The organism is Capnocytophaga ochracea DSM 7271 (genome assembly GCF_000023285.1).
GTDB lineage: Bacteria > Bacteroidota > Bacteroidia > Flavobacteriales > Flavobacteriaceae > Capnocytophaga > Capnocytophaga ochracea.
This window is the reverse complement of sequence record NC_013162.1, coordinates 1933186-2048528: the sequence shown is the minus strand read 5'-3', so window position 1 is coordinate 2048528 and position 115343 is coordinate 1933186. Positions and strand designations below refer to the sequence as shown.

The following is a 115343-nucleotide window of genomic DNA, read 5'->3' as shown; positions in this document are numbered from 1 at the left end:
AAATTCACATCTTTCATTGTTAGATAATAAAATACAATATACTGTTACAGAAAGTCATAGTAAAATTAATCCAAGACCTTTAGAAATTCAACGAGATTCTACTATTTTTGAATATAAAGACAATTATTTGATGAAGCTCATAACCTATTCAAAAAAAGCTATAAACTCTTTTAAAGGGAATGAGAAATATCAAAAAGAAGAGATACAAGAGATATTTTGGAAAGATGGTAATATTGTTAAGATTAAAATAGGAAAAGATGAAGAATACTCTTATACTTATGATAATGAACCTTATGTAATGTATGCTGATTTAGCTTATGAAACTCCTTTTTTTGTATTAGCCCATTATCTCATTCCATATGGAAAAATGGGAAAATGGAATAAAAATAATGTACTTACTATGAATAAAACTGTAAAGGATTTTATAGGACACGATTTTAGAAAAATTCAGTATGGTAGAGAATTAGATAAGCATAATAGAGTTTCAAAAGTTCTAATGCGAATTGAATATGCCTCAAAAGAATCAGGATTAGACGGAACAATTCTTGAAGGAGCTGCAATTCTTGGATACGAATAAGTAATAATTACCAAATATATGATTCCTTTTTCGTGGAAATTTGTGTAACTTATTGGAAAGACCTTCCTAAATAATCTTATTAATTGAATCTTATCTGTAAAATCCGTGTAATCCACGGGAGATATTAAAAACTTAAAACCTGAAAAAATGGCAGAAATAAAAGCCGCTGAAATTTCAGCAATTTTAAAAGAACAATTAGCGCACTTCGATGCCAATGCTTCTTTAGAAGAAGTAGGAACGGTATTACAAGTGGGAGATGGTATTGCGCGTATCTTTGGACTATCGAATGCGCAATATGGTGAATTAGTGAAATTTGACAACGGACTACAAGGGATTGTCCTCAACCTCGAAGAAGACAACGTGGGGATTACCCTCTTAGGACCGTCAACTGATATTAAAGAAGGTGATACTGTAAAACGCACGGGGCTCATCGCCTCTATCAATGTAGGCGAAGGTATCGTAGGTCGTGTGGTAAACACCTTAGGGCAACCCATTGATGGTAAAGGTCCTATTACTGGCAAACTATACGAAATGCCGTTGGAACGCAAAGCCCCTGGGGTAATCTTCCGTCAGCCTGTAAACGAACCTCTACAAACAGGTATCAAGGCTATCGACGCAATGATTCCTATCGGTCGCGGACAACGTGAGTTAGTGATTGGTGACCGACAAACGGGTAAAACTACCGTGTGTATCGACACTATCCTCAACCAAAAAGAGTTCTACGATGCGGGCAAACCAGTATATTGCATCTATGTGGCTATTGGTCAGAAAGCTTCTACCGTAGCAGGTATCACTAAAACCTTAGAAGATGCGGGTGCTTTGGCTTATACTACCATTGTAGCAGCTAATGCTTCTGATCCTGCTCCTATGCAGGTATATGCACCTTTCGCAGGAGCTGCTATTGGGGAATACTTCCGTGATACAGGTCGCCCAGCTCTTATTATCTACGACGACCTTTCTAAACAAGCGGTAGCTTACCGTGAGGTATCACTTCTATTACGCCGCCCACCTGGACGTGAGGCTTACCCTGGTGATGTGTTCTACTTGCACTCTCGCTTATTAGAGCGCGCTGCCAAAGTAATTAATGATGATACTATCGCACGCCAGATGAACGACCTACCCGAAAGCATTGCACCACTCGTAAAAGGAGGAGGTTCTCTCACTGCTTTGCCAATCATCGAAACTCAAGCGGGTGACGTATCAGCCTATATCCCTACTAACGTGATTTCTATTACTGACGGACAGATATTCTTGGAGTCCGATTTGTTCAACTCAGGGGTACGTCCAGCTATCAACGTGGGTATTTCGGTATCGCGTGTGGGAGGTTCAGCACAGATTAAATCGATGAAGAAAGTAGCGGGTACCCTCAAATTAGACCAAGCACAATACCGCGAACTCGAAGCTTTTGCCAAATTCGGCTCTGACCTCGATGCAGCTACTATGGGGGTTATCGAAAAAGGAAAACGCAATGTGGAAATCTTGAAACAACCACAAAACGACCCTTACCCCGTAGAAAACCAAATTGCAATTATCTATGCAGGTTCTAAAAACTTATTGAGACAAGTGCCTGTGGACAAGATAAAAGAATTTGAGAGAGAATATTTAGAGTTCCTCAATGTATCCCATCGTGACATTTTAGACGAGCTAAAAGCTGGCAAACTCACCGATGAGATTACAGCTACTCTCGAAAAAGTAGCGAAAGATTTGAGTGAAAAATACGCAAAATAGTAAATACATCTTTTTAAACATTTATTCTTATGAGTGTTATTATATGGGTAATTATTGGAGCCGTCTTTTTATTTGCGCTAAAGATTTATGTAAATAAAGTTTATACAAAAAAACACTTGCAAAAACAAATAGGGCACATCAATCAAAACCCTTTAACAGAGGAACAGATACGATTGCTTACTTTTGGGGCGATACTAACGTATTACCGTGGTGAAAATCTACTAAACTTGATACCTACTGAAATATTAGAAACATATCAGAAAGGATTACGTCGACAATGGGAAATAACAGATACAGCATCTGCTAAAGAAACTATAAGTGACTTATTAGCACAGAAACGTTCATTACAGTTCCGTCATCTGCTAACGCAAACCTCACCTGAGCTTAGCAAAATACAGAAACAGATAGCCAAAGGTTTGGGAATAGAATTAGCACAAGTAGAAGCAGTAAAATCGGCTTATGCGTGGGATTTGTGTAGAGCAGCTTCTTTGGCTAAATGGTGTTATTGGTGCCAATATATCACAGAAACTGAAATGTGGGATATATTGCAAAAAGTATCAGAAATAGCAAAAGAACAAGGTAAGAATTGGCAAGAATATACCATATCTTTCCTTTTAGGACGTACTATTCAGGGTTTTGATTTGGAAAACCTTATTATTCTAACCTCTCAGCTATTCCATAGCAAATCACCTTCATTAAGGAAGATAGAAGGAATAGATGTCTATCAAAGGTATTCTTTTCAACAGCAATGATAAAATTGCTAACTGTTAATTGATAAAATGGCGAATTTAAAAGAAATACGAAGCAGAATTTCATCGGTAAGTTCAACGATGCAAATCACGGCAGCGATGAAAATGGTATCGGCAGCCAAACTGAAAAAGGCTCAAGATGCTATTGTAGCGATGAAGCCTTATGCTTATAAACTCAAGCAGTTATTAGAACATCTTAGTGCTGCCTTGGGTGATGAGAATGTTTATAATCCACGCAAAGGAGAAGTAAGAAAAGTACTTTTGGTACCTATCACCTCCAATAGAGGACTCTGCGGGGCGTTCAATGCCAGCGTGATTAAAAAAGCGTTAGAGTTAAAACAAACTACCTATAAAGACAAGCAGGTACAACTCTACACCATAGGTAAAAAAGGCAATGATGTGCTGAAAAAATACGACAATATTATAGCTCATAACAGCGAGATTTTCGATAAGCTCACCTTTGCTACAGCTGCTGCTTTGGCTGAAGAACTAATGGAATTGTACACTTCGGGTAAATATGACCAGATAGTATTGGTGTACAACAGCTTTAAGAATGCAGCTACACAAATTCTTACCGAAGAAACATTTTTGCCTATTCAGCCTATAGCGACTAAAGCAAAAGGCAAAGAACTAAATACAAATTATATTTATGAGCCTTCTAAGCAAGAGATTGTAGAAGAACTCATTCCGCGTTCTCTGAAAACAGAGATTTTCAAAGCCTTACGCGACTCAGTAGCTGCTGAGCACGGTGCTCGTATGACAGCTATGCACAAAGCTACCGACAATGCTCAAGACCTTAAGAACGAACTCATACTTACCTACAACAAAGCTCGCCAGGCTACTATTACTGGTGAGATTATAGAAATTGTAGGAGGTTCAGAAGCCTTAGCATAATGTAATGCGTCGGCATACATAATAGAGAGATTTAATTTATATGGAAAACAAAAAATTTAATAATTACAAGAAGAATAGCTATTCCTCTAATGGGAATTCAGAGAAAAAGCCTTACAATTCTTCTTATAACAGCGGTAACAATCGCAACAACAACGGCAATAGTTCATTCAAAAAGAAAACTTACGGACAGAACGAAGGACGCAGTTACAGCAATAACAGTGGCAACCGTTATGAAAATAATAGCGGTAATCGTTATGAAAATAACGGTGGCAATCGTTACAACAATAGTAACAATGGTTACAACTCCGAAAATAGAAAATCTTACAATCCTAACTTCAAAAAGAACGAGGGATATAGTAAACCAAACAACTACAACCATAATGAAGGTTATAACCGAAACGATAATTATAAAAAACCTTTCAACAAAAAACCTTATAACAATACCTACAAACCTCAAAACAACGCTCCTATAGACTACCCTACTACCACTCCAGCTGAAGTGCGTTTGAACAAATATATTGCCGATGCTGGTATCTGCTCACGCCGTAATGCCGATATGTATATTTCGGCAGGTAATGTAACGGTGAATGGTGAAGTAATGACCACGCTTGGCTATCGCGTAAAGCCTACTGATGAAGTGCGTTTTGATGGAAAACTCCTTTCTTCTGAAAAGAAAGAATACATCTTGCTCAACAAACCCAAAGGTTTTATCACCACTACCAACGATGAGAAAGGACGCAAAACTGTAATGGATTTGGTCGCAAATGCTACCAATGTACGCATCTTGCCTGTAGGTCGTTTAGACAGAGCTACTACAGGTTTGTTATTGCTTACCAATGATGGAGAGCTTACCAAAAAACTCACTCACCCCACTCACGGTGTGCGCAAAATATACCACGTAATTCTCGACCGCAAACTCGACTACAAAGACTTTATGAAGGTACAAGACGGATTAGAGTTAGAAGATGGTCTTATTGAAGTAGATGAAATCAGCTATGTGAACGACAAACCTAAGAATGAAATAGGCATCAAAATTCACAGTGGTCGCAATCGCATTGTACGTCGTATTTTTGAACACTTGGGCTATCAAGTAGAAAAACTCGACCGTGTAGTATTTGCTGGGCTTACTAAAAAAGATTTACCTCGTGGTCATTGGCGTCGCCTCACTCAGCAAGAAGTAATCAATCTTCGCAATATGAAGTGATACTATCTCCTAACTCCTATCCCTTAAATCCTAAAAGCTTGAATAAAAACTTAGACCCAAATAAAGAAAATTATTCGGCGCAAGAACTCGATATAGAAAGAGCCTTGCGCCCTTTGTCGTTTGATGATTTTGCAGGGCAAGAAGCAGTTTTAGAAAACCTAAAAGTATTCGTAAAAGCTGCTAATATGCGTCACGAAGCACTTGACCATACCCTTTTTCACGGACCTCCTGGACTTGGAAAGACTACTCTCGCTCATATTTTAGCTAACGAATTGGGCGTAGGTATCAAAATTACTTCAGGCCCTGTGCTTGATAAACCTGGTGATCTGGCAGGATTACTCACCAATTTGCAAGAGCGGGATGTACTTTTTATCGACGAGATACACCGCTTGAGTCCAGTAGTAGAAGAGTATCTCTACTCGGCTATGGAGGACTACAAGATTGATATAATGATAGAATCAGGGCCTAACGCCCGCACCGTACAAATCAATCTCAATCCATTTACGCTTATAGGGGCGACCACCCGTTCAGGGCTACTTACAGCTCCTATGCGTGCACGTTTTGGTATTCAAAGTCGATTGCAGTATTATTCTACCGAACTTTTGGCAGATATCGTTCGGCGCAGTGCTTCTATCCTTAAAGTACCTATTTCTATGGAAGCTGCTATAGAATTAGCGAGCAGAAGTAGAGGTACCCCGCGTATTGCGAATGCTCTTTTGCGCCGTATTCGTGACTTTGCTCAGATAAAAGGCAATGGTGAAATAAATATTGCTATTACCCGTTTCGGACTTAAAGCCTTAAATGTAGATGCTCACGGATTAGACGAGATGGACAACAAAATTCTCTCAACCCTTATTGATAAGTTCAAAGGAGGACCTGTGGGAATTACCACTTTGGCGACTGCCGTTTCCGAAAGTGCTGAAACTATTGAAGAGGTGTATGAACCTTTCCTCATTCAAGAAGGATTTATCGTGCGTACTCCTCGCGGACGCGAAGTAACCGATTTAGCTTATAAACACTTAGGTAGAGTGAATCCTGCAAGGCAAGGCACTTTATTTGATTAAACAAATAACAATTAGATAGAAAAAATCCCTTAAAGTATGATGTTACTTTAAGGGATTTTTTATTGTTTATCTATTTTATACTTGTATCACACCCAAATTAAACGCTCTTTCGATGGGGGCGTTGTTGGCAGCTTCTATACCCATTGCTATCCATTGGCGGGTTTCTAATGGGTCTATAATAGCATCCGTCCAAAGGCGAGCAGCGGCGTAGTAGGGTGATATCTGCTCGTCGTATTGCTCTTTGATATGAGCAAAAAGCACGGCTTCTTTTTCAGGGGTAAGTTCCTCTCCTTTTTTCCTTAGGTTGGCAGTTTCTATCTGCAAGAGTACTTTAGCAGCTTGCGTACCTCCCATTACCGAAATGTTTCCACTGTGCCAGGATACGATAAGACGCGGGTCGTAAGCCTTACCGCACATTGCGTAGTTACCAGCCCCATACGAGTTACCTATCACGACCGTAAATTTGGGCACTACCGAATTAGCAACCGCATTCACAAGTTTAGCCCCATCTTTGATAATCCCTCCGTGCTCTGATCTGGAGCCTACCATAAAACCGGTAACATCTTGCAAGAAGAGCAAAGGAATTTTCTTTTGGTTGCAATTCGCAATAAAGCGGGTCGCTTTGTCGGCACTATCCGAGTAGATTACTCCTCCAAACTGCATTTCTCCTTTCTTAGTTTTTACGACTTTGCGCTGGTTAGCAACAATGCCTACCGCCCAACCCTCAATACGCGCATAGCCCGTGAGAATAGTTTGTCCGTACCCTTCTTTATATTCGTCAAATTCTGAATTGTCTACCAATCGAAGGATAATTTCCTTCATATCATAAGGCTCTGTGCGCAATTTAGGCAAGATACCGTAAATTTCGTTAGGGTCTTTCAGCGGTTTATGAGCTTCAATGCGGTTAAAGCCCGCTTTTTCGGCATCGGCAAGTTTAGCCATTGTACGGCGTACACGGTCGAGAGCGTCTTTATCATCGGTTGCTTTGTAGTCGGTCACCCCGCTAATTTCGCAATGGGTAGTGGCTCCACCTAAGGTTTCATTATCGATGTTTTCGCCTATCGCAGCCTTCACTAAATAGCTACCCGCTAAGAAGATACTGCCCGTTTTATCTACTATCAGTGCCTCATCGCTCATTATAGGCAGATAAGCCCCTCCCGCCACACAACTGCCCATTACTACGGCTATTTGGGTGATGCCCATACTACTCATCAGGGCATTGTTGCGAAAGATGCGACCAAAGTGTTCCTTATCGGGAAAAATCTCGTCCTGCAAAGGCAAGTACACCCCTGCACTATCCACCAAATAGATGATAGGTAATCGGTTCTCCATCGCAATTTCTTGAGCGCGTAGGTTCTTTTTGGCAGTAATAGGAAACCACGCTCCCGCCTTTACAGTAGCGTCGTTAGCTACTACTACGCATTGTCTACCAGCTACATAGCCTATCACCACCACTACACCAGCCGAGGGGCAACCGCCGTGTTCTTCGTACATTCCCTCACCGGCAAAAGCGCCTATTTCTATTTGGGGTTTATTGTTGTCTAACAGATACTCTATGCGTTCACGAGCCGAAAGTTTACCTTGGCTGTGAAGCTTTTCGAGGTTCTTTTTGCCCCCGCCTTCTTTTACTTTTTTCAAGCGTTTGCGCAACTGACTAAGGGCTAATTTATTGTAATCTTCGTTTGTATTGAATTGAATGTCCATTATAATGTTATGAGGGTGCAAAGGTAGGAAATAATTATGAATTACAAATGATGAATAATAAGTAACAAAATAATACAGAAAATGAATCGTATAGACCTTTTATATTTTAACATCAGTTCAATATAACAAAGTAGTACTTTTCAATCACTTTTGCGTTGCTACAATCTCTCCCAGAAAGCAGGTCGCTTTCGTTTTTCATTACTTTTCTTTCGCCAAAACCTCTTTTTATCCTTCACTTTTAACCATTCACTATCAACTACTTATATACCCTTTCTATACCAATCTTCCAAGATTCGTTCAAGCTTCCTATAAGCTCCCTATAAGCTAAGCATACCCATTTACCCTCTATTTTTCACTTTTTAGCCAATTTACTCCTTCCGAACCTCTCCGAAATCTTTCGATAATCCAACTCTCTCAGCTTGCTAACTTAATCACCTGCGTAGCTCGCACTGTCCATTATGCCACAACTGCCCGTACAGCTTACACCTAATTTGTTAATCAAAAAAATTGGCACTAATTTTGTAAAGGTAGAAATAAGGTATATGTTACCTAACTCTAACTAAGAGAGAAATTGTTAAAAATGTTAAATTAAAAAGGAAAACTGTACAACTTTTAAGAAGTTTTTGTACATTTGTGCCTTAATTTGAAATGAAAAATATGAAGATAAAAGTATTATTTGCGCTATTCTTAGGAGGTTGCTCCTTAGGTTTTTCACAAATAAAAGTATCTCCTGTCGAAATTTATAACACAGTAGTAGATAGAGGATATGAAATACAAGAAGTTGTAGAACGATTAGGCGATTATTACTATGCTAGTAAAGATTATCCTAAAGCGTTCCATTGGTATGAAAAACTGATGAAAGACGGCAACTACTCTCCTCAACCCATCAACCGTTACCGCTATGCAGTGGTATTGCAAGCCTTAGGTAAAAAAGACGAAGCTAAAAAACAATTTAACCTATTTGAGGTACTCACAAAAAAAGGTGACGCTCCTCAAACTAACCCTACACCAGATTGCTCTCGTGAAATTATAGGCACTGTAACCGATGCCGAAACAGGTGCCAAAATTTCTGGTGCTCAAGTTTATATATTCGATAGTGCTATGGGAGCTCTTTCCAGCAATACAACTGATAGTAAAGGCTCTTTTATTACCAAAAAACTGAACTGTAACTTCCAAAATGGCTTTGTGGAAATCGTAAAAAAAGATTATGATATTGCCGATGTTCCTATCGTTTTTGAGAACAATAACACTCTCAAAAAAACAATATCATTAGCCCCTCACACAATAAGCCTTAACGAGGGCGATGATTTAGCCCCTGTTTTTGCCATTGATAATATTCATTTCAACTACGGAAGAACCAATATCCGATATGACGCCTCTGTGCAATTAGCTAAAATTGTGGCTTTTTTGGAAGCCAATCCTACTGTAAAGATAGCAATTAAAGTGCACACCGATAGCCGAGGAGAAGACGGTTACAATATGAACCTCACCGAAACTCAAGCGCAATCTATCTATCAATGGCTTGTAAGCAAAGGTATTTCTCCTAACCGATTAACTGCCAAAGGTTATGGCGAAACGCAATTGGTAAATGGTTGCGAAAACGGAGTGCCTTGTAGCGAAGAAGAACACCAAGCCAATAAACGCGTAGAATTTATTATTATCGAAAAATAAAATACTTTTTTCATTAATTTTCATAGCTTCTACACTTTGTTAAACAGCAAGTTTAGCAAAGTGTAGTTTCTTTGATTCTAAAATTAAAAAAACTTACACAATATGAAAGGAAAATATTTACTCCTATTTTTTGTTTTACTAATCGCTTGTAAAGACGAAAAATCAAATCCTGAAAACAAAGAACCAAAAGCAGGAGTAGGATTAAGAATTGCTACTGCTTATGGAGCTCCTAATGTCGATAAATGGATTGCTAATGCTAAAGCTATGGGTATTAATTGTATGCGATTGACTGATATGATACAAAAAGATAAAGGTCATTTGCAAGATTTAACCAGTGACCCTGAACATAAGTTTGACGAAATGGATAAAAAAGTAGCCAAAATAGTCGCCAGCGGTATGACTTATGTTTTAGATTTATCCTACATACGAAATCAACTTATAAAAGAAGGTATCAACCCTTATTCACCTTCTACCGATTGGACTCCGTATTTAGAAGTTGTTTTAAACAGAACCCCCATAAAGGGATATACTTATAAAAACGACCCTCACCTTGCTTTCATAGCTATAGCAGGCGAGCCTTTTAGTAAATACAGTGATAATCCAATAGAGAAAGCGGGTAATAAAGCTAATCTCATTGCCTTCTATAAACGGTTAGCCCTTCAGTTGAAGAGAATGGGAGTAACTCGCCCTATTTCAGCAGGTGCGTTCCTTCATCAAGGCAAAGACGGCTGGGGTACCGATGCCGATTTAGGTTTTAAAGAAATATGGTCGTTGCCCGAGATTGATATCCCCACCATACACGTATACGACGACGACGCTATTAATAGCATTCCCCAATTAGTTGCCTTTTGCCATAGCATTGGTAAACCTTTGGTCATTGAGGAAACAGGAAAAGAATACAAAGGAAATGATGCTGAGAGAGCTAAATGGTTTGAGAAGATTGCCTCCAAAATTAAAGACTCTCAAGCCTTCCCTGATGGTATAGGTTTGTGGAATATAGGCGAAATGAATGGTTATGATGTTCGTGCCAATGAACACCCTATAACTACCAAAGCAGTACGAGAACTAATGCTATTAACTCAAAGCAAGCTACTAAATTAACAAACAGCTTATTATCGTCTGATTATGACTATTATTATCCCTAAGAACTACTCAACTCCCTACGGAATAATGGATACCGAGCGGGCTATAAAACTAATCAAAGACTCTTTTGAGCAGGCTTTGGCGCGTGCTTTAAACCTCACACGTATTTCGGCTCCTTTATTTGTGAAGCGTTCCACAGGTCTTAATGATAACCTCAACGGAATAGAACGCCCTGTTAGCTTCGAAATGAAAGATTACAAAGGTGAAGTGATAGAAATTATCCATTCGCTTGCTAAATGGAAACGTTTAGCCCTGAAACGCTATGGTATTAAAGCAGGCGAAGGCATTTATACTGATATGAATGCTATCCGTAGAGATGAAGAATTAGATAATACCCATTCTATTTATGTAGACCAATGGGATTGGGAAAAAGTGATAACTCCCTCTCAGCGCACTTTATCTTATCTCAAACAAACCGTAAAACAGCTATATAATGTCTTTCTTGAAACAGAAGCGCTTTTAGTAAAAGAATATAACAAGTGTAAGGTTTTTCTACCTCGTGAAGTAACTTTCATAAGTTCACAAGAATTAGAAGATATGTATCCTAACTTATCACCTTCTGAACGTGAACATAATTTCACCAAAGAAAAAGGAGCTATTTTTATTACTCAAATAGGCAAAACACTTCTTTCAGGAAAAAAACACGACAATAGAGCCCCCGATTATGACGATTGGGAACTCAATGGCGACCTTATTATTTGGAATCCTGTACTAAACAGCGCTTTAGAACTTTCTTCAATGGGTATTCGAGTAAACGAAGCCTCTCTACATTCTCAACTGAAAGCTTCAAAATCAGAAGAACGTGAGAAGTTAGAATACCATCAGATGCTATTACGCGGTGAATTACCCTTAACTATTGGGGGAGGTATCGGTCAATCTCGTATCTGTATGCTACTTTTGCAAAAAGCTCATATCGGTGAAGTACAAGCATCCATATGGACAGATGATATGGTTCAGTTATGCGATAAGAACGGAATTCATTTATTGTAAACAGATATTGTACATATTGAGAAAAGATGTATCTTTGCACCAAAATATAACAAGATAAACTATGAAATGGGAAGGAAGAAGACAAAGTAGCAATGTAGACGACCGTCGCGGAATAAGTGCTAAAGGTGGTCTTATAGCAGGCGGTGGTATCGTAGGTATCATCGTAGTATTGTTACAACTCTTTGGAGGCGAAACAGGACAACAAGTAGCCTCTGTAGTAAGTCAAGTAGCAGGTGGTAACCAAACTCAACAAGCGGTAGAACACGTAGAACTTACTGCCGAACAAAAGAAAATAGGTGAATTTACCGCTACAGTGCTCGCCGATACCGAAGATGTATGGGATAAAATATTTGCTCAAAATGGCTTAGGAACCTATAAGAAACCTACCTTGGTACTCTTTACCGCTAATGTAAATACAGGCTGTGGAACTGCCTCTTCTGCAGTAGGTCCATTCTATTGTCCTGCTGACCAAAAGCTCTATATGGATATGGATTTCTTTGAAGAACTCAAAACACGCTTCGGAGCTAAAGGTGGCGATTTTGCTATTGCCTACGTAATGGCACACGAGGTAGGACATCATATCCAAACGCTTTTAGGCACTTCTCAACAAGTACGCCAAAAACAACAAGGGCTCTCCAAAGCAGCTGCCAATAAATGGTCAGTAGCACAAGAATTACAAGCTGATTTCTATGCGGGAGTATGGGCACATCACAACCAAAAATATTTAGATGCCGATGATATTGACGAAGCTCTTAGTGCGGCTAACGCTGTAGGTGATGACGCTATACAAAAACGTATGCAGGGACACGTAGTACCCGATTCATTTACTCACGGTACTTCTGAACAACGTAAATATTGGTTTACCAAAGGTTACAATACTGGAGATATCCGTCAGGGTAATATTCAAACTATTTATGAACAAACAAGTAATCGTTAAGGATTTAGGTAATAAAGACTACAAAGAAACGTGGGACTACCAAGAGTCGCTGTTTGAAGAAATAGTCGCACAAAAAACAAATAACAAAGCTAATGGCACAACCTTGCCTACTACTAATTATTTTCTTTTTGTAGAACATCCTCACGTATATACACTTGGCAAAAGCGGTCATATAGAGAATCTGCTCATTGATGAAGAAGGTCTAAAAAATAAAGGGGCTACTTTTTACAAAATCAATCGTGGAGGAGATATCACCTATCACGGACCTGGACAGATTGTGGGGTATCCTATCTTAGATTTAGAAAACTTTTTCACCGATATCCACAAATATTTGCGTTCTTTAGAAGAAGTGATTATCCGTACTCTTTCCGATTATGGTCTCAAAGGCGAACGCAGTGAAGGTGAGACAGGGGTTTGGCTTGATGTAGGAACGCCTTTTGCTCGTAAAATTTGCGCAATGGGAGTCCGTTGTTCTCGTTGGGTAACAATGCACGGTTTTGCCCTAAATGTAAATACTGATTTAGGCTATTTTGATAATATTATCCCTTGTGGTATTCGCGGTAAAGCAGTAACGTCTCTAAATGTAGAATTAGCAAAAGATAAAGTGGATACTCAAGAGGTAAAACAACGTATCCTAACTCATTTTAAAGAAATCTTTGAAGCAACATTATAAAGAATAAAAAAGGGAGGTATCAAAATGATAACCTCCCTCCTATTTTATAGAAATATTCTTTTCTTACATTGATATAATAATAAATTCACTACGACGGTTTGCTTGATGCTGTTCTTCAGTACAGGGTACTCCATTTGAGCAACCATTTACTAATTGCGTTTCTCCATATCCCTTACCCGTAATCCTATCTTTGTGAATACCGTGAGCTATAAGCCACTTAATAGTTGATTTTGCACGTCTTTGTGACAAAGCTAAGTTATAGCTATCAGAACCTCTACTATCAGTATGCAAGCGCACATCTATTTTCATAGTAGGGTACTCTTCCATTACTTTTACTATTTTAGCCAACTGTTCAGCTGCATCAGGACGAATATTAGCTTTATCATAGTCGAAGTATATATTATCTATTTTTAATTCCTTTGATAAATCATCTCCTATTTTTATAGGTTTCTTCTCAACAATAGGAGATAACAATACTTCAGCATATGCGTCTTTTAATCCTGTTAAAGTAATATTTTGCTCATCAGAAGAAAAACCTTCCCTTATTGTTTTAATTATTAGCTGTTCATCTTTGCAATTGGAAGTATAAAGAAAACTAAAAGTCCCCTCCTTATTCGAGATTTGTTCTTCTATTAACTTCAATGACTTATCTAATAAAGTAATTTTAGCATCTGCTATTACTTCTAAGCTTTTTGCATTTTTAACAACCCCATTAATGGCTTGTTTACACGAGAACTGTACTGGGGCTTCCTCATAAAAACTATAAATATCATCACTCCCTTTACCTCCTGGTCTGTTCGAAGTAAGATATCCTATTTTAGTATGAGTGTTAATTACATAACAGAAATCATCTTCAGCACTATTGGCAGGGCGACCTACATTCACAGGTTTAGAAATAGGATTGCCTTCCTCATCTAATTTTACGGCATAAATATCTAATCCTCCTAAACCTGGAAAACCATCTGATGAATAATACAATATGTTATCATCTGAAACAAATGGGAAAGACTCTCTACCTTGTGTATTGATAAGTGCTCCTAAATTCTCTGGCTTCCCATAACCGTTTTTCAGTATTTTAGCACGATAAATATCCGATGCTCCAATAGTGCCTTTCATATCCGATGCAAAATAAATATATTTGTCATCAGGACTTAAAGCAGGGTGGGCTACACTATGAATATTACTATTAAAAGGCATTTCTTTTACATCTTCCCAGTTACCGCTCTTATTTTTAGTAGCTTTAAATATCTTCAACAATACTGTTTCGTCCCCATTAGTCTTTACTTCATTATGGATAAAGTTATTACGAGTAAAATAAATCGTGTTTCCATCTTTGCTAAACGCAGCTGTCGATTCGTTAAACTTAGTATTGATACCATTGAGCTTTCCTTTCTTAAAAACTTGCAAGCTATCGGTAGTTGCCTCATACAAACTATAAAAATTATCTCCTGTCCAATCTGCACGCTTCTTTAAAATACCACCTTTGCTAGTAGCATATACTATATTATTACCATAAAAAGCTGTCCCATACTCTGATTTATTAGTATTAATCTGCAAGGGGTGTAATACCATTCTATCAGAATTCCGCTTAATTTCTGCCTGATAATCTCTGTTCTTTTGAAAGAGTACTGCACGCGAATCAGTATTCCCTTTAAGAGCCACAAACTTATCCATCATTTTGTCAGAGGCTTCATAATCTTCCACTGATTTTAAAGTTTGCGCATAACGATAGTAATATTCAGGATTAATATTATAAGGTTTTCCTGTCTTAGCATCAGTATTTGCAAAGAGTTTTGCATACCACTTATTTGCTTGTTTGTAATCGGCATTATAGTAGTAAGCATTAGCCAAATTCTCTAATAGCTCTTGGGGTTCTACTCCTTTACGGGCAATACTTTCATAGGCATTAATAGCCTGTACATAATCCAAGTTCTTGTAATAGTTAGCTGCTTTCTGTAAAGCTTCTTTTTCACTTTGTCCACAAATAGTTTGTGTGAAAGTACTTACAAGAATGGCTAATAAATAGAAAGGTATTTGTTTCTTCATAAATCAATAAAAGGAAAAAATTATAAAAAAGAAGGTTTGTAATATCAACTGGGTAAATAGAAAAATAGGAGTTAATTTATAACTCCTAATCTTCCATTACAATATTTCTATTAATCCATACTTACCACAATAAACTCACTACGACGGTTAGCTTGATGCTGTTCTTCAGTGCAAGGCACTCCATTTGAGCAACCATTTACTAATTGCGTTTCTCCATAGCCTTTCGCTTTCAATCGCTTGCGGTCAATACCTTGCTTAACTATCCATTCAAGAGTTGCTTTAGCTCGGCGGTCAGATAAAGCTAAGTTATAAGCATCTGTAGCTCGGCTATCGGTGTGCGAACGAATATCTATCTTCATCTTAGGATATTGTTTCATCACTTCCACAATCTTAGCTAATTCTACCGCTGCATCTGGTCTGATGTTCGACTTGTTTAAATCGAAGTATATTTCTTTTATCTCAAATACTTTAGCTAAATCAGTATCCTTTGAGATAGCTATTTCTCTCGGTTTTAACAAGAATTCGTAAAAGATATCTCCTTCTTTATCCGTTAATACTTTCACTTCTGTGGTTTCATATTTATCTTTTTCAGCTCTTAGGTAATAATATAATTCTTTACAATCCACCTTCTTGAATGCAAAAGTACCATCTTCTTTAGTTTTTTGAGTATCTATCTGTTTCATTGTTCTATCTGATAGTACTATAAGAGCATCTACAATAACGCTTTTTGTATTAGCATCTTTCAGTACTCCTTTCAGCATTTTCTCACAGTCAAAGGATAAAGGTTTCTCTTCATAAAAGCTGTAAATATCATCTTTACCCTTTCCTCCAGCTCTGTTAGAACTTAAAAATCCTATCTTACTGTCACTATCCATTATAAAACAAAAATCATCATCAGCACTATTACCTGGCTTACCTATATTAATAGGTTTTGATACTGTTCCGTCTTCATAAAACTTTACCGCAAAGATATCCAAACCTCCTAACCCTGGAAAGCCATCTGATGAGTAATACAACACATTGTTCTTAGAGATAAAAGGGAAAGATTCACGCCCCGACGTATTAATAACATCTCCTAAATTTTCGGGTCTACCGTATTTATTATTTCCTAAAATCTCTACGCGAAAGATATCCGAACTCCCTAAGGTTCCTTTCATATCTGAAGCAAAATAAAGATATTTTTCATCAGGACTCAAGGCTGGGTGTGCCACATTGTATTGGTTACTATTAAATGGCACCTCTACTACATTTCCCCAATCACCTTTTTCATCTTTGGTTGCTTTAAGTATTTTTAGTAAGATAGTATTTTCTCCATTCGTTCCTATCTTTTTATTTATATAGTTATTACGGGTAAAATACACTGTTTTTCCATCTTTTGTAAATACAGCCGTAGATTCATTAAACTTTGTATTTAAAGCTGATGAAAAAGGTTTCTTATTACTTAATTCTTGCTTATTGCGGTCTGCTATATACAGGTCATAAAAACTCTCTCCTGTCCATTGTGAAATTCCTCCTTTAGAAGCTCTACCGCTATTAGCTGCTGCAAAAACTATTTTATCACCATAAAAAGCTGTCCCATATTCTGAATATTCGGTGTTAATAGCTACTGGGTGTAATTGCAAACGTCCTGAATTACTCTCTATCACTTCCCGATAGTCCTTATTCTCTTCATAAAGTATAGCACGCGTATCATTATTACCTGTAAGCTCAGCAAACTGAGACATTAGCTTATTTGCTTCGTCATACTTCCCTACTGATTTTAGTACTTGTGCATAGCGATAGTAATATTCAGGTTTGATTTTATATTTCTTATTTTCAAATAGCTGTTTGTACCAAGGTAACGCTTTCTTGTATTCGGCATTGTAGTAGTATGAATTACCAAGATTTTCTAATATATCTTGATTCACAAATCCTTTCTTAGCAATGCTTTCATATATTTTTATAGCATCAACATAAGCAAAGTTTTTATACATTTCCTTTGCCTTTTGCAACTCTTTCTCATTCTGGGCAAACAGTACAGATATTCCACAAAATAAGGCTATTATAAAAGTGTATTTTCTCATCAACAATTCAATTTTAAGTAATTTATAAAGGCTTATACTCTCTGTTCTCCTTCCTAACTAAAAGAAACGAGGAGACACTATTTTCTTATAGGTTTTGAGCAGTTCATAACGCAAAAAGATTTCGTGTGAACCTGAGTTATATTTTGATAATTCAGTCGTCTCAAAGTCATAAGCATATCCCGCAAACCAACGTTCGCTTATCTGAAAGCCTGCCATTACACTCACTGCTGCCGACCATCTATAAGCTGCCCCCAACACAAACTTCTCATTAAACATAAAGTTTGCCGATAAGTCCAATTGCAAAGGTGCTCCAAAAGCTATCTTAGAAAGCACTGCGGGTTTGAATTTTGTGTTCTCTGACAAGTTGAACACATAACCTCCGATTAAATACATATGCTGCGTATTCTTCAACACAGACACTGAACTCTTATTGTAATGAGTGGTTTCCAACATATTAGGCACTGAAAACCCTAAATAATACTTATCAGTATACCAATAAATACCCGCTCCTATATTGGGAGAAAAAACGCTCTCACTGCCCGATAAGTTAGGGTCTGCTTGGTCTTGTTTGGTTAGCTCATCATAATTTATTTGAAATAAGCTACCCGAACCATTGATACCAAAAGCTAATTTGGAGTTCTCAAAGTTCAAAGTATATGAAAAATCAATCGTTAAATCGGTTTGATTTTGAGGTCCTATACTCTCTCTAAAAATACTTCCTCCCAAACCTACATTGCGTAAGCTCTCCATTGGTTGGTGATAACTAATGCTTCCATTAGTGGGGGCTCCTTTGATACCTACCCATTGGGTACGAAACATACCAAAGAAACTGCCTACCTCTCTCGAGCCTGTATAAGCTGGGTTAAACATCATAGTGTTGTACATATACTGGGTATATTGCGACTCTTGTTGTCCATATACCCCTACACTAAACATTGTTAATACTAAAATAAACGCTTTTTTAATCATTTTTAAACTATGTATTACTTAAATTTTATTCTTTATTATTGTAAATCAAGTAGATAGAAAATCTAACTGACTTTTATTTCGGCAAAAGTACAACTTTTTTACATTTCTACCACTTTTTACACAATATTTTATATCTATACCCTTATTATTTTTGTATATACAGCCACCCTATTTGTGTTTCTTTCCGTTGAGCATCGTAATATTCTAACACATAGTAGTAAGTTCCTAAGGGCATTTTATCTCCTTTTAATACGCGAGAAGTATTGTCATATCCTTTTATATCAAACACTTTTTCACCTGACCGATTGTATACCTTAACTCTATTATTGGGGTAATGCTCTATTCCTCTGATATAAAAACAATCATTCTTTCCATCTCCATTTAGTGATAAACCATTGTAAACAGTAATTCTTTTCAATTCACTTGTTGTTGTAAAAGTATCTGCTTTTACCTCTATTTTGGCTACTGAACTCGTTACAGTGCCACATCTATCGGTTATAGTCACATAATAATACCTCTCCCCTACTGCTTCTGTCGAAGGTGTATAACTATTCGTACGAGAATCTATTGCCTTACCATTAATATTTGTGTTCTTAGTACTTTCATACCACTGATACACAGGTGTAGTGATACCCTTCACTATCACATATAAAGGCGATGGTAAAGCTTTCTGAATATAAACACCTGAGGTAGGTTGTTGTTCGATAGTTAAATAATTCACCTTCAATATTGCTTCCTCAGAATACTGAACGGTAGCAGTTTTTACATCTGTATAACTATATTTCACCCTATACTTATTCCCGTTTAAGTCAGCATTGACAGCATCAAAAAATAAGGTTACTTTATCTCCACTTCTAACAGAGCCCTTTTCTGTATCTATATCCTTCCATTGAGTGTTTTTGTTACTTAATTCTTGCCACTGATAGCCGATGTTTTTTCCCGTAGCACTTGCTGAGATAAGTTTAGCCTCAGAAGTAAATACAGCTCTTTCTCCATTGCATAACGCTTGACTCTCGGGTTGTGTTACAACAACAATATCAGGTGTTACTCCTTTTTCACTTTCTACATTATACACAAGTTGTTGCATATTGCATTCCATTAAATTATCATTACAACTCCTGCCTACATATGCCTCAACGGTAAAATGTGTCATATCGCAGTTGGTCACTCGGTATTCCAATCGATAAACCATATCTGTATGAGCTCGTAGCTCACTTAAAGAATAATACTTCTTCCCTTGCACATCTTGGGCTGTGATAACTCTTTGCTCTTTCTGCTTAATAGGGTCTATTGCTAACAATCTCAATATTTCTATACCTTGTATATTGGGGAGCATAAGCCAAATATTATCTATGGGCTCCCTATTCAAATTTTGTAACTTAAAGTCTATAAAAAAGGTCGTGTTATGTATTTTTATATTCTGAGGGGTAATGGACTGCAAAGTGATAGAGCGCTGTCCCCCATAAAGCAAAGTATTCGATGTGTTCTGTTTTGTAATCTTTGTCTCTCCACTATTGGCATAATGATAATAGAAACCTTCATAGGTTACCCCCATAATTACTAATTGATTATGATTAAAGGCTTCTTCTTCGCTTGTACATACTTTTGCTTTACAAGTAGGCTGTACAAAAACTTCTATATACTGAGTCTCATCATTTTGTCCCGAAATAATTTCTGGAGGTAAATATCCCTCCGTTCCTTTCTTAGGGTTAGTATAAGTATACACTTTAAAATCCTTATCTTCTTCTGTTGTAAAGCTTTCTAACGGAATATGCACTACATTAGTTGCCGTATTTTCTAAATAATGATACGCCACCGGCTTTACCAAATCATAACTCTTAGGCACTTTTATCTCTATAATCTTTACAAGCCTCTTAGGGCGATATTCATCTTTAAATATTCTATCGGTAGCCTGCTGAATAACACTACTCTCTGTCTTATTTCGTAAAGAAAATAACATACAATCTTTCATCTTATAGCAAGAATGAACATCTTCATCAGGTAAATTTACAATATAAAATACACTCTTACTCTCTTCTCCACAATGTAATTGCTCCGTATGATAACCTCTTTCATTTATGTTTTGTTCTTTTGTTTTATTAACTCTATAGAAAAAAGAACCTATCTCTTCTTTTAATTGAGAGGTTAAAGTAACAACTTCGGCAGTATAACTCTCCACTCGATAAGTAACAACGGCAGTAAATTTCTCATCTGCTAAAACTCCTCGAGAAGGTAATGCCTCTGTTAAATTCCACAAGAAATAATTATTTTTATCATCGGTGGTCTGACGAAGGACATCCTGCTTGGCAACCAATGTTATGAGATGCTCTCCTATCTTTAAACTAACCTGTTTAGGCAATAATACCACTGTTTTAGGTACCTGTACATAATAATAAAGATTCTTAGTAGAACCCCCTAATTGTACACCCTCCGATATTATTTCAATATCGTCTAAGTAAAGTGCTCGTTTGCGGTCTTCTTGTCTCACTTTTGTACGCTTTTGCCGTTTGGTCATTGTATAATCTGTCCAACCATACGAATTATCAGCCCTTTCTATTGTTGTTGAAAGTGTTTTAGGGGCATTCTCAAAGCATACATTAGGACACTTGGCAACTATCGCCCTTTGTGCACAAATATAGGGTATTTTGCAATAAGTATTATACCTATTCTTATCCATTTGCCAAATTGAATATTGCAAAGAAACCTTGTTTGCCTTGCAAGTTGTTAAAATCATATCAAAAGTGATATATCCCCAAACCTCATCTGCTGTGGTATAACTGAATGTTCCTCCCGAAAGGACATCAGGCAGAGTTATTGCAGATGCTACCGAACCCCCATAAGCATCGGCTTTATAAAACTTTATATTCGTCATTGCCATTCCTTCGGGTAACAACAGCTCATAACGATACTTCCTTTCTGCTATTTCTTTGTGATGTGATTGTAATTGTTGAATATTGTCTTGTGAAGTTACAGAAGCAGTAAAAGATATTGAAGCCGGTATAGGTTGGTTAAATGCTAATAAGGTAGGAAATTTTGAAGTGTCTTTCACATCTTTTATTTTTCGTTTAAAAGTATGGTCACTTAATGACTCTTGTTTATGAAAAGAAATACCACAGAAGCTATGGTAAGAAAGCTCAGTAATAATACTTACACCAAATATCCCTTCGGCAGATGATAAGCAGGGAATATTATCATTTCTAACTAAATCAAAACGTATTTCTAACTTTTCTTCTGGTGCCAAATCATCTCTTACCCCATCACCATCTTCATCAGTAAGACCTATATTGCGTTGTCCTAATGCTAAATCCTTAAAGCTCTCTAATTCAGCAAAGCTAATGATGCGTTTTCCTAACACACCATCAGGCATTTGTATGGCTTTATCAGGGATAATGATTTCTTTTTTCTCACTATCTATAATACGAAAATTCGTAGGTTTATAAGTCTTAAATTTCACCGCATTCTCTTCTTCGTAAAGGGTCAGTTGAAGATCATAAGCTGTTGCATTCCCTTTATTAATGTATTGTGCAGTAAACATTCCCAAAGTATTTCCACAGAAGCCATCACTCCATTTAAAATAAGTTGCTGTACTCTGTGGATTTAAAATAACATTAGGTTTTTCATCAGTTGCTACTTGCATTGTAATCGATTGAACAGCACTACTCACTTCATATAATTCCGAAGGATTTTCTCCCCAATAAGCCTCATAACGCACCTCTCCATTGGCTTTACACCCCTTCGCCGTATACTCTTCTGTAATCGAGACTCCTCCCTTCTCTTTTAATCCTTCCGAAATTCGTATCACATACAAATCCTCTCCTCCATTTTGCCCTATATGCTGTGGCACTTTACTTATGGGAGTAAGTACTTTTTTATTGTAAATCATTTTTCGTGTTTTACCCCCTAACGGGTGTTTCGCCGAAAAATAAATATCGTTTATGATACCTACTCTTTTCCCTTCTATGGTTTTATTCTCAATACCAAATACTCTCGAATAATCCCCCATAGGATTCTCTTTCACCTTTTGTGTCGTAATTTGCAGATTAGGAGTATTCAAAAAATATTCATTAGATTTTTTAGTAGCAACCGTTACCTCATCAATCATTACCCCCACTTCATCTTGAAGAGATAGATGTTTTTTCAGATAGCTGTACCCTCTTTTAGTAATTCTCCGTTTCACTAAAAGATGTGTTGTACTTCCTGGTCTACTTAGTACAGTAAGCACAGGGTTATTAGGTAAATTTATATCTTTGGGAGTAACTTTTCGTATGGCACTGTTCTTTTCAAGAGTATATCCCGCATATTCAATTCCTTCAGGAAAAGTAAATCTTACATCTATCTTTTCTTTATCTTTAGGAAAAATAATTCTCACGGAAATATAAGTACCTTCTTGAAAACCAGAAGTAGTAAATTTTATATTCTCTGAAATTACAGTTTTTAGTTGCTGTGCTTTAAGAATCTCTGTTGAAGAAAAAAGTATAAGTAGTAGTATTAGAGTAAATACATTTACTGTTCGTTTAAAATCCCACATCATTATTAAGCCTTAAAAAACTTCATTTTGCACGGCAAAATTAGGTCTTCACCCATAAAAACACAAGATTTTTAACATTTATTTTTTATCAGTGCCTAATAAATATATTATTCATATATAATAACTGTCATTACAATACCCGCTTAGCAGGTATCAGCAATTGGAAAATAAGTGAATAAAGAAACCTTTTTAATATATCTCTCCTTCACTTTACTTCCACTTTACATTCGTTGTTCCTTCGTTTATCGTTCGTCTTTTGTTCGTCTTTTGTTCGTTGTAGACCCACTGTAGACCCACTGTAGAGCCACTCACTGTTCGTTTATCCTATAAGCTCTGTATAAGTTACCCCTAATTTCACCATTAACCATTAACCATTAACCATCTTCTATTTAATTCCTTTGTCATCAACCCATCTTGTATATTGCTTTTTCCCTTGTAGGTGTTGCATATAGGTACGCGAAAATTTGTGATAACCGTAGTTTTCAGTATCAGCAACAAAAAAGAGATAATCGTGTTGCTCAGGGTTGAGCACAGCTTCAATACTCGATATATCGGGCATCGTGATAAGTCCCACAGGTAAACCGTAATTCCGATAAGTATTATAGGGATTTTGCAAACTTGTATGCACCTCGGTAACGCGTTTTATTACCATATTGTAATCACCCGTATGGTTTTTCATAGCAAAGATAGCAGTAGGGTCAGCTTGCAATTTCATATTGATACGTAAGCGGTTCAAGTAAACCCCTGCTATGCGCGGACGCTCGTCTACCTTTGCCGTTTCTTTCTGTACAATTGATGCCAATATACTCACTTCTATGGGCGTAAGCCCTTGCTTTTGGGCTTGTGCTTTGCGTTCAGGTGTCCAAAAACGCTCATATTCTTTGAGCATACGGTCACGAAATTCTTCGGCAGAGGTATTCCAATAGAACTCATACGTATTGGGGATATACATTGCCAATGCAGTAGCATCGGTGAAACCGTTTTCTTTGAGGAAGTTAGGGTTTAAGAAAGCACGCATTAAAGTAGTGCTATCAGGCTCTATTTGTGCAGCGATACGTCCTGCAAAGTCTTCTAATCGCTCCTGATTGTTGAATTTGAGTTTTACAGGAGTATTGCGATTGCGAAGAGTGCGTACGATATCTATATTGGTAGCCCCTTTTTTGATGATGTATTTACCTGCTTTTACTTTATCGGCATAGCCTATACGCTTGGCTACTTGGATAAAAGAAGTACGGTCTTTCAACAAGGGACTCATCACGTGCAACACATCGCTAAAATCGGCTCCTGTAGGGATATATACTATTTCTTCTTTGGTTTGAAAAGCTGTATTGCTCACCAGTACAGCGCGATAAATAAAGAAGCCTAATACGGCTATCACGGCAATCACCGCTCCTATAATCCATTTTTTCATTGTATTTCTATTTTTAAAATTTCCATTCTATGGTTTTGTCTTCTTTTCCTCTAAAATCCTTCTCTTTAGCAATCTCATTTTGTAGATGCTTAGTATACTGACCGAAGTTCAACGAGGTTTCTAAACCAAGTGCTCTGTAAGTTTGTATGATTTCTGATATAGCCATTATTTTTATCTTTTAAACAACATATACCCCCATTTTGGGATAAGATAAACGCCTATGAGGCAGGTTACCATTACGGGAGAATAGGAATGGGTGAAATAGCTTATTAGGATATGCCATACCAAAAAGAAACTCAATCCTACGAGGTATGAGCTAAGAGCAATTCTTGTAGCTTTTTCGTTCTTTCGGCATAAAAAAGCAATGACCGCTACCAAAGTGAGTTGTCCTATAGAAGCCCACACAAAATATTCAGGGTGTTCATTGGCTAAATGAGCATTCTCTAAAATTCTTGAGAACTGCAACCAAGAGGGTATCTTATCTACAAAGTCAATATACCATTGCCAGAAAGAAATACTCTCTTCTACTTGATGAAGAGCGTGTAGTCCCATTATGGGTAGCCACAAATGTATGTATCTATTGCTTTCCATATACTTCTGTTTTTAAAGTGGTAATATAATTTTGTTGTATGCGTTTTAAATTCCAAAAGAGAGGCACAATAAGTCTTAAAAAGAAGTTTTTGATATGTATTTTCTCTTGAAAGTAAACTTTAGTACGTCCGTTATACGATTCAAACTTTCCTTCCCATTCTCCATAGAATAGTTTGTGTTGCATTGTAAAGGCATAATACTCATTTTCTTTCTTCTGAATATTCTTAAAAAGCGTGTGTCCTCCACCTTTGTAATATTCAATAAATCTGTCTTCCAATAATTCAATATTCTCCACTTCCTTTCGCCAATGAAAGTTCTTGTTATCAGTAACAATATTATATACCAATGTTACAGGCGCATCAATCACATCAGTTACTATTGAAATTAGAAAGGGTTTCATTTTTGAAATCTTTTATCTGAAGGCAAAGATACTAAAAAAAAAGAAAAACCGAAAACTTTATACTATAAAAGTACAAAATCTTCGGTTTTAAAAATATTATGAATACAAAAATTCTATAACATACGTCTATTCTTGACGTGGTTTTTGGTGATTATTGTGTCCTTTATTGCGGTCGTTACGAGGTTTGCCGTTGTAAGGCTTATCAGACTTAGGACGATCTTCACGTGGTGGACGTGGCAACAAGGCTTTGCGTGATACTCTTGTTTTCTTAGTTTTAGGGTCGATACCAAGGTATTTCACTTCTATGATATCACCTTCTTTAAGAGCGTCTTCTATTTTATCCACTCTATCCCAAGATACTTCTGAGATGTGGAGCAATGAATCTTTACCAGGTACAAACTCTACAAAAGCACCGAACTCTACTAAGCGCACTACTTTCACAGTATAAGTTTCTCCTTCTACAGGTTCAAATTTCACTGCATTTACTGCCTCAATAGCTTCTTGAATGCCTGCTTCGTCAGTACCTAAGATTTCTATGATGCCCAATTCGCCCACTTCTTCTACCACGATAGTAGTATTGGTGCGCGCTTGTAAGTCTTGGATATTCTTACCACCCGTACCGATGAATGCCCCGATGTATTCCTTAGGCATATCCATCTTAACGATTTTAGGCGCGTGAGGTTTCACAGTAGGGTTAGGTTTTGCAATCGTATCAGTGATTTTGCCCAAGATGTGCATACGTCCTTCGCGGGCTTGGTTCAAAGCTTTTTCGAGTATTTCGTAAGAAAGACCTTTTATTTTGATATCCATTTGGCAAGCGGTAATACCATCGGCAGTACCGGTTACCTTAAAGTCCATATCGCCAAGGTGGTCTTCATCACCTAAAATGTCCGAAAGTACTGCATAACGCTCGCCATCGGTGATGAGCCCCATAGCAATACCAGATACAGGTTTTACCATTTGTACCCCTGCATCCATCAAGGCTAAAGTACCTGCACACACAGTTGCCATTGAAGATGAACCGTTAGATTCCAAAATTTCAGAAACTACACGCACGGTATATGGGCAATCCTCAGGAATCATACGTTTGAGGGCGCGTTGTGCCAAGTTACCGTGACCTATCTCACGACGTGATGTTCCGCGCAAAGGGCGTGCTTCACCAGTAGAGAAAGGAGGGAAGTTGTAATGCAAGTAGAAACGTTCTTCACCTTGTTCTGAAGGCAAATCAATCACGTTTGCTTCGCGTGAAGTCCCCAAGGTAACGGTAGTAAGTGATTGGGTTTCACCACGAGTAAAAATAGATGAACCGTGTGCTGATGGCAAGTAGCCTACTTCACACCAAATAGGGCGTATTTGGGTAGTGTTACGACCATCTAAACGGATATTTTCGTTTAAGATAAGGTTGCGCACGGCTTCTTTCTCAGCCTCGTCAAAATAACGAGTGATGATAGGCGTGAGTTCTTCTAATTCTTCTTCGGTGAAGAGTGCTAAGCATTCTTCTTTTACCGCATTGAACTTCTCGCCACGTTCTTGTTTGGTTGTATTTTCTTTGGCAATAGCATAGCATTTTTCGTAAGCCAAAGGATATACTTTTGCTTTTACTTCCTCGTTTTCTACTTCTGGCTCATAAGTACGTTTTTCAGTCTTACCTACTTTTTCAGCCAAACGCAATTGTGCCTCAATATGAGGTTTGATAGCCTCGTGTGCGAATTTGATAGCTTCAGCCATATCTTTTTCGCTCACCTCGTCCATTTCTCCTTCTACCATTGCCACGAAGTCTTTAGAAGCACCTACCATAATATCAATATCAGAAGCTTCTAATTGTTCACGACTTGGGTTTACGATAAATTGACCGTTTACACGACCTACGCGTACTTCGGAAATAGGACCATCAAAAGGAATGTCGGACACAGCCAAACAAGCAGAGGCAGCAAGCCCCGCTAAAGCATCGGGCATTACATTCTCGTCGTGAGAGATAAGCTGGATCATCACTTGTGTTTCAGCGTGATAATCTTTAGGGAATAGTGGGCGCAATACGCGGTCAACCAAGCGCATTGTAAGAATTTCTTGGTCGCTAGGTCGTGTTTCACGTTTGAAAAAGCCTCCAGGGAAACGACCTGCTGCTGCAAACTTCTCACGATAGTCTACAGTAAGAGGTAAAAAGTCAGTTTCAGGATTGATTTCTTTAGCCGATACTACAGTTGCCAATAGCATCGCATTCCCCATTTGCACCACAACAGCACCGTCGGCTTGTTTAGCCAACTTGCCAGTTTCGATAGTGATGGTACGACCATCACCTAATTCGATGATTTCTTTTTTTACTTCTGGAATCATTCTTTAATTGTTAATTAATAATTAATAATTGTTGTGTTGTGGGCTTTAGGTTTTAACCAATGAAAAACTGCTGTAATAAACAAAAGGAGGCACAAAGCCTCCTTAGTATTGCTTATTTTCTGATGTTTAGCTCTTTGATAATCGCTCGATATCTTTCAATATCAGTGTTTTTCAAATAGTCGAGCAAACTTCTGCGTTTACCTACTAATCTTACCAAAGAACGCTCGGTATTGAAATCTTTGCGATTTACTTTCAAGTGTTCTGTAAGGTGATTGATTCTAAGGGTAAAAAGAGCTATTTGCCCTTCTGCTGAACCTGTGTTGGTTTCTGAACCTGCGTACTTTTTAAAAATTTCTGCTTTTACTTCTTTTGTTAAATACATTCCAATATTAATTTAATGATTATTATGTATATTTTTTTTCGGGCGCAAAGATAAAAAGATTTTATAAGCTGTGCAAATTTATAGATAGATTTTTCCTCTTCTCAATTTATCCTTAACCTATACAAAGCTTATAGGAAACTTGAACAAATCTTGGAAGATTGTTACACAAAGGGTATATGACACATTGATTATCATTGAATTACAAATTTATCTTTTACTACAAAAATATAATATCTTATGTTATATTTTTAATTTGCTGGCATATTCTTTAACAACTTGCCTATCGAAATAAGGTTCTTCATCTATACGTAAGAGCACGGGAAGTCCTGTTTTATGAAGAATAAACTCCTCGGTAGACGGTGTGGGGGTACCACTGAAAATAATGCCGTGAACGTTGAGTCCTTTGTTTTTAAGGGCTTCATAAGTGAGCATTGTATGATTAATACTACCCAAATAGTGACGAGAGACGAGCACTACCTTATCGGTGGGGAGGATAAGATCGAGCATAGTATCTTCATCATTTAAAGGAACATAGAGACCTCCTGCTGCTTCAATAATTAAAGTGTTATCGGTAGTAGGACGCACAATTTTGGAAAGCTCAATACGAACGCCATCTAACTGAGCAGAAAGATGTGGACTAGCAGGTGTGTGTAGCCCATAACTATTAGGGTGAAATACCGTGCGGGAGTTGCTAATGAGGCGTTTTACCTTATGAGTATCGGAGTTTTCTAAATCGCCAGATTGGATTGGTTTCCAATAATCGGCTTGAAGAGCTTCGGTAAGGATAGCCGAAACGACGGTCTTACCGACTTCGGTGGAAATGCCCACCACAAAATAAGTGTCTTTCATTTTGAATGGTTTATTAGTTTTGAAAGTGCAAAAGTACATAAAAAGCACATAGCATAAAATGAAAAAGTAAAAAGAATGTTAAAAATATTTTTAAAGATAATTTGGAGGATTTGCTAAAAGTCCTTACTTTTGTTGCTTGAAAATAACCATCAGGAGGCTTCTCCTGACTTAAATAATAGATTATATGAAAGTTACAGTAGTAGGCGCTGGTGCCGTAGGAGCAAGTTGCGCAGAGTACATTGCTATTAAAGACTTCGCGTCTGAAGTAGTCTTAATTGACATCAAAGAAGGTTTTGCCGAAGGTAAGGCTATGGATTTGATGCAAACCGCTTCCCTCAATGGGTTTGACACTCGTATTGTGGGGGTAACCAATGATTATTCAAAAACAGCAGGCAGTGATGTAGCTGTGATTACCTCAGGTATTCCTCGTAAACCAGGTATGACTCGTGAAGAGCTTATCGGTACCAATGCAAACATTGTGAAATCGGTTGTAGAACAATTGGTAAAATACTCACCTAATGTGATTGTGATTGTAGTAAGCAACCCTATGGATACTATGGCTTATTTGGTACATAAAGCTACTAAGTTGCCTAAGAACCACATTATTGGTATGGGTGGAGCACTCGATAGCGCTCGCTTTAAATATCGTTTGGCAGAAGCGCTCAACAGTCCGATTTCAGACGTAGATGGTATGGTAATCGCTGCTCACAGCGATAGCGGTATGTTACCTCTTACTCGTTTGGCAAGCTATCGTGGTGTGCCTGTAACTGAGTTTTTAAGTGCTGACCGCCTCAATCAGGTTGCTGAAGACACTAAAGTAGGTGGCGCGACTCTTACTAAACTCTTGGGAACTTCGGCTTGGTATGCACCAGGGGCTGCCGTATCAGCTTTAGTACAAGCAATCGCTTGCGACCAAAAGAAACTCTTCCCTTGCTCAGTATTGCTCGAAGGAGAATACGGACAAAAGGATGTGTGTGTAGGAGTGCCTGTAATCATCGGTAAAAATGGTGTAGAAAAAATTGTAGAGGTAAAACTCAACGATGCTGAAAAAGCCAAATTTGCTGAAAGTACCGGAGCAGTACGCGAAGTAAACAAAGCGTTAGCAAACGTATTATAGTTGGATAGAACAACTATATAAACACTAAAAAAGTGATTATTTTCAAGAGAAAGTAATCACTTTTTTATTTGTTCTATTTGAGTAAAAAACTAAGTTTTTACTTAGATGTATATCGTCTAAAACTGAAAGTAAATAAAAGGTTGTGCTCCACTTGAAGCAGTGGCATATACCACCCAAAAAGTAAGTGCCAAAATAATTGCTTTAAAGAGAATAGGCATTGCACCAAATACCTTTTTAAGCCATTCGTTTAAACTGGTAGGAAAAAAGTGCCAAACAAAGCCTATTGCCATTAACAAAAATACATTTTGATAGCCCTTGGCAATAACTTGAAATTGATGAAGATCATAAGTTATAGACTGGATATTGTAGATTACACTTAAAGCGATATCGAAATCTTTGGCTCTAAAAAATATCCAGCAAAAAGCTACAAAGTGGAAAGTAATCACTACAAAAATGATATTAGCGATACCTTTAAAAAAAGTTCTCTTCTCAGGATTCTTATTAGGAAAGAACTCCGTAAAGGTTTTATGAACAGCCAAAGCTAAACCGTGTAATGCTCCCCAAATAATGAAACGCAAATTAGCTCCGTGCCATAAACCACCTAGGAGCATTGTCGTCATCTGGTTGAAATGACTACGCACTGATTTTTGTCGGTTTTTAGAGATAAGTATAGCCAATACAAACACAAAGATAGCTCCTAAGGTAATGTAAAGAGGCAACATTGTTTTTTCTTGCATATGAAATGCCCATAGCAAAGTGGAAGCAAAAAAGACGGTTGGGAAGAAGTAGCCCCAAAAAGTACCTTTGCGGTTTCCTCCTACTGAAAAGTAAAGATAATCTTTTAGCCAAGTAGATAAAGAAATGTGCCAACGTCTCCAAAATTCAGTGATATTTTTAGACTGATAAGGAGTACGGAAGTTTATAGGGAGAGTGAAGCCCATTAGTAGCGCTAAACCTATAGCCATATCGGAATAGCCTGAGAAGTCGCAATATATTTGTAAAGAATAGCCATATACTGCCATTAAGTTCTCAAAAGCTGTATAACTGTTGGGAGCATCGAAAACTCTATCTACAAAGTTTAGAGAGATATAATCGGAAATAACTGCTTTTTTAATTAGTCCTCCAATGATAAGGAATAAAGCAAAAGAAGTTTCTTCTTTCGTTAAGCTTATCTTTTTGTATATCTGTGGTATGAAATCCTTGGCACGCACAATAGGCCCTGCCACTAATTGAGGAAAGAAACATACGAAGAAAGTAAAATCTAAGAATGATTTAGCAGGTTCTATCTCTCGGCGATATACATCAATAGTGTAGCTCATTGTTTGGAACGTATAGAATGAGATACCTATAGGCAAGATGATATCTTGTAAGGCAAAGTTGCTTTGAAGCAGTGTATTAAGACTATCAATTAAAAAATTAGTATACTTAAAATAGGCTAAAATACCCAAATCGGCAACCATACTCACTGCCAGGAAGAACTTGCGCAATGAGGCGTTCTGTCTTCTATAGATTTGTCCTGCAAAGAAATAATTTAACAATGAGGAGATTATCAGCAACACAAAGAAGTTACCTCCTGCCTTATAATAAAAGAATAAGGAAAATAAGGTAACATAAACAGTACGGAAATGAGCGTGTTTTTTGGTAATAATATACACCAAATAAAACACCAAAAATAACCCTAAAAACAAACTACTATTAAATAATAGTGGATGATTAGGGTCATAAATGAACCATTGTCTTACTTGTTCGGTTGTGAATGAGAAATTATCAACAAACCATTTAGAGATGTTTTCAGTTGTGAATGTATCAATAAACCATTGCAGTAAGGCATCTATACTCAATTTAGATAGGGTTTTAAAGATAGTTTATATTGTTTTTTATAATTCAAGAAATTGCTCATAAAAGCATCATAAAAGAGAGCGCCTTGCTCAGTATAGCCACTTCTTGTGTAATGTATGCGGTCACCAGCAATAAGATTTTGCTGAATAAAGCGTTGAATCGCTTCATTTCCTCCTACAGCTCGATAAAGGTCGAAAACACTGTAATTATCTTTTACTGAATTATCGATGAGAGTATCGGCGTATTCCATACACAAGGGGTTAGGACTTTTCTTTTTGTAAAGAGAAGGCGGAGGTGTAGTAAGCAATATAGGACATTGACCATATTGAGAGCGAATTGCTTTTATGAATTTATTCACCTCTTCGTCATAACGAGTTGCTGACATTCGACAATAAGCTTCATTAGTACCCAAAGATATAATGATTAAATCGGGTTCTAAGGCTCTGATTTGGTCGAAAAAGAGCTGTGATTTGTTATAATCAGAGAAATGAGCTCCATTTACCCCTATGCTGTGATATATAACTCCGTTTTTATCATTTTCTAAGACAATTCCATTAAGCGTAAATGAAGAGCTCTCGGTATTGGCTGTGAGATAAACCTTATCGGAAGGAGTTAGATTATCATAAGAATAATAGCTATATAAAGAATTACCGTTTAAAATGGTAGCATTAGATAAATCTACTTTTTGTTTAGGAGTAGAAGCTACCATCTCTTTAGTAGGGATACGCAATACTTGCCCTATTCTTATTTGTGCGCTTTTTAAGTTATTAGCTTGTTGTATTTTTTCTACTGAAGTGTGATATTTCTTTGAAATACCATAAAGTGTTTGTCCTTGCTCTACTTTGTGTGAAAGTGTTTTAGGTACACTAGGTCTCAAACGAGCTACTTTACCTACATTGGTAGCCAATTCGAACAAACGTTCGTTATTAGGGGTAATAATTTTTACCGTATTAAAGGTGTAGTTTTTATTTTTCAAATCCAGTTCAATAACAAAATTCTTGTTACTGGTAGAAAGAGAATAACCTGTAATACCAACAGTTGCAGAAGAAGTATTCTTCTCACTATTCCAAGAGATATTGGAAGTAAAGCTCACATTATGTCCCCCATTAGTTCTAATAAGTGAATACGGGAATACCAAACCTAAACCAGCATTTCCAAACTCTTCTTGCAAGCGTTGTCTTACAATATTAGTCATTACATCGGCTTGAATGTGTGAGTCGCCAATATGAACAATATTAATCTTCCTATCTTTCAAGTTTTCCAAAGCAGCAAGCTTTTCGAAAAAAGGGTTCAAGGCTGAGGCATTGTACAGATTATTGTACTCCTTAGGAGAGTCATCATCACCTGCAGCATATGCCAAAGGCTGGGGAATAGCTTCCTTGAAGGCATCTTTATCGATTCCTTCTTTATTCTCTATATTTGCTATCTTTGAAGTAAGTGAAGATAAATTAATAGCTGTAGTATAATTAACATTGAAATAGAGGGCTACTGTAATGATAAACAATACAGGAGCTATTAGTTTCTTTATGAATGGCGTTCGCTTTTTCATTGTTCTATTTTTTTAGTGTGTTATCTATCTTGTTATGTTATCTATGTAAATTATCTTTTTTTTCTTTAATAGTATCTTTATGCACTTTATTTGTAATATTCTGTACTGCCTGAATTGTTGATGGTTGTACTCGCTGAGTCGTTGTACTTTGTACTCGTTGAGTCGTTGTACTTTGTACCCGTTGAGTCGTTGTACTTTGTACCCGTTGAGTCGTTGTACTTTGTACTCGTTGAGTAGTTGTACTTTGCACTCGTTGAGTAGTCGCACTTTGTACCCGCTGAGTGGTTGTACTTTGCACTCGCTGAGTTGTTGTACTTTGTACTCGCTGAGTAGTTGGTGATTGTACTCGCTGAGTTGTTACAGTTTGTGATCTTGTTCTATTTACATTAGGTTGAGTAGTAGGAGTAACGGTTCGTACTGTTTGAATTTCTTTTATTCTTTCTTGGAACACATCGGCTTTTTCACTATTACGAGGATCTTTATAGTGCTCATACTCTTCCATAAGTTTATTATAGATAAGGTGGGCTACTTTTTTAGCTCCTCTTGGATTAAAGTGAGTATAGTCTTTACCTGCTAATGGTGGATTTGCCTCTACCCATTGTTTCATAGAGCCTTTACCCCCCATCAGTTCATATAAATTAATAAAACCAGAGCGAGTATCTTGTGCATATTTCCGTTGTGCATTTGCCAAAGGTACTACTGCTTTATCGGTTTGCATCTCCATATCTATTTTAGTAGACTTATCGGCGGTAGAGATAACAAGAATTGAGGTATGAGGGAAGCAAGCTCTTATCTGGTTAATCACCTTTGTCATTCCGCGTTCATACCACGAATAATCGAGTGTGCCGTAATTGAGTACATTGGCACCAAAGTGTAATACTACAAGGTCATATCCACCTAACGCTCTATCGAAAGCTCTCATTAAATCAGGATTAAAGAGCGATAAGGGTAAGCCTGAGTTACCTCTGCTTGAAAAGTTATCTATATATACGCCTTTACCTTGCATTGAGCCCACTCCATAAATAGGAATAGAATCGGACTTATAGAAAGTAATACGCACTGATTTAGTGTTTGCCCCTTCGGTTAAAGGCAATACATTCAGCAATTTATCAGTATCTAATGATTTTACTACTCTTACAGTATCGTTATAGGCAATTTCTACTTTTGCCTCTTTATTACCAGAAGCACCATAGAACAATGCTGGTGCATACAACTGACTAATATGAGCTTGGTTTGATGACCTATATTGTACCCACGTGCCATTGCCTTGTGTAAAGAACACTTGCCCAGAGACACCAAAAGGACGTTTAGGGCGTTTTACATTCACATAAGATTGGGTTTTCCAAGTATTGGAATAAGAATGGAATACGCTTCCTCTTGATTTAGCCGACTCAGAAGCAATGGGCAAAAAGCCAATTCCTAACCCCCCGAAAGCGTTTTGGAAAAGAGCTCTTAAATCTTGCACGATGAGGTCGCCATCAGTCATCGAATCGCCGTAATAAGCGATTCTTATTTTACCATTTTTAGTTTGTTCTAACTCTTCTAATTTTTTAAAGAAAGAAAAAAGATACTGGTCGGACTTTTTAAGTCGTTGTTCTTGTGCTAAAGAATCATTGGCTTGGCTGAGTACTTTGTCGATTTCTTTACCTGAAATGGCTTCCAACATTAAGCTATCTACTACTACATTGCTTCCTGAGGCTTTAGTTTCGGGAAAAATACGCGCGGGTAAACAGTTCTTAAATCCAATGAAAATGAGTGTTGCAAATAAAACAATAAGAAAAGATTGTTTAAAATAGGGTGTCTTCACAAGTTAGCTTCTTTTTCTTCCAGCGGGCAAAGATACAAATAAATAATGAATCAACAGCAAATTTTTTACAAATTATTTTTCTAAGGCTTGTTTAAAATCGGCGATAAGGTCGTCAGCATCTTCAATTCCTACTGCTACGCGGATGAGTGTACGGGTAACGCCTCGTGCTACTTTTTCTTCTTCGGGAAACTCAGTGTGAGTAAGCGAACTGGGGTGGGTTACCAATGTTTCGACTCCTCCTAAGCTCACTGCAAAAAGGGCTACTTTTAGACTCTCGAAAAACTTTTTGGCTTTGGCTTCGGTTTTTACTGTAAAAGAAAATACTGAACCTCCACCAGAAGCTTGGCGTTCTTGTATTGCTTTCCCTTTATTTTGTGTATCAGTAGGATAATACACCTTTTCTACTTCGGGGTGCGTTTTAAGGAAATTTAATAGTTTAAGGGTATTGGCTTGTGCTTTTTCGACTCTTAGTTTTAGGGTTTTCATACTGCGCAAGAGCAACCAGCTATCAAACGGAGAAAGCAATGCCCCTATGGCTACTTGTGCAAAACGTATTTTCTCGGCTAAGGTTTCATCATTTACCACCACTGCTCCTGCGATAATATCGTTATGACCTCCTAAATATTTGGTAGCACTGTGTAATACTATGTCGGCTCCTAACTCTAACGGGCGTTGTAACACGGGCGACATAAAGGTATTATCGACCATAGTGAGCAGATTATGTTTCTTGGCGATTTCTATTACCCCGCATATATCGGTAACGTCTAACAGAGGGTTGGAGGGTGTTTCTATAAAGATGGCTTTTGTATTAGGGCGAATGGCTTTCTCTATTTTGGTTAGGTCGGTCATATCGACAAAAGTAGCTTCAAAACCAAACTTATTGAAAATATCGTGCATAATGCGATAAGTACCTCCGTAGATATCTAAGCCTAACACAAAATGGTCGCCTGTTTTAAACATTGTAAAAACAGAAGAAATGGCAGCCATACCCGATGAGAATCCGAATCCGTGTATGCCACTTTCTAATTGAGCTATAAGACTTTCAAAATCCTTACGAGTAGGATTTGAAACGCGTCCGTATTCAAACTCTTGTTCTACACCGTATTCTTCAATAGGGAAAGTAGAAGCCATATTGATGGTGCTTCCCCAGTTTTCTGTATTTTTATTGGCTGTTCTTACGCCGTGAATGGCTTTAGTTTCAAACTTCATTTCTTATATCTTTGCTATTAGAGCGACAAAAGTAGTACTTTTTTATATGCTACGCAAAAAAAGTTAATTATTAATGATGAATGGTTAGTGGTTAATGGTTAGTGATTAATGGTGAATTAGGGGTAGGGAATTATACAAAGATTATAGGAAACTTATAGGATAGATGGATAAAGAGTGGGGTTATAGTGGGTCTACAGTGGCTCTACAGTGGCTCTACAGTGGCTCTACAATGAATGAAAAGTGACTAATGAATGAAAGGTAAATGAACAAATTATAAATGTAAGATGAATGTGAGGCGGAGGTAAGGTAAAGAAAAAATAAACTTTGTAAAAGGTCGTAGCACGACGGGCAAGTGAAAACTTTGGCAAAGTATAGGACGTAAAAGCAATGACAAGATGTAAGATAAGGTAAAGGGAGGTTAAACACAGCTTAGAAAATTATTTTACAAAAATATTTGTCAGTTTAGTAAGAAAAAAATACTTTTGTAACCCGTACTAATAACAAGACGGCACAGTATTTGTATTAAAGAAAAACGCTAAAAAAATAATTTGTACTATGGAACAAAGAACATCTGTAGATATCAGTCAGATAAACGAAATGATAGAGCGTGAAAGTGTGTTTATCGATGCGCTCACCAATGAGATGAACAAGGTGATTGTAGGGCAAAAACATATGGTAAATGCCCTGCTTATCGGGTTATTAGGCAAAGGGCATATCCTCTTGGAAGGGGTACCTGGGCTAGCAAAAACGCTATCCATCAACACCCTTGCTAAATCAGTACACGGGTCGTTTAGCCGTATCCAGTTTACGCCGGACTTATTGCCTGCCGATGTGATAGGAACAATGACCTACAACATCAAGCAAAACGAGTTTTCTATAAAAAAGGGACCTATCTTTGCGAACTTTGTATTGGCTGACGAGATTAACCGTGCGCCTGCCAAAGTACAGTCTGCCCTATTGGAAGCAATGCAAGAGCGACAAGTAACCATTGGTGATTCGACCTTTAAGTTAGACGCTCCTTTTATGGTAATGGCGACTCAGAACCCTGTAGAGCAAGAAGGAACTTACCCACTACCTGAGGCACAAGTAGACCGTTTTATGCTTAAAACGGTTATTGATTATCCTAAATTGGACGAAGAGCAACGGATTATGCGCGACAACCTCAGCAATAGTTACGCAGTGGTGAACCAAACAGTGAGTTTGGAACAAATCCTAAAAGCACAAACAGCCGTGCGCGAGGTGTATATGGACGAAAAGATTGAGAAATACATCTTAGACATTGTTTTTGCGACTCGTTATCCTGAAAAATACAACTTGGCAGAGCTTAAACCACTTATTAGCTTTGGGGCATCGCCACGTGGTAGTATCAACTTGGCAATGGCGGCAAAATGTTATGCTTTCATCAAACGTCGTGGTTATGTAATTCCTGAGGACGTACGTGCGGTAGTATTTGACGTATTGCGCCATCGTATCGGTATCACCTATGAAGCAGAGGCTGAGAATATTACCTCAGTAGAGATGATTCACAAGATAGTGAATACCATTGAAGTACCATAGGAGGTAAAAGATAAAAGATAAAAGGTAAAAGATAAAAGGTAAAGCCAGCGAGGGCTCACAGTTGGGTATGTGAATGAGTAGCAGTATTTGGGGTATCAAACAATGATAGAAGTACTTGAAACAGGCGAAACTAAAGCAGAGATGAAGAACTACAAGCCGTGGGACGAAAAAGAGTTTGATATACAAAGCATCAATGAGCAACTCATTGCTGATGTACAAGACAATTACGAGAGTTTTAAATGGCATTAAAATAGTTAATTAATTTTGGATACTAAAGAACTATTAAAGAAGGTACGCAAGATAGAGATAAAGACGCGCAAGCTCTCCGATAATATTTTCGGAGGGGAGTATCACTCTACCTTCAAAGGTCGGGGTATGACTTTCAGCGAAGTACGTCCGTACCAATTTGGTGATGATATTCGCAATATCGACTGGAACGTAACGGCGCGCTACAACGAGCCTTTTGTGAAAGTATTTGAAGAGGAACGCGAACTTACGCTAATGCTGATGATAGACGTGAGCGGTAGTGAGCTTTTTGGTACGAAACAGGAATTCAAAAGTGAAGTGATTACCGAAATAGCAGCTACCTTGGCGTTCTCAGCTTTACAGAATAACGACAAAACGGGCTTGATACTCTTTTCTGACCAAATAGAACTGTATATTCCACCTAAAAAAGGGAAATCGCACGTATTGCGCATCATCAGAGAGCTCATAGAGTTTCAGCCCAAAAGTTTTAAGACCAATATCTCGGAGGCTTTGCAGTTCCTCAGTAGGGTAACGAAGAAAAAGGCGATTGTGTTTATGCTCTCGGACTTTATGGATAAAGGCTATGAGAAACCTATACAGATAGCTGCCAGAAAACACGATATTACCGGTATTCGCATTTATGACAAAAAAGAAACCGAACTACCTAACTTAGGTTATGTGATGGTAAAAGATGCTGAAACGGGAGCGCTGATGCGTGTGAACACCGCTTCATCGGCAGTGCGAAATGAATATGCAAAACAATATCACGAGACAGTGAACTATTTTGAGACGCTTTGGCAAAAATCGGGTGCAGGGGTAGTGAGCTGTAGAGACGATGAGAGTTATACCCAAAAGCTGTTGGGATACTTTAAAAATAGGTAAGAGATAACAGATAAGAGGTAAGAGACTAAATTAAGTATTAAGCGGTAAAATGAGACGAATATTATATTTCATATTAATATTATTTGTATTTCCTACTCTTTACGCACAAGAGGTGAAGGTAGAGACTAATACAAAGAACATAAAAATAGGGGAACAGATAGAATACAAGATATCGGTAGAAGCCCCTGCTGATGCGGCTGTGGTATTTCCGGAAGGACAGAGTTTTAGTCCGCTAGAAATGGTAAAAGCCGACCCTACTGATACCTTGAAAGAGGGAGGTAAGTTTCGTTTGGAAAAAGCCTACTACCTTACTCAATTTGATGAAGGGAAGTACACTATTCCGCGACAAAGAATACACATCAGTAACAAAGACTACTATACCGATTCGCTACTCGTAGAAGTACATACCGTAGCGGTAGATACGCTCAAACAGCCTTTATACGACATTAAACCTATTACGGAAGTAGCCTCACCTATGGCTTCACGTATGTGGTTATGGATTATTATAGGAATTATAGGACTACTTTTAGTAGCGGGTGGATTATACTTCTTCGTCTTCCGCAAGAAGAAACTATCAGCCGAAGAAGAGCGCAAAAAGTTACCTCCTTTTGAGCGCGCCATACAAGACCTAAAAGACTTACAAAATTCTAAATACCTCATAGAATCACAACACAAAGCCTATTATACTCGGCTTACCGATATTGTAAAAGAATACTTGGAAGACGAGGTGCATATTTTAGCCAAAGAGAGTACCACAGATGAGCTTTTGGCTAAAATTAATGTTTTGCAAGAAGCAGGAAAGCTACACTTATCGGAAGAGACTATCAGCAACCTCAAACGGGTATTACAAAATGCCGACTTGGTGAAATTTGCCAAGAGTAAGCCCTCGGACAACAATGCTGAATACGACCGTGAGACCATTGAGAATGTGGTTATCAAAACCAAAGAGGCTATCCCTGTGATAGTAGCCGAAGGGGAAGTACCTACACAAGACGCTTTCGCGATGAGCGTACTGAAAATAAGAGAACGCAGAAAAAGACGCAACCGAGTGGCTCTTATCGTCGCGCTTTGTTTTGTAGTATTAGCTCCTGTATTGCTTATGGGATATAGTATCTTGTACAACAAATATTTCAATACTTATGCGAGTATCAATCGCAGCGAGTGGGTAACAAGTGATTACGGTTATCCTATTACTGAGCTCACTACCCCAGAGATACTCATTCGTAAGCAAATAGTAGACGTAACGGAATACAAATCGATTATAGATAAGCAATATACTTTCTATTACGGCAGTCTTAATTCACCTTTATACATAATGACCAATATCATTACCTTTAAGAAAGACGCCCAAAATACAGCACCTCAACAAGAGGAACAAGGCGGTGGACTTACCTTAGACCCACAAAAGGTGAATGAAATAGTGCTTTCGCAATTGGATAAAGCTAAGGCGAAGAACATCACTACCTTGCAGGAAGAATACACTTCGCCCAGCGGTGCAAAAGGTATAAAAGTTTTTGGCAAAATGAGTATTCCTAACGAGAAAGGTAAATACTTTAGCGCTTCTTATGAGCTGTACAGTTTTACTGAAAACAATGCGCTCCAACAAGTTCTTATCACCCATATAGACGAACCTAATGCCGATAAGATAGCACAAAGAGTTATCAATTCTATTGTATTTAAAACAGAATAATATGCTTAAAAATATTACTTTTGCCAATCCACAGTTCTTTTGGTTACTATTAGTCTTACCACTAATGGTGGCGTGGTATTGGTATTGGAATAAGAAATCTAAACCGAATGTAACTATATCTTCCACTATCGCTTTTAAGAAGATGAGTTCGTGGAAAGACCATTTATACCATTCTTTATTTGCCTTGCGCTTATTGGCAGTGGCCTTACTAATTATAGCATTAGCGCGCCCACAAACCCATTCAGAAAATGCACACACAAAGATTACTGATGGGATAGATATTGTAATGGCAATAGACGTATCGGCGAGTATGCTTTCAAAAGACTTAAAGCCTAACCGTTTTGAAGCACTAAAAAAGGTAGCTTCACAATTTGTAAAAGACCGTCCTAATGACCGTATTGGACTTGTTATCTACGCAGGAGAAAGCTATACTAAAACTCCTGTGACTACGGATAAAGGTATTATCTTAAACGCTCTTTCGGAACTTACTTATGGACAAATAGAAGATGGTACAGCCATAGGTATGGGACTGGCAACGGCTGTAAACCGACTCAAAGAAAGTAAAGCCAAGAGTAGAGTTATTATCCTCCTTACCGATGGGGTGAACAACACAGGATTTATAGACCCACAAACCGCAGCTGAGTTGGCTGCTGAGTACGGTATTAGAGTATATACAATAGGGATAGGCTCCAATGGAACGGCGCTCTCACCTTACGCACTCAATCCTGACGGTAGCATAATGTACCGTATGTTACAAGTGGAAATAGATGAGCCTCTAATGAAAAAGATAGCTGAAGTAACACACGGGAGATACTTTCGTGCCACTGACAACCAAAAGCTCCAACAGATTTACGATGAAATCAACAAGATGGAGACTACCAAGATTGAAGAATTTAAATACACTGAGGTAGATGAGAAATTCAGACCCTTAGCGATAATTGCTGTTGTTTTATTACTTCTTGAGTTTTTATTAAAAAATACTATCTTCAGAAACGAAATATAAAAAATTGTCGTATCTTTGCCCCCGCAATGAAAAGAAAACTTATCAACATATTATTATCAGCGCTTATCCTGTTCTCCAATTCAGGGTGGGCGATTACTTTTCATTATTGCAAAGACACCTTATCGTCAGTGTCCTTAGAGTACCCTACTTCTGCGAGTGAAGAAGAGGAAGACTGTACTACAATGGACTCTTGCTGTGCTTCGGATGACAATGAGGACGAAACAGAAACTTCACATAAAAAGTGTTGTGACGACACATCTATCACTTCTTCTATTTCTGATAGTACATCGGTAGTAAAGGTATTGGAGTTGCAATTACAGCCCTTTGTAATAGCTACTCCTACCCTACCCATATTAGAGGAGGTAAGCATTACTGAGACGGTAAAGAAATCTATCACTACTGATTTCTTTACACAGCTGAATGCTCCGCCTCTGTACGAATTGTACTGCCAGAGAGTGTTTTATTCAGGTAAAAGATAAGAGATAAGAGGTAAGAAGTAAACTCCTTTACCTCTGTTTTCTAATCCTTAAATTCTAATTCCTGAACTGAATAAAACAGAACAATAATGTACAAAAAATATATCTTTTTATTAGGGCTGTTGTTGCCCTTGTCGCTCTTTGCTCAAAATTTTAGCAAAGGGTCTGTAATCGATGAAAACAAGACACCACTTATAGGTGCTGATGTATATTGGGAAGGTACCCAAATAGGGACTTCTACTGATAACGAAGGAGCTTTTACCTTAAAACGACCTGAGGGAAGTTCTACTTTAGTAGTAAGCTATGTAGGGTATAAAAAGAAAACTGTGAAAGTAAGCGGTAACACACCTTTACACATTCAGTTAGAGCCCGAAACTACTTTAGAAGAGGTAGTAGTAAGCTACAAACGTGCTAATACAATGAAATCGCAGTGGCAAGTTGCCGATGTTCACACAATGAGCAGTGGGGAACTGCTGAAAGCCGCTTGTTGCAACCTATCGGAGAGTTTTTCTACCAATCCGTCGATTGATGTGAACTTCTCGGACGCCGTTACGGGTAACAAACAGATAAAGATGTTAGGTTTGACTAGTCCGTACATATTAATGGCAGAGGAGAATATCCCTACGATGCGCGGAGCTTCGCAAGCCTACGGACTCTCGTTTGTGCCTGGTACGTGGATTGAGAGTATCCAGATTACCAAAGGAGCAGGGAGTGTGATTAACGGGTATGAAAGTATTTCGGGGCAAATCAATTATGAAATAGAGAAGCCTATCAATGCCATTCCTTTTTTCTTGAACTTATACGCATCGGAGGATAACCGCTACGAAATCAACGCCCATACCAATAAAAAGCTCTCTGATAAATGGGCGACTACCCTCTTTGCTCACGGCAATGTGCGTCAGCAAAAAGCTGACCACAATCACGATGGTTTTATAGATAACCCGATAGGTAACCAAATTAACTTGTTGAATCGTTGGCAGTACGCCGATGCTCAAAAGGGTTGGGTAGGCTTTTTGAACCTCCATTATATGAAAGATGAGCGCCAGGCAGGTGAATTGCGCTTTAATCCGCTGACTGACAAAGGTACTACCAATGCTTGGGGCAGTGAAGTAAACTCCGAACGCCTCAGCGCATCTAACAAAATAGGGTATGTATTTCCTGATACGCCTTATAAGAGCATAGGCTTACAAAACTCTTTCCAATCGCACAAGCAGGATTCCTACTTTGGTTTGAATCGCTATGATATACACCAAAAAAGTTGGTATGGCAACTTGATATACAACTCTATCATCACTAATACCAAGCACAAGTTTGCCACAGGACTCAATGGTACTTACGACGATTACAACGAGATGCTTAGTACTAGGGCTCTCACAGAGGATTTTTCACGTGTAGACCGCTCGGTGGGTGCCTTCTTTGAATACACTTACGACAATTTAAGCAACTTCAGTTTTGTAGCAGGGGTACGCGCCGACAGTCATAATCACTTAGGAAATTTTATCACTCCACGCTTGCACGTGCGTTACAATCCTTGGAAGCAAGCTACTTTTAGAGTATCGGCAGGACGAGGTAAACGAGCTGCCAATGTGATTGCTGAGAACCAACAGCTCTTGGCTTCTGCTCGAGAGTTTACTATCGTAGGAGGTGATGGTGGTAAGCTCTACGGTTTGAACCCTGAAATCGCTTGGAATTACGGCGTGAGCTTTTTGCAAGCGTTTAAAGTATTGGGCAAGAACGCTGAGTTCTCCATAGACTTCTACCGCACTGATTTTGACAATCAAGTAGTAGTAGATTTGGATAACTCACCCCAACAAGCCTTGTTTTATAACCTGAATGGTAATAGCTTTGCTAACTCTTTACAAGCTGAGTTTAGCATCACACCTGCCAAAGGTTTGGACTTTAAAGCAGCCTACAAGTATTACGATGTGCAAACACAGTTTACCAAAGGACAATTGGAGAAGACCCTTACCCCAAAACACCGTTGGTTTGCCAATGTAGCTTACGAGACTCCTGAGCGTCACGAGAACAACCATTCGCAATGGAAGTTTGATGTAACCTTCAATTGGTTAGGAGAACAACGCTTACCTACTACGGCTACGAACCCAGTGGCTTATAGACTTAGCGATTACGCTCCCTCATTTGCTACACTCAATGCCCAAATCACCAAAGTATTCTCTAAGACTTTTGAGATATATGTAGGCGGTGAAAATATCACCAATTATAAGCAAGAAAACGGAATTTTGGCTGCCAACGACCCTTTTGGTGCGTATTTTGATAGTACTATGCAGTACGCTCCTGCTTTCGGACAGATGTATTACGCAGGACTAAGATTTAAAATTCTATAATTAGCAAATAATCGTTAGTGGTTAGAAAGCTAACGATTAATGACTAAAAACGAACAACTAATAAGTATTTTTCAGAATGAAAACACGTATTTTATTATGGGTAGCTTTGAGTTTCTTTGGACTCACTACCGCAAGTGCTCAACAAGCACCTAACAAAAACAAGAAAGTAGAGTTTGCCGTAGGAGGCAATTGTGAACAGTGCAAAGCGCGCATAGAAAAAGCAGCTTACAGTGTAAAAGGCGTAAAGAGCGCTAATTGGAACATCAAGAGTGGGAATATGACTCTTATTTTTGACGAACGCAAATGTAGCGAAAGCGATGTACAAAAAGCCATTGCCAAAGTAGGACACGACGCAGGCAAAGAACGCGCTGACGACGAAGTGTACAATAAGTTACACCACTGTTGCTTGTACCAACGCTTGCCTTAGAACCTAAGCAAAAACACAATCATAGGAAGAGATAAGTCCATCTCTTCCTATTTTTTTATCATTTGTATATAAAATATATCAAATAAAGTAGTATCTTTGCGACTGTTAAATTATTAGAGATGATAGATTACTATAAAACCTTAGGGGTAGAAAAAACTGCTACCCAAGATGATATAAAGAAGGCTTACCGCAAGTTGGCGCGCAAGTATCACCCTGATATGAATCCTAACGATAAGACGGCAGAGCAGAAATTTAAAGAGATTAACGAGGCTAACGAAGTACTTAGCAATCCTGAAAACCGTGCTAAATACGACAAGTATGGCGAACACTGGAAATACGGAGAAGAATACGAAAAAGCCCAACAACAGCAACGCTCCCAAGGTGGTTTTGGAGGATTTGAAGGCTTTGGTGGAGGTAACTACTCTGAGGGAGACTATTCTGATTTCTTCAGAGATATGTTTGGCGGACGGACTTCGGGATTTGGTAGAGGTTACGGTAGTGCCTCAGGTAAGTTTAAAGGACAGGATATTTTTGCGGATATGTCGCTACCACTGCGAGAAGTGGCAACTGCTCAGCAACGTACTTTTACGGTGAACGGCAAGAATATACGTATTACAGTACCTGCGGGGGTATATGAAGGGCTGCAAATTAAGCTAAAGGGTCACGGATACGAAGGATATAACGGAGGACCTAACGGTGATTTGTATATCACTTTCCATATTGAACCCGACGCTCAGTTTGAACGCAATGGCAACGATTTGAAAACTACTGTAAATATCGACCTATATACAGCTATGTTAGGTGGCGAAGTGCAGATAGATACCCTCAGTGGTAAAGTGAAAATGAAAGTAGCTCCTGAGACACAAAATGGCACTACGGTGCGCTTAAAAGGTAAAGGTTTTCCTGTGTACAAGCAAGAAGGCTCATTTGGCGACCTTTTTGTAACGTATCAAGTACAATTGCCTAAAAATCTTACGGAACAACAAAAAGCATTATTTGAACAACTTAAAAATTCATAATTATGAAAGATAGAATTTCAAGAGAAGACATCGTTCGTTTGTACAATATAGAAATCACATTCTTTGACGATTTAGAATCAAGTGGACTTATAGAAACGGAAGTGATTGACAACACTACTTACCTGCATTACGACCAGCTTTCGGCTTTTGAACGTTTTACTAATTGGCATTACGACCTTGATGTGAATATGGCTGGGTTGGAGATTATTCATAGGCTATTACAACAAATTGAAGAATTAAAGGGAGTAAGATTGGAGGTAAAAGATAATGGTTAATGATTAATGATTAATGATTAATGGTTAATGGTTAATGGTTAATGGTTAATGGTTAATTTGGGAGAAGCTTATAGAAAACTTATAGGAAAGACGGTGCGAGCCACAAGAACAGATAAACAAATGACGGTGCGAGCCGCACGGGCAGATAAACAAAAGACGGTGCGAGCCGCACAGGCAGATAAACAAAAGACGAAGGAAGAACGAACAAAAGACGAACAAAAGACGAACAAAAGACGAACAAAAGACGAACAAAAGACGAACAAAAGACGAACAAAAGACGAAGGAAGAACGAACAAAAGACGAACAAAAGACGAACAAAAGACGAAGGAAGAACGAACAAATGACGGTGCGAGCCGCACGGGCAGATAAATAAATAACGAAGGAAGGGCAAACAAATGACGAAGAAATGATGAAGGATAATGGAGGGAAGCTTAAGGATTGATTATTGCAGATTTAAAGGAGGTAAGTTAACTTCATACTTATATATTTATGCTGTTTTAAACTTGATATCATTATAACAAAAGGAATGAAAATCATTACATTAACTACTGATTTTGGTTTACGAGATTACTCGGTGGGAGCTGTAAAGGGTGCTATTTATAGTAAGTGCCCCGAAGCTTGCGTGGTAGATATCTCGCATTTGATATCACCTTTTGATGTGTTTCAAGCTGCCTTCATCTTAAAGAATGCTTACGTACATTACCGAAAAGGAAGTATACATATCATAGGGGTAGATGCGGAGCGCACTCCTGAGAAAAGGCATATGGTAATGAAACTGAACGGGCATTATTTTATCGGGGCTGATAACGGTATTTTTCATCTTTTAGCAGAAGATAAAAAGAACGCTGAACTGTATGAAATAAAAGGCGAACAAAGCACTGAACTTTTCCCTACGCTGTATTCATTCCCTTTGATTGCCCAGAAAATATGCGAAAATATCCCCCTTAACAAAATAGGCAAGAAAACCGATACGTATTTAGAGGCTACTCATTTTAAACCAGAGATATCTGCTGATAAACGTTTCGTTTACGGTACGATTATTTATATTGACCACTATGGCAATGCGGTGAGCAATATCAGTAGGAAATTATTTGAAGAAATAAGGCAGAATAGAGCTTTTGAGGTTATCTTTAATATGTATACTTTCAAAAAGATTTATAACCAATACAGCGAATTTATTGATTTTAGTGTTCCTCTCGACCTTCGCGCTCCTGATGGAAAACGAATGCTTCTGTTTAACGACCTCGACTATTTGCAGTGTAGTGTTTACAAAAGTGATACTCATACAGTAGGGGGAGCTTCTTCTTTATTAGACATCAATTACCTTGATAGAGTGAGCGTTCACTTCATTTAATAGCAAATAAAACAACCCAATGAAGAATGAGAAAAAAGTGAATGAAGGTAAAAATATGGAAACTTTTTTTGTTTATTAAGTTTTTTTGTTATACCTTTGCCCCCGATTTAGAACACTTAATACAGTAATTTAAGAAAAATGAAAAAAATAATTACTACAGTTATCATAATAGTCCTTGTAGGATTAATGGGGCTCCGCCTATATTCTAACAAACAAAAAAATGCTGAAGAGGTAGCTATTGTAGCCCAAAAAGAAGCCCAAGTAGCCGTACGTGCTGCCAAAGTAACAGAAGAAAAAGTAGCCGACCTTTTTACGGCTAACGGTACTTTTGTAGCGGAACAAGACCTGAATGTATCTTCAGAAGTAGGAGGACAAGTCATAAAAATTTACGTAAAAGAGGGTGATTTTGTGAGAGCAGGGCAAGTATTGGCACAAACAAAAGCCGACAGAACCAATGTGCAGTTAGACAATGCCAAAGCGGTACTCGAAACTGCAAAATCGGATTTAAAGCGCTTTGAAAGTGCTTACCAAACAGGAGGAGTTACCGCTCAACAATTGGAACAAGCGCGCTTGCAACTCAAAAACGCCCAAGCAAACTACAATTCGGCAGCTATTGTATCGGGTGATACAGCGGTACGTAGTAAAATCAACGGGATTGTAACTAGCAAAGAGGTAGAAGAAGGAACACTTGTAAGTGCCGGACAGACGTTATTCAACGTGGTAAATATCGACAATTTGAAATTGAAAATTACCGTAGATGAAAGTCAAGTAGGAGAACTAAAAGTGGGGGATGTTGTTAAAATAAAACCTAGTACTTCCTCAGAATTAATAGACGGAAAGATTATTTTTATCGCACCGAAATCTAATGGAGCTCTCAAATTCCCCGTAGAAATATTGGTAGCCAACAAAGATAAAAAGCTAAAAGCGGGAATGTATGCGACTGCACAGTTCGGCAGTGGTAATGATGAGGTTACAGCTCTTGTGGTACCTCATTCTGCTTTCGTGGGTAGTGTGAGCCAAAATAAAATTTTCAAAATAGTAAGTAGCAAAAATGCTAAAGGTCAGGAGGTGCTTAAAGCTGAAATGGCAAATGTGAAAAGCGGTCGCAATTTTGGTGATAAGGTAGAAATCATCAGCGGACTTACTGTTGGTGAAGAAGTGATTACCAGTGGACAAATTAATATAGATAACGGAACACCTGTGAAAATAGTAGAGTAACTTACTATTTATCTTAATATTTGAATCTCTCCGTCTGTATCAAACCTAATCAGACGTGAGGGATTTTTTATTTGAGTATCGTCTTGACGGTAAGGTACTACATAATCACATTGCGCAATAATTTGGGGATTAATGAGTTGGTAATACAAAGGTGTTGGCTCTCCACTGATATTAGCAGAGGTAGAGACTATAGGTTTGCCAAAATCGGCAATCATCTGTTGGCAGAACACATCTTGCACGACCCTAATGGCCACTGTATTATCAGCAGCTATCACGTTCTTAGCCAAATGCAAAGGGTGACTATAAATAATAGTGGTAGGCTCTTGCAAGGTTTGAAGATAGGTAAGCACCTTAGGAGGTATATCTGTTACATAGTGCTGTAACATCTCTGTATCACTCACTAAAATGATGAGGCTTTTGCTCTCACTGCGTTGTTTTATTTGGAAAATCTTAGCTACCGCTTCAGGATTTGTAGCATCACACCCCAAACCCCAAACGGTATCGGTGGGGTATAGAATTACCTTTCCTGCCTTTAATATTTCAGTTATCAGATGGTTATTTGCCATTAGTTTTGTAATTTTGCCCGCAAATATATGTAAAAAATGTATACCTCCATCATATCATTCTTTAAAAGTTTTTCTTTCTTCAAAGGGTGCCTCAAAACCATTGCGGTGCTTATTCCCTTAGGGTTGGGCTATTGGTTTGACCTAATGGATATTGGCTTACCCATAGCTTTGAGTATTGTTGCAATTTCGCCCAGCGATATTCCAGGGAATCAAAAACACCTCTATGGTGGTCTTTTCATAGCAACATTACTAGCAACTATCAGTTCTACTTTGGTAAACCTCACGGCTCCTTACGAATACTTGTTACTGCCTACCATATTTCTACTCACCTTCGGAAACGCTTATATTTCGTTATACGGACATCGCGCTACAATGGTAGCTTTCGCGGGATTATTTGAGATAGCCTCTACTTTAGCCCACTTGCAAACAGGGTGGGGTATTGTTTTGTACAGTGGTTGTGTGTTATTAGGAGGTTTGTGGTACAGTGTATTAGTGTATATATTCCTAAAAATACGTCCGCGCTTGTACAGTGAACAGCTGTTAGGGAAGTGCTTTGCTCTTACGGCAGAGTTTTTTTCGGTAAGAGCTGACTTACTCATCGCCAAAGACAGAAGCGAGGGACTCAAAAAGCTCATCAACCTGCAAACAAGCCTCAATGAAAAATATGAAAAGCTCCGTGAAGCCGTACTTGATTCACGGAGCAAATCGGGTAAAACCGATTACCTGCAACGCCAATTTTTGATGTTCATAGAGCTGGTGGATATCTTCGAATTAGCTTTAGCCAACCCCGTACAATATGAGAAAGTGGACAAGGCTTTTGCCGAGCATCGTGAATATTTACAAACTTATGTAGATTTCCTCAAAGAGCTATCGAGACAGCTACAACAAATGTCCGAATACATTGGGTCACGCAAAAAGATACAATTAGACAACTGTTTAAAAGACTTATTAGCGCAAACCAAAGAGAAGAACGAAGCCTTGAAAGCACTTTCAGAAGTATCGGAAGAAGATAAAGAACGTGCTTTGCTGTTGCGAAATTTTTATATCTATATAGAAAGTCAGTATCATTCTATTGAAAATATCCGACATATTTTTGAGAACTATTATAGCAACGATGCAGGGGTACGCGATGAGAGTACTTATCGCAAGTTTGTGAGTTACCAAAACTACTCGTGGCGACGGCTCAAAGACCATATATCTTTAAAATCTACCTTTTTTAGGCACGCAATGCGTCTATCTATTGTGGTATTTTTGGGTTATCTCATAGGTGATATATTCCCTATCAACAATGCCTACTGGATTATCCTTACCATCTTCATTATTATGCGTCCTGGTTTTGGGATTACCCAAGAGCGCTCACTCAGCAGGGTTTATGGCACTATGATTGGTGGGGTTGCTTCGTTTGCTGTGATTTACCTACTCCCCTACCCTAGTTTGTACCTCTATGTCGCTATTTTGTGTATGCCTATTGCTTTTGGGTTGATTCAAGAGAACTATATGTACGCCTCTATATTCATCACTATCAGTGCGATATTTATTTTTGCACTGATTACACCTAATGTTTATAGCCTTATTTATGACCGCCTATTGGATACCGTTATAGGTGTTGGGTTATCGTTTGCAGGTAATTATCTCATTTTGCCTACGTGGGAACACAATACTTATAGGGAAGCGGTTACCAAATCAGTAAAAGCTAATATTGGTTACTTACAGCAAGTAAAAGAGATTTTTAACACCGGAGAAGGGATTACCACTGCCTATAAAGTATCGCGCAAAGAAGCTGTGTTGGCACTCTCAAACCTAAATACCACCTTCCAACGAATGTTACAAGAGCCGAAGTTTATGCAGTACAAAAATCCATCAGTATACGGGATTATCGTGATACAGCAAGCCTTCTTAGCCTCTGTGGCTTCGTTTGGTATTAGGTTGAACAGCAAGAAAGTAACCTTTCCTAAATCGGTATTCAACGAGGCAATTGAGAGTCTTATAGCAGCCTTGCAACACTGTTTGACGTTACTTGTTGAACCTACGGCTACTGCTCAAACTGATTATAAAACGCCTATTGAACAATTTAATCAGTCCATTAGAGAAATAATAGACACTCCTCAAAATACAGATACCTCTTCAGCTATCTCAATGCGAGAGACACAATTCTATGGAGAACAGTTCAACTATCTGTTTGGATTAGCGAAGAACTTAGAACAAGCTATTCGGTCTATCAATACGTAATAAAAACTAAGGCGTCACCAAATTGATGACGCCTTAGTTTTTATTATTTATCTTATAATTATAATTGTTCTACAAATGGAATAGTTACTAACCAAAAGCCTTAAAGTAAAGCTTCGAGGTTATTGAAAACTTCTAACATAAGTATAGTATTTTAAGATAAAAAGCAATATCTCTTAGCGAATTGTTTTGGGGTCTACCCCCATATTCACAATCGCTTGGCGAATATCAGCAAAAGTTTTGAGATTAGCCTTCCCTTTTACCAATTCGTAATTGGTTCCTTTTTTAAGGTAATTAATCAAGCTAGTCTGTCCTCCAAAGTAAGAAGGTTTAACTTGGTCAATAGAAGTACCATTTTTAAGTGCTGTAAAGAACATACTATATTGGTTCGCACGTTCCTCTATCTCTCTTCTACCTTGGTTAAATTCAAACATTACCACACTCCAATCATTGCCTTCCAAACGTTTTAAATTCATTTTCACTCTATCTACAACTTCTTCAGAACAAGCCTGTGAATTAAAGCGTTTCATATCTGTAACAAAGGTTTCTGTAAGCGATACATTTTTAGCGATAGGTCGAGTAGTATTCTCTCCTCGTTTCACTGTTTTAGGATCGCGTGGCTCACTTATAGTTACAGGTCTTTCAGTATTGTAAGAAGGGGTAACTGTTTTAGGTGTTCTTCCTACTGTAGTTTCATTTCTATTAACAACAGTTGCTTCAGATTTGGTAGCAGGTTGCTCTTCTCTCTTAGGTCTTTCTACAGCCACTTCCACTTGGTCACGTGCTTTACTTTCTCTAATTATTCTTTGCAAATCTGTTTGATAAGACTTTAATTCAGAACTACCTCCTTTTAAATAAGGACGCAAAAGGCTATCTACTTGTTCACTATTATAAGCAGAATAATCAAAATCCTTTAAGAAATTTTCCCATACGGCTTTTTCAAACTCAGGTCGTAATTTATCTGTAAGGAAATTGCGCTTTTGGGCTTCTGCTATAAAAAGACTTCCCTTAGGGTCTGCGTGAGTTTCTTTCCAATTATTCACATCCAAAAGAAATGCCATTGCAGGCGAAATCAAATCTATTTTAAGAGTATCTTTGCTATTTGCTTCCACCATTTTAGCTAACTTATTGAGTTGTTCTTCACTTAATAACAGAGTGTCTTTCCCCTCTTCTTTGAAGCTAACAACCAATTTTGTCTCAGCGATAGGCAAGCTCTTTTTTAACCTAATATAAGAATCCTCAATCTCGTAAGTGCGCTCATCTATATTGGTTAAGAAGTGCATTTCGTCTATTTCACTCTCCGAATTGATTGCCACATAAGCCTTCACAGGATTTTTAAGCATCGGGAAAATAAACCAATAGCCTACACCTACTAATATTAAAACAAAAGCAACAGCCGAAGCAATCTTTATCCAAAACGCACGAGACTTAGTGTTCATCTCTATCGCTTCGCCTCGTTCAGTGGTAGCAACTCCTCTGTTTACTACTGATAAACCATTAGAAAACTCAGGACTCTCTGAGCCAATCATTTGTGGATTGTAAGCTCCTTTAGCTCTATCAAAATTAACCTCCCCGCTCTTCGATATACTAATAACTCTTCCTGTATCTTGATTTTCAAACTCAAAATGGTATAAGTTCTCCGGTAAAACAATCTCTACGGGCGAATCACTGCGCAAGTTTTTACTGAATACAATACCATTGATTTTTAGAGATACTGAAGTTATAGTACTCGAAATAATGGTAAACTGATACTTTTCAAAAGGTACTGATAAGGCTACCCTATCATCTACCATATAGTTACTCTTGAAAACAATACCATTGTAACTAAGGTTGAATACATTACGTGCCTCATCTCCTTTTAGTAAAAAGTAATATCCCTTTGTATTAGAGTATAGCTTAGCTTTAAAAGTCGTACTCTCTAATGATAAGAACGAAATGTATTTCTCAAACTCTCGTTGAGGAGTTTCCACGTACACCTTAAACTCTTTTGGAGCAAACGGAATTAAATCAAAAGTATAATTGTTTTGTACTTTCTTGATATAACCTCTTTTTATCGCTTTCTTAATCGTATCGTGATAAGAGAACATCTCGTGGTATCTCGACTTTTCAAGAAGCACTTCAATAGTATCATCGTCCGAGAAGACTTCGTTCATATAGGTAGCTCCCACGTCTTTACCATTCTTCATAAAAGCTAATATCTTAATATTAGCATTAGAAGGCAAAAACCGAGAAGCTCCACCACTTTCTCCTGCATTGGTTGTTTGGAAAGTAGAGGCACTTGTTCTGGGTATTGCGTATTCTGGAAAGAGAAAGTCAATACTATAAGCTCGAGGGTCTTCCACAAATTCTTTGCGCAAGAACACAAGGTCTTGATATTTCTCAAACTCAGGACGGTAAGGCATATTGAAGTATTTATCTACCTCATAAATATCCATATAAGGGAAAACCTTAGGCATATAGCTTTGGTCTAATGCGAAAGAAGCCGTTACTGGTTCCTCTACCAACTGCTTTTCATACCCTCTCAGAAGATTAAAATATGGAAATATATCCTCTTTTTCATTGAGTAACGGAATATTGTTCTCGTAATTGATATGCTCTGCAAAGTACATATCCATTAACAAGTTCAATACTTGTCGTACCCCTCTCCATTGTAAAAAATGTGGTATATACAATGAAATGGCTATATACACACCGCTCTGTCCATTCACTTCTTTTGAGGAACGGTATTGTGTGTATATCTTGTAACTATTGCTAAACTGCAATGTGTAAAAATCTACACGCGGGGTGTGTATGCGTATAAAGGCACTGATATCTTTCAATCTGTCCTTTACTTCTTGTAGCTGAAAGTTAACTCCTTGTGAGGCTAACACCTTGCATCCCTGCTTGTAACCCCATATTGTTAGACCTATTGTATTAATTTTGGATTCCATAGTATTTTTTGAGATTCTGCTAAAATTGGTACAAAAGTACACATTATTTTTAATATACAAAAATTTTATTGTAAAAAAAATACCTACAAAGGCAAATTTCCCTTATAGGTATCAAAAATTATAATTGATATGAACTATTTAAATCCTTATAATTTATTAGTTTCCAGCAGGTTGCTCAGTAGCAATTTCCGCTTTGGGCTCTTCAGTCTTTTCTGCAGGTTTTGTCTCTACTTTTGCTACTTCTGCTACAATTTCAAATGGAAAATCAACAATTACTTCACGGTGTAAACGGATAGAAGCATTGTATTTCCCAGCACGTTTGAGGGTGTTACCAGCGATAGAAATAAATTTCTTATCAATATCGTGACCCGCTTTGGCTAATTCTTGTGCCAAATCACCATTATTAATTGACCCAAAAAGCTTATCTCCAGCACCTACTTTGGCAATAATTTTTACCACCAATGACGAAAGTGCTTGAGCTGTTTTCTTAGCCTCATCAATAATGTGTTGCTCTTTGTAAGCTTTCTGTTTTAAATTTTCAGCTAATACCTTTTTTGCTGAGGGAGTAGCCAAAATTGCAAATCCTTGCGGAATGAGGTAATTACGTCCGTAGCCGTTCTTTACTGTAACGACATCGTCCTTAAAACCTAAATTATGTACGTCTTGTTTTAGTATAATTTCCATAGTTTCTACTCCTGTTATTATTTTAATAAATCGGCTACATAAGGCATTAATGCCAAGTGGCGTGCTCTCTTCACAGCGGTAGCCACCTTGCGTTGGAACTTCAATGAAGTACCTGTAAGACGACGAGGTAACAACTTACCTTGTTCGTTTACAAACTTCAAGAGGAAGTCAGCATCTTTGTAATCAATGTATTTAATACCTGATTTTTTAAAACGACAATATTTCTTTTGTTTTGAAGTGTCGATGTTTAGCGGAGTAAGATATTTGATATCTCCTTTTTTTTGTTCTACTGCCATTTTCTTACGCTTTTTTAGTGTTTAACTTTGCTCTTCTCTTTTCAGCCCACTCAATGGCGTGCTTGTCTAATTTCACAGTCAAGTAACGCATCACGCGCTCATCACGACGGAATTCCAATTCAAAAGCATCAATTACTTCACCAGCTACTTTAAACTCGAAGAGGTGGTAAAATCCGCTTTTCTTGTTCTGGATTGGGTAAGCTAATTTCTTCAAGCCCCAATTCTCTTTTGCTACAAATTCTGCACCCCTTGAAGTAAGAAAATTCTCGAACTTTTCTACTGCTTCCTTTATCTGTGTATCAGATAAAACGGGATTCAAAATGAAAACAGTTTCGTATTGATTCATAAATAAAATGATTAATTTTTAATTCGAGGTGCAAAAGTACTACAATTATTTTACCTGACCAAATAATCTGCAATATTTTTTACAAAATAATATCCAAATACCTGACAATGAACAATCATCACAACTCTCTCACCTTTCTTAAAATCTATATTAAACCTTCTTGTATCAAATTATGCAAGTGTATAATCCCCTCGTATTGCCCTTCACGCGTTACCAATAACTGCGTAATTTTATTCTTCTCCATTAGGTGTAACGCATCAATAGCCAAACTCTCCAAGTCAATCGTCTTAGGGTTAGCACTCATTATATCTTTAGCTACCAATCCTTTTATACTATCCGTTTTACTGAGCATTCTGCGGATATCCCCATCAGTCACTACCCCCACAATTCGTCCATTATCAATCACAGCAGCTACCCCCAACATCTTTTCCGATATTTCCACAATCACCTTCTTAATATCAGTATCCGGAGCCACTTCGGGCTTTTGGTTGTGTACTACAATGTCAGCCACTTTCAAATACAAGCGTTTCCCTAATGCTCCACCGGGGTGATATTTAGCAAAATCACTGCTACCAAAATGCTTCATTTCAAGCAAACACACCGCTAAGGCATCACCCAAAACCAACTGAGCGGTAGTGCTAGTCGTCGGAGCTAAGTTATTAGGGCAAGCTTCTTTCTCTACGTGAGCGTAAAGCACACTATCAGCTTGTTGGGCTAAAACCGAATTTCTGTTAGAAGTAATCGCTATCAATTTGTTATTACCGCGTTTGAGCAATGGTACCAATACTTTTATTTCGGGCGTATTACCACTTTTTGAAATGCATATCACCACATCGTCCTGTTGTATGATGCCCAAGTCACCGTGAATCGCATCAGCAGCGTGCATAAAGATAGCAGGCGTACCAGTAGAATTCATTGTCGCCACTATTTTATTAGCAATAATAGCACTCTTCCCGATACCCGTAATCACCACACGCCCCTTCGATTGCAATATATACTCCATCGATTTAGTAAAATCGTCATCTATATAGTCTACTAATTTAGCAACTGCCTGAGCTTCTTCACTGATAGTTTGTTTGGCAATGGTTATAATTTCTTCTGTTTTCATTCTCAATAAATTGTTTTGCGTGAGGCAAAAGTAATACTTTTTTTGTTCATATAAAAACACCATTCGCTTTTTTGCTTTCTCACAAACATCTTTTCCATACAATTAAAACGCTTTATTCACTTCCTCTTTACAGTACTCTCTTGGCTAAAAAGAACTGTTTATCGTGCTACACCCTTCTGTATAAAATGAAGTCTTGAATAGCCATTTTACAAGGCACATCCTTGATTTTGTTTTAAATCTGAAATCAATTTTGTTTAATTTCTGAGGTACAGCCTCACATCTCTACTTCAAACTCACATTATCTACTATCCCCACATACTTTGCCAAAGTTTGAGATTTTGGCAAAGTTGAAATCACCTTCGCCCTTCTATCCACTTTTCACTTTAAACCTTTCGTTTTTCCAGTCTTTGTCCTTCGCCTAATTAACACTTTTTAACTCTTCAATATTTGCTATTAATCCCTCATTCTTAACTACTTATATACCCTTCCTATACCAATCTTCCAAGATTCGTATAAGCTTCCTATAAGCTTTCTATAAGCTAACTATACCATAACCCTATCTTCGATATCTTACGAGTTTATCCGAGATTCTCCGATAACACACCTTTACAATCCCCACTCTATTGAAAAAAATAAGACAATAGTTTTTCATACCATTGCCTTATAATAATTATTTTTTGTTCTCTCTTCTGCTCATTCCTTTTTCAGTTCTTGTAGCATTACATCACAAGAACAAAATAATAAATATAAAATTAACTGTTTCATTTTCCTTTCTTCCAATTTTCTACTTCTTTCTCCTTATCTTTCCATTCTTTTTTAAGCTCCTCTGCCCAAAGCAAACGATTTTTAGCACCGTGAATTACTTTGTCCCAATCACTCCTTTTAGTGCCAGTTCTATCGATCTTTCCTATTGGGTAAAAATAATCGCCATAGGCTCCTGCCACAATTCCTTTATCTTTAATATAAACGAGCTCATCAATACCTCTATTATCATAATAAGAATATTGATAAAAGAAATACATAGTATCCTCCCATTTTTCTTCTATATTAGAGAGGTAAACACCTTCAAGGATATCAGGTATAACAAAAATATCATCTAAATAAAATTGTTGAAAAGGCTTAAATTCTTTATATTTCTGCTTCAATACGTTAATAGGTACTATAGGTTGATTGGTATTAAGAATAAAATTTTTGGTAGCTAATTGAATCTCACGAGACACCTCTATACAATAAAAGTCATCTATTCTGATAATTTTGCCTACATAATACTTGTCTTTTACCTTTTTTACTAATCTCACCCCACTAATATCATCTTCTTTTTTAAGAGAAAAACTAAATTTTTCAGGAACGCTAAATACTTTATAGATAGCTCTTGTAAAAATCTTTTTAACAGGAAAAAGATTATTTTCTATTTTTCTAAAATCTATCTCTTCCCAATCAGTTTTGCTACTAAGGTCAGGAAGTATAGAAAACAACATTATATAATCTTCACCCTTATTTAAACCATAATTTGAAAAAAACACATTATACATTTCAATAGTTCTTCTAGGTCCATAAGGAGAAGTATCAAGCGTATAGTGTTTTATCTTAAAGTTAGCTGTAAGACTGTCAAGCAATATATATTTTTGTTCTTGTGCCATCACAGCACAAGAACAAAAAAGTAATAGATATAATAACTGTTTCATAAGGTTAGTTTTTACATATTTCTACAAAATAAGACAATGGTTTTATTACCATTGCCTTATTTTTTAACTGTTAAAGATACAAGAAGCACAATCTTTTAGGATTAAAACACATTCCTATAGCGATACTGATAATCTTGTTATCATCATCTACTACCACAGCAGCCTGAAAGAAAACACCTTTTAGATCTTTATCATAAATATAATATACATCTCCCCTATCAGAAGCTACAGCACCACCTTCTGTTTTAAGTTTTTTATCAGCTTCTTTAAAGTTTAGTATCTTATATCTATGTCCTTGTAAGATTTGCTTTATATACAAAAGAGATTCTTTTATTTCATCAATTTCTTTTTTTGTATAGGTTCTTGTGAGTTTAAACGATGGGAAAATCTGTTGTATATCCTCGTTTTCATAAATATTTAAGATCTCCTCGTCAGTATTGAGAAGCGTATGTACATACGCTTCTACTACTTTTCGTTGTTTTGCCTCTTTATTAGGAGGAGTCATCGCTAGTAAAGGGAGTATTAAAATTAAATATAATAACTGTTTCATAAGGTTAGTTTTACATATTTCTACAAAATAAGACAATGGTTTTATTACCATTGCCTTATTTTTTAACTGTTAAAGATACAAAAAACATAACCTTTGTGGGTGGTCACACATTCCTATAGCAATACTAATAATCTTATAATCATCATCTACTACCACAGCAGCCTGAAAAAACACACCATCTCCATCTATATCAATATAATACACATCTCCCTTATCAGAAGCTATAGCACCACCTTCTCTCTTCAGTTTTTTATTAGCCTCTTTAAAGTTTAGTATTTTATATTTATGCCCCTGCAAGGTTCGCTTTACATACAACAGAAAATCTATTGCATTATCAATCTCATCTTTTGTATAGGCTCTTGTGAGTTTTAGTAAAGAAGTAAATTTTACAATATCCTCATTGTTACTAATGGCTCTTATGGCATCATCCTCGGTATTGAGAAGTATATGTACATACTCTTCTACTACTTTTCGCTGTCTTGCCTCTTTATTAGGGGGTGTCATCGCTAATAAAGGCAATACTAAGATTAAATATAATAACTGTTTCATATTAGCAACCATTTCCTTTACTTGCGGGAGCTTTTCCTCCTCTTGTGTTAATTTTATTTTTAAATGTTGAACTATCTCTTAGTGCTTTGCCCAATATGCCAGGAGCAGAACCTCCTCCTCCTGTCCAAATTCCTTTACAATAGGGTAAAGTGATATTTGCTAAGTTGGCTACGGATATGGCAAAATCAGTACAATTACTATAGCTTAGATTGTATTGACGGTCATAAGATTTTTCAGATAATTCTATAATCTTTTGTAGCTGTTCTGGAGAAATCTCCGCCGAAAAAGAAACAGAAAAAGAATGCCTATCATCTTTTCCTAAAACAGAATCTACATTGTTATTAGATATTGTTTTGTGTCCAGGCACATTAGGGTAGAAACCATAGGTATATTGTTTTTCCCCTTGCGTGATACCTATAAAAGTATGCCCTACATTTGTCCAATTTTTAATATTTCCAGTTCCAGGGTTGGGCTCATCTACATAAATGGTTAATGTAGCACCTTTATTGAGGTCTACTGTGCTAAAAAAGCATTTATTATCATATATAGGGTCGTCAGGTCTATCAAGAACTGGAGCTCCTTCTTTTTCCTCTTTCTCTTCGTCATCTATTGTCCTCATATTTTTACTCTTCTTTCCTCCCTTTACGATGCCCACTCCTACATCACTACTGCTTGATCCTCCATTTCCGCCTCCTATACCATCTTCATTGGGTTTGGGGTCTTTTCCTTTGGTAAAATTTCCATAACTGTTTCCGCTATAGGTAGGATAAGATCCATAATGAACAGGTCTTGTACCATAAACATTTACCGTCTCTAACTGAATAGGAGCGTCTCCACCAGCTACTCCGCCTCCACCAATTCCTCCACCAGTTCCTCCGCCTGCGCTTCCGCTTCCGCCTCCGCCTGTGCCTCCGCTTTCATTATCTAATCCTCCAGAGTCTTCTGTTTTAGCCTCAACCCTGATAGAAGCCGGCGCTCCCTTCATTTTCTTTGGTTTTTTTCTTCCTGCTTGCGCAGCCTCAGCATCTACTACAAGCCTATAATTTGCCTTAACTTTGGGTACCAACTGGTGGCTAATCACCCCATCGGTCATTCGGTAGGCTGAGATAAACTCTCCTTTTGGGGTAAACAAATAGAAATCGGCATTTACAATGCGGTTGTCTTGGGTAAGGCTGTCTGGCTCTGTAATAAAAAGGTATGGTTCAGTAACACCGTCTTCTTTTAAGAAGAGCATTTCAGCACTCAAGTCAGAACCTATTATCGTAATAGGTATTTTAGCATAAGCATCACCTGCTAGTGTTTGTGTTTGTAAAAAATACCGCCAATCGGTTTCTAATTCAATAAACGGGTACTTCCTACGGCTTACACTGTTGGCAGTGCGTTTCTGGTTTTCCGAAGCCTCAAAAAGACTCTTGGCTTCATTTAAGCTCACCACCGCTTGTGGGTCTACGGCAGGAACAGGGGCTTGTTGTGGTGCCTCAGGGGCATCCTCACGTTGGCAATAAGTAAGCGCAAGGGCTACCAATGCCAACATTCCGAATTTGATAATTTTATGACTCATTGTTTGTTTATTTTTGCACCAAAAGTATAATGTATTTCTTTAAAAGTCAATAGGCAAAAGTAAATTTTAACATTTCGTTCCTCTTTCAAACTTTGCTGAAAAATAGGGTAAACCCTTCATTTTAACATTTTTTTCTTAATCATTTTGTCCAAACATTGCTGAAAACTCAAAGTTTAAGTCAAATCATTGTATTTTTTTCAATAACACAAACTATAATATTTAACACATTTTAACTCTCTACAATCTGTAAATTTAACTTATATCTCTCTCCAAGAATTTCAAATAAACTCATCTCCTCATTCTCTAATTTTCTCATTCTCTAATTCTCCCATTTTCTAATTCTCCCATTTTCTAATTCTCCCACTTCCCTGCCATCGTGTTACGACCGTCTGCTGTGCTACGGCTATTTTCTATATAACCTCACTTTTTCACTTTTTCTCCAAAAAATTTCCATCATACAAATATTTTTTCTACCTTTGCAGGAATTTTGTAAGGTAAATAGTTGCCTTACTGAACTTATATCAATGGAAGAACCAGTATTAGATTTAAAAGAAGTATCAGTATATCAAAAGAATACCCTCATTCTCTCCAATGTAAATCTCACCATTGGGAAAGGTGAATTAGTGTACCTTATCGGCAAAACAGGGTCAGGAAAGAGTAGCTTAATCAAGTTGCTCTACGGCGATTTACCCCTTACCAAAGGACAAGGAAAAGTCGTAGGTTTCAACCTAAATAAACTCACCGAAGACGAAATCCCTCTGCTCCGCCGTAAACTAGGAGTCGTATTCCAAGATTTCAAACTGCTTACCGATAGAAGCGTGCACGATAATCTCGCTTTTTCACTTTTTCTCCAAAAAATTTCCATCATACAAATATTTTTTCTACCTTTGCAGGAATTTTGTAAGGTAAATAGTTGCCTTACTGAACTTATATCAATGGAAGAACCAGTATTAGATTTAAAAGAAGTATCAGTATATCAAAAGAATACCCTCATTCTCTCCAATGTAAATCTCACCATTGGGAAAGGTGAATTAGTGTACCTTATCGGCAAAACAGGGTCAGGAAAGAGTAGCTTAATCAAGTTGCTCTACGGCGATTTACCCCTTACCAAAGGACAAGGAAAAGTCGTAGGTTTCAACCTAAATAAACTCACCGAAGACGAAATCCCTCTGCTCCGCCGTAAACTAGGAGTCGTATTCCAAGATTTCAAACTGCTTACCGATAGAAGCGTGCACGATAATCTCGCTTTTGTGCTGAAAGCTACCGGATGGACTGATAAAGCAAAAATACAACAACGCATAGAAGAGGTACTTGCAAAAGTAAAAATGCAGAATACGGGTTTTAAGTTCCCTCACGAGCTATCAGGAGGCGAACAACAACGCATAGCTATCGCACGTGCCTTGCTCAACAACCCCGAACTCATCTTAGCCGATGAACCCACAGGTAACTTAGACCCCGAGACTAGCGTAGAAGTAATGCAAGTTCTCAAAGAAATCAACGCCTCGGGACGAACCATACTGATGGCAACTCACGACTATGCCCTCATTCTCAAGTTCCCTTCCAAAACCCTAAAATGCGATGGCGAACGCATCTTTGAGGTTGTACAGAGAAGGGTATAATTGAAATTGGCAATTTGCTAATTCACTAATTTACTAATTAAATTAATATAATGGCGATAAAGATACTTGCAAACGATGGAATTTCCGATTCAGGAAAAGAAGCGTTAGAAAAAGAAGGTTTTGAAGTTATCACTACTAAGGTAGCTCAAAACCAATTGATAGACTATATAAACAAACACGCAATCGATGTGCTCTTAGTGCGTTCAGCCACACAAGTGCGAAAAGATATCATCGATAGCTGTCCGTCACTCAAACTCATCGGTAGAGGAGGCGTAGGAATGGACAATATAGATGTGGCACACGCCAAAAGCAAAAACCTACACGTGATTAATACCCCAGCCTCTTCGGCTAATTCGGTAGCCGAGCTCGTTTTTGCTCACCTTTTCAGTGGCGTACGTTTTCTACACGATGCCAACCGCAATATGCCTTTGGAAGGCGACACTCAGTTTAACGAACTCAAAAAAAACTATAACAATGGCGCCGAATTGCGCGGTAAAACCATAGGCATTATAGGGTTCGGACGTAGCGGACAAGCGGTAGCTCGCATTGCTATCGGTTTAGGAATGAACGTAATGGCTTACGACCCCAAAGTAACTGAGGCAGTAATAACCCTCGACTTTTTCGACGGACAAACCTTGCCTTTCACTATCAAAACCGTAGAAAAAGAACACCTACTGGCAAAAGCTGATTTTATCACTCTCAACAACAGCCCAGCAGAAGGAGGTTATATACTCGATGCAAAAGAGTTTGCCTTGATGAAAGATGGTGTAGGAGTCATCAATTTAGCACGTGGAGGTGCTTTAAATGAAGTAGCCCTTATAGAAGCCTTAGATAGTGGCAAAGTAGCTTTTGCAGGTTTAGATGTATTTGAAAACGAACCCAACCCCGCTATACAAGTGTTAATGCACCCTCAGGTATCGCTTACCCCACACATAGGGGCAGCTACTAACGAAGCTCAGAACCGCATAGGTTTTGAGTTAGCCTCACAAATTATAACCTTATTTAAATAATTATTATATGGCAGGAATGTTAGATTTTTTAGGAGGTGATAACCTTCAACAACTCGTAAAAGGATTGAGCGAGAAAACAGGTATCGGTAGCGATAAAGTAAGCTCGGTAATGGATTCACTCAAATCGATGCTCGGCAAAGCCGAAGGTAGTGAGATTTTAAACAAACTCACAGGCGACGGGCAATCGTCTACCTTAAAAGCTATCAGTGAGAAAACAGGCGTTTCATTGGATAATGTAAGCAAGATTTTCCAAAACTTAACCCCAATGATATCCAACTTTTTCTCAGGCAAAGGAGGTAACATCAGTGAAATGATAAACTCTTTCTTCGACAAAAACAAAGACGGAAATGTAATGGATGATATTATGGGAGGTATTGGCAACCTCTTTGGCGGTAATAAATAATTACCTTATAACCGTATTTTTAACATTACTTTGGCAAAGTTTTTGTACTTTGCCAAAGTAATTTTTATTTCAATGAATACTGACGAATACTTTATGCAAAAGGCTTTAGAAGAAGCACAATTAGCTTTCGAGGAAGACGAGATTCCCGTAGGAGCCATTATCACCATTGATAACAGAATTATCGCCAAAGCCCATAACCTTACCGAGCGCCTCAACGATGTGACAGCGCACGCCGAAATGCAAGCCATTACTATGGCAGCTCACTATTTGGGAGGTAAATACCTCATAGGTTGCACTATGTACCTCACGTTAGAGCCTTGTGCAATGTGTGCAGGTGCTTTGTATTGGAGTCAGTTATCGCGTTTAGTCTATGCTGCCCCCGACACCCATAGAGGCTACAGCGTAATGGGGGGCAAACTACACCCAAAAACCGAAGTAGTTACTGGCATTTTAAGCCAGGAAGCTACAACCTTGTTAAAACAATTCTTTCAGCAAAAAAGGAAATGAGAAAAACCTTTACTCTTATAGCACTCTTTCTCTTGGGAATGAATTATCTTCTTTCTCAAGAAATAGATACTTTAAGGGTAAAAGACTCTGTACTGGGAGGCATTTCACCTGAAAGAGAAGCTAAAAACAGAGTATTCTATGAGAGAATCAAAAACTTCTTTAGCAAATATAAGCTCACTAAAAATCTCAACAATCTTATTGTAATTGAGGAAAAAGCAACCGGTAGAACACTCACCCCCACAGCTATTGTTACTACTACGGTTACCCATATAAAAGCCCCTTCTTATCAAGGGAAAATCATTAGAAATATCGTTATTACTACCTTAGACCCTTTTGGGTTTGACGAGAAAGATTTAAACAAAGTACCTAACACTCGTTTGGAGCGTCTTGGTAATGCACTTCACGTGAAAACCCGCGAAAGTACGGTACGCAAGTTTCTTCTGTTTAAAAAGGATAAGCCCTTAGATACCCTTTTGCTGAGTGAAACCGAACGTGTATTGCGCAATCAGCGGTATATCCGTAGGGCACAAGTGTGTGCTATCCCTGTGAGTCAAACCTCCGATTCAGTAGATGTGCAAGTGAATGTGCTCGATAGCTGGTCTATATACGTCGACGGCGACTTGGCAGGAAGTAGAGGCTGGACACGACTTACCGAGCAAAATCTCTTTGGAATAGGACACGAACTCTCGCTCACCTATCAACAATACTTTTCAGGAATCGGGAACAATGGTAAAGGTTTTAATTATGTGGTGAGAAACATCAAAAACACTTACATCAATGTGCGAACCGGTTATTATTCTGATTACGAGAACTATTTTTCAAAGAGCATACAGGTAGAGCGACCGCTGTATTCACCTTTGGCACGTTGGTCGGGGCGCTTAGGTTATTACGAATACCGATATGAAGACGAAGGTATTAGTTATCGCGACTCTATCTATATTCCTATCCTAATGACACGCACCTTCGATGCTTTTGGTAGTTGGGTAAAGCCCCTCAGAAAAGTAGAAAATAAGCGCATCAATAACTTTATCATAGCTGGGCGTTTTCGCAATATAAATTATTACGAGAAACCTTCTCCCGAGATAGACCCCGAGCAATATTACGGCAACGAGAACCTATATCTCACCCAATTCAGTCTCAATAGTACAGGCTTTATAAAAGACCGCTATATCTTTCGCAACGGCGATATCGAAGACGTAGGCATAGGACGCTCTTTGTTTCTCACCTCAGGGATACTGCGGAAGAACTACGCTACCTTGTCCTATCTCGGTATAGGCTTTGCTGAGGCAAACTATACCAAGCGTGGTTATCATTCTATCAACTTTGAGGTAGGCACATTCTTTAAGGACGGCACGAACAAAGAAACTGTGCTAAAAGGTGAAGGCACCTATTTCAGTAAATTGTTCGACATAGGCGATTGGCATTTTCGTCAGTTCTTGCGCTCCTCATTTGTAGTAGGTTTTAACCGAAATGTATACCAGCGAGACAGAATCAACTTAAACGAATCTAATGGTATTTTAGGCTTCAGTAGTCGTGAAGTATACGGCACACGCAAGCTTATACTCACCTCACAAACGCAAGTATATGCCCCTTTTCAGCTGATAGGCTTTAGGTTTAGTCCGTTTCTCTCAGCCGATATAGGTTTTATAGGTAGGGAAAACACTGCCTTTCTAAAAACAGAAGTATACTCTAAGGTTTCCATAGGTTTTTATATATCCAACGACTATTTTCCCTTTGGAGCCATACAATTCTCCTTTGGGTATTATCCTAATATCCCAGGTACAGGTAACAATATCTTCAAATTTACAGGCGTTACCAACGACGATTTCAGGCTACACAGCTTTTCTCAACGCTTGCCTAATATTGTATCGTTTAGGTAACTTCGCCTCACCTTCGTCATTTCTTCGTTCATTCTTCGTTCATTCTTCGTTCATTCTTCGTTCATTCTTCGTTCATTCTTCGTTCATTGTTCGTTCATTCTTCGTTCATTGTTCGTTCTTTCTTTGCTCATTGTTCGTCTTTCCTTCGTTCATCGTTCGTCTTTCCTTCGTTCATCGTTCGTCTTTTCTTCGTTTATCGTTTGTCTTTTCTTCATCTGTCCGTGCGGCTCGCACCTGCCCGTGTGGCTCACACCTGCCCGTGTGGCTTACACCTGCTCGTGCGGCTCGCACCTCCGCATTTTTAACTACGTGACAAAATGTCTGAAACTAACTGACACAAGAATAATGGCAATGTTTTTGCTTTTCTAAAAGGAATGTTTTATCTTTGCGCGCTTTCAAGAGAGATATAACAAGTTTAAACTGTAAAAATAAAGAACATTGAATAAGGAAATATCATCAAATCAGCTTATTAGTAATATTATAGCTGGTATAGAAAAAGTAAAAGGAACCGATATTACCATTATGGATTTGCGCGAGGTAGAGAATACCGTGTGCGATTATTTTATTTTGTGCAATGGATCTTCTAATACCCAAGTGTCGGCTATCTCTGGTGCTATCCAAAAGGTAGTGAGTCAAGCCGAAGGTCATCAACACCCGTGGCACGTAGAAGGTGAAGCTAATGCCGAGTGGGTACTCATCGATTATGTGGATGTAGTGGTGCATATCTTCCAAACAAAAATACGTGAGCATTACGACCTCGAAGGACTTTGGGGAGACGCTAAAATTATCAACTTAGAAACTAACTATTAAAAATATGTCGGACAATAAAAGCAACGGGTCTCGTTTTTCAGCCTATTGGTTATATGCCATATTACTGCTGATACTTATAGGTTTTAATTATTATTCAGGAGCCAGTTTTTGGTCACAGCCCAAAGAGATTCCGCAATCTAAATTTGAGGAATACCTTAGTAATGGCGATGTGTCTAAAATCATCATCTTAAACCGTAAAGAAGCTAATGTATATCTCACCCCCGATGCTCTTAAAAAAGAAGAGCACAAAGAGGTAAAACCTACGGGAAATACGTTTATGCAGGGTGCTAACGCAGGTGAAGTTCCCCAATACCGTTTTGAATTAGGTGATTTGAGTAATTTCGAAAACCGATTCGACCAAATTGTAAAAGATAACAACCTCAGCACTACTCGTGAGAACAAAACCGAGCAAAACATCTTCGGCGATTTACTGTTCTCTATTTTGCCTTTTATAGTTATCATAGGCTTGTGGATTTACATAATGCGCCGTATGGCAGGAGGCGGAGGAGCTGGTGGTATCTTCAGCATTGGCAAATCTAAAGCGCGCGTATTCGATGAAAAGAAAGAAACGCGTGTAACTTTTCAAGATGTAGCAGGCTTAGAGGGAGCAAAAGAAGAAGTACAAGAGATTGTAGACTTCCTCAAAAACCCCGATAAATATACTTCATTAGGAGGTAAAATACCGCGTGGAGCCCTATTAGTAGGTCCTCCTGGTACAGGTAAAACTCTTCTTGCGAAAGCTGTAGCAGGTGAAGCACAAGTACCTTTCTTCTCACTCTCTGGTTCTGACTTTGTAGAGATGTTCGTAGGGGTAGGTGCCTCTCGTGTGCGCGACCTTTTCAAGCAAGCTAAAGAAAAGTCTCCTTGTATTATCTTTATTGATGAAATTGATGCTATAGGTCGTGCTCGTGGTAAAAATGTAATGACGGGAGCTAATGATGAGCGTGAGAATACTCTCAATCAACTCCTTACCGAGATGGACGGTTTTGGTTCACATACTAATGTTATCGTATTGGCAGCTACTAACCGCGCTGATATCCTAGATAAAGCACTAATGCGCGCAGGACGTTTCGACCGTCAGATTTATGTGGAGCTTCCTAACTTAAATGAGCGCAAACAGATATTTGAAGTACATTTGCGACCTATCAAAACAGCAGAAACATTAGATATAGACTTCTTAGCAAAACAGACCCCAGGATTCTCTGGCGCTGATATTGCTAATGTATGTAATGAAGCAGCCCTTATTGCAGCACGCAAAGGTAAAACAGCTGTAAGCAAACAAGAATTCCTTGATGCAGTGGATAGAATTGTAGGTGGTTTGGAGAAGAAAACTAAAATCCTTACTCCCGAAGAACGCAAGACAATAGCCTTCCACGAAGCAGGTCACGCTACTGTAAGTTGGCTCTTAGAGCACGCCGCACCACTTGTAAAAGTAACTATCGTGCCTCGCGGACAGTCGTTAGGCGCGGCTTGGTATTTGCCAGAAGAACGCCAAATAGTGCGTACTGAACAGATACTCGATGAGATGTGCGCTGCCCTTGGCGGTAGAGCTGCAGAAAAAGTGATATTCGATAAGATTTCTACAGGTGCTCTCAGCGACCTTGAGAAGGTAACCAAACAAGCGCGTGCAATGGTAACAATTTATGGGCTTAATGACAAGATAGGTAACCTTACTTATTACGATTCAGCCCAGTCCGATTATAGTTTTACCAAACCTTATAGTGAGAAAACAGCGCACCTAATAGATGAAGAGATTTCTAAGATTATAGAAGAACAATATCAGCGTGCTATTGATATTCTCACCGAGAATAAGGATAAGCTTACTACTTTGGCAAACTTGCTCTTAGAACGTGAAGTAATCTTCCGCGAAGATCTTGAAAATATCTTTGGTAAGCGCAAGTTTAAAGACCCACACGATATTATTGAGGAGGAAGAAGATAAATCCTCAGAAGTTGTATCGTAATTACAATAAAAAAGATGTATCAAAGAGAGTTTGATACATCTTTTTTATTCTTTATTTTTCTGCTTTTGCTAATCTTTGATACTCACCCCACGCTTCTATAAGCATAAACTCCATTTGCTTATTTTCCTTCTTCCTTACAAGATCGTGGAACTCAGTTCTCTCCATTACATAATAGGCTAAAACGTCTATTTCCTCTTCGTTTAGTTTGAGTTCTTTTTGTAGAAAGACTTTCATATTTTCACGTATATAGTTAGCGACAGCTAAATTCTGTTCATTGGCTACAATTTTCTTTAAGAGCTTCTTTCGTCCACTTATAGTATTAATGAGTAAATCAATGCTCAATAAATTTCCTCCTGCACTATGAGTAGCACTATACAAACGTTTTTCAGCAAAAGTACGCTCTACAGGAGTATGCTGTAAAATTCCTAACCTTTGAGCAGAAACCCCTTGATATTTCGATACTTCAACCTCATCAAGCTGATTGACCTGTTCTTTCATCTGTATTAAAACTCCTCCAAAACCAAAATCAGCTTTTGTAAGAGCGCGATAAACAGTTTGCATTCCTACAAAAGTAATTTGCAAAGTATTACGTTCACTTGCTTTCAGTGTAAAATAACCATTGGCATCAGTAGTAGTAACAGCATTGGTATAAAGATTCATCACGTGCGCTCCTGACAAAGGTATTGTATCACGCACCACTCTACCACGCACTTGTTTTTGTGCAAAGACTCCTACACTAAAAAACAACCATATAATTGTTAGATATTTCATAAAATTACTATGAATATTTTACTGTTTCCAAGTATCCGGACTTTTGCGCCATTGCTGGAGCATCTCTAAATCTTCTTTTTTGATACGACCAAAAAGTAAGGCTTTTTCTAATAGACTGTCGTAATCGCCAGCAGTGTAAAGCGGTACCTTTTCCTCGGTAAAACGCTCATTGGCTACATCAAAATTGTAAGAGAAAAGGGCTACCATTCCCAACACCTCAGCACCACTATCGCGTAGGGCTTTTACCGCATTAAGGCTACTCATTCCGGTACTTATCAGGTCTTCTACCACTACTACCTTTTGTTCAGGGCGCAAAAAACCTTCAATTTGGTTTTGTCTGCCGTGTTTTTTAGGTTCAGGACGCACATACACGAAAGGCAATTCGAGTGCATTAGCTACCAACATACCAATACCAATAGCTCCCGTAGCTACTCCTGCAATAACTTGTACTTCGGGAAATTTCTCTTTTACGCCTCTTGCCAATACGCTTGCAAAGTACGAACGAACCTCTGGAAATGAGAGGATTATACGGTTATCGCAATAAATTGGTGACTTCCAACCGCTCGCCCAAGTAAAATAATTTTCAGAATTCAATTTAATTGCGTTAATTTGCAATAAAAATTCAGCGGTATTTTGTGCCGTAATACTATCTAAAATCATAGGTTATGTATGAAATATTTTTAGACGAAAAGTCGATTATTTTGACAAATGTACGAGAAAATATTGAGAACGTCAAATGTTTTTCAATAAAAGACATTACTCTTGATGTTATCTTGGAGGAACTCAAGCGAAAAGAGGTAGAAAAAATCTACTTATATCACCCTAAGGAAGAGAAACTTATGAAGAAATTTAAGCAACTTATTCCTACCATAAAAGCAGGGGGTGGCATTGTGTATAATCAGGAAGGAAAAGTGCTGATGATTAAGCGTCACGGCAAGTGGGATTTGCCCAAAGGGAAGAAAGAAAAGGGCGAAAATATCGCTACTTGTGCTTTGCGTGAGGTAGAGGAAGAAACAGGTGTTAAAAAACTGCTTATTCAACGCTTCCGAATGATTACTTATCACATATTCAAACGCGATGGACAATATTTTTTGAAAGAGACCTATTGGTATGATATGACTACTACCTTTAAGAAGAAATTGGTACCTCAAACTGAAGAAGATATAGAAAAAGCGTGTTGGAAAGACGAGGCAGAGGTACGCGAGTTGGTGAAGGATTCGTATAAGAATATTCAGAAGCTATTCAATTAGCAAAGATTTTCTCCCACAGCTGGCGCGAGCAAAACGCTTGTGCCTTTTTATTACTACCTATACCGAAGCTACATTGAATCTTCAGTGGGTCTACAGTGGGTCTACAGTGGCTCTACAGTGGCTCTACAGTGGCTCTACAGTGGCTCTACAGTGGCTCTACAGTGGCTCTACAGTGGCTCTACAATGGCTCTACCAGTGGCTCTACAGTGGCTCTACCCAGAACACTAAGCGAAGTTATAGCGAATACCACTGGAATACAATCACTATATCAAACAATTATTTGTTAATGGTTAGTTGAAAATTTATCCTTACCTTTGTATCACTAATCTAAATTCTAAAACTTAACCTCTAAACTCTAAGTAAACTATGGCGAAAACAAAAAACAACTGCCTAACAAAAGGGCTTTCGGGAAAAGTCGGTAACCAATTCTTCTTCCGTAAAGTGAGGAATAAGACTACCAACAGCTAAGAGTAAAAGACAATTTCTATATGGTATAATAATAACATCACACACAATTTTGGCATCTTTGCGTCATTTAATTCTATTAATCAATTTTTATGACTTTATAACAACACTTTGCTAAATATATTTTTGGAGAAACCGAACAAATAGACATATCAGCTAATCAACAAATTAACATTATGACCTCAGACGAATTTGCAAAGAATTTTTATATTGAAAAGCTAGAGTTTTTAAAGTCGTGCTTTCAGGTACAACCAGACTATCCTTCAGCTGTAAATACCAAAATAAAAGAAATGGCACTGAGCAGTACTCAAAAAGAACAATTAGAAGCAGTGATTGACCTATTGTTGAACGATGTGTTTTACAGCGTGCTATTAGGCTTAGACGGTGAATGCCCCATAGGCAACATACAGCAAGTTTATAGTATATACGATGAAGAAGGGTGCCTTATTTCTGATTGCGGGGAATTGGAAGTGAGTGCTTACGAATACTTTCACGGAGGCAAATACGAAAAAGAAACTGATTAATATAAAACAATATGTTCTGAGGGTACGAGCGACACGCTCGCGCCTGCAAGACAAATTCGCAAATCGGCAAATTAACTAATTCATCTCCCATTTTTCTTCTTCTAAATTCAACTGTCGGTGGAAATTGCGTATTTGTTCTTCATCAATACGTGGATTCTTATTCAGTTGGTGCAATATTTCCCGCTGATGATGCAAAATAGCGATGTATTTCTTTCGCACTTCGGGGGTAGTATTGCTCTTAGGCAAATCGAGTTGGTATTGCCATATATCTTTTTGATTCTGTAACAAAAAACTATCAGTAATTCCTTCTTTGTAATGCTCTTGCATATAATCCAAAGCCGCTTGTGCTAATGATTTCCTAATAAGGCTCTCAGCTTCAGCTTCAGGAATATGGTCTTCATAATCAGGGAATTTAGCCCAACGGATAAGTGCTGGCAAGCTAAGCCCTTGCACGAGTAGAGTTACCAATATCACTATAAAAGTAATGTAGAGAATGAGGTTGCGATGCGGAAAAGGCTCGCCATTCTCTAAGGTAAGAGGGATAGAAAGTGCTACGGCAAGTGAAAGCACCCCGCGCATTCCTGCCCACCCTAGTACCAAAGGTACCCGAAAGCCAGGGTTCCGCCTGTCGGCTACTGTTATGAAGTGTTTCATTACTTGAGTAATGAGTATAGCTCCATAAGATGATAGCAGTCGTACCCCTACTACTACCCCTGTGATGAGCAGTCCGTAGTTGGTAGCAGTGGCAAGACTCATACCTTCGGCTTCTATACCTATCAGCACTTCAGGCAAAGCAAGTCCTATCAGCATAAAGGCAAGTCCGTTGAGCACAAAACCTAAAATATCCCATACCGCCACCCCTTTGTTGCGTGTGGAGGCAGCAAGAATACTAGTAAGGTGGAACGACATATACATACCCCCAGCCACTACTGCCAACACTCCGGACGCCCCTACCTCGTTAGCTACAATATACATTATATAAGGAGCAATAAGGGTAAGGATAATATCCATATTAGCATCGGTAGGGAGGAATCTGTGTAGCTTGCGCATCACCCACGCTACTGCCAAGCCTATAAGCGTTCCCCCAATAACTACCCAAAGGAAATTCAAAGCCATATCCGTCCACACCAGCTGACCGGTAGTAACTACCAAAGCGGCAAACCTAAATACAATCAGGGATGAAGCATCGTTGAGCAAACTTTCACTCTCTATGATGGTTGAAATGCGTTTGGGTACCTTTACAAACTTCATTATCGAGGAAGCACTCACGGCATCGGTAGAGCCTATCACGCCCCCCAAAAGGAAACCTAACGCCAATGAAAACCCAGGGAATACCATATTGGCTACCCACGCCACCGCAGCAGCCGTAATAAAAACTACAATAAAGGCAAAGCTAAAGATAATGCGGCGCCACTTCCACATCTCTTTCAGTGATAGCGAAAAAACATCAGCATATAAGAGTGGAGGCAGGAAGATGATGAGCACCAAATCAGGATTCAGTGTAATGGTTGGGACATTGGGAATAAAGCTAATTGCCAATCCTCCTAACACCAAAAGAATAGGATATGCCACTTTAAGTCGGTTAGCCAGCATTATAAGCAGCATAATAGCCACCATCAAAAGTAATAAGTAAGGGAAGTATTGCACCATAGTTCATTAATTATGAGGCGACAAAAATAGTAAAAAATACTTTTCATTCATAACCGATGAGTATTTTTTTGTATCTTTGCACCCTATACAGCACAACAAATCACCTCTTAACTCTTATCCCTTACCTAAAAATGAAAGCCCTTATCATCGGCGCTACAGGCGCTACCGGAAAAGATTTAGTAACACAACTTTTAGCCGACGACACTTATAGCGAAATACATAGTTTTGTGCGTAAGCCTATGAGTATCAGTCACCCCAAGCTACACGCTCACGTGGTTGATTTTGATACCCCTGAGGCGTGGTCAGATTTGCTGCACGGCGATGTGGCTTTTTCTTGCTTGGGAACTACCTTAGCCGTGGCAGGTAGCAAGGAGGCACAATGGCGCGTGGATTACGATTATCAGTACGCCTTTGCCCAGCAGTGTAAAGCCAATGGAGTACCTACTTTTGTACTCGTTTCGGCAGCAGGAGCTACAGCGCAGTCTAAATTGTTCTACAACCGTATGAAAGGGGCTTTAGAAGAGGCAGTTAAAAAACTTAACTTTCCGCGCTTGCTTATCTTTCAACCCTCTATACTCATCCGTTCTAATAGCGACAGAAGTGGCGAAAACTTCACAGTAAAAGCCTTTAATTTTTTAAACAAATTAGGCATTTTAAAACGTTACCGCCCTATGCCTACCCAAATATTAGCCGAAAAAATATTGTCGGCTATACACAACTCCCCTAAAGGAACTTTTACCTTTGCTTTAGATAAAATTTTTGAGATATAATAGGCACAGCAACAATCATACACTTTGTCAAAGCCCTTAGGCTTTGACAAAGTGTATGATTAGTATAGTAATTCCCGCTTTTGGTATAGAAAAACAACTCTTTTTCTTCTAACAATCCGTTTTTCTGTACTTTTGCCACTGTAATACTTAAATCTTTATTATAGTGAAAGAGACGATAACTTTTATAGCTCTGCTCTTTGTAGCAAGTGTTTCAGCGCAAATCAGTGTAAAAGCAGAGTATATAAGCAATTCCGAGTTCTACGATGCAGTAAGCGACAGCAATATAGGCGATGGCTCGGCTATGATTTACTCGGTAGGAGCAATGGTTCCCCTCTCTATGCAAGCCCCTGAGGAAGACGACCCTTACCAGCGACCTACCGTATGGGGTGTAGGGCTTAACGGCACTTTTGTAAAGATGAACAACCACGACTTCCCTATTGGCAAAGAACTACCTTCAGAGGTGATGAACCTCGGCGTGAGCGCTATTCATCTCCGCCCTTTAAAAACACGTTGGTCTATGCTTATAGCGCTCGGTGCAGGAAGCTATACCCCCGAAAATCGTCTTTCGTCTATTCATATAGGCGAAAATGTTTTGGCTAATGGGGCTTTGGTATTCGTATGGCATTGGCACCGCAACCTCGAAATAGGAGGTGGCGTAGCGCTGAACAATAGTTTTGGTTATCCTATGGTGTTTCCTGCATTTTATTTTAAATACAATGGTGCTTTTAGCGATAAATTTACTATTGAAGTAGGGAGTATAGATGGGATAAAAGTTGCCTTAGGGTATAACTACCGCGAAAACCTCGACTTTAAATTAATAGCTAATATGGGAGGATATTCCGCTTACCTCAGGCGCAATGGAGAAAAAGAAATATTCAGTCAGCAGACTTTTGTTGTAGGATTGCAACCTGAGTTCAAGATAGGTAAACACGTGAGTATTCCACTTACTGTAGGAGGAAGTTTTATACGTTCAGGGCGTTATAGAGAGCGCAAACTCAGTGCTATGTTTGCCTCTGAAGCTAAAAATGAAGACGGCAGTTCTCGCTCCAGTCAGTTCAATCCTGCTTTTTACCTTTCGGCGGGGATTACAATTGGAGGAAACTAATAACAGAATTCAAAAATCTAAAAAGGTATGACTTTACCAAATAGAAACTATGGACGAAAATCCCTATATATTTCTAAAAAACAATCTCTTCTTGCAGTTTCTTATTGCCGATAGATATTGCATCTATCGGCATATAACTGCTTGTGTATCATTGTTGTTGTTTTTCCTAATTACTAAAGAATGGGGAGCGTACAAAGGCTTTGTTGACCACTTGGATTGGATAGAAAGATGTATGATTATCACAGTAGCTTTTTACCTAAATATCTATGTGCTTATTCCGCGTTTTTTGTTTAGGGGAAAGCTTGTTACTTACACCTTTAGCCTTATAGGGATACTTTTCATCTGTCAAGTGATTACCTACTACCTAAATGCCGTTATATGGAGAGAGTATATTATCAGTGAAGACCTAAAAAAGGCAATGGCACTGCCCATTCCTACCCTATTTATCTTTTCATTATTGAGTTTGTTGCCCTTTATAATGCTATCCACACTCATAAAAATATTCCAATTGTGGATAAAAAGCACCGAAAAGATGCAAGAATTAGAGCAACAAGCTGCCAAAAGTGAGCTACAAGCCCTCCGTAGCCAGATACAACCACACTTTTTGTTCAATATGCTCAATAGTATCAACACATTGTTGTATATCGACCCCGAAAAAGCCTCTTATACTATTACAAAACTCTCCGATTTCTTGCGACATTTGCTCTACCAATCGCACGAAGAGCGAGTTTTCCTCTCTTCGGAATTGCGTTTTCTCACCGATTTTCTCTCTTTGGAAGCAATGCGTCGCGATGATTTTACTTATGAGATTACTTACAACGAAAAGAATATACAAGGCATACAACTGCCTCCTAACATATTGCTTATCTTAGCCGAAAACGCTGTAAAACACAGTATTGATGCCCTTGCTCCTACCTACATCTATATGAAATGCGAACAAAAAGAGGGATGGTTACACTTTTTTGTACGCAATTCCGTACCTTTGCAACCTAATCCTCAACAAAAATTCAGCGGTATAGGATTAAATAACCTCCGCCGGCGGTTAGAACTGCTCTATGGCGAGCGTTTTAGCTTGCCACAAGAACGTTTACCACAAGAATATATAGTAACCTTAGCGCTACAACTATGAATTGTTTGATAATAGACGATGAACCCTTAGCCCGTATCGGTATGGAGCGCCTTGTAAGGCAATACAGCAACTTGAAGGTAGTAGGCACTTTCAAAAATTCGGTAGGTGTTGCCGACTTTCTGAAAAAGAACGAAGTACACCTGCTCTTTTTGGATATAGAGATGCCTGGGGTAAACGGCTTGGTGTTCGCTAGAACTTTACCCGAACAAACTTTAGTGATATTTACTACCGCCTACAGCCAATATGCCTTAGACAGCTATGAAGTTGATGCTCTCGACTATTTAGTGAAACCCATCACTCTCGAACGCTTTAAAAAAGCTATTGCCAAAGCCGAAAGTTACCACCAATTGCTCACTCAACAGAAAACCGATTTTGAAGCCATCGATACACAATGCATTAGCATCCGTGCCAATAGGCGCAATTATCGTATTCCTCATAACGACATCCTATATATAGAAGCATTGAAAGATTACGTGATTATCCACACCTTCACCGACCGCTACATCACGTGGATTAATCTCAAAAACATACATAGACAGCTCCCTGAGTCGGTATTTGTACGCGTCAATAAGAGTTATGTAGTGAATATACAACACGTTACTTCCTACACCCACCAGTTTGTGTATATAGGTGAGACAGAAATTCCTATAGGCAGGGCGTATCAAGAAGAGTTTTTGGCACAATTGAAAGAATAATAAAATCTTTTAATAGGTGTGTTACATCATCTCTTTCATTCTTCCCCGCTTGTAATAAGGTGGGATTTTTTTGTATTTATAAATGGGCTAAACTATGAACCCTGGCTAAACAATATTTCTCTACACTTAGAATGCTATAAGTCTACTAACTGTTAAATTCTCTTAATATATTTTGCTATATCATTTTTTAACAGTACTTTCGCGCCCAAAAATTTTTTATAGCCAACAACAATGGCTTTTTATAGATTTAACTAAAAATTGAATAAATGCAATCACTAAAAAATCAACTCATTAGGTTGTTTAGTTTTGTTTTGTTGCTATGGATAACCAATACCTCTGCACAAACAATTAATGGTGTCATAGCTGAAAATCCGGTACATTTTGCAAATACTACCGACTTTTCTGCAGGTGCACTCACTATTACGTTCAATATGCCTGCTGGGAAGAATAGTGCCGAATTAGAGGTCACTCTTCCTAAGGGAATTGAGTACGTAGCTAGCTCTGTAGTTGCTACAGGAGCGACTGTCGCCCTCAAAAGTGGCTCTACCGATCCTAACAAACCAGTTTTCACAATTAGTGCTACTGGTGGAACTGCTGTAACCGTAAGCCTTAAACGCAAGGTTACTAAGGCTGTTTTATCTAACTCTGATTTTGGTAAAGGTTTTTATGATAGTGCGGTTTTAAAAGTAGAGGGGAAGAGTTCTCCTGCTAAGCAGAATGAAACAGCTTATCAGTTGTTACGCCCTACGCTTACAGTGCAACAACCTGAAGAAAAACAAGAAAATTCTATTGGTACACATACCAAACCTTTTGCAATTCGCAATACGGGATATGGTACTGTTCGTGATATATATTTTTCTATCATCTACCCCACCAATGTTACTGGCAATTGGGTAGAATATGATAAAGGAGGTACTTATCAGCGTCTTACTCCTGTAGGTACAGTACCTGCAGGTTACCCTAATGCAGGCAAACCTCTATATAAAATACCTGCTGCTAATCTGTCTAACGACAAAGATGTTAAAATACGTGAGAGCTATACAGTGAGCAAATGTGATGCTAACCGTGAAATTCAGTATGATACCTATTGGGGTATAAGTCATACTGATATTTTTGAAAAGAGTGCTCCTGCTAAGAAAACTTTAAATATCGACACAGGAACTCCTGCCATAGATTTGCAAACAGACAAAAATAGCACTTATTTCACTTGGAAAGAAGGGCTTACAGGAAATACTTTAGGTAGTTTCACTCTAAAATACAAAAATAATGGTTCTGGAGCCAACCCTACTGCATATAATGTAGTTCTTGATTTGGCTGAACGTTGGAATGGACAAAAATTTATTACCCATAAACCTGCTAACATTAAATTAGTAGCTACTGATGGCACTGAACTTACTATTCCACAAGTCGCTCTTAGCAGTCCAAATGGAGCAAACGGGAAACTTGTAATAGATTTTAGCAAAATTCCTGCTTTGAGTGCTACTGATGCTACCTATGGCAGTAAGGATTTTGGTTTTACCGATGCCGATGGTGATGGTTTTAGAGGAGAACTTAAGAAAGACGCTGCCTTTACTTTGCTTTTTGATTATGTGAAAAATGAAGGTATAAGCTGTTTGATGAGTAATTCTGTTAATGGTTTGAATATTTCTCCCGCTACTTATATCTATGCTAATAGTGTATGTGGCACTGCGGCTCCTCGTAAAGATGCTTTTATAAACTCGTATACTTTCACACGTTTATTGAGCAGTGTAGGTGATAGTTCAAAATTCCCTAATCAGTTGTTACCTAATGTTCCTACATCAGGTTATCTTATGGCAACTTTCAACACATCAGGATTTTATGCAAACCAACGTCAAAAAGGACAAGAAAGCAGCAAGAACAGTGATAAAAAATACAAATATCAGATAAAACTTCCTGCTGGGGTAGCTCTAAAGAATGTGAAATTCTATGAAGCTAATGCTTATGGAACTTCCACTAAGCCCCCAGTTAATTTAAATGATGCAGCTGCAGGAACTACTTTCAACTATACTACTCCTGATGATAAATATGGTTATATCACTTTTGATGTAGTATTAGAAAATTGTTCTGGTGCTAATGTAAACTTAGATTATTCTGTTTGGTATTTAGATAAAAACGATGCAACTAATGTTTATGCCGAAATTCCTCTTGTTTGTATAACAAATAAGTCGATTATTACAGTTTGTCCATCACCTTGTGGTGTGAATGGTCCTCAAATGTTAAGCACTAAAGTAGAACGTGCCGACAACTCTTATGGGTGGACTGATCACACTATGACTACTCGTGCACAACGTTCTCAAGTATCGGAATTGCAACGCCAACGCGCTTTGTACTTAGATGATATTGAGGTAACTTCTACTGGTAAACAGCTAAATGTTACTACAACTAACTTGTATTACTATGCTTCGTTTGCTAAAAAAGCAGGAGTAACACCTAAATTCATTATTTTCAACACAGGTACACATTCAGTTACTTTACAAGCAAGTGCTTCTGTAGTTGCTAAAACTACTGTAGGTAATAGAGACTATTTCCGTTGGAATCTTACTACTGCCTTGCCTTCAGGGGGTATCCCTGCCGAAGGCACCTTTACTGCTATAGCTACTTATCAGCTTACTAATGCAACTGATAGCTATTCTGGTTCTAAAGATGTTGAATCAGGAGGAGAGAGCTTTTTCTATCGTTTAGAAAATCCAGCTACCGATACAGCTATCAATGCACAAGGTTATCATACTAAACAGTTACACTGTGGAGCTAATTTATATGCTACCTTCTATTTCTCAGAATTATATGAAGCTGTTGCTACTAATGATTATAAGTTATCTGGTTGTACTATTGTAGACATAGGTAGTTGGCAAGTACACTCAGCGCGTAGGTTCAATTCATCAGGTACTTACTTTACCGATGAGTTTCGTCCTGCTCGCCTTGTGAAGAAAGCAACTTTCACTATACCTAGTTCTGTAAATTATGTAGATAAGATTGTCTATATGTATAGATCTAAGTATCCTAATGAAGTAAGAATAGAAATACCTATTTCTAAACTTGTATTAGAGAGCGATAATGGCACTTACAAAGTGTATAGTTATACCAATCCACCAAAAGGACAAACAGGACACTTGCCTCCAGGTGAAATTTCGGTAGACAACTTGTATGATAGCCATTTTAAATTATTTATGCAGGCTACTTGTAAAACCAAAGTTGTAAACGACTTAGCAAGTGCTAAGGCTGCAAATATGTTAGTAAAATCAAAATTAGAATATGAAGATTTCTATTACCATTATGCAGCGCAAGGAGGTAAAAAAATTACCACAGGAGAGATTCCAGAACACCAAACACCTTTGTTATTTAGAGATGTGCCAAGTATAGATATTACTGCACAAACAGCTCTATCTGTAAAAGCTAACAAAAGAGAGCAAACATTAGAATTTAAGTTATCTAACAATTCGTTTTCAGATGCACCTTATTCTTGGGTGTCTATTCCGAATGTATCAGGGTTAGAGGTGCTTTCGCTGACTGAGATTAATAGTGTTAAGGCACACGTATATACCTATACAGCCCAAAGTAGCATTTCGGGTGAACAAATGTTCTTTTTAAGTGATAAAGGAAATAATGGTACGATTGTAAAGAATGAAAATCGTTATTTCCGTGTAACTTATAAAATTACTAATTGTGACGCTCCTTTACACCTACTAAAAGTGTATGCAGGTTGGAACTGTAACAGCAACCCTACAGCAGGTTACCAAAGCACTTGTAGCGACAAGAGCCTTACCTACAACATTACAGTAGCTAAAAGTAAAAAAGAAATAGCTCCCGATGCCAATAACCCTGGTCAAAACAATCCTGATAAAGTGGGATCTATTGCAATGTGTACAGCTACCCCTTACAGTTATATTATCAACAGTGCTGATGAGGGAGATATTTACGACGCAAAGTTGGTAGTTACTCAAGGTTCGGGTATTACTTTCAGTGATATAGAGGTGGAATACCCTCTCAATAGTGGTAGAAAATACTATGTAAATAGCGGAACAAAACGTATTGAGCATACCACTACTGGTTTCAAGCACACTTTTGATATCAGTACTATCTTACCAGGAGGTAGCCTCCCTGGTTCAATATCAGAACCTACAAACGCTGAAAATCGTAAATTCAAACTTACTTTTAAAGTAACTCCTGATTGTGATTTTACTGCAGGTTCTTCATTCGATATAGATATTGAAGGTAATAATCTCTGCGGTAAACCTGCGACAGGCGATAAAACACGCGCTATTATAGCGGGTATTAATGGAGTAAACATCAGTGATTACAGCATAACCCTTGACAACCCAACTTATGTGAGTGGCAATGGTTCTGCCTGCGACACAGGGGTTACCTACCGCACACGCGTAACTATAAACGCTGGTAGTCCTACTTTTGAAATTGGCAACAATGCCCGCTTGCGTTTCCGTATACCTCAGGGGTATGAGTTTGTTTCAGGGGCAATGAAGTCACGTACTCCTGGAACTTCTTGGGCTGACCCTACTCGCAAAACGGGAGAAGACAAGAATGTGGGTAATGAAGAAGAAATAGTAGTAACTGTTCCTAAAGGAATGAAAAACGCTCATTCTTTTGAATATGATGTTACTATTAGACAAAAAGCTAATGAAACTGTAGATTGTGCTACCCCTAAAGAACTTACTGCCTTTACTACAGATACGGTTACAGGGGTTACTTGTTCAACAGCACAAGGAGGAAAATGTAATGCTTTTACTGTGAACTCTTCACTTCGTCGTATTGTGGTGATAAAAAATGATCGTCCATCGTTGTCATTTAGCAATGTGACTGTAAGCTCTAAGGCTGAAAACAACAAAGAGAAAATTACTGTAAAATACAAACTTACTAATGGAGCTACAACATCAGCTACCCTTACTGCACGCCCTGTAGTAACGAGCTTGTACTATGATGCTAACAACAATGAAGAAGTAGACGCTAGTGATACTAAGCTCACTACTTACACTAGTACAGAAACTTTAGCCAACGGTGCTACTTCAGCCGAAAGAAGTTTCAGCCACTTAGTAGATGCTGATAAAGTATGTAGATTGCTTTTAGTGCTTAAAAATGAAGATAATGTATGTCTTTGTGGGGATGTAGTGAGTGCTTTACCTGCTCCTACTACTATCGAAGGACTTACTCAATCATTTACTACTTGTGCAACTAGCAGTATAACACTTGCTTATCCAGTAGCAGCTGCTACCTACACCGGTTATACTTGGAGTGCTGTAAGTCCAGTTGATGCCTTAGGATATTTATCAGCAAATAATTTAGCAACTCCTACTTTCTTATACAATGGGGCTAACATCACCTCTCCTCTTGTAGTTACTTATAAACTTACGTTGAAACGTTATAACGGTTGTGAAGCTGTTCAAACAGTAACAGTACAAGTTAACCCTCAAGAAATAAACTTAACAACACCAGCTCCTTTAGTGGTAAATTGCCAAAATGCTACTGCAAGTATCACTCAGTGGCTCAACTCTGCTTCTGCTGCCGATACCTGTGGAAACGCAGCAAGTGTTACTCATAATTACGACACTGTAAAACCTACCGACCTTTGCAATAACAGTGGTATTGTAACTGTAACCTTTGTAGGAAAAGATGCTTTAGGCAAGACTGCTACCCAAACTCGCACTATCACTTTGCTAAATATAAAAACAGAAGATGATTCCTTTACTTTTACTGATGGTTCAGTTACTACTACCTCAACTCAAACAGTATTAGTAAACGATAAAGTAGGTACTCGCACAGCTACCATAGGTACTGTAAGTTTAACTGTAACTACCCCAGCAGTAGGAGTAGCAGGTTCTGCAACGCCTACACTTAATGCAAATGGTACTGTTACTGTTCCAGCAGGAACTAAATCGGGTACTTACCATATTGGATATAGAATTTGTAGCACTGTTGTAAATATATCAGTTTGCGATACAGCAACAGCTACTGTTGTAGTAGGTAACCCTACAATCACTGCTGATCCTGATGACTTTACTCTCAATAGTGGTACTAGTACCAAGTCAGTACTCGATAATGATAAGATAGGTACTGCAACAGCTACTACCAATACCGTAAGTATTTCAGTAGTTACGGGGGCTACTCCTAAACAACCAGGTACTAACACACCTACTTTGGATAGCGATGGTAAAGTAACTGTTCCTAACAACACCCCAGCTGGTACTTATACTATTATTTATCAAATATGCGACAAGCTAAACAGCGGAAATTGTGCTACCACTACAGCTACTGTTGTAGTAGGCACACCTTCTATCACCGCTGATCCTGATGACTTTACTCTCAATAGTGGTACTAGTACCAAGTCAGTACTCGATAATGATAAGATAGGTACTGCAACAGCTACTACCAATACCGTAAGTATTTCAGTAGTTACGGGGGCTACTCCTAAACAACCAGGTACTAACACACCTACTTTGGATAGCGATGGTAAAGTAACTGTTCCTAACAACACCCCAGCTGGTACTTACACTATTATTTATCAAATATGCGATAAGCTAAACAGCGGAAATTGTGCTACCACTACAGCTACTGTTGTAGTAGGCACACCTTCTATCACCGCTGATCCTGATACCTTTACTATCACTACTGGTACTAGCACCAAATCAGTACTTGATAACGATAAGATTGGTACGGCAACAGCGACTACCAATACTGTAAGTATTTCAGTAGTTACGGGCGCTACTCCTAAACAACCAGGTACTAACACACCTACTTTGGATAGCGATGGTAAAGTAACTGTTCCTAACAACACCCCAGCTGGTACTTACACTATTGTTTATCAAATCTGTGATAAGCTAAACAGCGGAAATTGTGCTACCACTACAGCTACTGTTGTAGTAGGCACACCTTCTATCACCGCTGATCCTGATGACTTTACTCTCAATAGTGGTACTAGTACCAAGTCAGTACTCGATAATGATAAGATAGGTACTGCAACAGCTACTACCAATACCGTAAGTATTTCAGTAGTTACGGGGGCTACTCCTAAACAACCAGGTACTAACACACCTACTTTGGATAGCGATGGTAAAGTAACTGTTCCTAACAACACCCCAGCTGGTACTTACACTATTATTTATCAAATATGCGATAAGCTAAACAGCGGAAATTGTGCTACCACTACAGCTACTGTTGTAGTAGGCACACCTTCTATCACCGCTGATCCTGATACCTTTACTATCACTACTGGTACTAGCACCAAATCAGTACTTGATAACGATAAGATTGGTACGGCAACAGCGACTACCAATACTGTAAGTATTTCAGTAGTTACGGGCGCTACTCCTAAACAACCAGGTACTAACACACCTACTTTGGATAGTGACGGTAAAGTAACTGTTCCTAACAATACACCAGCAGGTACTTACACTATTGTTTATCAAATATGTGATAAGCTAAACAGCGGAAATTGTGCTACCACCACAGCTACTGTTGTAGTGGGGACAACTACACCTACAGCTCCAGTTCCTGTAGCGGTTGATGACAGAACAACTACACCACTCAACACGCCAGTAACTATCAATGTATTAGGCAATGATACCCCTGAAGGTGCTACACCTAATGTTACCACAAACCCTGCGAATGGTTCAGTTTCGGTAAATAGTGATGGATCTATTGAATACCGTCCTCACACCGACTTTGCAGGCACTGATACCTTTGTATACGAGCTTTGCAATGCTAGTGGTTGTGCAACTGCAACTGTAACCGTGGAAGTAATAAAAAGTATTGTTGTCTACAACGCTATATCGTTAAGTAGTGACAAGAACGACCACTTCCACATAGCAGGTATTGAAAGTTACCCTAACAATGTGGTACGTATTTACAACCGTTGGGGTGTGAAAGTATGGGAAGCTGAACATTACGACAACATTCGAAATGTATTTAAAGGTATTTCTAACGGACGTGTAACCGTAGAAGCTCCTAACAAACTTCCACAAGGTACTTACTATTATGTAATTGAATACACCGATGAGCATAACCAACAACAAAGCAAAGTAGGTTGGTTGTATATCAAGAAATAAGCTCCACGGTATTCACGCTTAAAAAGATTAAAAGCGTAAAATAACAAATCCCCGCACATAGATGATATGCGCGGGGATTTGTTATAATTAACACATTTGCTAATTTGCTAATTTGCAAATTATTTTTATCTTTGCACTTCATCAATAGCAAACAACGTGTTATCACTTCGTCCCTATTATCACCCTATACAATCGGTTATTCCTGCGGAAGAAAAAGAGGTTACTTATACTGAGTTTCTTCCGTGTGAGGCTTTGCGTTCGTTTATCTATTGCTATTGGGAACTGAAATCTCCTCCGCGTAACACACCTTTTTGCTACCGAGTAGTTGCCGACGGTTGTATAGATCTATTTTTTGACTGCAACACCCCGCAGATGAGTTCCCTTATGGGCTATTGCAATACATACGTAGAGTTTCCCATAACGGGTGCCTTTCACTATGTCGGAGTGCGCTTTCTGCCTAGTGTCTTTCCGCTACTTTTTGGTCAAGATGCTTTTGAAATCAGCGCACAAGAAATCCCTTTGCGTGAGGTAGTACCTGCGTTGGCTACTTTTATAGCCGAGCAGTTGGAAACTCCCTTTTCGTTAGCTACCATTGCACAACGTTTGGATAACTATTTTCTCCGTCACCTATCACAACGCCCTTTGCAGATGGATAAGCGCTTTTTCTCGGCACTTTTGCAGATATTGCAAAGCAAAGGTAGCATACACATCAGTGAGTTGGATACCGGCATCAGCACCCGACAGTTGCGCCGCCTTTTCGACTACTACATAGGCGATAGTCCTAAGACTTTTAGCAATATTGTGCGCTTCCAACATATATTAAGTGCAAAAGCCTATCACAACCATTCTTTTTTAGACACTTATTACGACCAAGCCCACTTTATCAAATCGTTTAAAACATTCTATGGCGATACCCCAAGCAAGGTGTTAGGCTGAAGAATGTCCGTTTTTTACAATTGTATTCCCTGCGCTTGCGGTACTTTTGCCCCCGAATAACAAATACATTATCAGAATGAAATTAAACGCAGGTATTATCACCGAGAAATTAGCCGAGAGCAAGGCTTTCTACACCCAAGTATTGCAATTTGGCGTTACTTTTGAAAACGACTTTTATTTGCTGTTGCACACCCCCAATCACGAGGCAGAAATCAGTTTTTTGTTGCCTAACCACCCTTCGCAACAGCCTCTCTTCCAAAAACCTTTTACCCAACAGGGTGTATACCTCACCATTGAAGTAGAGAACGTAGACGACTATTACCACAAACTAAAAGAGCAGGGTGTGCCCATCGCCATAGCGCTTCGCGAAGAGCCTTGGGGTGACCGCCATTTTGCCATTATAGACCCCAACGGCATCGGTATTGATATCGTAACCTATTGCGCACCTGAGTAAGATATTGAAAATAAAATACAAAGCCCCTCCCCGCTTATAGAGAAATCTACCGGTGGGGATTTTTTATATCCCTAACTCATAGTAATACCTACACCTTAAAAAAATATTTATAAAATAACATATAGTAAGTTTTTTTATTATATAAAAACATATTACCTTTGCGCCCGAATAAAGAAGTAAATTTAAATTATATATGAAAGTTTTAATTATCAACGGGCATCCTACTATGGAGACGTCCAACGCCAATAAGGCTATTTTAGAAGAAGTAAAACGCTTGCTCCCTGACGCTGAAGTAAGTAACTTGCAAGCCCTTTATCCTAACTATCAAATTGATGTAACTGCCGAACAAGCTAAACTTGTAAAAGCAGATGTAATTGTATGGCAATTCCCCGTGAATTGGTATTCGCTTCCTGCCTTGTTGAAAAAATGGTTAGACAACGTATTTTCACACGGCTTTGCTTATGGCGACAACAAGCTGATGGGTAAGAAACTCATCCTTTCTTTCACTACCGGAGCGCCTGAAGAGGCTTACCAACACGGTGGCGCACAGAACTATCCGTTTACCGATTTTCTCAACATTCACCGCCAAACTGCCAATCACTGCAAACTGCTATTCCAAGAGCCTGTAATCTCTTATGGAATGAAGTACATTCCAGAGGTAATGCCCAAAGAAGCACTTACAACCTTACAACAAAGAGCCAAAGATCACGCCGCTCGATTGGTTGCACAAATCAAAGAATTAAACTAATTTTGCAATTGATAAAAATCGCCGTGTGGCAGTGTGTCACACGGTTTTTATTCCATTTATAAATGAAAAACAGACCTATCAAATATTGGATTATCGTGGCGAGCAGAGACCACGTACAAATGGGCGTTGCGGGAGGATTTGCCCAAGCCTGCCACGGAAAGGCACAGCCTTTGAAACGTATGCAGGAGGGAGACGGTATTCTCTATTACTCTTCCAAACGCTATTTTGGAAAGGAAGACAAATGCCAAGCCTTCACGGCTATTGGCAGAGTGAAAGACGAGGAAGTCTATGCCTTTCAGATGAGTGAAAATTTCTGTCCATTTAGGAGAAATATTACTTTTGTAGACTGCGAAGAAACGCCCATAGCCGACCTTATCGAGCTATTGGACTTTATCCCTAACAAAAAAGCGTGGGGATATCCTTTTCGCTTTGGTATTTTGGAAATATCCGAGAACGATTTTAAACTTATAGCCTCTAAAATGTTACACAATGATCTCTCAGTCCTCAATTTTTAGTTTAAGAGCCGAAGAAAGCTCAGGGCTTTTACTTTGGCAGGTAAGTATGTTATGGCAACGCGGAATCAAAAAAGTATTGCAACCTTTCGACCTCACACATCCCCAGTTTGTACTCTTGGCGAGCGCCCAGTGGTTCGCCCAACAAGGAAAGGAAATCACGCAGGTATCTTTGGCAAATTTCACCAAGATAGACCCAATGACTACCTCGCAAGTGGTGCGCACTTTGCAGAGCAAAGACCTCATTACAAGGGAAGAACACAAGACCGACACCCGCGCCAAAGTAGTTACTATCACCGCTCAAGGTGCCGAACTCATCGCACAAGCTGTCGCTAAGGTCGAGGCTTTCGACGATGAATTTTTCAGTACTTTGGCAACCGAACAGCCCTCGTTCAACGCTCAACTACACAAACTTTTAACGAATTAGCAGAATCATTTTGCCCTCATTGCTAGAAAACCTTACTTATGAGGAAGGTTTTATCAATTGTCAATTGTTTTGTACCTTTGCCTCATCGGCAAATTATTTTATGTCTCAAAAAATCAAAGTTTTTAATAAATTATTAGCCCATTACGGCAAGCAATATTGGTGGACTGACCCCAATCGCATTACCGACTGGATTTCGATGATTCTCATTCAGCAAACGACCCAACAGAATACCGAAAAAGCCCTTGCTAACTTAGAGGGTAACTTATCGGTAGAGGCTTTACACGCTATGGAACTGAACACTTTACAGGAATATATACGTCCGGCAGGCTTCTACAAGCAAAAAAGCACTTACATCAAAGCCCTAATGGAATGGTATGTGTCGCACGGAGCTTCCTTACAAAAGTTTGAAGCTATCCCTACTGAGGAACTTCGCAAGGAACTGCTCTCTATCAAAGGTGTGGGCGAAGAAACTGCCGATGCTATGTTGTTGTACATCTTTGAGCGAAAGGTATTCATAGCCGACCAGTACGCTATACGACTTTTGAACCGCCTGAACCTCTCTTCAGCACAGACTTACAAAGCCCTCCGCGAAGAGTGTATGCCCTTAGTTGCTGAAATTCCCTTAGAAACCTGCCAAGAATGGCACGCTGTGATTGATGTGCACGGCAAGGCTTACCGCAAAGGTTTTACCGATGAACAGTGGTTATTAGAATAATAAATAAAAAATGATGAGCAAAATATGGAAAAATATCATTGCCCAAACACAAGAAGAGGTAAGGGCAACTTTTCAAGAATTATACGCTTCTGTAGATTTCGGAGCTTATATAGCCCCACAAGATTACTTTGTGTCTTACATTTTTAAAACAGAAGAGGAACTGAGCAAAGCAAAGGAAACAGGCTTACTGCAAAAGATAAACGAATATCACCAAAAACTATTGCACGAGCAACAATACCCTGAGGAAGGTATAAAGGACTGTACTTTTGCCTCTCAGGAAGATTGCGACAAGGAGTGGAACGGAAATTGGTATTATTATTACAAGTAAACAAACAACATCACAGCGAACTATCAAGAGAAGATTTCTTCTTTGTAGGCTATTGCGAAGCTCTCGAAACTCATTTAATGACGGTTTTTGTGAGTTGGGCAGGCGATAAACAAATCTAACAGTATTACCAAATAATTGTAAGTATGATAAAATCAGTTTTAATAGTAGGACTTGGGAGCTTTATGGGCGGAGTTTTTCGTTATGTGCTTTCAGTAGGATTGAGCAGATGGGGTAAAATATTGTCCTTCCCGATAAGTATTTTTATGGTAAATATATTGGGGTGTTTCTTGATAGGAATACTCTACGGTTATTTCAAGAATAAAGAAGTAGATAGCTATCTAATTTTATTACTAATGACAGGCGTTTTGGGAGGCTTCACCACGTTTTCTACTTTTTCATTGGAAGTACTGCAATTATTTCAGCAAAATGAACTACTAAAAGCTACTTTTTATGTAGTAGGAAGTGTAGGATTGGGAATTTTGGCGTGCTTTTTGGGATACATTATAGGCAATAGGTAAAAGGTAATAGATTAAGCTAGCGATAGCTGGTATTTAAATAAGAAGTTTTTACATTAAAAAATATATACGATAATGAAGAAATTTTTGTTAGGAGTAGCTGTGGCTGTAGTAGCCTTGCTATTAGTAAAGTATTTTACTGATAAGAAAGAAGACAAAGAGAGATTGGAGGCTGATACGGCTCTGATACAAACGCAAATAGCCAACGTAAGCAAGTTGGTTGTTACTGAAGGACATTTTGCAGAAGTACTCTCGTATACCGATACTCAAAAGTACTTTATGGATTTGCTTTCGTTTGATAAGAAAATCCTCACAGTAGTAAATGCTGATGTAACGGTAGCTTACGACCTGCACAAAATCAGCTATGAGGTAAACGAAGAGCAAAAGAAAGTCATCATTAAATCGCTACCAGAGGCAGAGGTAAAGATATACCCAACGATGAAATATTACGACGTGAGCCAGAGTCAGGTGAACCCTTTTACTCCTACCGATGTAGAGAAGATACAGAAGAAGGTAAAAGCCGAGTTGGAACGCAAAGTGAATGCTTCAACCCTAAGGAGCAATGCCGAAAATCGATTGCTTACCGAACTTTCTAATCTTATTTTTGCTACCCGAGCTGTGGGCTGGACGTTAGAGTACCAAAATACGCCTATTGAAAGTAGAGAAGATTTTAAAATGCTGAAACCATAACAAAAGTGTATTAGTTTTGATTATTTTCTGTATATTTGCCCCATAAATCAAATATTGAATATTCACTTATGAAAACGGAAAAACAATTAAATATTAAATATAGCGTTTTTGAGGGGGTTACTGACTTGCCCAAAAAGGCACAAGAACTAATGCAACAAGCTATTATGGCTAGAGAAAATGCTTATGCTCCTTACTCCAAATTTAAGGTAGGAGCGGCGGTTCGTCTTAAAAACGGACAGATTTTCATAGGTTCTAATCAGGAGAATGCTGCTTATCCGTCGGGGTTATGTGCTGAAAGAGTGGCTATTTATCAGGCTTCTACCCAATGTCCTGATGAAGAAATAGAGATGATTGCTATTTCGGGCACTGCCGAAGACCCTACTTGTTACCCTGTTTCTCCGTGTGGAGCGTGTAGGCAATCACTTTCAGAATACGAGACTAAGCAGAAAAAGCTAATACCTGTTTATTTTATGGGAGCAGAAGGGAATATCATCAGAACAGCTTCTATCAAAGATTTACTACCTTTCCTTTTTGACGGTAGTTTGATGTAAAAATGCGAGCCACAAGGGCAGGTGAGAGTTAATAGATAAACGCGAAAAAGAAATATAAAGAGTAACTGCTATAAGGCAATGGTATGAAAAACCATTGCCTTATTTTTTGCAAAAGAAAGGGATTTTCAAAAGTACATTATCGGAGTATTTCGGATATACACGGAAGATATCGAAGATAAGGTTATGGTATAGTTAGCTTATAGAAAGCTTATAGGAAGCTTATACGAATCTTGGACGATTGGTATAGAAAGAGTATATAAGTAGTTAATAATGAGAGGTTAAGAGCAGATATTAAAAAGTTAAAAAATGTTAATTAAGCGAAGAGTAAAGAGAGGGAAAACGAAAGTAAAGAGTGTATTAGGAGGAGGAAGGTGATTTCAACTGGGGTGCTTATCCGTTTAAAAGGCGAAGGTAGGATAGTGATAAGATAGGGTGAAGGTGAAGTATATTTAAAAAAATAATTTACACATTTGGTGTAGAAAAAAAGTGATATCCTTTGCTAATTATACTTTATTTTATATTTTTGCACCAAATTACATTATCTCATAATGTACCTATCTGCCAAAAAAGAGGTTATAACGTTATAGCAATAATTTGGTTTATAGGTGTTTAATTATTTCTTATAAGATGTCAGTAAAGCAACGTTTAACCTTATTTCTACTACTTTTAGCAGGATTCAGTGTTCAAGCACAAGTAACCCCTACGACCCAAACCGCTACGAGTACTCAAACTGAGACGACTGTGCGGAATGGCATTGGGCGTATAGGGTTAGAGCAACCTAAAAGCATTGTGCATCAGTATACCTATAACCCGACGCTCGACCGCTATGTATACACTGAGAAATTAGGGAATTACGACCTTTCTACCCCTATGTTTCTCACGGTACAACAATATGAAAACTTGGTGTTGCGTGAGCGTATGAAGGAATACTACCGAACTAAATTGGACGCCATAGGCGATACCCAAAGCAATACTGCCGATAAGAAAAAAACGCAACGTGACCTCTTGCCCGAATTATACGTAAATTCTGACTTTTTTGAAAGCGTGTTCGGGGGGCGCAATATAGAACTAATTCCGCAGGGAAGTGTAGGGGTAGATTTAGGTGTACGCTATACGCGCAACGACAACCCCGTAGTGAGTCCGCGTTACCGCAGTTCGTGGGGCTTAGATTTTGAACAGCGCATCAGCTTAGGGCTTACCGGTAAGATAGGTACACGCCTAACACTTAACGCTCAGTACGACACACAAGCCTCTTTTGATTTCCAAAATGTATTTAAATTAGAATATACCCCTGATGAAGACGATATCGTACAAAAAATAGAATTGGGTAATATCTCAATGCCGATGTCTAACTCACTCATCACAGGTTCGCAGAGCCTTTTCGGGGTGAAGACAGAACTTAAATTTGGGCGCACTACTATCACGGGTGTTTTCTCTGAACAGAAATCGGAGCGAAAGACCGTAAGTGCCCAAGGCAGTGGTACTATTACAGAGTTTGAATTTTCGGCTCTTGACTACGACGAAAACCGCAACTACTTCCTCGCACAGTTCTTCCGTGATAACTACGACCGCGCTTTAGAAAACTACCCATTTATCAATAGTAAAGTGCAAATTACCCGTTTGGAGGTGTGGGTAACCAACCGCAATAGCCGTATGGGGAATATCCGCAATATCTTGGCTGTACAAGACTTAGGTGAACCCAAAATGGAGAATACGCGTTTGGGAAATAAAGCAGGAGCCAGCTTCTTTAATGCTACTACCAATAATATGCCTGCCAATGGGGCTAACAAATACGACCCTACACGTTTGGGCACACCAAATTCGGTACTTACTAGCGCTATTCGCGATGTGGCTACGGTACAACAAGGTTTTGGCACGAACAGCTCCTACGTGAGTCAGGGTTACGACTACGCCGTTATAGAGAACGCTCGTAAACTTGAAGAGGGAGTGGACTATAAAGTAGATACAAAACTCGGTTATATCTCGCTGAGCACAGCCCTTAGTAGCGATGAGGTATTGGCGGTGGCTTATCAATATACCTACGGTAGCCAAGTGTATCAAGTGGGTGAGTTTGCCAACGACGGTATCTCGGCAACTACCAATCAGTTCTACGGAGGTGGTAACAATGCGATTACCAATAACCTTTTGGTATTGAAGATGCTTAAGAGTAACCGCCTAAATGTGAAAGACCCTATTTGGGATTTGATGATGAAGAACGTGTATTCAGTAGGTTCAGCACAGCTTTCACCAGAAGATTTCCGTATGAATATCTTCTACTCCAACCCCTCCCCTATTAACTATATCGAAAAAGTAAACAATAACGGTTGGCCCACAGGATTGGAAGACCGCATTTTGTTAAATCTCTTCAACTTCGACCGCCTCAACAAATACAACGACCCTCAGCCAGGTGGTGACGGGTTCTTTGATTTTGTTCCGGGCATTACCGTAGACGAACAATACGGAAAAATATTCTTTACCAAAGTAGAGCCTTTTGGTGAATACCTATACAACACCTTAGGTGGTGGTGCAAATTACGACGACCCTGCAACTTATAATGACAACCAACGAAAATACGTATATACTTCACTATACAAAAATACGAAAACCCAAGCCCAGATGGACGGTGATAAGAATAAGTTCCAAATGAAAGGACGCTATAAGTCATCGGGAAGAAGGGGGATTTCGTTAGGGGCTTTCAATGTGCCTCGTGGTTCAGTAACCGTGATTGCAGGTGGGCGTATACTGGTAGAAGGGTTAGACTATTTAGTAGACTATCAATCAGGAATTGTGGAGATTATCAATCCGAGTCTTGAAGCCAGCAACTTGCCTATACAGGTTTCAGTAGAGAACAACCTGATTTTTGGAGGGCAAACCACCCGCTTTATGGGCGTGAATGTAGAACACAAATTCAACGATAAGTTTATCATCGGGGGTTCTATCGTGAACCTACGCGAACGACCTTATACCCAAAAGACCAGCTACGGGCAAGAAGCCGTAAACAATACTATCTTCGGTTTTGGAGGAACTTACTCTACTGAGCTACCTTTCCTCACTCGGTGGGTAAACCGCATTCCTACGATTAAGAGCGATGCGCCGTCGAATCTATCTATACGAGGTGAATTTGCTTACCTAAGAGCCGGTACCCCTAAGGCAGATGATTTTGACGGAGAAACTACCGTGTACTTAGACGACTTTGAGGCAGCGCAAGCCACTATTGATATGCGTTCGCCCCTTGCGTGGAAATTGGCGAGCACACCTTTGGAATTTGGACAAGGCAGTGGTACAGCTTCACGCACCCTATACGGTAATGGGCCTGATGACCCCAATAACTTACGCAATGGTTATGGGCGTGCTAAACTATCGTGGTATACCATAGACCCTGTGTTCTATTCAAACCAAAAGCCTTCGGAGATAAGCAGTAGCGAAATCTCTAAAAATAGTACGCGTCGTATTTTTATAGAAGAAATCTTCCCACAACAGCAATTAGCCCAAGGACAATCGTTAGTACAAACTACCTTAGACTTAGCTTATTACCCTAATGTAAAAGGGCCTTATAACAACGACCCAAGTTTTGCTTCTCGTACCCAAAACGACAAATGGGCAGGGATTATGCGCGGTATGAGCTATTCGGATTTTCAAGAAAGTAACATAGAGTTCTTGCAGTTCTGGGTGATGGATCCTTATTATTCAGGTGAATACAGTGGTGATGGAGAATTGGTTTTCAACTTAGGAAATATATCAGAAGACGTGCTTAAAGACGGCAGGAAACAATACGAAAACGGCTTACCAGGACTTTCTTCTACTTCAAGTATTAATACCTCGTCTTGGGGTAAAGTACCTGCGGCACAATCGCTGATATATGCTTTTGATGACAACTCATCTAACCGTGCCTTGCAAGATATAGGATTAGATGGACTCAACGACGCCGAAGAATCGAGAATATACAACAATAACGTAGCTACCTCACCTAACGACCCTGCGATGGATAACTACGAATACTTTTTGGCGCGTAGTGGTGGTATCTTAAACCGTTATTACAACTACAATGGTACACAAGGTAACTCGCCTGTGGCAGTGACTAATACGAACAGAGGTTCGACCACAATTCCTGATTATGAAGATATCAACGGTGATTATACGATGAACACCGCCAACAACTACCTTGAATACAGAGTGCGTATTAAACCTAATATTACCACTGCTGACCCTTATGTGAATGATATTCGCGTGGTATCAGTAGAAGCACCTAACGGGCAACAAGTAAGTGCCCGCTGGATACAGTTTAAAATACCGATTGCCAGCGGTGAGATGTGGCGAGAAGGGTTCCAATACCCATTGAACAACAACGACAAGATGGATATCATCAACTCGATGACCCATATGCGTATGTACCTTACAGGCTTCCCTCAAGAAATGCTATTACGCTTTGGTACACTTGACCTTATTCGGGGTGATTGGCGTTATTACAACTATACCCTCAGCACCGATAAGGACGACCCAAGTGATGACGGCACCAAAGTAGAAATCAATTCAGTAAACTTAATTGAGAACGAAACCCGTCAGCCTATTCCTTACCGTATGCCACCAGGGGTACGCCGTGAGCGTATTAATACCAACAACACCTTGGTAGAACAAAACGAGCAGGCTTTATCTTACATAGTGGATAACCTTGAAAACAACGACAGTAGAGCGGTATACAAGGCAATGCGCTTTGACCTGCGACAATACAAGTATATCAAGATGTTTGTTCACGCTGAAGCCTATAAGAACAAACCGCTGAGCGATAATCAGGCAGTGGCTTTCTTGCGGGTAGGTACTGACTTTAACGACAACTATTACCAAGTGGAAGTACCCTTACAGGTAACGCCTGCGGGTGCTTCGACAGAGCAACTGATATGGCCACAAAACAACCAATTGGTTATCCCAATGGACGTGCTCACCAAGTTAAAAGCTATCAGCATACGCAACCAAACAATGAGTGATGCGGTATACTACGATGCAAACTTCAATGTAGTACCTGAGAGTGCGCCACACGTAGCGGGACAAAACCGTTATGTAATCAAAGGGAATCCATCGCTCGGTAGTGTAAGAGCCGTAATGATAGGGGTGAAAAACGTATCGGGCAGTAATGGACTGAGTGGGGAATATTGGTTCAACGAATTGCGTGTAGCCGAATTGGAAAACCACGGCGGTTGGGCAGCCGTAGGCTCTCTTGATGCGAATGCCTCTGAACTAATGAACATCTCGGCTACAGGGCGTATGCATACCGTAGGCTTTGGAGCAGTAGACCAAGCTCCTAATCAGCGTGCCTTAGAAAGTACCCGCGAATACGATGTAATGATGAACATCAATGCGGGGAAACTGCTCCCTCCTAAGTGGAATATGCAAATACCGGTAGGTTTGAATCACTCTCAGAAACTCTCGACCCCAGAGTACGACCCGGTATATCAAGACATCAAATTAGAAGACCGATTGGACGTAGCACAAAACGCACGCGAGCGAGAAATTATTAAAGAACAAGCGGAAGATTATACACTAAGACGCGGTATTAACCTCATCGGGGTAAAGAAAAACTTAGGCGAAGGACAGAAAAACCGTATCTACAATATAGAGAACTTTACTTTTAATTACGCTTACAACGAAAAGAACCACCGCGATTACGAGTTGCGTTACGAAGATGAACAACAAGTGCGCGCAGGCTTTATGTACAACTATACTTTCAAACCTACTGCCGTAGAGCCTTTCAAGAAAAGTAGTAAGTTTGCTAATAAGCGCTATTGGCAATGGTTAGCAGATGTAAACTTAAACATTCTGCCTACCAGCATTATGTTTACTAGTGATATCAATCGTTCTTTCACCAAGCAATTGTTCCGCGATGTACATTTTGATGGTGTGAATGCGAATCAGCAAAAAGCACTCCCTGAGCTACAACAGCGCAATTACCAGATGAATCACCAATACGCTATTAACTACAATTTGACTAAATCATTGCGATTGAACTTTAATGCTACTAATAACAGTATCATTCGCAATTACTATGTGTACGATGGCAATGGCGATATATCAGGCGTTAATAAAGAAGTCTCACTTTGGTCAGATTTCTGGGATTTAGGAACTCCAGACCACTTCTTCTCGAAGTTCCAAGTGAACTACGATTTACCTTTTAGTAAGTTTCCTTTCTTTGAATTTATGAAAGCTAACTATACTTATTCTGGTGATTTCGACTATCAGCGCGGTTCACAAACCCTCTTACAGTTGGCACGCCAAGAAGTAAACACCTTGCAAAACGGCAATACGCATAACTTTACAGCAAACCTTACTTTCGACCAGCTGTATCGTTACTTAGGCGTAAAAGCGACTCCAAGAGGAGAAAAAGCCAGTGTAGCTAAAACTTTCTTGACAATGCTCAAAACAGTAGGAGTGAACTATTCAGTTACCAATGCCCGCACCATACCAGGATATACGCAACAAGTGGGCTTCTTAGGTACCTTTAAACCATCGGCAGGCTTTATGTTTGGCGACCAAACTGACTTGCGTTACGAGATGGCAAAACGCGGTTACCTTACTGAGTTTCCTGATTTCAACGACCAATACATCAAATCACAAGAAAGACAACTATTGCTTACGGCTAATTTGCAACCTATCCCTGATTTGCAAATCAACTTAAAGGCTAATCGTCAGTATACCGAGAACTATACTGAAACCTTTGAAGTGCGCAACTTTGTTTATAATCCATTAGTAGGTAACCAAGTAGGTAGCTTCAATATTTCTACCAACTTGATAGCTACTACCTTTAATAAGATTGATGAATACAAGTCGGAAGCCTTTGAACGTTTCAAAGAAAACCGACTTACCGTAGCGCGTCGTTTGGCTGAGGCACGCGGTTTGAATCCAGCCAGCGTAGATGCAGAAGGTTACCCTATAGGTTATAGCAAAAAGAGCCAAGCAGTGATGATACCTGCTTTCTTTGCAGCCTATTCAGGAAGTAGTGCTAGTGGCGTATCGCTTGATGCTTTCAAGAATATTCCTATCCCTGAATGGAATATACGCTATACCGGACTAATGCGCGTAGAGTTTATCAAGAATACTTTCCGTCGTTTCTCATTGGCACACGGTTATCGTGCTAGCTACTCGCTTAGTGAGTTTCGCACTAATTTAGAATATGAACCGGCTAACCCTAATAAAACGAACGTAGCAGGCGATTTTCTCAATGAGAAACTCTATTCTACCGTTACCCTGGCTGAGCAGTTCAATCCGCTTATTAGAGCCGATATGGAATTCAAAAACTCTATGAGCTTCTTGGCAGAATTCAACCGAGACCGTACTATTTCTATCAGTTTGGACAATGATTACCTAACTGAGATACTCAAACGCGAATACAAATTCGGGGTAGGATACCGATTTAAAGATTTGCGTTTCGTTACCCGAGTAAATGGTAATCTCACTACCTTGAAGAGCGATTTAGTACTGAAAGGCACTCTTTCCTACCTCAATGAGTTTACGGTAATACGCAATATGGAAATATTCAACAACCAAGTAACGGCAGGACAAACCTCGTGGTTGGGTAACCTCACTGCCGAATATGCTCTTACTCGTAACCTTTTGGCATCGTATTATTTCCAATACAATTTCTCTAAATCGGCTATCTCAACTGCCTTTCCAATGACGACTATTCGCACAGGACTTTCAGTGAAATATACCTTTCAATAATTAGCTGATTTGGATACCTACAAAACCATAGTAACCTCGGTAGAAGAGGTGATATTTAAGGAGAAAAGCAGTAAGTTTTTAGGCTATGCTTTCCCGATTACTTCTGAAGAAGAGATAAAGGCGCATCTCGAAGCTGTGAAGAAAGCACATTTCTCGGCACGGCATTGGTGTTATGCGTGGCAATTGGGTTATGGCACTACCCAGCGTTATCGCACTAACGACGACGGTGAACCTAACAATACAGCAGGGATTCCCATTTATGGACAAATACAGTCATTTGAGCTTACTAATGTACTGGTGGTAGTAGTGCGCTATTTCGGAGGGATTAAATTAGGGGTAGGCGGATTGGTGCAGGCTTACAAAACTACTGCTCAGCTCACCTTGCAAGAAGTAGAAATTGTAGAAAAGCTCATTACCGAGGAACTCATCATCAGTTTTGAATATCCACTGATGAACAAAGTAATGCGGGTAGTAAAAGAGCAGAACCTCTCTATCAGTCATCAACTGCTCACTGAAAACTGTGTGCTACATTTAGCCATACGACAAAGTGATTTTATAAAAGTAAAAGAGATTTTTAGTAATCTCTTTGGGGTACATATAATAGAAGAAGATTAGGGTGTTTCTTTTCTTGGGTGCTTACTTTCTATATGAGGATGGTAATATTGATTGTCTATTTGTATCTATCTTTTTTAAAATGGAACCGGAAGCTATTCACTACTGCCTTTTGTTGTTGGTATAGCAAAAGGGCACATCATTTAGCACAGTCATATCTACTGTTTTACAAGCGATAAGTAAGAAGCATAAAACGAAGGATAAGAGAAGTTTCATTGTTAAGAGCTAGAAGTTAAAAACTTTGCCAAAGGTGCGAGCCGCACGGGCAGGAAAACTTTGGCAAAGTTGGATATTATAAAGAATTATACTTTCTTTACTATAAAGTAGTTTTTCTTTCCGCGTTGTAATAAGATAAATTTCCCATCTACAAGGTCTTTTTCCCCTATTTGGTAATCTTCACCTACTTTCTCTTTATTTACGGAAATAGAGTTCTCTTTCAAGGCACGACGTGCTTCGGAATTAGAACTAATGAAGCCTGTTTTTGCTGAAAGAATGGCAATCATATCAAGTCCACCAGCAATATCAGTGGCACTTATTTCGGATTGAGGTACACCATCAAACACTTCTAAGAAAGTTTTCTCATCCAAAGTGCGTAAATCGGCAGAAGTAGAGTTACCAAAGAGGATTTGTGATGCTTTTTGGGCTTTCTCAAGCTCTTCACGCCCATGTACTAATAGGGTGAGTTCTTCAGCCAATTTGTTTTGCAATACACGCAAGTGAGGCGCCTCGGTGTGCTGTGCGATGAGACTGTTGATTTCCTCTTTGCTGAGCATTGTAAAGATTTTAATATAACGTTCTGCATCAGTATCGGAAGTATTAATCCAATATTGGTAGAACTTGTAAGGCGAGGTTTTCTCGGGGTCAAGCCATACGTTACCGCCTTCACTCTTACCGAATTTAGTACCATCAGCTTTAGTAATCAGCGGACAAGTAAGGGCATACGCCTTCCCTCCTGCTATACGGCGAATGAGCTCGGTACCAGTGGTAATGTTTCCCCATTGGTCAGACCCTCCCATTTGCAAAGTGAGGTTTTTCTCACGATAGAGATGCAAAAAGTCATAACCTTGCAAGAGTTGGTATGAGAACTCAGTAAACGACATTCCATCGGTATTTTCATTAGGGTCAAAGCGTTTTTTTACCGAATCCTTAGCCATCATATAGTTTACGGTGATGTGCTTACCAATGTCGCGAATGAATGAAAGGAACGAGAACTCTTTCATCCAATCGTAGTTATTCACAAGTTCAGCACGATTAGAAGCTTGGCTTTCAAAGTCGAGAAACTTAGCTAACTGCTTTTTAATACCCGCTATATTGTGTGCTAATACTTCTTCAGTGAGCAAATTGCGTTCTACCGATTTACCTGAAGGGTCGCCTATCATACCTGTTGCACCTCCTACAAGTGCATAGGGTTTATGACCGCAATTTTGGAAATGGCGCAACATCATCACGCTCACTAAGTTCCCGATATGTAACGAATCGGCTGTAGGGTCAAACCCCACATAAGCGGCGCGTAATCCTTCCATAAGATGTTGTTCAGTTTCAGGCATTATATCCTGAATCATACCGCGCCAACGCAATTCTTCTATAAAATTCTTCATTAGTTTTGTTCGTTTATAATCTATTTGGGTGCAAAGGTACAAAAAAAGTAAAAACACTCATTCCTTCTTGCTAAAGTTCTAAATAAGTAAGTATAAATATCTGTTTGTAGTTGTTTTATTATTCGCTTTTTCTTCGGTTTAGATTCATCATTTGTTCGTTCTTTGTTCGTTCTTTGTTCGTCTTTTGTTTATCTGCCCGTGCGGCTCGCACCTGCCTGTGTGGCTCACTCCTATACCCTAAGCTTATTGCTCAAACGATTGCATTTCCACTAACTTTTTATACATACCATTCCTTTGTATCAGCTCAGTATGGGTACCCTGCTCTACTATTTGCCCTTTTTGCATTACTACTATTTGGTCAGCATTTTGGATTGTTGAAAGCCGGTGTGCAATCACTACCGAAGTGCGGTTCTTCATCATATTTTCTAAGGCATTCTGTACCAAACGCTCGCTTTCTGTATCAAGTGCCGAAGTTGCCTCATCGAGTACCATTATAGGTGGGTTTTTCAGCACTGCACGAGCAATACTAAGACGTTGTTTTTGTCCGCCACTCAGTTTACTACCTGCATCGCCTATGTTGGTATCGAACCCCTTGGGAAGGTCTTTTATAAATTCATAAGCATTAGCTATTTTAGCCGCTGTCACTAGTTCTTCATCAGTAGCATCGGGCTTTCCTATCAGCAGATTGTTCTTTACCGTATCATTAAAAAGAATAGAATCCTGCGATACCACCCCTATGAGCTTTCGCAAGGAGGCAGTTTGCATATCTTTTACGTTCACCCCATCGATAAGTACCTCTCCCTGATTTACATCGTAAAAACGAGTGATAAGGTTCGCAATAGTGCTCTTGCCACTCCCTGATTGCCCTACTAAGGCAATTGTCTTTCCTTTAGGTATTTCCAAAGAAAAATGAGTGAGTACGGGCAGTTCAGCATACGCAAAAGTAATATCTTTCAGAGCTACAGCAGTGGTAAAATCAGAAATTACAACAGGATTTTCACACTCTTTAATAGGATTCTCGTAATCAAGGATTTCCAAAATACGTTCGGCTGCTGCATTCCCTTTTCGCATATCGTATGATGCCTTACTGATAGCCTTAGCGGGGGTGAGAATATTGTACGCCAATCCCATAAAGGCAATGAATTGAGTGCCCTCTAATGTTTTATCTACCAACACTAACGAGCCTCCAAACCACAGCAAAATAGCAATCATCAGGATACCGAGAAACTCACTCATTGGCGACCCTAAGTTCTGACGGTTCATTACCTTATTGCTCAATCGGTTAAAAGTATTACTAGATTCCTTAAATTTCTTAGAAAAAATACCCTCAGCATTAAATGCCTTTATAATGCGCAATCCCCCTATAGTCTCTTCTATGAGCGAAAGAAATCGCCCTTGCTCTTGTTGTAAAGCTATTGAATTCTTTTTTAGTGATTTACCTATCCTCGAAATTACTGCCGCTGCAATAGGAATAAATACAAAGGTAAATACTGTAAGTTTCACGCTAATACCTAGCATCACCAAAATAGAAAAGAGAATAGTAAGAGGTTCTCTCACAAAAGCCTCCAATCCCGAGAGCAATGAGTATTGTACTTCGTTTACATCACCTACCATACGCGACATAATATCGCCTTTGCGCTGTTCTGAGAAAAATGCTATCGGTTGGCTTACAACCTTTTTGTAAAGTGCATCACGCAAATCGCGTAATACACCATTGCGAAGGTAAGTGATGAAAAAAGAAGCTAAATAGCTAAACATATTCTTCAGCAAGAAGAGTGAAATTACCAAAGCAATCACTATTCCAAGAGCCCAAATAGTATTTTCTCCCGCAAGAATTCCTACTTTGTAGTTTAAGTAGGCTTTACCATAACTCCCTAAATCCAACAAATTACCCGAATATACAGGAGCTTCAGCTACTGTTTGCGCTTTGCCAAAAAGTACATCAAGCATCGGGATAAGTGCCACAAACGAAAGTGCACTAAAGAGTGAATAAAGAATATTGAAAAATATGTTCAGTATTGCCTGTTTCTTATAAGGCAATATATAAGGGATAAATCTCTTGAGTTTCATCTTATTTCTTGTATTTCTTAACCGTTTCGTCCCTTCTTAGCTTTTGATTATCGGTATACACAAACTTAGGAACGAAATAGATTTGGCGAGGCACTTCGTATTTCAGTATATCTTTATCCATATAAATATCGTGTGCCAAAGTAGGGTAATCCTTCTCCTCACCCTGTACGTAAAGCACTGCTCGTTGTCCTAATTCATCATCAGGTTCTTTAGTAATAAAGTAATCACCTTTGATGTACTTCTTAATCTTGTGCTCTACACTTTCTGGAAAGACTTTAAAGCCTCCCGAATTGATAATATTGTCAAAACGCCCTAACCACTCAAATTCACTATGCGATATGAGATTTACAATATCATTAGTAATCACAGGGTGGTCGGCAATCAAAGGTGCATTAATTACCAAACAATTGCGGTCGTCTTGGGTAAACGTAACATTAGGCATTGCTTTATAGGTAGTTTCGTGCTCCATCGTGTGATTTACCCTGCGCATCGCAATATGCGAAATAGTTTCAGTCATTCCGTAAGACGAATACACTTCTGTGGGAATATTCTGTAATTTAGCTTCTAATTCTCCATCAATAGAAGCACCTCCTAATATTACCTTCTTCACACGAGGCAAATCAGTAAGAGATTTCGCCGCTTGCAAAGGTATCATTGCACAGAAATCATAATCCTTACTGGTAAGCGATAAAGGCATAGACGAAGGGCGAATAATATCAAGGTGTAAACCTAAAATAATGGCGCGAATAAGCATCATCTTACCTGCAATAAAGTCAGCTGGCAAACACAACAAAGCACGATTCTTAGGTGAAAGATTAAGATATTCACCCGTAGCCAAAGCCGAATTAACCATACCTTGTTTCTTAAGGTGAATTTGCTTAGGAATGCCAGTAGAACCAGAGGTCGTCGCTTCTATATAATCCCTGTCGTCAAGCCAATCCAAAAGAAACCTCCCCACCGATTTGCGGTAAGGCAAACCATCTTTCACGTAGGCTACCGCCAAGATAATAAGTCGTTCTCTATCTATAGGAAATCCATTGATTCTAAAATCTTTATGTACAAATTTGTAGTCTATTTCGTTCATCTTAAATGTAATATTGTTTTAATAGCAGTGGCAAAGCTACAATAATTAAACGAAATGAGCAAAATTAAATGTAAAATCTTATATTTTCATCACTACAATTCGCCCTCATTGGGATTGTCGGCAATTACCAAACCATCGCTCTATTCTCATTTTATCTTTCTATTACTTTCGGCTCGAAACATCGTTTTTAGCACTTTTAGCCTTGCTGTATTATATTATGAATCAACTTTTTACACACCCTTTCTATACCAATCGTCCAAGATTCGTTCAAGCTTCCTATAAGCTCTCTATAAGCTAACCCCACCCTCCTTACACCCTTTTTTCACCAAAAACCCCTCCAATCATCTTTTGATATTCTTCGTTTCCCTTCGATGATTCTGTGTCTCTCCCAAAACGCTAATGTGTCCTTTTTGCGACACACACTTTGGCAAAGCTGATTCAATTGATAATCAATTTAAAGACAATACAAACTATCATTGAAAATAACCTATTCTGTAAAACATACTTTACTCAGAAAATATTTCTATAGTTTTAGCCTTTTGCAACCCAATTATTCATCTAAAAATAATAATGATTATGAGCCTTTTATAAAAAAACAGAAAAAATATTTTGTCTTTTCCCCTTCTATATCAAAAATATTTTCTAATTTTACCCCCAATAAATTTATAAAAGTATGTATGCATTAGACCGTATTGATTTAGCACTTTTAGATGAATTACAACAAGATAGCAAACAATCTATTAAAAAATTATCCGAGAAAGTAAGCCTGTCAATCACTCCAGTTCACGAACGTATCAAACGATTAGAATCACTAGGGATAATTCAAAGATATGTAGCGGTAGCCAATCCTAAAGCTCTCGGAAAAAAATTGGTAGCTTATTGTCAAGTAAAACTTCTTAAGCATAGTGCCGAATTATTTAATGAGTTCGAAAAATATATAAGCACTTTAGATGAAGTGTTAGAAGCCTCGTATATGGCAGGAGGCTATGACTTTCTGCTAAAAGTTATGCTCAACGATATGGAAGATTATCAGAGATTTGTAGTACACAAAATATCTAAATTAGAAATTATCTCTAACATTCAAAGCTCTTTCGTAATACAAGAAATCAAGAACACCTCTATGATTAAATGTCTACGTGAGGAAGCTGAAAAAACTAATTAAAAATGCACATAGCAATTGCAGGAAATATAGGAGCTGGAAAAACTACCCTTACCTCTCTATTAGCCAAACACTACCAATGGGAAGCCCATTTCGAAGATGTGGTAGATAACCCTTATTTAGATGATTTTTATCACCAAATGGAGCGCTGGAGTTTTAATTTACAAATATACTTTCTAAACAGTCGCTTCCGACAGATTTTGGATTTTAGAGAGAAAGGAAATAACATCATTCAAGACCGCACTATTTACGAAGATGCTCACATCTTTGCCCCTAACTTACACGAAATGGGACTGATGAGCTCTCGTGATTTCGATAATTACAAGTCTCTATTCGCTCTGATGGAGCGCCTTGTTCTCCCACCAGACCTACTGATTTACCTCAGAAGCTCAGTACCCAACTTAGTAAACCAAATACAAAAGCGCGGTCGAGATTACGAAAATACAATCTCGATAGACTATCTTAACCGCCTCAACCAGCGATACGAACAGTGGATAAAAAGTTACGACAAGGGGAAACTACTCATTATAGAAGTAGACAATATTGATTTCGTAAACAACCCTGAAGATTTAGGTGAAATCATCAATAAAATAGATGCTCTCCTCTACGGATTATTCTAAAATAAAAAAGACACCCACAATAGTGAGTGTCTTTTTTATTTTATCTTTTATTCGTTATTAAAAGAATTTGTTTACGTGGAAAGCAACCAAACCATCAATTGGTTTTCTTAGCACTGTACCCAATTTAAGGTTGTTTTCTGTCAATATTTCTTCCAAAATATCTTGGAGAAAGAAAGCAATACTACCTACAAAGTTGATAGGCACTTCGTAACGGTCTTCATACTGAGAAATCCAGTGGTCTACAAATAGTTGCATACCTTTTCTCACCATCTCACGGCAATATTCGTGATTCTTATTTTCTACTACGAATTTCGCAAAAGTAGCCAAGTAACTGTTAGGGTTTGGCATCTTGTACAAATGATTTTTAATCACATCTGAGCCCAATTCATATTGGTTTTCAAATTTTTGTACAAGGTCTGATGGCATTTTCTTAAAGTAATAGTCGATAATCAATCGTTTACCATAAAAGTTCCCACTCGATTCGTCCATCAAAATATAGCCTAATGAATCTACTGCTTGGTATAATTCTTTACCATTCCAATAAGAGCAGTTAGCACCTGTACCTAAGATACATACGATAGCTTTATCGGTGGGAGCTGTAGTGGCAAACACAGCTGCATAAGTATCTTCTTTCACATCTATTTTAGCGTTTTTGAAGATAGTTGCCAAACTGCGTTCTACAAAGTAACGAATGCGTTCAGTACCACAACCAGCACCATAGAAATAAATTTCTGATACTGAATTTCTGTTCTCAAACAATTGATAATTGGTGGTAATACGCTCTACGAGAATTTCTTCTGTAAGAACTTCAGGATTTAACCCTAAAGTTTGAGTAAAAAATATTTTTTCACCTTTGCTATTTAAGGCTGTCCAATCCGCCTTAGTAGCTCCACTGTCTACAATTAAAATCATATCGTTTCGGTTTTATTAAGTTGTTTACTATTAAAAAAGGTGAGTATGCCTCCATAGGCAACTCACCTTTTTTCTTTATGAATTACAATTTAGCAATGTGCTGTGCCAAATCTACCAATTTGTTTGAATAACCAGTCTCGTTATCGTACCAAGAAACTACTTTGAAGAAGTTAGCACTCAAACCGATACCAGCTTTTGCATCGTAAATAGAAGTAAGTTTGCAACCTACAAAATCTTGAGAAACTACAAGGTCTTCAGTGTATCCAAGTATACCTTTCAATTCACCTTCTGATGCTTTTTTCATAGCAGCATTGATTTCTTCTAAGGTAGTTGCCTTTTTAGTACGAACGGTAACATCTACTACCGAAACATCAGCAGTAGGCACACGGAATGCCATACCAGTAAGTTTACCATTCAATTCAGGGATTACTTTACCTACAGCCTTAGCAGCACCAGTAGTAGAAGGGATAATGTTGCAAAGTGCTGAACGTCCACCTCTCCAGTCTTTTTTAGAAGGACCGTCTACAGTCAATTGAGTAGCTGTTGTAGCGTGAACAGTAGTCATTAAGGCTTCTTCAATACCAAAGTTATCATTCAATACTTTAGCAACAGGAGATAAACAGTTGGTAGTACAAGAAGCGTTAGACACGATAGTATCAGTAGGTTTTACTGATTTGTGGTTCACACCCATTACAAACATAGGAGCATCAGCTGATGGAGCAGAAATAACTACTTTTTTAGCCCCTGCATTGATGTGAGCTTGTGCTTTTTCTAAGGTAGTGAAGATACCAGTACATTCAGCAACTACATCGGCGTGTACTTCGTTCCATTTAAGGTTGTTAGGGTCTTTTTCAGCAGTGATACGCACTTTTTTGCCATCTACTACTAAGTGACCATTTTCTACTTTCACATCACCTTTAAAAGTTCCGTGAACTGAATCGTATTTCAAAAGATAAGCGATGTAATCTACATCCAAAAGGTCGTTAATACCAACGATTTCTACGTCGGCTCTTTCATAAGCAGCACGGAATACGAGACGTCCAATACGTCCGAAACCGTTAATTCCAATTTTTACTGACATAATTCTCTTTTAATTTAATTTATTCGTTATTTAATTTTAAGTTTGTTACGTTACTAAGTTGCCATTATTTCGGCTACACGGAGGAGTTCCGTATCTATTTTAGAACTACCTTTGATAGCTTTTTCAAGCGGAGTGAGTTCCATTTTATTATTGCGGATTCCTACCATATAGTTAGATTTCCCTTCAAGGAGTGATTCTACTGCTTTTACCCCCATACGGCTTGCCAATACGCGGTCGAAGCAAGAAGGAGCACCTCCACGTTGCATATGCCCTAATACTGATACACGCACATCGTAATCGGGGTGGTGTTGCTCTACATATTCTTTAAGTTCGAATACGTTTTTACCTATTTTATCGCCTTCAGCAACCACTACCAAGCTGGAAGTTTTACCAGTCCTACGACTTTTTTCCAAAGATTCAAGTAGCTTTTTAAGTCCTATATTCTCTTCTGGAATCAAGATTTCTTCAGCACCTGCCCCTACTCCAGAGTTCAAGGCGATGTGTCCTGCGTCACGCCCCATTACTTCTATGAAAAACAAGCGGTTGTGAGAGCTTGCAGTATCTCTAATCTTGTCGATAGCCTCAATTACAGTGTTGAGAGCGGTATCATATCCCAAAGTAAAATCAGTACCATAGATATCGTTATCGATAGTACCAGGGATTCCCATTACGGGGAAACCAAATTCTTTGTTGAACAAGAGTGCCCCAGTGAAAGAGCCATCACCTCCTATTACTACCAAAGAATCTACCCCTGCAGCTTTTAATTTTTCATAAGCTGCCTTGCGCCCTTCAGGAGTTTTAAAATCTTTAGAGCGGGCTGATTTCAAGATAGTACCTCCTCTATTGATAATATCTCGAACGCTACGTGCGTTCATTTCTTCAAAATCGCCTTCTATCATTCCCTGATAGCCACGATATACACCTACCACTTCGATGTTGTGGTATGCACAAGTACGTACCACTGAACGAATGGCGGCGTTCATACCAGGAGCGTCTCCTCCTGATGTTAATACTGCTATTTTTTTTACTGACATTGTCTGTTTTTAATTTTCCGCCTCAAAAGTACAAAATATTTTTGATATAGCAATAATTTTATATGTTTTTTTAACACTAAAAAATATAACTGTTTAGTTTATTAGGAATTAGAAAATAGGTGTTAAAAGTTAGTTTTATAAAATCTTCATTAAATCTTAATGTTTGTTGTATTCCTTTAGAGCTTCACCTAATATGTGAATAGCTTTTACTATCTTCTCCTTCTCGAGCACATAAGCTATACGCACTTGGTTGCGCCCTAAACCTTCGGTAGCATAAAAACCTTCGGCAGGAGCTAACATTACCGTTTCGTTATTTACTGAAAAATGGCCTAAAAGCCATATACAGAAGTCTTCTGCATTTTCTACAGGCAATTCGGCTATACAATAGAAAGCCCCCTTAGGCATCGATACACGTACACCTTCTACTTTTCGGAGTTCTTCAATGAGCACGTTCCTACGCTGAGTATATTCCTTTAATACCTCTTCAAAATAAGTTTCGGGTACATCAAAAGCGCGCTCAGCTCCTATTTGTGAATAAGTAGGGGGAGACAAGCGTGCTTGAGCGAACTTCAAAACAGACATCATCACGTCTTTATTCTTAGAGACTACCCACCCGATGCGCGCTCCACACATACTGAAACGTTTAGATACCGAATCTATCATTATAGCATTTTGTTCAATGCCTTCTACTTGCATAATGGAATAATGGGTAGCACCATCATACACGAACTCTCGGTATACCTCATCGAAAATAAGGAAAATATCGTGTTTTTTAGCTATTGTTGCCAATTGCAAGATTTCTTCTTTAGAATACAGATAGCCTGTAGGATTTCCGGGGTTACAAATGAGAAAAGCTTTGGTTCTAGGAGTTATCTTTTTCTCAAACTCTTCTATAGGAGGTAAGGCAAAGTTATCATCAAAAGAAGACGTAATAGGCACACACACTGCATCAAAAGCCTCTGAAAAGCTAATATAGTTCGCGTAGTAAGGTTCTGGAATGATAATTTCATCATCGGCATTGGCAACAGTAGCAATTACATAGGTAAGAGCTTCAGAACCTCCACAAGTGATGATAATATCACTACTTTCTACCTTAATATCGTGTTTTTTGTAGTATTCCACCACCTTTTCTCTAAGAGAATCGATTCCCTCACTTTTGGTATATTCCAATACCTTAGGGGTAAAATCTTTTACGGCTTGTACGGCTATTTCAGGGGTTTTAATGTCAGGCTGACCAATATTGAGGTGATAAATAGTCTTCCCTTCCTTAGCTGCTTTTTCAGCGTAAGGGGTCAGTTTTCTAATAGGTGACTGAGGCAATATTTGCGCTCTATGTGATATTGTAGGCATTTTTTTAATGATTAATGGTTAATTATTAATGGTTAATGAAAAATTAGCAAATTAGCCAATTTGTCAATTAACACATTGGCTAATTGATAAATCGGCTAATTATATTATTTTTTTGCTACTAATTCAGCAATGCGAATAATCACTTCGGTAGCTTTTTCGAGGTTTTCTACGGGTACAAATTCGTATTTACCGTGGAAATTATGTCCGCCTGCAAAGATATTAGGACAAGGCAATCCCATAAAGCTAAGTTGAGAACCATCGGTACCTCCGCGGATAGGTTTAGTGATAGGGGTTATACCTAATTCTTTCATTGCACGTTCGGCTACTTCCACAATATGCATCACAGGTTTGATTTTTTCACCCATATTGTAGTATTGGTCTTTTATTTCGGCCACTGCCACATTAGGAATTTGCTTGTTAAGGTCGTCTACAATTTGCTGTACTACGGCTTTGCGTTTGTTGAAAAGGTCGCGGTCGTGGTCGCGGATGATAAGCTGTACTACCGTATTTTCTACATCTCCAGAAATATCAGTAATATGATAGAATCCTTCGCGACCTTCGGTACGTGCTGGAATCTCATCGGCTGGTAATGCATTGATAAACTGAGTAGCTACGAGCATTGAGTTTATCATTTTGTTTTTGGCAGTACCAGGATGCACGTTCTTTCCTTTGAAGTGAATTTTAGCCCCAGCTGCATTGAAACTCTCATATTCAAGTTCGCCTATTTGTCCGCCGTCCATTGTATAAGCCCAGTCGGCAGCGAATTTTTTCACATCGAATTTATGCGCTCCACGTCCTATTTCCTCATCAGGGGTAAAGCCTACGCGTATTTTGCCGTGTTTGATTTCAGGGTGTTGCACGAGGTATTCCATAGCGGTTACAATTTCAGCAATACCAGCCTTATCGTCAGCTCCTAAAAGGGTAGTACCATCGGTTGTGATAATGGTATTGCCTTTGTAGAGCAACAAATCCTCAAAATAAGAAGGTGATAACACTATGTTTTGTTCTTTATTGAGGACGATATCTCCCCCATCATAATTTTCTATAAACTGTGGATTTACGTTTTCACCAGAGAAGTCAGGTGATGTATCGAAGTGAGAAATAAAACCAATGGTAGGCACTGGGTAATCTACATTCGATGGCAACGTAGCCATCACGTAGGCGTTTTCATCTACAGTTACGTCTTGCAAACCAATAGCTTTCAATTCTTCTACCAATAGGTTTGCCATATTCCATTGTTTTTTGGTGCTAGGAGTTGTTTCGCTCTCAGGGTTGGACTGAGAGTCTATTTTTATATACTTAATAAAACGGTCTACTAAATTTTTCATTATATTATAGTTTTTAGTTATTTCTTCTTATTGTTAATTGGCTAATCTTCTAATATTTTCTTGCGTCTCAATTCAAAGTTTCTTCCAAGGTATACTTTTCTTACCATCTCATCAGCTGCCAATTCTTCAGGCACTCCTGATTTGAGGATTCCTCCCTCGAACATCAAATAAGTGCGGTCGGTAATGGCTAGTGTTTCCTGTACATTGTGGTCGGTGATGAGAATACCTATATTCTTGTCTTTGAGCTGTGCTACAATGCGTTGGATATCTTCCACCGCTATAGGGTCTACCCCTGCAAAGGGCTCGTCGAGCAAAATAAACTTCGGACTAGTAGCCAAAGCTCGTGCAATTTCTGTACGACGACGTTCTCCCCCTGAAAGCAAGTCTCCACGATTTTTACGAATATGTCCTAAGCCAAACTCTTCTATCAGCTCATCGGTTTTGCGTTGTTGTTCTGCCTTAGAAAGTTTGGTGAGTTGTAGGACACTTTTGATATTGTCCTCAATACTCAGCTTTCTAAATACCGAAGCCTCTTGTGCCAAATACCCAATACCGCTTTGAGCACGTTTGTACATCGGATAACTGGTGATTTCGGTATTATCCAAAAAAATAGTACCACCGTTGGGCTTGATGAGTCCCACTATCATATAAAAGGAAGTCGTTTTTCCTGCTCCGTTAGGTCCCAAGAGTCCTACGATTTCACCTTGGTTTACTTCCAGCGAAACGCCTTTTACTACTTTTCTTCCTTTGTATATTTTGATGATGTTATTTACTACTAATTTCATATAATCTTAAAACGAAAAGCGATAAGGCATTTCGTTGAGTTCTGTTTCTAAATCTACCCAATCGTGCACTTCGGTTACGATACTGTATACCATCTCTTCGGTAAGCACTTTCCCTTCGTAAAGGTCGGTAATGGTTTGTTCGCTCATTACTTCTTGCAAGAATCCTTCGTCGCCCAAGTATTCCACTGCCCATTCTTTGTATTTCATAGGGTCAGTAGAAATATACTCAAACTTATCGATATGTTCTTCCACAGGGAAGTTCTCTACACATTGCCACGTTTCGCCATCTAAAGAGTATATCACGAAAGGAATATCACTTTCTGAAAAGTTTTTACGATAGTACGGCAAGAACACCTTCGGGATACGCTTCTCGAAGTCGTGATTATCGCCTCCTTTGCTATCTTCGGCGCTCGAAGAGGGAACGATTAAGCAGGCTTTATCAATAAAATAAAACGACAGCGACGAACCGTCTTCATCTTCAAAGCCGTGCCCCCATTGGGCTTCATAGCCTTCATATTCTTCTTCATTTACTTTGTAGTAGGTGTGATAAACTTCAAACTCGTGACCACAAATAATCCAATCTAATACGGCTTCGCCTTTGCAAAGCTGTTTCAACGTTTTTACGTTGGGTAGGTGCTGTAAGTAGGTATTACAATCCATTAAAAATATTAAATTACCTTGTTTTGTTCTTTTTTTAAAACGTAAGCTGAAATAAAAATACTTATTTCGTATAAGAGCATTATCGGTATCGACACGATAATTTGGCTTACTACATCAGGAGGGGTTATAATTGCTGCAATGATAAGCACTACAATGACTGCGTGCCGGCGATATTTTCGCATAAAAGCAGGTGTTATCACTCCTAATTTGGTAAGAAAATAAACAACAATAGGTAGCTCAAAAATAATGCCACACGAAATGACTGACGAGCGTACTACCGAAATATAAGAGTTTAAATCTATTTGGTTTCTCACTTCGGGACTTACTGAATAAGACCCTAAGAAATTCACTGATAGTGGGGTGATGAGATAATAGCCAAACAAAACTCCTATAAAAAACAGCAAAGAAGCAATGAGAATAAAGCCACGAGCCAGCTTGCGCTCGTTTTCATAAAGTGCTGGACTGATGAATTTCCACACTTCATAAAGCACATAAGGAAATGCGAGAATCACTCCTGCCCAAATAGACGTCCAGATATGAGCTGAAAACTGCCCTGCCATTGTACGGCTTTGAATTGTAAAAGGCAATTGTTCAGCACAAAAAGTACTTTTAAATCCAAAAAGATGACCTATCTTACAGAACATTCTGTAAGTAAAGAAATCGCCATTCTTAGGAGCAAAGATGATTTGGAAAATAAAATCCTTACACACAAACGCTACCACACCCACTGCTAAAACAGCTATAATAGCACGTATCAAGTGCCAGCGCAAGGCTTCCAAATGGTCTAAAAAGGACATTTCATCTTGTGATGATTCCATCGTTGCTTTGTTGTTTTTATCTTTTATAACAAATTTGATGGTGCAAAGATAATAAATAATTCATAATTCACAATTAGCAACTAACTTTTTTAACTTACCACCAGTAATACCAGAAATACCAATAATCATCTTTGCCAGAGGTCGTAGCACGATGGGCAGGTGAATAAAGTAGTTGTACTTTTTAGACTTTCCGGGAAAGTTCGAAAAGACTCAGTGCTATCGAAGAAAAACGAAGAATATCAGAAGTGAGAATTCAGACAAAAGATAAAAGATGAGAGGTAAATTGGGTATGCTTAGCTTATAGGAAGCTTATAGGAAGCTTGAACGAATCTTGGAAGATAGATATACAAAGGGTATATAAAAAATTGATACTGAATAATTAAGAGTGAAGGAAAAAACGTAGTTTTGAGGGCAATAAAACGAAAGAAAAGAGAAGAGAAATTAGATATGAGCTACACAAACAATGTGAGCCACACAATATACTATGCAAAAAAGGCTGTTCAGCGAAATGCTGAACAGCCTTTTTTGAGGTTCTTTTATTTATATAATGCTATTTCTTAATGTATAACCAACCAACTAAAGATTCTTTGTTGTTATTA

At 38.6% G+C, this 115343-nt stretch carries 96 protein-coding genes and 1 pseudogene (2 of these 97 only partly in view); 56 read left to right on the top strand and 41 right to left on the bottom strand.

Annotation, left to right across the window (positions count from 1 at the left end; all coding sequences use genetic code 11):
- The 6 genes from COCH_RS08620 to ruvB form a co-directional block, all read left to right on the top strand.
- Positions 1-577 carry the 3' portion of a hypothetical protein gene (locus COCH_RS08620; RefSeq protein ID WP_015782772.1) on the top strand. Its footprint begins 299 nt before the window's first position, so only the last 577 of its 876 coding nucleotides appear in the window; the start codon falls outside the window, past its left edge; it ends in the stop codon at positions 575-577.
- A 147-nt stretch (positions 578-724) separates the two neighbouring features.
- Positions 725-2305, top strand: coding sequence for a F0F1 ATP synthase subunit alpha (atpA, locus tag COCH_RS08615; RefSeq protein ID WP_015782771.1), 1581 nt, complete (start codon positions 725-727; stop codon positions 2303-2305).
- 29 nt (positions 2306-2334) lie between these two features.
- The gene (locus COCH_RS08610) at positions 2335-3057 is read left to right on the top strand and encodes a DUF1266 domain-containing protein (RefSeq protein WP_015782770.1); all 723 of its coding nucleotides are present in this window, start codon (positions 2335-2337) and stop codon (positions 3055-3057) included.
- A 27-nt stretch (positions 3058-3084) separates the two neighbouring features.
- Complete coding sequence (atpG, locus tag COCH_RS08605) at positions 3085-3948, top strand: ATP synthase F1 subunit gamma (protein WP_041546805.1); 864 nt, start codon at positions 3085-3087, stop codon at positions 3946-3948.
- 40 nt (positions 3949-3988) lie between these two features.
- Positions 3989-5152: a pseudouridine synthase gene (locus COCH_RS11605; protein WP_015782768.1), complete on the top strand. Its 1164-nt coding sequence runs from the start codon at positions 3989-3991 to the stop codon at positions 5150-5152.
- A 38-nt stretch (positions 5153-5190) separates the two neighbouring features.
- Entirely contained in the window at positions 5191-6216 is a 1026-nt protein-coding gene (gene ruvB / locus COCH_RS08595; protein WP_041546957.1) for a Holliday junction branch migration DNA helicase RuvB, read from the top strand.
- A 75-nt stretch (positions 6217-6291) separates the two neighbouring features.
- Here the strand turns inward: ruvB and COCH_RS08590 are convergent, their stop codons facing one another.
- A complete protein-coding gene (locus tag COCH_RS08590; RefSeq protein ID WP_015782766.1) occupies positions 6292-7920 on the bottom strand; it encodes an acyl-CoA carboxylase subunit beta in 1629 nt (542 codons plus the stop codon).
- Positions 7921-8568: 648 nt separating this feature from the next.
- Between COCH_RS08590 and COCH_RS08585 the strand changes: the two genes are divergently transcribed.
- The 5 genes from COCH_RS08585 to lipB all read left to right on the top strand — a co-directional run bounded on the left by COCH_RS08585 (position 8569) and on the right by lipB (position 13334).
- A complete protein-coding gene (locus tag COCH_RS08585; RefSeq protein WP_015782764.1) occupies positions 8569-9591 on the top strand; it encodes an OmpA family protein in 1023 nt (340 codons plus the stop codon).
- A 102-nt stretch (positions 9592-9693) separates the two neighbouring features.
- On the top strand, positions 9694-10692 hold the full coding sequence (locus COCH_RS08580) for a hypothetical protein (RefSeq protein ID WP_015782763.1): 999 nt from the start codon (positions 9694-9696) through the stop codon (positions 10690-10692).
- Between the two features lie 24 nt (positions 10693-10716).
- Entirely contained in the window at positions 10717-11724 is a 1008-nt protein-coding gene (asnA, locus tag COCH_RS08575; RefSeq protein WP_015782762.1) for an aspartate--ammonia ligase, read from the top strand.
- A gap of 61 nt (positions 11725-11785) precedes the next feature.
- On the top strand, positions 11786-12661 hold the full coding sequence (ypfJ, locus tag COCH_RS08570; protein ID WP_015782761.1) for a KPN_02809 family neutral zinc metallopeptidase: 876 nt from the start codon (positions 11786-11788) through the stop codon (positions 12659-12661).
- A complete protein-coding gene (gene lipB, locus COCH_RS08565; protein ID WP_009422319.1) occupies positions 12639-13334 on the top strand; it encodes a lipoyl(octanoyl) transferase LipB in 696 nt (231 codons plus the stop codon). Before ypfJ ends, lipB begins: the two co-directional genes overlap by 23 nt.
- Before the next feature lie 63 nt (positions 13335-13397).
- Here lipB and COCH_RS08560 read toward each other — a convergent pair whose 3' ends face one another.
- The 11 genes from COCH_RS08560 to bioD all read right to left on the bottom strand — a co-directional run bounded on the left by COCH_RS08560 (position 13398) and on the right by bioD (position 28907).
- Positions 13398-15380 (bottom strand): OmpA family protein, encoded by a 1983-nt coding sequence (locus COCH_RS08560; RefSeq protein WP_015782760.1) that lies wholly within the window; start codon positions 15378-15380, stop codon positions 13398-13400.
- Between the two features lie 110 nt (positions 15381-15490).
- Positions 15491-17443, bottom strand: a complete 1953-nt coding sequence (locus tag COCH_RS08555; RefSeq protein WP_015782759.1) for an OmpA family protein — start codon at positions 17441-17443, stop codon at positions 15491-15493.
- A 57-nt stretch (positions 17444-17500) separates the two neighbouring features.
- Positions 17501-18412: a PorP/SprF family type IX secretion system membrane protein gene (locus tag COCH_RS08550; protein ID WP_015782758.1), complete on the bottom strand. Its 912-nt coding sequence runs from the start codon at positions 18410-18412 to the stop codon at positions 17501-17503.
- A gap of 145 nt (positions 18413-18557) precedes the next feature.
- A complete protein-coding gene (locus COCH_RS08545; RefSeq protein ID WP_015782757.1) occupies positions 18558-22943 on the bottom strand; it encodes a gliding motility-associated C-terminal domain-containing protein in 4386 nt (1461 codons plus the stop codon).
- A gap of 382 nt (positions 22944-23325) precedes the next feature.
- Positions 23326-24351 carry an endolytic transglycosylase MltG gene (mltG, locus tag COCH_RS08540; RefSeq protein WP_015782756.1) on the bottom strand — a complete coding sequence of 342 codons (1026 nt, stop codon included), beginning with the start codon at positions 24349-24351 and terminating at the stop codon, positions 23326-23328.
- A 13-nt stretch (positions 24352-24364) separates the two neighbouring features.
- Positions 24365-24517, bottom strand: coding sequence for a hypothetical protein (locus tag COCH_RS12210; protein WP_015782755.1), 153 nt, complete (start codon positions 24515-24517; stop codon positions 24365-24367).
- A gap of 5 nt (positions 24518-24522) precedes the next feature.
- Positions 24523-24942, bottom strand: coding sequence for an HXXEE domain-containing protein (locus COCH_RS08535; RefSeq protein WP_041546803.1), 420 nt, complete (start codon positions 24940-24942; stop codon positions 24523-24525).
- Complete coding sequence (locus COCH_RS08530; RefSeq protein ID WP_015782753.1) at positions 24929-25342, bottom strand: hypothetical protein; 414 nt, start codon at positions 25340-25342, stop codon at positions 24929-24931. The genes COCH_RS08535 and COCH_RS08530 overlap by 14 nt, the downstream gene beginning before the upstream one ends.
- A gap of 126 nt (positions 25343-25468) precedes the next feature.
- Positions 25469-27676 (bottom strand): polyribonucleotide nucleotidyltransferase, encoded by a 2208-nt coding sequence (locus COCH_RS08525; protein ID WP_015782752.1) that lies wholly within the window; start codon positions 27674-27676, stop codon positions 25469-25471.
- Between the two features lie 112 nt (positions 27677-27788).
- Positions 27789-28058 carry a 30S ribosomal protein S15 gene (rpsO, locus tag COCH_RS08520; protein ID WP_015782751.1) on the bottom strand — a complete coding sequence of 90 codons (270 nt, stop codon included), beginning with the start codon at positions 28056-28058 and terminating at the stop codon, positions 27789-27791.
- A 240-nt stretch (positions 28059-28298) separates the two neighbouring features.
- Entirely contained in the window at positions 28299-28907 is a 609-nt protein-coding gene (bioD, locus tag COCH_RS08515) for a dethiobiotin synthase (protein ID WP_015782750.1), read from the bottom strand.
- 184 nt (positions 28908-29091) lie between these two features.
- Here bioD and COCH_RS08510 point away from each other — a divergent pair, with 184 nt between their 5' ends.
- A complete protein-coding gene (locus tag COCH_RS08510) occupies positions 29092-30024 on the top strand; it encodes a malate dehydrogenase (protein WP_002671422.1) in 933 nt (310 codons plus the stop codon).
- A 116-nt stretch (positions 30025-30140) separates the two neighbouring features.
- Here the strand turns inward: COCH_RS08510 and COCH_RS08505 are convergent, their stop codons facing one another.
- The 4 genes from COCH_RS08505 to COCH_RS08490 form a co-directional block, all read right to left on the bottom strand.
- Entirely contained in the window at positions 30141-31865 is a 1725-nt protein-coding gene (locus tag COCH_RS08505; protein ID WP_015782749.1) for an MBOAT family O-acyltransferase, read from the bottom strand.
- Positions 31862-33412 carry a LysM peptidoglycan-binding domain-containing protein gene (locus tag COCH_RS08500; RefSeq protein ID WP_015782748.1) on the bottom strand — a complete coding sequence of 517 codons (1551 nt, stop codon included), beginning with the start codon at positions 33410-33412 and terminating at the stop codon, positions 31862-31864. Before COCH_RS08500 ends, COCH_RS08505 begins: the two co-directional genes overlap by 4 nt.
- Before the next feature lie 37 nt (positions 33413-33449).
- Positions 33450-35219, bottom strand: a complete 1770-nt coding sequence (locus COCH_RS08495; RefSeq protein WP_015782747.1) for a GDSL-type esterase/lipase family protein — start codon at positions 35217-35219, stop codon at positions 33450-33452.
- Between the two features lie 72 nt (positions 35220-35291).
- Positions 35292-36428, bottom strand: coding sequence for a trans-sulfuration enzyme family protein (locus tag COCH_RS08490; RefSeq protein WP_015782746.1), 1137 nt, complete (start codon positions 36426-36428; stop codon positions 35292-35294).
- A 555-nt stretch (positions 36429-36983) separates the two neighbouring features.
- Here COCH_RS08490 and COCH_RS08485 point away from each other — a divergent pair.
- From COCH_RS08485 to COCH_RS08430, 13 genes are all read left to right on the top strand, one after another.
- On the top strand, positions 36984-37985 hold the full coding sequence (locus tag COCH_RS08485; protein ID WP_002671404.1) for an AAA family ATPase: 1002 nt from the start codon (positions 36984-36986) through the stop codon (positions 37983-37985).
- 102 nt (positions 37986-38087) lie between these two features.
- Positions 38088-38234 carry a hypothetical protein gene (locus COCH_RS12205; protein WP_015782745.1) on the top strand — a complete coding sequence of 49 codons (147 nt, stop codon included), beginning with the start codon at positions 38088-38090 and terminating at the stop codon, positions 38232-38234.
- Positions 38235-38249: 15 nt separating this feature from the next.
- Complete coding sequence (locus tag COCH_RS08480) at positions 38250-39113, top strand: DUF58 domain-containing protein (protein WP_009411879.1); 864 nt, start codon at positions 38250-38252, stop codon at positions 39111-39113.
- A 49-nt stretch (positions 39114-39162) separates the two neighbouring features.
- A complete protein-coding gene (locus COCH_RS08475; RefSeq protein ID WP_015782744.1) occupies positions 39163-40803 on the top strand; it encodes a hypothetical protein in 1641 nt (546 codons plus the stop codon).
- A gap of 1 nt (position 40804) precedes the next feature.
- Positions 40805-41806, top strand: a complete 1002-nt coding sequence (locus tag COCH_RS08470; RefSeq protein WP_009422293.1) for a vWA domain-containing protein — start codon at positions 40805-40807, stop codon at positions 41804-41806.
- A 26-nt stretch (positions 41807-41832) separates the two neighbouring features.
- Entirely contained in the window at positions 41833-42285 is a 453-nt protein-coding gene (locus tag COCH_RS08465) for an HYC_CC_PP family protein (protein WP_015782743.1), read from the top strand.
- An 86-nt stretch (positions 42286-42371) separates the two neighbouring features.
- The gene (locus COCH_RS08460) at positions 42372-44627 is read left to right on the top strand and encodes a TonB-dependent receptor (RefSeq protein ID WP_015782742.1); all 2256 of its coding nucleotides are present in this window, start codon (positions 42372-42374) and stop codon (positions 44625-44627) included.
- A 76-nt stretch (positions 44628-44703) separates the two neighbouring features.
- Positions 44704-45054 (top strand): heavy-metal-associated domain-containing protein, encoded by a 351-nt coding sequence (locus COCH_RS08455; RefSeq protein WP_002671387.1) that lies wholly within the window; start codon positions 44704-44706, stop codon positions 45052-45054.
- Positions 45055-45173: 119 nt separating this feature from the next.
- Entirely contained in the window at positions 45174-46073 is a 900-nt protein-coding gene (locus COCH_RS08450; RefSeq protein ID WP_009422336.1) for a DnaJ C-terminal domain-containing protein, read from the top strand.
- 2 nt (positions 46074-46075) lie between these two features.
- A complete protein-coding gene (locus COCH_RS08445) occupies positions 46076-46348 on the top strand; it encodes a chaperone modulator CbpM (RefSeq protein WP_009422326.1) in 273 nt (90 codons plus the stop codon).
- A 48-nt stretch (positions 46349-46396) separates the two neighbouring features.
- Positions 46397-46717, top strand: a complete 321-nt coding sequence (locus tag COCH_RS12200; RefSeq protein ID WP_015782741.1) for a hypothetical protein — start codon at positions 46397-46399, stop codon at positions 46715-46717.
- 157 nt (positions 46718-46874) lie between these two features.
- The gene (locus COCH_RS08435) at positions 46875-47702 is read left to right on the top strand and encodes an SAM hydrolase/SAM-dependent halogenase family protein (protein WP_015782740.1); all 828 of its coding nucleotides are present in this window, start codon (positions 46875-46877) and stop codon (positions 47700-47702) included.
- A 138-nt stretch (positions 47703-47840) separates the two neighbouring features.
- Complete coding sequence (locus COCH_RS08430) at positions 47841-48920, top strand: efflux RND transporter periplasmic adaptor subunit (RefSeq protein WP_015782739.1); 1080 nt, start codon at positions 47841-47843, stop codon at positions 48918-48920.
- An 8-nt stretch (positions 48921-48928) separates the two neighbouring features.
- Here COCH_RS08430 and COCH_RS08425 read toward each other — a convergent pair whose 3' ends face one another.
- Positions 48929-49486 (bottom strand): L-threonylcarbamoyladenylate synthase, encoded by a 558-nt coding sequence (locus COCH_RS08425; RefSeq protein ID WP_015782738.1) that lies wholly within the window; start codon positions 49484-49486, stop codon positions 48929-48931.
- Between the two features lie 36 nt (positions 49487-49522).
- Between COCH_RS08425 and COCH_RS08420 the strand changes: the two genes are divergently transcribed.
- Positions 49523-51715: an FUSC family protein gene (locus COCH_RS08420; protein ID WP_015782737.1), complete on the top strand. Its 2193-nt coding sequence runs from the start codon at positions 49523-49525 to the stop codon at positions 51713-51715.
- Positions 51716-51888: 173 nt separating this feature from the next.
- Here the strand turns inward: COCH_RS08420 and COCH_RS08415 are convergent, their stop codons facing one another.
- The 9 genes from COCH_RS08415 to COCH_RS08375 all read right to left on the bottom strand — a co-directional run bounded on the left by COCH_RS08415 (position 51889) and on the right by COCH_RS08375 (position 61421).
- Positions 51889-54642, bottom strand: a complete 2754-nt coding sequence (locus tag COCH_RS08415) for a hypothetical protein (RefSeq protein ID WP_015782736.1) — start codon at positions 54640-54642, stop codon at positions 51889-51891.
- Positions 54643-54798: 156 nt separating this feature from the next.
- On the bottom strand, positions 54799-55326 hold the full coding sequence (rplI, locus tag COCH_RS08410; protein WP_015782735.1) for a 50S ribosomal protein L9: 528 nt from the start codon (positions 55324-55326) through the stop codon (positions 54799-54801).
- A gap of 17 nt (positions 55327-55343) precedes the next feature.
- Complete coding sequence (gene rpsR / locus COCH_RS08405; protein ID WP_002671374.1) at positions 55344-55622, bottom strand: 30S ribosomal protein S18; 279 nt, start codon at positions 55620-55622, stop codon at positions 55344-55346.
- Between the two features lie 4 nt (positions 55623-55626).
- The gene (gene rpsF, locus COCH_RS08400; RefSeq protein WP_002671370.1) at positions 55627-55968 is read right to left on the bottom strand and encodes a 30S ribosomal protein S6; all 342 of its coding nucleotides are present in this window, start codon (positions 55966-55968) and stop codon (positions 55627-55629) included.
- A 145-nt stretch (positions 55969-56113) separates the two neighbouring features.
- Positions 56114-57076 carry a KpsF/GutQ family sugar-phosphate isomerase gene (locus tag COCH_RS08395; protein ID WP_009410800.1) on the bottom strand — a complete coding sequence of 321 codons (963 nt, stop codon included), beginning with the start codon at positions 57074-57076 and terminating at the stop codon, positions 56114-56116.
- A 761-nt stretch (positions 57077-57837) separates the two neighbouring features.
- On the bottom strand, positions 57838-58761 hold the full coding sequence (locus COCH_RS08390) for a hypothetical protein (protein WP_041546799.1): 924 nt from the start codon (positions 58759-58761) through the stop codon (positions 57838-57840).
- Between the two features lie 70 nt (positions 58762-58831).
- The gene (locus COCH_RS08385; RefSeq protein WP_143713230.1) at positions 58832-59311 is read right to left on the bottom strand and encodes a hypothetical protein; all 480 of its coding nucleotides are present in this window, start codon (positions 59309-59311) and stop codon (positions 58832-58834) included.
- Between the two features lie 69 nt (positions 59312-59380).
- Positions 59381-59860, bottom strand: a complete 480-nt coding sequence (locus COCH_RS08380) for a hypothetical protein (RefSeq protein ID WP_015782732.1) — start codon at positions 59858-59860, stop codon at positions 59381-59383.
- A gap of 1 nt (position 59861) precedes the next feature.
- Entirely contained in the window at positions 59862-61421 is a 1560-nt protein-coding gene (locus COCH_RS08375) for a hypothetical protein (protein ID WP_015782731.1), read from the bottom strand.
- Between the two features lie 524 nt (positions 61422-61945).
- Here COCH_RS08375 and COCH_RS11595 point away from each other — a divergent pair.
- The 8 genes and pseudogenes from COCH_RS11595 to ftsH all read left to right on the top strand — a co-directional run.
- A pseudogene (locus COCH_RS11595) lies at positions 61946-62287 on the top strand (ATP-binding cassette domain-containing protein); the annotation flags it as partial.
- 69 nt (positions 62288-62356) lie between these two features.
- A complete protein-coding gene (locus tag COCH_RS08370) occupies positions 62357-63040 on the top strand; it encodes a cell division ATP-binding protein FtsE (RefSeq protein WP_009418270.1) in 684 nt (227 codons plus the stop codon).
- Between the two features lie 50 nt (positions 63041-63090).
- Positions 63091-64050: a D-2-hydroxyacid dehydrogenase gene (locus COCH_RS08365; RefSeq protein WP_009421560.1), complete on the top strand. Its 960-nt coding sequence runs from the start codon at positions 63091-63093 to the stop codon at positions 64048-64050.
- Between the two features lie 7 nt (positions 64051-64057).
- Positions 64058-64453, top strand: coding sequence for a DUF937 domain-containing protein (locus COCH_RS08360; RefSeq protein ID WP_015782729.1), 396 nt, complete (start codon positions 64058-64060; stop codon positions 64451-64453).
- Between the two features lie 72 nt (positions 64454-64525).
- Positions 64526-64960: a nucleoside deaminase gene (locus tag COCH_RS08355; protein WP_015782728.1), complete on the top strand. Its 435-nt coding sequence runs from the start codon at positions 64526-64528 to the stop codon at positions 64958-64960.
- A complete protein-coding gene (locus COCH_RS08350) occupies positions 64957-66840 on the top strand; it encodes a BamA/TamA family outer membrane protein (RefSeq protein ID WP_015782727.1) in 1884 nt (627 codons plus the stop codon). Before COCH_RS08355 ends, COCH_RS08350 begins: the two co-directional genes overlap by 4 nt.
- A 438-nt stretch (positions 66841-67278) precedes the next feature.
- Positions 67279-67650: a ribosome silencing factor gene (rsfS, locus tag COCH_RS08345; RefSeq protein ID WP_002671325.1), complete on the top strand. Its 372-nt coding sequence runs from the start codon at positions 67279-67281 to the stop codon at positions 67648-67650.
- A gap of 4 nt (positions 67651-67654) precedes the next feature.
- On the top strand, positions 67655-69613 hold the full coding sequence (ftsH, locus tag COCH_RS08340; protein ID WP_015782726.1) for an ATP-dependent zinc metalloprotease FtsH: 1959 nt from the start codon (positions 67655-67657) through the stop codon (positions 69611-69613).
- Between the two features lie 51 nt (positions 69614-69664).
- Here ftsH and COCH_RS08335 read toward each other — a convergent pair whose 3' ends face one another.
- Positions 69665-70384, bottom strand: coding sequence for a carboxypeptidase-like regulatory domain-containing protein (locus COCH_RS08335; protein WP_015782725.1), 720 nt, complete (start codon positions 70382-70384; stop codon positions 69665-69667).
- Between the two features lie 18 nt (positions 70385-70402).
- Positions 70403-71044 carry an orotate phosphoribosyltransferase gene (gene pyrE / locus COCH_RS08330; RefSeq protein WP_015782724.1) on the bottom strand — a complete coding sequence of 214 codons (642 nt, stop codon included), beginning with the start codon at positions 71042-71044 and terminating at the stop codon, positions 70403-70405.
- 5 nt (positions 71045-71049) lie between these two features.
- On the opposite strand from pyrE, the gene COCH_RS08325 reads away from it, so the two are divergent.
- Together COCH_RS08325 and COCH_RS08320 are read left to right on the top strand one after the other, a co-directional pair.
- The gene (locus tag COCH_RS08325) at positions 71050-71634 is read left to right on the top strand and encodes an NUDIX hydrolase (protein WP_009418379.1); all 585 of its coding nucleotides are present in this window, start codon (positions 71050-71052) and stop codon (positions 71632-71634) included.
- Positions 71635-72275: 641 nt separating this feature from the next.
- A complete protein-coding gene (locus COCH_RS08320) occupies positions 72276-72623 on the top strand; it encodes a hypothetical protein (RefSeq protein WP_015782723.1) in 348 nt (115 codons plus the stop codon).
- A 75-nt stretch (positions 72624-72698) separates the two neighbouring features.
- On the opposite strand, the gene COCH_RS08315 is transcribed toward COCH_RS08320, so the two are convergent.
- Complete coding sequence (locus COCH_RS08315) at positions 72699-74273, bottom strand: Na+/H+ antiporter (RefSeq protein ID WP_009418310.1); 1575 nt, start codon at positions 74271-74273, stop codon at positions 72699-72701.
- Positions 74274-74404: 131 nt separating this feature from the next.
- Between COCH_RS08315 and COCH_RS08310 the strand changes: the two genes are divergently transcribed.
- From COCH_RS08310 to COCH_RS08230, 18 genes are all read left to right on the top strand, one after another.
- The gene (locus COCH_RS08310; RefSeq protein WP_015782722.1) at positions 74405-75043 is read left to right on the top strand and encodes an NAD(P)H-binding protein; all 639 of its coding nucleotides are present in this window, start codon (positions 74405-74407) and stop codon (positions 75041-75043) included.
- A gap of 163 nt (positions 75044-75206) precedes the next feature.
- Entirely contained in the window at positions 75207-76148 is a 942-nt protein-coding gene (locus tag COCH_RS08305) for a DUF6268 family outer membrane beta-barrel protein (RefSeq protein WP_015782721.1), read from the top strand.
- A gap of 49 nt (positions 76149-76197) precedes the next feature.
- Complete coding sequence (locus tag COCH_RS08300; RefSeq protein WP_015782720.1) at positions 76198-77277, top strand: sensor histidine kinase; 1080 nt, start codon at positions 76198-76200, stop codon at positions 77275-77277.
- The gene (locus COCH_RS08295) at positions 77274-77972 is read left to right on the top strand and encodes a LytR/AlgR family response regulator transcription factor (RefSeq protein ID WP_015782719.1); all 699 of its coding nucleotides are present in this window, start codon (positions 77274-77276) and stop codon (positions 77970-77972) included. Before COCH_RS08300 ends, COCH_RS08295 begins: the two co-directional genes overlap by 4 nt.
- Positions 77973-78238: 266 nt before the next feature.
- Positions 78239-86047 carry a T9SS type B sorting domain-containing protein gene (locus COCH_RS08290; RefSeq protein WP_015782718.1) on the top strand — a complete coding sequence of 2603 codons (7809 nt, stop codon included), beginning with the start codon at positions 78239-78241 and terminating at the stop codon, positions 86045-86047.
- Positions 86048-86203: 156 nt separating this feature from the next.
- On the top strand, positions 86204-86983 hold the full coding sequence (locus tag COCH_RS08285) for a helix-turn-helix domain-containing protein (protein ID WP_015782717.1): 780 nt from the start codon (positions 86204-86206) through the stop codon (positions 86981-86983).
- 76 nt (positions 86984-87059) lie between these two features.
- Entirely contained in the window at positions 87060-87437 is a 378-nt protein-coding gene (locus tag COCH_RS08280; protein WP_015782716.1) for a VOC family protein, read from the top strand.
- A 193-nt stretch (positions 87438-87630) separates the two neighbouring features.
- Positions 87631-88185 carry an NAD(P)H-dependent oxidoreductase gene (locus tag COCH_RS08275; protein ID WP_015782715.1) on the top strand — a complete coding sequence of 185 codons (555 nt, stop codon included), beginning with the start codon at positions 87631-87633 and terminating at the stop codon, positions 88183-88185.
- A gap of 62 nt (positions 88186-88247) precedes the next feature.
- The gene (locus COCH_RS08270) at positions 88248-88700 is read left to right on the top strand and encodes an EVE domain-containing protein (RefSeq protein WP_015782714.1); all 453 of its coding nucleotides are present in this window, start codon (positions 88248-88250) and stop codon (positions 88698-88700) included.
- The gene (locus COCH_RS08265) at positions 88675-89124 is read left to right on the top strand and encodes a MarR family winged helix-turn-helix transcriptional regulator (protein WP_015782713.1); all 450 of its coding nucleotides are present in this window, start codon (positions 88675-88677) and stop codon (positions 89122-89124) included. Before COCH_RS08270 ends, COCH_RS08265 begins: the two co-directional genes overlap by 26 nt.
- Before the next feature lie 100 nt (positions 89125-89224).
- Complete coding sequence (locus tag COCH_RS08260; protein WP_015782712.1) at positions 89225-89839, top strand: endonuclease III domain-containing protein; 615 nt, start codon at positions 89225-89227, stop codon at positions 89837-89839.
- A gap of 13 nt (positions 89840-89852) precedes the next feature.
- The gene (locus tag COCH_RS08255; RefSeq protein ID WP_041546951.1) at positions 89853-90167 is read left to right on the top strand and encodes a hypothetical protein; all 315 of its coding nucleotides are present in this window, start codon (positions 89853-89855) and stop codon (positions 90165-90167) included.
- Positions 90146-90286 (top strand): hypothetical protein, encoded by a 141-nt coding sequence (locus COCH_RS12195; RefSeq protein WP_167524723.1) that lies wholly within the window; start codon positions 90146-90148, stop codon positions 90284-90286. The genes COCH_RS08255 and COCH_RS12195 overlap by 22 nt, the downstream gene beginning before the upstream one ends.
- 24 nt (positions 90287-90310) lie before the next feature.
- Positions 90311-90685, top strand: a complete 375-nt coding sequence (gene crcB, locus COCH_RS08250; protein ID WP_002671254.1) for a fluoride efflux transporter CrcB — start codon at positions 90311-90313, stop codon at positions 90683-90685.
- A gap of 72 nt (positions 90686-90757) precedes the next feature.
- A complete protein-coding gene (locus COCH_RS08245) occupies positions 90758-91372 on the top strand; it encodes a DUF4230 domain-containing protein (RefSeq protein ID WP_015782710.1) in 615 nt (204 codons plus the stop codon).
- A 53-nt stretch (positions 91373-91425) separates the two neighbouring features.
- Positions 91426-91923: a cytidine deaminase gene (gene cdd, locus COCH_RS08240; protein WP_323984882.1), complete on the top strand. Its 498-nt coding sequence runs from the start codon at positions 91426-91428 to the stop codon at positions 91921-91923.
- Positions 91924-92550: 627 nt separating this feature from the next.
- Positions 92551-99633, top strand: coding sequence for a T9SS outer membrane translocon Sov/SprA (gene sov, locus COCH_RS08235; RefSeq protein WP_015782709.1), 7083 nt, complete (start codon positions 92551-92553; stop codon positions 99631-99633).
- Between the two features lie 9 nt (positions 99634-99642).
- The gene (locus tag COCH_RS08230) at positions 99643-100248 is read left to right on the top strand and encodes an IMPACT family protein (RefSeq protein ID WP_015782708.1); all 606 of its coding nucleotides are present in this window, start codon (positions 99643-99645) and stop codon (positions 100246-100248) included.
- Between the two features lie 299 nt (positions 100249-100547).
- Here COCH_RS08230 and tyrS read toward each other — a convergent pair whose 3' ends face one another.
- The 3 genes from tyrS to COCH_RS08215 form a co-directional block, all read right to left on the bottom strand.
- The gene (gene tyrS, locus COCH_RS08225) at positions 100548-101843 is read right to left on the bottom strand and encodes a tyrosine--tRNA ligase (protein WP_015782707.1); all 1296 of its coding nucleotides are present in this window, start codon (positions 101841-101843) and stop codon (positions 100548-100550) included.
- 243 nt (positions 101844-102086) lie between these two features.
- Positions 102087-103913, bottom strand: coding sequence for an ABC transporter ATP-binding protein (locus tag COCH_RS08220; RefSeq protein ID WP_015782706.1), 1827 nt, complete (start codon positions 103911-103913; stop codon positions 102087-102089).
- A 1-nt stretch (position 103914) separates the two neighbouring features.
- A complete protein-coding gene (locus COCH_RS08215; RefSeq protein ID WP_002671241.1) occupies positions 103915-104997 on the bottom strand; it encodes an AMP-binding protein in 1083 nt (360 codons plus the stop codon).
- Positions 104998-105670: 673 nt separating this feature from the next.
- On the opposite strand from COCH_RS08215, the gene COCH_RS08210 reads away from it, so the two are divergent.
- The gene (locus COCH_RS08210) at positions 105671-106159 is read left to right on the top strand and encodes an Lrp/AsnC family transcriptional regulator (RefSeq protein WP_002671239.1); all 489 of its coding nucleotides are present in this window, start codon (positions 105671-105673) and stop codon (positions 106157-106159) included.
- Positions 106160-106161: 2 nt separating this feature from the next.
- Positions 106162-106776 (top strand): deoxynucleoside kinase, encoded by a 615-nt coding sequence (locus tag COCH_RS08205; protein ID WP_002671237.1) that lies wholly within the window; start codon positions 106162-106164, stop codon positions 106774-106776.
- A gap of 57 nt (positions 106777-106833) precedes the next feature.
- Here the strand turns inward: COCH_RS08205 and COCH_RS08200 are convergent, their stop codons facing one another.
- From COCH_RS08200 to COCH_RS08160, 9 genes are all read right to left on the bottom strand, one after another.
- On the bottom strand, positions 106834-107688 hold the full coding sequence (locus COCH_RS08200) for a hypothetical protein (RefSeq protein ID WP_009419361.1): 855 nt from the start codon (positions 107686-107688) through the stop codon (positions 106834-106836).
- Positions 107689-107770: 82 nt separating this feature from the next.
- Complete coding sequence (gene gap, locus COCH_RS08195) at positions 107771-108769, bottom strand: type I glyceraldehyde-3-phosphate dehydrogenase (RefSeq protein ID WP_015782705.1); 999 nt, start codon at positions 108767-108769, stop codon at positions 107771-107773.
- A 53-nt stretch (positions 108770-108822) separates the two neighbouring features.
- Complete coding sequence (pfkA, locus tag COCH_RS08190; RefSeq protein WP_002671231.1) at positions 108823-109803, bottom strand: 6-phosphofructokinase; 981 nt, start codon at positions 109801-109803, stop codon at positions 108823-108825.
- A gap of 156 nt (positions 109804-109959) precedes the next feature.
- Positions 109960-111153, bottom strand: a complete 1194-nt coding sequence (locus COCH_RS08185; protein ID WP_015782704.1) for a pyridoxal phosphate-dependent aminotransferase — start codon at positions 111151-111153, stop codon at positions 109960-109962.
- A gap of 104 nt (positions 111154-111257) precedes the next feature.
- Positions 111258-112481, bottom strand: a complete 1224-nt coding sequence (gene pepT, locus COCH_RS08180) for a peptidase T (RefSeq protein WP_009419357.1) — start codon at positions 112479-112481, stop codon at positions 111258-111260.
- A 41-nt stretch (positions 112482-112522) separates the two neighbouring features.
- Positions 112523-113266 carry an LPS export ABC transporter ATP-binding protein gene (gene lptB / locus COCH_RS08175; protein ID WP_009410048.1) on the bottom strand — a complete coding sequence of 248 codons (744 nt, stop codon included), beginning with the start codon at positions 113264-113266 and terminating at the stop codon, positions 112523-112525.
- A gap of 6 nt (positions 113267-113272) precedes the next feature.
- Entirely contained in the window at positions 113273-113926 is a 654-nt protein-coding gene (locus COCH_RS08170; protein WP_009410049.1) for a hypothetical protein, read from the bottom strand.
- Positions 113927-113934: 8 nt separating this feature from the next.
- Positions 113935-114744 (bottom strand): twin-arginine translocase subunit TatC, encoded by an 810-nt coding sequence (gene tatC / locus COCH_RS08165; RefSeq protein ID WP_015782703.1) that lies wholly within the window; start codon positions 114742-114744, stop codon positions 113935-113937.
- Positions 114745-115294: 550 nt separating this feature from the next.
- Positions 115295-115343, bottom strand: the final stretch of a protein-coding gene (locus tag COCH_RS08160) for a T9SS type B sorting domain-containing protein (protein ID WP_015782702.1). The gene runs 6755 nt beyond the window's last position; the window shows 49 of its 6804 coding nt (coding positions 6756-6804); its start codon lies beyond the right edge, outside the window; its stop codon occupies positions 115295-115297.

Coding starts and splice junctions, on each gene's coding strand:
- atpA (WP_015782771.1), top strand. CDS start 725: ATGGCAGAAATAAAAGCCGCTGAAATTTCAGCAATTTTAAAAGAACAA.
- COCH_RS08610 (WP_015782770.1), top strand. CDS start 2,335: ATGAGTGTTATTATATGGGTAATTATTGGAGCCGTCTTTTTATTTGCG.
- atpG (WP_041546805.1), top strand. CDS start 3,085: ATGGCGAATTTAAAAGAAATACGAAGCAGAATTTCATCGGTAAGTTCA.
- COCH_RS11605 (WP_015782768.1), top strand. CDS start 3,989: ATGGAAAACAAAAAATTTAATAATTACAAGAAGAATAGCTATTCCTCT.
- COCH_RS08590 (WP_015782766.1), bottom strand. CDS start 7,920: ATGGACATTCAATTCAATACAAACGAAGATTACAATAAATTAGCCCTT.
- COCH_RS08585 (WP_015782764.1), top strand. CDS start 8,569: ATGAAAAATATGAAGATAAAAGTATTATTTGCGCTATTCTTAGGAGGT.
- COCH_RS08580 (WP_015782763.1), top strand. CDS start 9,694: ATGAAAGGAAAATATTTACTCCTATTTTTTGTTTTACTAATCGCTTGT.
- asnA (WP_015782762.1), top strand. CDS start 10,717: ATGACTATTATTATCCCTAAGAACTACTCAACTCCCTACGGAATAATG.
- ypfJ (WP_015782761.1), top strand. CDS start 11,786: ATGAAATGGGAAGGAAGAAGACAAAGTAGCAATGTAGACGACCGTCGC.
- lipB (WP_009422319.1), top strand. CDS start 12,639: ATGAACAAACAAGTAATCGTTAAGGATTTAGGTAATAAAGACTACAAA.
- COCH_RS08560 (WP_015782760.1), bottom strand. CDS start 15,380: ATGAAGAAACAAATACCTTTCTATTTATTAGCCATTCTTGTAAGTACT.
- COCH_RS08555 (WP_015782759.1), bottom strand. CDS start 17,443: ATGAGAAAATACACTTTTATAATAGCCTTATTTTGTGGAATATCTGTA.
- COCH_RS08550 (WP_015782758.1), bottom strand. CDS start 18,412: ATGATTAAAAAAGCGTTTATTTTAGTATTAACAATGTTTAGTGTAGGG.
- COCH_RS08545 (WP_015782757.1), bottom strand. CDS start 22,943: ATGATGTGGGATTTTAAACGAACAGTAAATGTATTTACTCTAATACTA.
- mltG (WP_015782756.1), bottom strand. CDS start 24,351: ATGAAAAAATGGATTATAGGAGCGGTGATTGCCGTGATAGCCGTATTA.
- COCH_RS12210 (WP_015782755.1), bottom strand. CDS start 24,517: ATGGCTATATCAGAAATCATACAAACTTACAGAGCACTTGGTTTAGAA.
- COCH_RS08535 (WP_041546803.1), bottom strand. CDS start 24,942: ATGGAAAGCAATAGATACATACATTTGTGGCTACCCATAATGGGACTA.
- COCH_RS08530 (WP_015782753.1), bottom strand. CDS start 25,342: ATGAAACCCTTTCTAATTTCAATAGTAACTGATGTGATTGATGCGCCT.
- COCH_RS08525 (WP_015782752.1), bottom strand. CDS start 27,676: ATGATTCCAGAAGTAAAAAAAGAAATCATCGAATTAGGTGATGGTCGT.
- rpsO (WP_015782751.1), bottom strand. CDS start 28,058: ATGTATTTAACAAAAGAAGTAAAAGCAGAAATTTTTAAAAAGTACGCA.
- bioD (WP_015782750.1), bottom strand. CDS start 28,907: ATGAAAGACACTTATTTTGTGGTGGGCATTTCCACCGAAGTCGGTAAG.
- COCH_RS08510 (WP_002671422.1), top strand. CDS start 29,092: ATGAAAGTTACAGTAGTAGGCGCTGGTGCCGTAGGAGCAAGTTGCGCA.
- COCH_RS08500 (WP_015782748.1), bottom strand. CDS start 33,412: ATGAAAAAGCGAACGCCATTCATAAAGAAACTAATAGCTCCTGTATTG.
- COCH_RS08490 (WP_015782746.1), bottom strand. CDS start 36,428: ATGAAGTTTGAAACTAAAGCCATTCACGGCGTAAGAACAGCCAATAAA.
- COCH_RS08485 (WP_002671404.1), top strand. CDS start 36,984: ATGGAACAAAGAACATCTGTAGATATCAGTCAGATAAACGAAATGATA.
- COCH_RS12205 (WP_015782745.1), top strand. CDS start 38,088: ATGATAGAAGTACTTGAAACAGGCGAAACTAAAGCAGAGATGAAGAAC.
- COCH_RS08475 (WP_015782744.1), top strand. CDS start 39,163: ATGAGACGAATATTATATTTCATATTAATATTATTTGTATTTCCTACT.
- COCH_RS08470 (WP_009422293.1), top strand. CDS start 40,805: ATGCTTAAAAATATTACTTTTGCCAATCCACAGTTCTTTTGGTTACTA.
- COCH_RS08465 (WP_015782743.1), top strand. CDS start 41,833: ATGAAAAGAAAACTTATCAACATATTATTATCAGCGCTTATCCTGTTC.
- COCH_RS08460 (WP_015782742.1), top strand. CDS start 42,372: ATGTACAAAAAATATATCTTTTTATTAGGGCTGTTGTTGCCCTTGTCG.
- COCH_RS08455 (WP_002671387.1), top strand. CDS start 44,704: ATGAAAACACGTATTTTATTATGGGTAGCTTTGAGTTTCTTTGGACTC.
- COCH_RS08450 (WP_009422336.1), top strand. CDS start 45,174: ATGATAGATTACTATAAAACCTTAGGGGTAGAAAAAACTGCTACCCAA.
- COCH_RS08445 (WP_009422326.1), top strand. CDS start 46,076: ATGAAAGATAGAATTTCAAGAGAAGACATCGTTCGTTTGTACAATATA.
- COCH_RS12200 (WP_015782741.1), top strand. CDS start 46,397: ATGGTTAATTTGGGAGAAGCTTATAGAAAACTTATAGGAAAGACGGTG.
- COCH_RS08435 (WP_015782740.1), top strand. CDS start 46,875: ATGAAAATCATTACATTAACTACTGATTTTGGTTTACGAGATTACTCG.
- COCH_RS08430 (WP_015782739.1), top strand. CDS start 47,841: ATGAAAAAAATAATTACTACAGTTATCATAATAGTCCTTGTAGGATTA.
- COCH_RS08425 (WP_015782738.1), bottom strand. CDS start 49,486: ATGGCAAATAACCATCTGATAACTGAAATATTAAAGGCAGGAAAGGTA.
- COCH_RS08420 (WP_015782737.1), top strand. CDS start 49,523: ATGTATACCTCCATCATATCATTCTTTAAAAGTTTTTCTTTCTTCAAA.
- COCH_RS08415 (WP_015782736.1), bottom strand. CDS start 54,642: ATGGAATCCAAAATTAATACAATAGGTCTAACAATATGGGGTTACAAG.
- rplI (WP_015782735.1), bottom strand. CDS start 55,326: ATGGAAATTATACTAAAACAAGACGTACATAATTTAGGTTTTAAGGAC.
- rpsR (WP_002671374.1), bottom strand. CDS start 55,622: ATGGCAGTAGAACAAAAAAAAGGAGATATCAAATATCTTACTCCGCTA.
- rpsF (WP_002671370.1), bottom strand. CDS start 55,968: ATGAATCAATACGAAACTGTTTTCATTTTGAATCCCGTTTTATCTGAT.
- COCH_RS08395 (WP_009410800.1), bottom strand. CDS start 57,076: ATGAAAACAGAAGAAATTATAACCATTGCCAAACAAACTATCAGTGAA.
- COCH_RS08390 (WP_041546799.1), bottom strand. CDS start 58,761: ATGAAACAGTTATTATATCTATTACTTTTTTGTTCTTGTGCTGTGATG.
- COCH_RS08385 (WP_143713230.1), bottom strand. CDS start 59,311: ATGAAACAGTTATTATATTTAATTTTAATACTCCCTTTACTAGCGATG.
- COCH_RS08380 (WP_015782732.1), bottom strand. CDS start 59,860: ATGAAACAGTTATTATATTTAATCTTAGTATTGCCTTTATTAGCGATG.
- COCH_RS08375 (WP_015782731.1), bottom strand. CDS start 61,421: ATGAGTCATAAAATTATCAAATTCGGAATGTTGGCATTGGTAGCCCTT.
- COCH_RS08370 (WP_009418270.1), top strand. CDS start 62,357: ATGGAAGAACCAGTATTAGATTTAAAAGAAGTATCAGTATATCAAAAG.
- COCH_RS08365 (WP_009421560.1), top strand. CDS start 63,091: ATGGCGATAAAGATACTTGCAAACGATGGAATTTCCGATTCAGGAAAA.
- COCH_RS08360 (WP_015782729.1), top strand. CDS start 64,058: ATGGCAGGAATGTTAGATTTTTTAGGAGGTGATAACCTTCAACAACTC.
- COCH_RS08355 (WP_015782728.1), top strand. CDS start 64,526: ATGAATACTGACGAATACTTTATGCAAAAGGCTTTAGAAGAAGCACAA.
- COCH_RS08350 (WP_015782727.1), top strand. CDS start 64,957: ATGAGAAAAACCTTTACTCTTATAGCACTCTTTCTCTTGGGAATGAAT.
- ftsH (WP_015782726.1), top strand. CDS start 67,655: ATGTCGGACAATAAAAGCAACGGGTCTCGTTTTTCAGCCTATTGGTTA.
- COCH_RS08335 (WP_015782725.1), bottom strand. CDS start 70,384: ATGAAATATCTAACAATTATATGGTTGTTTTTTAGTGTAGGAGTCTTT.
- pyrE (WP_015782724.1), bottom strand. CDS start 71,044: ATGATTTTAGATAGTATTACGGCACAAAATACCGCTGAATTTTTATTG.
- COCH_RS08325 (WP_009418379.1), top strand. CDS start 71,050: ATGTATGAAATATTTTTAGACGAAAAGTCGATTATTTTGACAAATGTA.
- COCH_RS08320 (WP_015782723.1), top strand. CDS start 72,276: ATGACCTCAGACGAATTTGCAAAGAATTTTTATATTGAAAAGCTAGAG.
- COCH_RS08315 (WP_009418310.1), bottom strand. CDS start 74,273: ATGGTGCAATACTTCCCTTACTTATTACTTTTGATGGTGGCTATTATG.
- COCH_RS08310 (WP_015782722.1), top strand. CDS start 74,405: ATGAAAGCCCTTATCATCGGCGCTACAGGCGCTACCGGAAAAGATTTA.
- COCH_RS08300 (WP_015782720.1), top strand. CDS start 76,198: ATGGACGAAAATCCCTATATATTTCTAAAAAACAATCTCTTCTTGCAG.
- COCH_RS08295 (WP_015782719.1), top strand. CDS start 77,274: ATGAATTGTTTGATAATAGACGATGAACCCTTAGCCCGTATCGGTATG.
- COCH_RS08290 (WP_015782718.1), top strand. CDS start 78,239: ATGCAATCACTAAAAAATCAACTCATTAGGTTGTTTAGTTTTGTTTTG.
- COCH_RS08280 (WP_015782716.1), top strand. CDS start 87,060: ATGAAATTAAACGCAGGTATTATCACCGAGAAATTAGCCGAGAGCAAG.
- COCH_RS08275 (WP_015782715.1), top strand. CDS start 87,631: ATGAAAGTTTTAATTATCAACGGGCATCCTACTATGGAGACGTCCAAC.
- COCH_RS08270 (WP_015782714.1), top strand. CDS start 88,248: ATGAAAAACAGACCTATCAAATATTGGATTATCGTGGCGAGCAGAGAC.
- COCH_RS08265 (WP_015782713.1), top strand. CDS start 88,675: ATGATCTCTCAGTCCTCAATTTTTAGTTTAAGAGCCGAAGAAAGCTCA.
- COCH_RS08260 (WP_015782712.1), top strand. CDS start 89,225: ATGTCTCAAAAAATCAAAGTTTTTAATAAATTATTAGCCCATTACGGC.
- COCH_RS08255 (WP_041546951.1), top strand. CDS start 89,853: ATGAGCAAAATATGGAAAAATATCATTGCCCAAACACAAGAAGAGGTA.
- crcB (WP_002671254.1), top strand. CDS start 90,311: ATGATAAAATCAGTTTTAATAGTAGGACTTGGGAGCTTTATGGGCGGA.
- COCH_RS08245 (WP_015782710.1), top strand. CDS start 90,758: ATGAAGAAATTTTTGTTAGGAGTAGCTGTGGCTGTAGTAGCCTTGCTA.
- sov (WP_015782709.1), top strand. CDS start 92,551: ATGTCAGTAAAGCAACGTTTAACCTTATTTCTACTACTTTTAGCAGGA.
- tyrS (WP_015782707.1), bottom strand. CDS start 101,843: ATGAAGAATTTTATAGAAGAATTGCGTTGGCGCGGTATGATTCAGGAT.
- COCH_RS08220 (WP_015782706.1), bottom strand. CDS start 103,913: ATGAAACTCAAGAGATTTATCCCTTATATATTGCCTTATAAGAAACAG.
- COCH_RS08215 (WP_002671241.1), bottom strand. CDS start 104,997: ATGAACGAAATAGACTACAAATTTGTACATAAAGATTTTAGAATCAAT.
- COCH_RS08210 (WP_002671239.1), top strand. CDS start 105,671: ATGTATGCATTAGACCGTATTGATTTAGCACTTTTAGATGAATTACAA.
- COCH_RS08205 (WP_002671237.1), top strand. CDS start 106,162: ATGCACATAGCAATTGCAGGAAATATAGGAGCTGGAAAAACTACCCTT.
- COCH_RS08200 (WP_009419361.1), bottom strand. CDS start 107,688: ATGATTTTAATTGTAGACAGTGGAGCTACTAAGGCGGATTGGACAGCC.
- gap (WP_015782705.1), bottom strand. CDS start 108,769: ATGTCAGTAAAAATTGGAATTAACGGTTTCGGACGTATTGGACGTCTC.
- pfkA (WP_002671231.1), bottom strand. CDS start 109,803: ATGTCAGTAAAAAAAATAGCAGTATTAACATCAGGAGGAGACGCTCCT.
- COCH_RS08185 (WP_015782704.1), bottom strand. CDS start 111,153: ATGCCTACAATATCACATAGAGCGCAAATATTGCCTCAGTCACCTATT.
- pepT (WP_009419357.1), bottom strand. CDS start 112,481: ATGAAAAATTTAGTAGACCGTTTTATTAAGTATATAAAAATAGACTCT.
- lptB (WP_009410048.1), bottom strand. CDS start 113,266: ATGAAATTAGTAGTAAATAACATCATCAAAATATACAAAGGAAGAAAA.
- COCH_RS08170 (WP_009410049.1), bottom strand. CDS start 113,926: ATGGATTGTAATACCTACTTACAGCACCTACCCAACGTAAAAACGTTG.
- tatC (WP_015782703.1), bottom strand. CDS start 114,744: ATGGAATCATCACAAGATGAAATGTCCTTTTTAGACCATTTGGAAGCC.